This is a genomic window from Trinickia sp. (assembly GCF_051954495.1).
Lineage (GTDB): Bacteria > Pseudomonadota > Gammaproteobacteria > Burkholderiales > Burkholderiaceae > Trinickia.
This window is the reverse complement of record NZ_JBQCHR010000029.1, coordinates 1-102,595: the sequence shown is the minus strand read 5'-3', so window position 1 is coordinate 102,595 and position 102,595 is coordinate 1. Positions and strand designations below refer to the sequence as shown.

Annotated in this window: 79 protein-coding genes; 36 read left to right on the top strand and 43 right to left on the bottom strand. The window is 64.9% G+C overall.

What is annotated here, in order from left to right; genetic code table 11:
- The 6 genes from ACTHNR_RS04230 to ACTHNR_RS04205 all read right to left on the bottom strand — a co-directional run.
- On the bottom strand, positions 1 to 5,709 hold a 5,709-nt coding region (locus ACTHNR_RS04230; protein WP_440546237.1), incomplete at its 3' end, for a DUF4347 domain-containing protein.
- A 45-nt stretch (positions 5,710 to 5,754) separates the two neighbouring features.
- Complete coding sequence (locus ACTHNR_RS04225; protein ID WP_440546235.1) at positions 5,755 to 6,366, bottom strand: phage tail protein; 612 nt, start codon at positions 6,364 to 6,366, stop codon at positions 5,755 to 5,757.
- 33 nt (positions 6,367 to 6,399) lie between these two features.
- On the bottom strand, positions 6,400 to 6,741 hold the full coding sequence (locus tag ACTHNR_RS04220) for a DUF6916 family protein (protein WP_440546233.1): 342 nt from the start codon (positions 6,739 to 6,741) through the stop codon (positions 6,400 to 6,402).
- A 134-nt stretch (positions 6,742 to 6,875) separates the two neighbouring features.
- Positions 6,876 to 7,457: a GNAT family N-acetyltransferase gene (locus tag ACTHNR_RS04215; protein ID WP_440546232.1), complete on the bottom strand. Its 582-nt coding sequence runs from the start codon at positions 7,455 to 7,457 to the stop codon at positions 6,876 to 6,878.
- Between the two features lie 362 nt (positions 7,458 to 7,819).
- Positions 7,820 to 8,371, bottom strand: coding sequence for a phasin family protein (locus ACTHNR_RS04210; protein ID WP_440546231.1), 552 nt, complete (start codon positions 8,369 to 8,371; stop codon positions 7,820 to 7,822).
- Positions 8,372 to 8,432: 61 nt separating this feature from the next.
- Complete coding sequence (locus tag ACTHNR_RS04205; protein WP_440546230.1) at positions 8,433 to 8,927, bottom strand: YciE/YciF ferroxidase family protein; 495 nt, start codon at positions 8,925 to 8,927, stop codon at positions 8,433 to 8,435.
- 290 nt (positions 8,928 to 9,217) lie between these two features.
- Between ACTHNR_RS04205 and ACTHNR_RS04200 the strand changes: the two genes are divergently transcribed.
- On the top strand, positions 9,218 to 10,387 hold the full coding sequence (locus tag ACTHNR_RS04200) for a zinc-dependent alcohol dehydrogenase (protein WP_440546229.1): 1,170 nt from the start codon (positions 9,218 to 9,220) through the stop codon (positions 10,385 to 10,387).
- A gap of 100 nt (positions 10,388 to 10,487) precedes the next feature.
- Here the strand turns inward: ACTHNR_RS04200 and ACTHNR_RS04195 are convergent, their stop codons facing one another.
- Together ACTHNR_RS04195 and ACTHNR_RS04190 are read right to left on the bottom strand one after the other, a co-directional pair.
- Positions 10,488 to 11,066, bottom strand: coding sequence for a thiamine phosphate synthase (locus ACTHNR_RS04195; protein WP_440546228.1), 579 nt, complete (start codon positions 11,064 to 11,066; stop codon positions 10,488 to 10,490).
- 139 nt (positions 11,067 to 11,205) lie between these two features.
- The gene (locus tag ACTHNR_RS04190; protein WP_440546227.1) at positions 11,206 to 12,180 is read right to left on the bottom strand and encodes a hypothetical protein; all 975 of its coding nucleotides are present in this window, start codon (positions 12,178 to 12,180) and stop codon (positions 11,206 to 11,208) included.
- Positions 12,181 to 12,303: 123 nt separating this feature from the next.
- Here ACTHNR_RS04190 and ACTHNR_RS04185 point away from each other — a divergent pair, with 123 nt between their 5' ends.
- The 4 genes from ACTHNR_RS04185 (at position 12,304) to ACTHNR_RS04170 (ending at position 19,172) form a co-directional block, all read left to right on the top strand.
- Positions 12,304 to 13,167 carry a M15 family metallopeptidase gene (locus ACTHNR_RS04185; protein ID WP_440546226.1) on the top strand — a complete coding sequence of 288 codons (864 nt, stop codon included), beginning with the start codon at positions 12,304 to 12,306 and terminating at the stop codon, positions 13,165 to 13,167.
- 95 nt (positions 13,168 to 13,262) lie between these two features.
- Positions 13,263 to 17,204, top strand: a complete 3,942-nt coding sequence (gene tssM / locus ACTHNR_RS04180) for a type VI secretion system membrane subunit TssM (protein ID WP_440546225.1) — start codon at positions 13,263 to 13,265, stop codon at positions 17,202 to 17,204.
- Positions 17,201 to 18,187: a type VI secretion system-associated protein TagF gene (gene tagF / locus ACTHNR_RS04175; protein ID WP_440546224.1), complete on the top strand. Its 987-nt coding sequence runs from the start codon at positions 17,201 to 17,203 to the stop codon at positions 18,185 to 18,187. The genes tssM and tagF overlap by 4 nt, the downstream gene beginning before the upstream one ends.
- A 73-nt stretch (positions 18,188 to 18,260) precedes the next feature.
- Positions 18,261 to 19,172, top strand: a complete 912-nt coding sequence (locus ACTHNR_RS04170; RefSeq protein WP_440546247.1) for an OmpA family protein — start codon at positions 18,261 to 18,263, stop codon at positions 19,170 to 19,172.
- A gap of 83 nt (positions 19,173 to 19,255) precedes the next feature.
- Here the strand turns inward: ACTHNR_RS04170 and tssA are convergent, their stop codons facing one another.
- The 9 genes from tssA to ACTHNR_RS04125 form a co-directional block, all read right to left on the bottom strand.
- A complete protein-coding gene (gene tssA, locus ACTHNR_RS04165; protein ID WP_440546222.1) occupies positions 19,256 to 20,377 on the bottom strand; it encodes a type VI secretion system protein TssA in 1,122 nt (373 codons plus the stop codon).
- 86 nt (positions 20,378 to 20,463) lie between these two features.
- A complete protein-coding gene (gene tssH, locus ACTHNR_RS04160) occupies positions 20,464 to 23,148 on the bottom strand; it encodes a type VI secretion system ATPase TssH (protein ID WP_440546221.1) in 2,685 nt (894 codons plus the stop codon).
- A 44-nt stretch (positions 23,149 to 23,192) separates the two neighbouring features.
- Complete coding sequence (tssG, locus tag ACTHNR_RS04155; RefSeq protein ID WP_440546219.1) at positions 23,193 to 24,278, bottom strand: type VI secretion system baseplate subunit TssG; 1,086 nt, start codon at positions 24,276 to 24,278, stop codon at positions 23,193 to 23,195.
- The gene (gene tssF, locus ACTHNR_RS04150) at positions 24,242 to 26,080 is read right to left on the bottom strand and encodes a type VI secretion system baseplate subunit TssF (protein WP_440546218.1); all 1,839 of its coding nucleotides are present in this window, start codon (positions 26,078 to 26,080) and stop codon (positions 24,242 to 24,244) included. Before tssF ends, tssG begins: the two co-directional genes overlap by 37 nt.
- 32 nt (positions 26,081 to 26,112) lie before the next feature.
- Positions 26,113 to 26,631, bottom strand: a complete 519-nt coding sequence (gene tssE, locus ACTHNR_RS04145; RefSeq protein WP_440546217.1) for a type VI secretion system baseplate subunit TssE — start codon at positions 26,629 to 26,631, stop codon at positions 26,113 to 26,115.
- 100 nt (positions 26,632 to 26,731) lie between these two features.
- The gene (locus ACTHNR_RS04140; RefSeq protein WP_440546216.1) at positions 26,732 to 27,235 is read right to left on the bottom strand and encodes an Hcp family type VI secretion system effector; all 504 of its coding nucleotides are present in this window, start codon (positions 27,233 to 27,235) and stop codon (positions 26,732 to 26,734) included.
- A 76-nt stretch (positions 27,236 to 27,311) separates the two neighbouring features.
- Positions 27,312 to 28,802 (bottom strand): type VI secretion system contractile sheath large subunit, encoded by a 1,491-nt coding sequence (tssC, locus tag ACTHNR_RS04135; RefSeq protein ID WP_440546215.1) that lies wholly within the window; start codon positions 28,800 to 28,802, stop codon positions 27,312 to 27,314.
- Between the two features lie 18 nt (positions 28,803 to 28,820).
- Complete coding sequence (tssB, locus tag ACTHNR_RS04130; protein ID WP_440546214.1) at positions 28,821 to 29,351, bottom strand: type VI secretion system contractile sheath small subunit; 531 nt, start codon at positions 29,349 to 29,351, stop codon at positions 28,821 to 28,823.
- A gap of 37 nt (positions 29,352 to 29,388) precedes the next feature.
- Positions 29,389 to 30,057, bottom strand: a complete 669-nt coding sequence (locus ACTHNR_RS04125; RefSeq protein WP_440546245.1) for a tetratricopeptide repeat protein — start codon at positions 30,055 to 30,057, stop codon at positions 29,389 to 29,391.
- 321 nt (positions 30,058 to 30,378) lie between these two features.
- Between ACTHNR_RS04125 and tssJ the strand changes: the two genes are divergently transcribed.
- From tssJ to icmH, 3 genes are all read left to right on the top strand, one after another.
- Entirely contained in the window at positions 30,379 to 31,038 is a 660-nt protein-coding gene (tssJ, locus tag ACTHNR_RS04120; protein ID WP_440546212.1) for a type VI secretion system lipoprotein TssJ, read from the top strand.
- 88 nt (positions 31,039 to 31,126) lie between these two features.
- Complete coding sequence (gene tssK, locus ACTHNR_RS04115; protein ID WP_440546211.1) at positions 31,127 to 32,473, top strand: type VI secretion system baseplate subunit TssK; 1,347 nt, start codon at positions 31,127 to 31,129, stop codon at positions 32,471 to 32,473.
- Positions 32,470 to 33,249, top strand: a complete 780-nt coding sequence (icmH, locus tag ACTHNR_RS04110; RefSeq protein ID WP_440546209.1) for a type IVB secretion system protein IcmH/DotU — start codon at positions 32,470 to 32,472, stop codon at positions 33,247 to 33,249. The genes tssK and icmH overlap by 4 nt, the downstream gene beginning before the upstream one ends.
- 6 nt (positions 33,250 to 33,255) lie before the next feature.
- Here the strand turns inward: icmH and ACTHNR_RS04105 are convergent, their stop codons facing one another.
- The 5 genes from ACTHNR_RS04105 to ACTHNR_RS04085 all read right to left on the bottom strand — a co-directional run bounded on the left by ACTHNR_RS04105 (position 33,256) and on the right by ACTHNR_RS04085 (position 38,685).
- Positions 33,256 to 34,269 (bottom strand): zinc-binding alcohol dehydrogenase family protein, encoded by a 1,014-nt coding sequence (locus ACTHNR_RS04105; protein ID WP_440546208.1) that lies wholly within the window; start codon positions 34,267 to 34,269, stop codon positions 33,256 to 33,258.
- Positions 34,270 to 34,431: 162 nt separating this feature from the next.
- Complete coding sequence (locus tag ACTHNR_RS04100) at positions 34,432 to 35,430, bottom strand: c-type cytochrome (RefSeq protein ID WP_440546207.1); 999 nt, start codon at positions 35,428 to 35,430, stop codon at positions 34,432 to 34,434.
- A gap of 144 nt (positions 35,431 to 35,574) precedes the next feature.
- The gene (locus ACTHNR_RS04095; protein ID WP_440546206.1) at positions 35,575 to 37,284 is read right to left on the bottom strand and encodes a SulP family inorganic anion transporter; all 1,710 of its coding nucleotides are present in this window, start codon (positions 37,282 to 37,284) and stop codon (positions 35,575 to 35,577) included.
- Positions 37,285 to 37,300: 16 nt separating this feature from the next.
- Positions 37,301 to 37,933 (bottom strand): ParB-like protein, encoded by a 633-nt coding sequence (locus ACTHNR_RS04090; RefSeq protein WP_440546205.1) that lies wholly within the window; start codon positions 37,931 to 37,933, stop codon positions 37,301 to 37,303.
- Between the two features lie 65 nt (positions 37,934 to 37,998).
- A complete protein-coding gene (locus ACTHNR_RS04085) occupies positions 37,999 to 38,685 on the bottom strand; it encodes a VTT domain-containing protein (RefSeq protein WP_440546204.1) in 687 nt (228 codons plus the stop codon).
- Positions 38,686 to 38,848: 163 nt separating this feature from the next.
- On the opposite strand from ACTHNR_RS04085, the gene mutL reads away from it, so the two are divergent.
- Together mutL and miaA are read left to right on the top strand one after the other, a co-directional pair.
- A complete protein-coding gene (gene mutL, locus ACTHNR_RS04080; protein ID WP_440546243.1) occupies positions 38,849 to 40,885 on the top strand; it encodes a DNA mismatch repair endonuclease MutL in 2,037 nt (678 codons plus the stop codon).
- A 4-nt stretch (positions 40,886 to 40,889) separates the two neighbouring features.
- On the top strand, positions 40,890 to 41,843 hold the full coding sequence (gene miaA, locus ACTHNR_RS04075) for a tRNA (adenosine(37)-N6)-dimethylallyltransferase MiaA (protein ID WP_440546203.1): 954 nt from the start codon (positions 40,890 to 40,892) through the stop codon (positions 41,841 to 41,843).
- A gap of 50 nt (positions 41,844 to 41,893) precedes the next feature.
- Here miaA and purM read toward each other — a convergent pair whose 3' ends face one another.
- Positions 41,894 to 42,961 (bottom strand): phosphoribosylformylglycinamidine cyclo-ligase, encoded by a 1,068-nt coding sequence (gene purM, locus ACTHNR_RS04070; protein WP_440546202.1) that lies wholly within the window; start codon positions 42,959 to 42,961, stop codon positions 41,894 to 41,896.
- Between the two features lie 149 nt (positions 42,962 to 43,110).
- On the opposite strand from purM, the gene ACTHNR_RS04065 reads away from it, so the two are divergent.
- The 7 genes from ACTHNR_RS04065 (at position 43,111) to panB (ending at position 49,459) form a co-directional block, all read left to right on the top strand.
- Positions 43,111 to 44,187, top strand: coding sequence for an AI-2E family transporter (locus tag ACTHNR_RS04065; protein WP_440546201.1), 1,077 nt, complete (start codon positions 43,111 to 43,113; stop codon positions 44,185 to 44,187).
- A 33-nt stretch (positions 44,188 to 44,220) separates the two neighbouring features.
- A complete protein-coding gene (gene hda, locus ACTHNR_RS04060; protein WP_440546200.1) occupies positions 44,221 to 44,964 on the top strand; it encodes a DnaA regulatory inactivator Hda in 744 nt (247 codons plus the stop codon).
- 11 nt (positions 44,965 to 44,975) lie between these two features.
- Positions 44,976 to 45,662: an HAD family hydrolase gene (locus tag ACTHNR_RS04055; protein ID WP_440546198.1), complete on the top strand. Its 687-nt coding sequence runs from the start codon at positions 44,976 to 44,978 to the stop codon at positions 45,660 to 45,662.
- Complete coding sequence (gene pcnB, locus ACTHNR_RS04050) at positions 45,659 to 47,263, top strand: polynucleotide adenylyltransferase PcnB (RefSeq protein WP_440546197.1); 1,605 nt, start codon at positions 45,659 to 45,661, stop codon at positions 47,261 to 47,263. The genes ACTHNR_RS04055 and pcnB overlap by 4 nt, the downstream gene beginning before the upstream one ends.
- Positions 47,264 to 47,340: 77 nt before the next feature.
- Positions 47,341 to 47,913, top strand: coding sequence for a 2-amino-4-hydroxy-6-hydroxymethyldihydropteridine diphosphokinase (gene folK / locus ACTHNR_RS04045; RefSeq protein WP_440546196.1), 573 nt, complete (start codon positions 47,341 to 47,343; stop codon positions 47,911 to 47,913).
- On the top strand, positions 47,910 to 48,587 hold the full coding sequence (locus tag ACTHNR_RS04040; protein WP_440546195.1) for a deoxynucleoside kinase: 678 nt from the start codon (positions 47,910 to 47,912) through the stop codon (positions 48,585 to 48,587). The genes folK and ACTHNR_RS04040 overlap by 4 nt, the downstream gene beginning before the upstream one ends.
- A 56-nt stretch (positions 48,588 to 48,643) precedes the next feature.
- Positions 48,644 to 49,459: a 3-methyl-2-oxobutanoate hydroxymethyltransferase gene (gene panB / locus ACTHNR_RS04035; RefSeq protein ID WP_440546194.1), complete on the top strand. Its 816-nt coding sequence runs from the start codon at positions 48,644 to 48,646 to the stop codon at positions 49,457 to 49,459.
- 44 nt (positions 49,460 to 49,503) lie between these two features.
- Here panB and pabB read toward each other — a convergent pair whose 3' ends face one another.
- From pabB to grpE, 4 genes are all read right to left on the bottom strand, one after another.
- On the bottom strand, positions 49,504 to 51,507 hold the full coding sequence (gene pabB, locus ACTHNR_RS04030; protein ID WP_440546193.1) for an aminodeoxychorismate synthase component I: 2,004 nt from the start codon (positions 51,505 to 51,507) through the stop codon (positions 49,504 to 49,506).
- A 71-nt stretch (positions 51,508 to 51,578) separates the two neighbouring features.
- A complete protein-coding gene (gene dnaJ / locus ACTHNR_RS04025; protein ID WP_440546192.1) occupies positions 51,579 to 52,712 on the bottom strand; it encodes a molecular chaperone DnaJ in 1,134 nt (377 codons plus the stop codon).
- A gap of 231 nt (positions 52,713 to 52,943) precedes the next feature.
- On the bottom strand, positions 52,944 to 54,911 hold the full coding sequence (gene dnaK, locus ACTHNR_RS04020) for a molecular chaperone DnaK (protein WP_440546191.1): 1,968 nt from the start codon (positions 54,909 to 54,911) through the stop codon (positions 52,944 to 52,946).
- A gap of 229 nt (positions 54,912 to 55,140) precedes the next feature.
- On the bottom strand, positions 55,141 to 55,722 hold the full coding sequence (gene grpE / locus ACTHNR_RS04015) for a nucleotide exchange factor GrpE (protein WP_440546190.1): 582 nt from the start codon (positions 55,720 to 55,722) through the stop codon (positions 55,141 to 55,143).
- Between the two features lie 398 nt (positions 55,723 to 56,120).
- Here grpE and ACTHNR_RS04010 point away from each other — a divergent pair, with 398 nt between their 5' ends.
- Positions 56,121 to 56,282, top strand: coding sequence for a hypothetical protein (locus ACTHNR_RS04010; protein WP_440546188.1), 162 nt, complete (start codon positions 56,121 to 56,123; stop codon positions 56,280 to 56,282).
- Here the strand turns inward: ACTHNR_RS04010 and ACTHNR_RS04005 are convergent.
- From ACTHNR_RS04005 to hrcA, 3 genes are all read right to left on the bottom strand, one after another.
- Positions 56,254 to 56,661, bottom strand: coding sequence for an RNA-binding S4 domain-containing protein (locus ACTHNR_RS04005; protein ID WP_440546187.1), 408 nt, complete (start codon positions 56,659 to 56,661; stop codon positions 56,254 to 56,256). The genes ACTHNR_RS04010 and ACTHNR_RS04005 overlap by 29 nt on opposite strands.
- 105 nt (positions 56,662 to 56,766) lie before the next feature.
- A complete protein-coding gene (gene hemH, locus ACTHNR_RS04000; protein ID WP_440546186.1) occupies positions 56,767 to 57,834 on the bottom strand; it encodes a ferrochelatase in 1,068 nt (355 codons plus the stop codon).
- Positions 57,835 to 58,019: 185 nt separating this feature from the next.
- On the bottom strand, positions 58,020 to 59,039 hold the full coding sequence (gene hrcA, locus ACTHNR_RS03995; protein ID WP_440546185.1) for a heat-inducible transcriptional repressor HrcA: 1,020 nt from the start codon (positions 59,037 to 59,039) through the stop codon (positions 58,020 to 58,022).
- A 260-nt stretch (positions 59,040 to 59,299) separates the two neighbouring features.
- Between hrcA and ACTHNR_RS03990 the strand changes: the two genes are divergently transcribed.
- Both ACTHNR_RS03990 and recN read left to right on the top strand, forming a co-directional pair.
- The gene (locus ACTHNR_RS03990) at positions 59,300 to 60,211 is read left to right on the top strand and encodes an NAD kinase (RefSeq protein WP_440546184.1); all 912 of its coding nucleotides are present in this window, start codon (positions 59,300 to 59,302) and stop codon (positions 60,209 to 60,211) included.
- Between the two features lie 81 nt (positions 60,212 to 60,292).
- A complete protein-coding gene (gene recN, locus ACTHNR_RS03985; protein ID WP_440546183.1) occupies positions 60,293 to 61,963 on the top strand; it encodes a DNA repair protein RecN in 1,671 nt (556 codons plus the stop codon).
- A gap of 36 nt (positions 61,964 to 61,999) precedes the next feature.
- Here the strand turns inward: recN and glnE are convergent, their stop codons facing one another.
- Positions 62,000 to 64,858, bottom strand: coding sequence for a bifunctional [glutamate--ammonia ligase]-adenylyl-L-tyrosine phosphorylase/[glutamate--ammonia-ligase] adenylyltransferase (gene glnE, locus ACTHNR_RS03980; protein WP_440546182.1), 2,859 nt, complete (start codon positions 64,856 to 64,858; stop codon positions 62,000 to 62,002).
- A gap of 170 nt (positions 64,859 to 65,028) precedes the next feature.
- Here glnE and ACTHNR_RS03975 point away from each other — a divergent pair, with 170 nt between their 5' ends.
- The 4 genes from ACTHNR_RS03975 to aroG all read left to right on the top strand — a co-directional run bounded on the left by ACTHNR_RS03975 (position 65,029) and on the right by aroG (position 73,115).
- Positions 65,029 to 69,345: a YhdP family phospholipid transporter gene (locus tag ACTHNR_RS03975; RefSeq protein WP_440546181.1), complete on the top strand. Its 4,317-nt coding sequence runs from the start codon at positions 65,029 to 65,031 to the stop codon at positions 69,343 to 69,345.
- Positions 69,346 to 69,387: 42 nt separating this feature from the next.
- A complete protein-coding gene (locus ACTHNR_RS03970) occupies positions 69,388 to 70,227 on the top strand; it encodes a carbon-nitrogen hydrolase family protein (protein ID WP_440546179.1) in 840 nt (279 codons plus the stop codon).
- 25 nt (positions 70,228 to 70,252) lie between these two features.
- Positions 70,253 to 71,713, top strand: a complete 1,461-nt coding sequence (tldD, locus tag ACTHNR_RS03965) for a metalloprotease TldD (protein ID WP_440546178.1) — start codon at positions 70,253 to 70,255, stop codon at positions 71,711 to 71,713.
- A gap of 328 nt (positions 71,714 to 72,041) precedes the next feature.
- On the top strand, positions 72,042 to 73,115 hold the full coding sequence (gene aroG, locus ACTHNR_RS03960; protein ID WP_440546177.1) for a 3-deoxy-7-phosphoheptulonate synthase AroG: 1,074 nt from the start codon (positions 72,042 to 72,044) through the stop codon (positions 73,113 to 73,115).
- Positions 73,116 to 73,181: 66 nt separating this feature from the next.
- Here aroG and hmpA read toward each other — a convergent pair whose 3' ends face one another.
- Complete coding sequence (gene hmpA, locus ACTHNR_RS03955) at positions 73,182 to 74,390, bottom strand: NO-inducible flavohemoprotein (RefSeq protein WP_440546176.1); 1,209 nt, start codon at positions 74,388 to 74,390, stop codon at positions 73,182 to 73,184.
- Between the two features lie 150 nt (positions 74,391 to 74,540).
- Positions 74,541 to 75,095 carry a cob(I)yrinic acid a,c-diamide adenosyltransferase gene (locus ACTHNR_RS03950; protein WP_440546175.1) on the bottom strand — a complete coding sequence of 185 codons (555 nt, stop codon included), beginning with the start codon at positions 75,093 to 75,095 and terminating at the stop codon, positions 74,541 to 74,543.
- Between the two features lie 305 nt (positions 75,096 to 75,400).
- Here ACTHNR_RS03950 and ACTHNR_RS03945 point away from each other — a divergent pair, with 305 nt between their 5' ends.
- The 6 genes from ACTHNR_RS03945 to proC all read left to right on the top strand — a co-directional run bounded on the left by ACTHNR_RS03945 (position 75,401) and on the right by proC (position 82,713).
- Positions 75,401 to 76,822, top strand: coding sequence for an FAD-binding oxidoreductase (locus ACTHNR_RS03945; RefSeq protein WP_440546174.1), 1,422 nt, complete (start codon positions 75,401 to 75,403; stop codon positions 76,820 to 76,822).
- Between the two features lie 20 nt (positions 76,823 to 76,842).
- On the top strand, positions 76,843 to 78,336 hold the full coding sequence (locus ACTHNR_RS03940) for an FAD-linked oxidase C-terminal domain-containing protein (protein WP_440546173.1): 1,494 nt from the start codon (positions 76,843 to 76,845) through the stop codon (positions 78,334 to 78,336).
- A 193-nt stretch (positions 78,337 to 78,529) separates the two neighbouring features.
- Complete coding sequence (gene glcE, locus ACTHNR_RS03935; RefSeq protein WP_440546241.1) at positions 78,530 to 79,618, top strand: glycolate oxidase subunit GlcE; 1,089 nt, start codon at positions 78,530 to 78,532, stop codon at positions 79,616 to 79,618.
- Positions 79,619 to 79,695: 77 nt separating this feature from the next.
- Positions 79,696 to 80,991, top strand: a complete 1,296-nt coding sequence (gene glcF, locus ACTHNR_RS03930) for a glycolate oxidase subunit GlcF (protein ID WP_440546172.1) — start codon at positions 79,696 to 79,698, stop codon at positions 80,989 to 80,991.
- A gap of 73 nt (positions 80,992 to 81,064) precedes the next feature.
- Entirely contained in the window at positions 81,065 to 81,763 is a 699-nt protein-coding gene (locus ACTHNR_RS03925) for a YggS family pyridoxal phosphate-dependent enzyme (RefSeq protein WP_440546171.1), read from the top strand.
- Positions 81,764 to 81,900: 137 nt separating this feature from the next.
- Entirely contained in the window at positions 81,901 to 82,713 is an 813-nt protein-coding gene (proC, locus tag ACTHNR_RS03920) for a pyrroline-5-carboxylate reductase (RefSeq protein WP_440546169.1), read from the top strand.
- Between the two features lie 60 nt (positions 82,714 to 82,773).
- On the opposite strand, the gene ubiA is transcribed toward proC, so the two are convergent.
- From ubiA to recG, 5 genes are all read right to left on the bottom strand, one after another.
- Complete coding sequence (gene ubiA / locus ACTHNR_RS03915; RefSeq protein WP_440546168.1) at positions 82,774 to 83,637, bottom strand: 4-hydroxybenzoate octaprenyltransferase; 864 nt, start codon at positions 83,635 to 83,637, stop codon at positions 82,774 to 82,776.
- Between the two features lie 142 nt (positions 83,638 to 83,779).
- The gene (locus ACTHNR_RS03910) at positions 83,780 to 84,268 is read right to left on the bottom strand and encodes a Dps family protein (RefSeq protein ID WP_440546167.1); all 489 of its coding nucleotides are present in this window, start codon (positions 84,266 to 84,268) and stop codon (positions 83,780 to 83,782) included.
- A gap of 203 nt (positions 84,269 to 84,471) precedes the next feature.
- Positions 84,472 to 85,926 carry a catalase gene (locus tag ACTHNR_RS03905; protein WP_440546166.1) on the bottom strand — a complete coding sequence of 485 codons (1,455 nt, stop codon included), beginning with the start codon at positions 85,924 to 85,926 and terminating at the stop codon, positions 84,472 to 84,474.
- A gap of 158 nt (positions 85,927 to 86,084) precedes the next feature.
- Positions 86,085 to 87,044 carry a LysR substrate-binding domain-containing protein gene (locus tag ACTHNR_RS03900; protein ID WP_440546165.1) on the bottom strand — a complete coding sequence of 320 codons (960 nt, stop codon included), beginning with the start codon at positions 87,042 to 87,044 and terminating at the stop codon, positions 86,085 to 86,087.
- Positions 87,045 to 87,229: 185 nt separating this feature from the next.
- Complete coding sequence (gene recG, locus ACTHNR_RS03895) at positions 87,230 to 89,470, bottom strand: ATP-dependent DNA helicase RecG (protein WP_440546164.1); 2,241 nt, start codon at positions 89,468 to 89,470, stop codon at positions 87,230 to 87,232.
- A 129-nt stretch (positions 89,471 to 89,599) separates the two neighbouring features.
- Here recG and queA point away from each other — a divergent pair, with 129 nt between their 5' ends.
- From queA to ACTHNR_RS03865, 6 genes are all read left to right on the top strand, one after another.
- The gene (gene queA, locus ACTHNR_RS03890) at positions 89,600 to 90,649 is read left to right on the top strand and encodes a tRNA preQ1(34) S-adenosylmethionine ribosyltransferase-isomerase QueA (protein WP_440546163.1); all 1,050 of its coding nucleotides are present in this window, start codon (positions 89,600 to 89,602) and stop codon (positions 90,647 to 90,649) included.
- Between the two features lie 114 nt (positions 90,650 to 90,763).
- The gene (gene tgt / locus ACTHNR_RS03885) at positions 90,764 to 91,984 is read left to right on the top strand and encodes a tRNA guanosine(34) transglycosylase Tgt (protein WP_440546162.1); all 1,221 of its coding nucleotides are present in this window, start codon (positions 90,764 to 90,766) and stop codon (positions 91,982 to 91,984) included.
- Between the two features lie 169 nt (positions 91,985 to 92,153).
- Positions 92,154 to 92,483, top strand: coding sequence for a preprotein translocase subunit YajC (gene yajC, locus ACTHNR_RS03880; protein WP_440546161.1), 330 nt, complete (start codon positions 92,154 to 92,156; stop codon positions 92,481 to 92,483).
- A gap of 99 nt (positions 92,484 to 92,582) precedes the next feature.
- Entirely contained in the window at positions 92,583 to 94,619 is a 2,037-nt protein-coding gene (secD, locus tag ACTHNR_RS03875) for a protein translocase subunit SecD (protein WP_440546160.1), read from the top strand.
- A gap of 24 nt (positions 94,620 to 94,643) precedes the next feature.
- A complete protein-coding gene (gene secF, locus ACTHNR_RS03870) occupies positions 94,644 to 95,594 on the top strand; it encodes a protein translocase subunit SecF (protein WP_440546158.1) in 951 nt (316 codons plus the stop codon).
- Between the two features lie 226 nt (positions 95,595 to 95,820).
- Complete coding sequence (locus ACTHNR_RS03865; protein WP_440546157.1) at positions 95,821 to 96,066, top strand: hypothetical protein; 246 nt, start codon at positions 95,821 to 95,823, stop codon at positions 96,064 to 96,066.
- 49 nt (positions 96,067 to 96,115) lie between these two features.
- On the opposite strand, the gene ACTHNR_RS03860 is transcribed toward ACTHNR_RS03865, so the two are convergent.
- The 5 genes from ACTHNR_RS03860 to ACTHNR_RS03840 all read right to left on the bottom strand — a co-directional run.
- Entirely contained in the window at positions 96,116 to 97,264 is a 1,149-nt protein-coding gene (locus ACTHNR_RS03860; RefSeq protein ID WP_440546155.1) for a hypothetical protein, read from the bottom strand.
- Between the two features lie 600 nt (positions 97,265 to 97,864).
- Positions 97,865 to 99,301, bottom strand: coding sequence for an esterase-like activity of phytase family protein (locus tag ACTHNR_RS03855; protein ID WP_440546154.1), 1,437 nt, complete (start codon positions 99,299 to 99,301; stop codon positions 97,865 to 97,867).
- 262 nt (positions 99,302 to 99,563) lie between these two features.
- A complete protein-coding gene (locus tag ACTHNR_RS03850; protein ID WP_440546239.1) occupies positions 99,564 to 100,775 on the bottom strand; it encodes a WD40/YVTN/BNR-like repeat-containing protein in 1,212 nt (403 codons plus the stop codon).
- A 25-nt stretch (positions 100,776 to 100,800) separates the two neighbouring features.
- On the bottom strand, positions 100,801 to 101,664 hold the full coding sequence (locus ACTHNR_RS03845) for a hypothetical protein (protein ID WP_440546152.1): 864 nt from the start codon (positions 101,662 to 101,664) through the stop codon (positions 100,801 to 100,803).
- A partial coding sequence (locus tag ACTHNR_RS03840; protein WP_440546151.1) for a DUF2345 domain-containing protein occupies positions 101,664 to 102,595 on the bottom strand: 932 nt, incomplete at its 5' end. The genes ACTHNR_RS03840 and ACTHNR_RS03845, both read right to left, overlap by 1 nt.

Sequence of the window (102,595 nt, the reverse complement as noted above, 5' to 3'; positions counted from 1 at the left end):
CACGTCTTCGCCCGAGTGGAAGTTGCCCGTGATGGCAACGGTCGCCGTAGATAGCGTAGGCGCGGAGCCGTCGGAGAGCGTCAGCCCCGAATCGATCGCGACGGGTGTCGATGCCGCGTTGTCGCCTGCCACGAACGCGGCGGAGCCCGAATCGGTCACGATCGTCGGCGGGCCGAGCACGCTGACCGTATCGGTTGCCACGGCGCTCGTCTTGGTGCCATCGCTCGTCGTGAAAGAAATCGTGCGGTTGCCCGGCGTCGCGCTCGAACCCGCCGAGAACGTGACCGCGGACAGCGCGTTCGCCCACTGCGTATCCGTGGCCACCGCACCTGAGGAGGTGAGCGTCAATACGCCCGTGGCCGAATTGTAGGAGGCGACGATGTTGCCGAACGTCGTCGAGTTCGAGTTGACGAAGGTCAGTACGTCCCCGCTATGAAAGCCACCCGTGATCGAGACCGTACCGCTCGCTTGCGTCGTGTTGTCGAGGTCGCTGACTGAAATCCCGCCGTCGATCGTCGCCGCCGAGGTGCCTCCGACATAGTTCGTCGTGCCGCCCGTCGTCGTCACGATCGGCGTTTGATCGGTGTCGGTCACCGTGACCGTGCGGGTGGCCGTGGCGCTGGTATTGCCTCCCCCATCGACGGCCGAGAAGCTGATCGTACGCGTCGTGTTGTTCGGCGTTACCGCGGTATCCGTATAGGTGATCGATCGCAGAGCGCTCTGCCATTGCGCGAGCGTAGCGGTTGCGCCGGCGGAGGTGAGCGTCATCACACCCGTCGCCGCGTTGTAGGACGCCGTGATGTTGCCCATCGTCGAGCCGTCGTTCGTATACGACAGAACGTCTTCGCCGCTACTGAACCCGCCCGTGACTGCTACCGTTGTCGACGCGAACGTCGCTGCACTGCCGTCGGTCACCGTCAAGCCGGAGTCGATCGCCACCGGCGTCGACGCCGTATTGTCGCCGGCGACGAACGCGGCGGAACCCGAATCGGTCGTCAAGATCGGCGGCGCCGTCATGTTGACCGAATCGGTCGTTTGCGAACTGTTCTTCGTTCCGTCGTTCACTTGGAACAAGATCGTGCGGCTACCGTACGTCGTGCTCGTGCTCGAGAACGTTACGGAGCTCAATGCGCTGGCCCACTGCGCGTTTGTGGCAGTGCCACCGATGGAAGTCAGTAGCAAGACGCCCGTTCCAGCGCTGTACGACGCCTGGATGTTGCCCATCGTCGAGCCGTCGTTCGTAAAACTCAACACATCGCCGCTATGGAAACCCGTACCGACTGCCACCGTGGCCGACGTTTGCGTCGAGTTGTCCAGATCGTTCACGGTCACATGGCCGTCGATCGTCACGCCCGCCGAAGCGCCCACATAGCTCGTCGTACCGCCCGTCGTCGTCACGATCGGCGTTTGATCGGTATCCGTCACCGTCACCGTGCGCGTAGCCGTGGCGCTCGTATTGCCCGTCCCATCGACGGCGGAGAAGCTGATCGTACGCGTCGCGTTGTTCGGCGTGACCAGGGAGTCCGTATAAGTCACCGATCGCAACGCGCTCTGCCATTGCGCCAGCGTCGCCGTTGCGCCCGACGAAGTCAGCGTCATTACACCCGTCGACGCGTTGTACGACGCCGTGATGTTGCCCATCGTCGAGCCATCGTTCGTGAACGCCAGAACGTCTTGACCGCTGTGGAAGTTGCCGGTGATCGCCACCGTCGTCGAAGCTAGCGTCGTCGCGCTGCCATCGGTCACTGTCAAGCCGGAATCGATCGCCACCGGCGTCGATGTCGCGTTGTCGCCCGCGACGAATGCGGCTGAGCCCGAATCGGTCGTGATGACCGGCGGCGCTGTCATGTTCACCGTATCGGTCGCCGCCGTGCTCGTCTTCGTACCGTCGCTCGTCGCGAACGAGATCGTACGATTGCCGTATGTCGTGCTTGTGCTCGAGAACGTGACGGCCTTGAGCGCGGCAGCCCACTGCGTCGTATCGGCGGTCGAACCCGCGGAAGTCAGCGTCAGCACGCCCGTGGCCGCGTTGTACGAGCCCGAGATGTTGCCCATCGTCGAGCCATCGTTCGTAAAGCTGAGCGTGTCGCCGCTGTGGAACCCGGCCGAAACCGACACCGTTCCCGAAGACTGGGTCGTATTGTCGAGATCGCTAACCGAGACGCCGCCATCGATCGTTACGGCCGACGACGCGCCCACATAGTTCGTCGTGCCGCCCGTCGTCGTCACGATCGGCGTTTGATCGGTTATTGTCACGGTCACGTCGCGCGTGACCGTGCTGCTCGTGTTGCCGGCGCTGTCCACGGCAGTGAAGCTCACGGTGCGCGTTTGGGCGTTGGGCGTCACCGCCACGTCGGTGTATTTGATCGAGTCGAGCGCGGCCCGCCATTGCGCGACCGTTGCCGTCGAACCGGCCGAGGTGAGCGTCAATGTCCCGGTGATCATATCGAACGACCCGGCCGTGATGTTACCCATCGTCGAGCCGTCGTTCGTAAACTGCAGGTAGTCTTCGCCGCTCGTAAAGTTGCCCGAGATGGTGACCGTCGCCGATGAAAGCGTACCGGCGGCCGTATCGGTCACCGTCAATCCTGGGTCGACCGCCACCGGCGTCGACGGCGCGTTGTCGCCGGCCACGAATGCGGCCGAACCCGAATCCACCGTTAGTTGAAGCGGATTCACGACATTGACGGTATCGGTCGCCGCCGTGCTCGTCTTCGTACCGTCGCTCGTCGCGAACGAAATCGTCCGGGCGCCGAACGTCGTGCTCGAGCTCGCGAACGTAACCGTCTTGAGCGCACTCGCCCACTGCGCGTCGGTCGCCGTCGCGCCGGCGGAGGTCAGCGTCAACACACCCGTCGCCGCGTTGTACGAGCCCGAGATGTTGCCCATCGTCGAGCCGTCGTTCGTGAAACTCAGCGTGTCGCCGCTGTGAAACCCGCCCGAAATCGACACTGTCCCCGACGATTGCGTCGTGTTGTCCAGGTCGGTGACCGAAATGCCGCTGTCGATCGTAATGGCCGGAGCACCTTCGCTGTAGTTCGTCGTACTGCCCGTCGTCGTCACGATCGGCGTCTGATCGGTATCCGTGACGGTCACCGTGCGTGTGGCCGTCGCGCTCGTATTGCCCGCCCCGTCAACCGCCGCGAAGCTGATCGTGCGCGTCGCGTTGTTCGGCGTCACGGCCGTGTCCGTATACGTCACCGACTGCAACGCACTCTGCCATTGCGCCAGCGTCGCCGTTGCGCCGGCAGACGTCAGCGTCATCACCCCCGTCGCCGCGTTGTACGAGGCCGTGATGTTGCCCATCGTCGAGCCGTTGTTCGTGAACGCCAGAACGTCTTGACCGGTATGGAAGTTACCGGTAATCGCCACCGACGCCGATCCGAGCGTCGTCGAACTGCCGTCCGTTACAGTCAAACCCGAATCGATCGCCACCGGCGTCGACGTCGCATTGTCGCCGGCCACGAATGCGGCCGAACCTGAATCGGTCGTGATGACCGGCGGCGCCGTCATGTTCACCGTATCGGTCGCTGCAACGCTCGTCTTCGTACCGTCGCTCGTCGCGAACGAGATCGTGCGGCTGGCGTATGTCGTGCTGCTACTGGAGAAAGATACGGTTTTGAGCGCACTCGCCCACTGCGCGTCCGTCGCCGTCGCGCCGGCGGAGGTCAGCGTCAATACCCCCGTGGCCGCGTTGTACGAGCCCGAGATGTTGCCCATCGTCGAGCCGTCGTTCGTGAAATTCAGCGTGTCGCCGCTGTGGAACCCGCCCGAAATCGACACCGTCCCCGACGATTGCGTGGTGTTGTCGGCGTCGCTGACCGAGATGCCGCTGTCGATCGTCACGGCAGACGCCCCGCCCGCGTAATTCCTGGTACCGCCCGTCGACGTCACGATCGGCGTTTGATCGGTATCGGTAACGCTGACCGCCTTGGTCGTGGTGTTGCCCGCGGTGAAACCGTCGCTGGTGATTTCGAAGGTGATCCCGCGCGTGGCCGAGTTCGGCGTAACGGCCGTATCGGTGTAGGTCACCGCGCGCAGCGCGGCCTGCCATTGCGCAAGTGTCGCCGTCCCGCCCGAGGACGTCAGCGTCAAGATGCCGCTGCCGGCGTTATAGGCCGCAGAAATGTTGCCGAACGTCGTCGCGCTCGTGTTCGTAAAACTCAGCACATCCTCGGAGGTGTGCAAATTGCCCGTGATCGACACCGTTGCGCTCACAGCCGTGGTCGAATTGCCGTCGGTCAGCGTGATGCCCGAATCGACTGCGACAGGCGTCGATGCAACATTGTCCCCTGCCACGAAGGACGTCGTGCCGCCCGTCGCCGTGAGCGTCGGCGGAGAGGAAGGCGCGATGTACATGAAATTGTCGAGGGTGGGCGAAAGAAACGTGCCATTGCCGCTCGTCTCGACGAACTTGATGCTCTTGACCTGAGAGAACGCGGCATTGCCGGAGAGGTCGACGTGAAACAGCGAGCTGTTCGACACGTGGCCCGGGGTGTAGGCTGTGGCGCCCGCTGAAATATCGAGGACGATGCTCCCGATGATGTTGCCGGAACCGTCTAGCGCTTCGACCGTCACCTGGTTGCTGACGAAGATATCGATGTCGAAACTTTCTATCCCCATCAAACTGCTGTCTTGACGCGTAATCGTCAGCGACGACATTTGCGTGCCCTGGGTGTTAACGACCAGTTCACCGCCCGACCCGCTGCTCGGCAGCGAACCGCTGACGACCTGGTACTCGACCGCTTGGTCGCCGGTATAGGTCAAGGTCGAAAGACCGAGCGTCGTCGACGCGACCCCCGATGCCCCCGAATCGTAGCCCACCGACCCGTCGTACGTCTCGTCGAACGCCGACAGCACGTGATCGTAGTTCTGCTCGGACGCCGCTGAAAAAATCACGCCCGTATGCACCGTGCCGGCGTCGTACTCGAGCGTCCAGTCGCCGCCCAGCGTGGCCGCGCCGGTCGCATCGGTCGATGCCGCCACGTTCAAGCCGGAAATCGACGAAATCTGCTGCACGAGCGCCTTGCCGTCCGCATTGCCGGCGACGTCGCAGCCGTAAATCAAAAAGTCGCCGCCCGCCTTCATCGACGCGCCGATCTGCGCGAACTCGGCGCTGTACGTCGACAGGTCGGCTTCGTTGATCCACGTGCTGCCGACTTGAAACTCGCCCGCGACCCCGTGCGAGACGAGGTGAATCGCACTCACCCCGGGGTGTTCCTGCAGATACTGCTCGATTTGCACAAGCCCGTCCTTCGTCGAATCGAGCACGACGTACTGCGTGCCCGCCGGCAACCCGGCGACGAGCGTCTGCAAATCGGCGACGTTCGAATTGATGAAGACGACTTGCTTGTCCGTCGTCTGTGCCGCCGTATCCGTGAAACCGTGCACGGCGCGCGTCGCGGACGAATCCGCCGCGCCCGCGCCGTTTCCGCCAGTCACCGCCGCCGTGGTATAGCCGTGCACCGCTCGCATCGAAGCCGCCGACGACGTATCGTGCTCGCCGCTCGTCGGCTGTGCGTCAGCCGTGACATGATGCTGGGGCGCGACGGCTGCCGCACCGATCGAGGCAGCCGATGCGTCGTAGACGATGCGCGGCTCCAGCGCGACGATGAGCGGCGCGGGCATGGCGGCGACCGCGCTGCGCACGGGCTTGTCGGACGCGCGCATGGCGGAAAGCAGTTTCGAAAGGCTGGCGGCGAAGTTCATCGCTTATTGTCCTTAAAAGCGTGCCGCTCTCACGGCACGCATCCATCATCCGCGCGAGGGGAAGACCCCTTGCAGAGCAATGACGAAGTTGATACCGATATACGGATTGCGAAGCGAGAACGGCAGATTCTGCCCAACCATGCTGTTGGTGACCGTCGGCGTCCCGGCAGTCACGCTTACGTCGAACGGCTTGAGCGTGACGTCAGCGGTACCCGTGGTGTAAAGCTCGCCTTGGCGATTGGAAACGCTGACCGGGCCGAGCACCGCGGCGTTGCTCGGCACGCCGCTTTGCGTGGTCGTCGACGTCGACGCCGGAATGGCGATCGTCGCCGTCCCCGCGCCGCCGCCCGCCACCGTCGCCGCATGCGTATGCTGCGGCATGTTCGACATCGTCAGCGTGGCGTTCTCGGTCCCGGCCATCTCACCGATGTTGATGTTCGAAAGCCCAAGGCCCTGCCCCATCCCCACGGGCGAGCGCCCTTGCATGTTCGGCAACTGAAAGTTCGACACCCCGTTGCCGCCGTAATACGTGCCGAGCAGCGAAAACAAGGCGCTGTTCTGCGAAATGGCGAGCAGCTGCCCCTGGCACATCGCCCAGCCGTTCGGGGCAAAGTTGAAGCCCACCATGCGGATCTCGCCCAAATACGGATCACTCATCAAACGCCTCCTGTCGAAGAAAAGAAAATTGCCTTACGTCACGTCCGATGAGCCGGCCGCCTTGGCGAGCTCGTCGGCACGAGTGTGCACAACGACAGTGAGCGTCGATCGCCCGTCCTCGGTGGGCCGTGTCGGCGTGGCGAGCAGATCCCACGTTCGGCCGGCGGGTGAACCGATGCGATAAACGTCCTGCGGAAGAGAAACGCCCGCGGGCAGCTCGAACATGGCTGCATAGCAGACGTAACTGTCATTCATGGGGATGCCGGCGTTCGCGTGCAAAAGCACCGCGTCGACGGTTTGCCCGTCGGCGGCGCCAAACGTGAAACGCTGCCCGACTGCTTCGAGCAACTCGGCATGGGTAGGGATGGACAGCAAACAAGCCCCCGCTCGTTGTTCGTTATGTGTCTGACCGGCACTGCCGGCCTTGGTCTATCGTTGTTACCGCCGTATTCATTCCAAACGGCCCGCTGGCAAGCAAGCCGCTCGTCAAACCCTGCAACGCCGACGCACTAACGCGCTTCTTCGCGCGCAAGGCCTTCGACATCAGTCACGTCCGCGCCATCGAAAGGCATGACGGGCCGGCGCATCTGCACATAAATTCCGTTCTCGCCCGTCGGCTCGAATCCGAGCCGACGATAAAGCGCTCGCACCGGATTGTTCATCTCGACGTACAGCACCACGGGCACTTCCCGCGCCGCCGCCTGCGCCACGAACGCGCGCATGAGCCGCGTACCGATGCCCGAGCCGCGATGAACGGGCAACAGCGCAATATCGACCAGGCGCGCTTCGCCGCGGCCCCAATGGTGATAAAGACGCCCGATCGGATTCTCGCCGAGCATGATGACGTCGAAACGGCAGCGCGGATAATGCTGCCGGTAATACGTGTCTTGCATCGAGAACTGATCGGAGAGCAATGCCGTGATCTGCTCCGCGCTCCAGCCTACTTGGGCGAATTCCTGCGCGCGCGTGCTTTCGAAAACGGCATACAGAAAAGCGCGGTCGCGCTCGTCGGCGGGCCTGACATGCAAATGACCGGCATCCTTAACGCTTCGTTGCGCGATGGCCAGAGCGCCATCGATGCTATCGGCCATCTGAGATCTCATTTCCTTGCACGGACGAACCAGCCAATCGATGGAAAGTCTGTTCGACCGGCCCCTTAAAAACTGTTAAAGGCGATGTGGATATTAGTCTAGAGATAGTGCGGTCGCAACCGCGCCGATATGAGCGCGGCTACGTGATTACCCTGATCGACTTTTGCTGGCTCGGGGTGAAAAAAGGAGCGTCGCAGCGTATTAGCTGCGACGCCAAATAAATGATTCGGCATTTTTTCGTTTAAGCAGGCTCGAATTCCTGCGTTTTGGTAGCCCGCAAACGTTGTCGCGGCCCATGCCCTAATTCGAACGACGTTGGAGAAGGTTGCCCTCGGGGGGGGGCGGCTCGCCCCCGTCACCCCCTACTGCTTCACCGACGACACCACATTGCCGGACCCATCGACGATATCGACCGAGCGCTTTTTACCGCCTGCCTTGGTCGCCATATGCGATTCGGCTTCGCGCCCGGCATCGACATCGCCCGCCGCAGATGCCCCCGCGCCGGCCGCCGTCAGCAAGAACGACTCGCCCAGTGGCGAGCCCGCCCCATCCGCCTTGGCGGATGCAAGCCACCGCGCGCACTCCCTAAAACCTTCCAGTCCGGCTCCGGCGTTCTGCGTGGCGGTCTCGACTGCGATCTCGTTCACGTGCTGCCAGTAAGCGAACGCCTTCTTGAACCCGGCCTGGGCTTGCGCCATCGGCAGGGTAAGCGTCCAACTGAGCGAACGCGAATCGGCGGCTTCGAGCGCGATGCCGTGCTGCTCGGCAAGCATGGTCTTCATCGTCTGCAGATTCAGGCGGGTGAGGCGTTCGAAACCTGCGAACGTCTGGTTGGCCAGGTCGACCATCGAGGCGAGCGCCGCCTGTCCCGCATGGCCGACGCCGCCCGCATAGTCGATAACGGGTGAACTCATTGTTTGACTCCAAGGGATGGGAAAACGAACAGGAATCGAAGCGTGTTGGCTCAACACCGCCTCAGCCCTTTTTCGCCTCAGGGTTGCCGACCTTCTCCGCGAATTCGGTGAGCTTCTTGTCGGTGGCCTTTTCTTCCTCGAGCGTTTGCTTGAGCAGCGCCACCGCGTCCTGCTGGCCAAGCTGCTTGGCGAGCGCGCACAGCGTGCCGTAGGACGCGATCTCGTAGTGCTCGACCTTCTGCGCCGCGCCGATCAAACCGGCGTCCAGCACAGGGCCCTTTTCGATTTCGTCGATGAGTTCCTCGCCTTCCTCGATGAGGCCCTCCATCGCCGCGCACTTCATACGCTTCAAGCGCAGCCCGCACTTTTCGACCACTTGGTCGATGCGCTCGACCTGTCCGTGCGTTTCCTGCAAATGCGTCTCGAACGCCTGCGACAACTGCTCGTTCGTCGCCGCCCGCGCCAGTTTGCCGAGCGCTTTTGTCAGCTGTTTCTCCGCGCTGTAGATATCGGACAGGCTGTGAATGAAAAGATCTTCGAGTGTCTTGCGTGCCATGGTGAACATCCTTCGTAGTGAACGGTGATTGCTCCTCGGGCGTCGCTGCGCCGCCGCGCTGTTCGCCTACGACCGACGCGTCGAACGAACCGAACCGTCAACGCATCGACGCCACGGCTCCCGAGGTCCCGCCCCACACTTGCAACGCGCGTGCCTCGCCTCATCGCCCGGAAATTCATGGGAACGCGCGTTGCTGCCCTGCTCCGGCATCGCTCAAAACCACACACAGCGGCATCAGCGTTTCCCTTTCGGCTTCGACCACGCTTCGACTACGTTTGAAGGATCTGAACATGCGAGCACTTTGTTGGCACGGCAAACACGACATTCGCTGCGATACCGTTCCCGACCCGACCATCGAGGACGGGCGCGACGCCATCGTGAAAATCTCCACCTGTGCGATTTGCGGCTCGGATCTGCACCTCTTCGACGGGCTCATGCCGAGCATGGAGCATGGCGACGTCATGGGCCACGAGTTCATGGGCGAAGTGGTCGAAGTCGGCAAGGAGAACCGCGTGCTCAAGCCCGGCGATCGCGTGGTCGTGCCGTTCACCATCTATTGCGGCGAATGCGAGCAATGCGTGCGCGGCAACTACTCCGTCTGCGAGCGCAGCAATCGCAACAAGGCGATGGCCGACAAGGTGTTCGGCCACGCCACGGCCGGCCTATTCGGCTACTCGCATCTGACAGGCGGCTATGCGGGCGGCCAGGCCGAGTACGTCCGCGTCCCGTTCGCCGACAAGACGCACATCAAAGTGCCGGAAGGCCTGTCCGACGAGCAGGTGCTCTTTCTCGGCGACATTCTCCCCACGGGATGGCAGGCCGTCGTCCAGTGCGAAGTCGAGCCCACCGATACGGTTGCGATTTGGGGTGCGGGCCCCGTCGGCCAGATGGCCGTGCGCAGCGCGCTCGTGCTAGGGGCGCGTCAAGTTGTCGTGATCGATCGCGTGCCCGAGCGGCTGGCGATGGCGCGCTCCGCCGGGGCGATAACGATCAACTTCGATGAAGAAAGCGTGGTCGAGCGCTTGAACGAGCTGACCGGCGGCAAGGGCCCGGAAAAATGTATCGATGCGGTCGGCATGGAATCGCACGCCGCGCGGTCGCTCGACTCGATGGTCGATCGCGTCAAGCAAGCCGTCATGCTCGAAACCGATCGTCCGCATGTGCTGCGCGAGATGATCTACGTGTGCCGGCCGGCGGGAACGTTGTCGATTCCGGGTGTCTACGGCGGTCTACTGGACAAGATCCCGTTCGGCGCGGCGATGAACAAGGGACTCACTTTCCGCACGGGGCAAACGCACGTGAATCGTTGGACGGGAGAACTGCTCGAACTGATCGACAACGGACGCATCGATCCGTCATTCGTCATCACCCATACGGCGCCGCTCGCCGACGGCCCCGCGCTCTACAAGACGTTTCGCGACAAGGCCGACGGCTGCATCAAGGTCGTGCTGAAGCCTTGAGCGACAAGCAGCGCTCGGCGGTAGGGCACGCCTGGCGGCACAGTTCGTTCGCTTGGCTTACCGGCGCTCGCGGCCGCCCTCGATGCGCTGCGCCGACGTTTCACCAAAACGCCGAGATGCCGGCCACGCCATGCGCACCGTGAGCGCGCGCCGTCGACAGCGAATCCCGCGTCATGCCGCCGAGCGCGTAGACGGGCATGGAAACTTCGGCAGCGAGCGTTCGAAATGCAGGCCAGCCAAGCGCCGGCTCACCGGGGTGGCTCGTCGTGGGCAGCACGGGCGAGAGCGTGACGAAGTCGACCCCAATGCGCTGCGCGTGGAGCAATTGTTCGCGCGAATGGCATGCGGCGGAAACCAGTGTCGATCGCGCAAGCGGCCTCGATTCACATGCCATCAGGCGCGCGCTCGGCAGGTGCAGACCGTCCGCGTCCACATCGCCGGGTTCGTCGAATCCCCCGTTGAGGATGAGGCGCGCGTCGTACCGATGACACACCGCGCATGCCTCGCCGGCCAAGCGGCGATAGGCTTTTGGGTCGAGCGTTTTCGCGCGCAATTGTACAAGCGCGATCCCCGAGGCGACGGCGTGGTGCAGATGATCGAGGAATAGGTCGAATCGCTCGTCGCCGGGCGGCTCGGGCGTGATCAACAAGATATCGGAAAGGGGCGGATCGATCGGCATCCGCTCACGCTACCAAAAGACGGGCGGGACGCCAACTCGCGGAGCGACCTCGGCGCGCGGAGAAGCAGGCGAACATGGCGCTAGTGGATGGACTCCCCTACGCCGCGCGACTACCGCGCAGCGGCAAGGAGGAAGGAAGTCAGTGCGTCTGCGCCGCCGACGCCGTGCTCGGGCAAGCCGGATCCGTGCCCCAATGGTCGGAGCACACTCGCCAGCGGCAGGCCTGCGCCTCGAAGAAATTTCCCTTGTCGCACGCCTTGACTTGATCGGCGAGGCTTGCGCGATGCGCGTCGGCCGCGGGCCGCGCGGCCTTCGTTGCCGCGCCGCCGCCGGCGCCCTTGGGCGCATTGGCGCTCGAGGCCTTGGGCTCGTAGGGCTTCGTCCGCGCCACGAGCGCGGCGAGCAAATCGGCGTCGGGATCGTCCTTGACCGGCGACGCATGCCCCTTCACTCGCTTGCTCGCATGCGCGGAGGCGACTTTTTCTGGATGGCGGCTCTTCGCGCTTTGACGGTCGGTGCGCGAGGCGACTACCGGCGCCGCTCGCTTGGCGCCGGTGGCATTCGTGCTGGAAGCACTTCCCGCTGCGGAGAGCGTCGGCGCGCTGCCGCTTGCAAGCGCGCGCGAAAGCCGATCGCTGTCCGCGCCGTTACCGGACGGGCCCGAAGCCGCCGCAACGGAAGTCTCGGCGCGCGTGGAATCGTCGGCGACGATCACGGCCGCTTGCGGCGTCGAAGCGCCGCCGGCGGTCGCGCTCACGCCGCTTGCATTCGCGACCGCGGCAGTCGCCACGGCGCTCGCTCCGCCAGCCGCCGCGTGCCCCTTGTCGGCGCCTGCCACGACGGCGCTGCCGCCCGTTGCCGGCGCGGCTGCCGTGGTAACCGATTCGTCCTGCTGGCCGCGCTGCAACTGCCAAGCGCCCAATGCGCCGAAGCCGATTACGGCCAGCGCGGCGATCATCAAAGGTTTTTTGGAACGACGGCGCGGCAGCGGCTGCGCCACCGCACGCCCTTCTAGGCTCGCAAGAATACGGGAACTGCTGTCGCCGGCCCCTGGAGCCGTCTCGGAAAGCAGGCTCGGCCGCCCTTTGGAACTGTTGCTTTCGGGCGCACTCATCAGTCTCTCATTGAATCCGTGTTTAATTCGCCGCGATAATAGAATCCTGCCTCCCTTGGCAGCAGGCCAGATTCTAAGAGCAAGCATTACAAAATACAATTTATTTCCCGCCCGGGGCCCATCTTGATTGCAGTCGCACTCGCCGCTTATTTCGCCGCCGCCGTCACCATCGCGGCATTGTTCCTTTTGCCGCCGGCGCGCGCGGCGCTAATGTCGGCCGCACTCGAATTACATCGGCGGATGTCGCGGCGAACGTCGCGTGGGATATCACAGCTTCGCGGCGGCATCGATAAATCAGTAAAAATTTCTCATATCACGCTTTACGGCACGAAAAAAATACTGATTCGGCAGCGCTTGCTGATTTTGATTACGGCAGGTATCCTTGCGGCGCCTCCATTGATTGCAATTTGTTTGCGTGGGCGCCAATTATTTCAGTTTGATGGCGTGACGCGCGTACCGGACGAGAAAATCGCCGCATTGCTCAATGGCGAGCAGCTCGTTCCACCGCCGCCGTTGCCGCCCGAGGTCTTTACGACGCAGGAAGTCGAACAGGTCCGTCCAGCATTGCGCGACGCCAGCCGCGATTGGAATTTGCTTGATGCCGATTTCAGAACACGCCTATTGCTCGTCTACAAGATCATGCGCGAGCAGTACGGGTATGAAATGGCGCTGTTGGAAGGCTACCGAAGCCCGGAGAGGCAAAACCGACTCGCGCAGCTGGGGGGCGTGACCAATGCGGCCGCATATCAGAGCTACCACCAATACGGCCTTGCCGCCGATAACGCGTTTTTACGCGACGGCAAGGTCGTCATTTCCGAGAAAGATCCCTGGGCCATGCGGGGCTATCAGTTGTACGGTCAAACCGCCGAACAGGTGGGCTTGACATGGGGCGGGCGATGGAAATTGATGGATTTCGGACACGTTGAATATCACAAACCCGGATTCGTCCTAGGACGCCGGCCAAACGGTCCAACCGCGGGGCAATAAGCGACCATCACGCGCCATGCACCGATAAGACCGATACGAGATGCCTCGCGACGCCCAGCGCCGCGCCATTCGAAGACTCAGAACGTTAAAGCCTTATGCAACGCTTCCTCAATGCGCTGACCAGCAAACGCACGATGACCGTCGTCGGGGTGGTCGTCATCGCCGCGATCCTGTTCGGGCTCGCCCTCTGGTTCGATTTGCCGCTTCTGTGGCCCGCGCTGGCGGTCGCCGCCTTGCTTGCGCTCGTCTTGTTGGTCTGGCTTTGGCGGCGCATCGCCGCGCGGCGCGCGTCGGCCAAGCTCGGCGACATGCTCGAGCAGGAAGCGGAAACGGGCAAGGCGCCGCAAGTGAGCGCCGCCAAACCGGCGGATCTGGACGTGTTGCGCACGCGGCTCACCGACGCCGTGCGCACGATCAAGACTTCGAAGATCGGTCAGGTCTCCGGCGGCTCGGCGCTCTACGAACTGCCCTGGTACATCGTGATCGGCAATCCGGCGGCCGGCAAGAGCAGCGCCGTGCTCAACTCCGGGCTGCAGTTCCCGTTCGCCGAAAAGAGCGACGCGGTCGTGCACGGCATCGGCGGCACGCGCAACTGCGATTGGTTCTTCACCACCGAGGGCATTTTGCTGGACACGGCCGGCCGCTACTCGGTTCACGAGGAAGACCGCACCGAGTGGCTCGGCTTTCTGAATCTGCTCAAACGATACCGTCCGAAGGCGCCGATCAACGGCATCATCGTGACCGCCAGCATCGCCGAACTCACGAGCAGCCGCCCCGACGCCACCATCAATCTCGCCCGCAGCCTGCGCCAGCGCGTGCAAGAGCTGACCGAAAAGCTGGAAGTGTTCGCCCCCGTGTACGTCATGTTCACGAAGGCCGACCTCATCACGGGCTTCGCCGAATTCTTCAGCGGCGGCGAACGTCATGAATACGACCGTGTCTGGGGCGCGACGCTGCCCTATGTGCACGACGAAAAACGCGACATCGTCACGCTGTTCGACGAACGCTTCGAAGAACTCTACGAAGGGCTCAAGGAGATCAGCGTCGCGCAAATGTCGATCAATCGCGGCACGATGCTCTCGCCGGGACAGTTGAGCTTTCCGCTCGAGTTCCTGGCCATCAAGCCCGCGCTGCGCGTGTTCCTCGCCACGCTCTTCGAAAACAACCCGTTCCAATACAAACCCATCTTGCGCGGCTTCTACTTTACGAGCGCGCTGCAGGAAGGCGAAACGAGCAGCGCGGCCGCGGAGCGCATCGGACAGCGCTTCGGGCTGTCCGTCGACGATCTGCCCAAACCGCAAGCGGCCTCGTCCAAGAACGGCTTTTTCCTGCGCGATCTGTTTTCGAAGGTCATCTTCGCCGATCGCCAAACGGTGCGGCAATTCGCCAGCCCCGCCAAAACACGGCTGCGCTACGGGACGTTCTTCGCGTTCGTGGCCGTGCTCGCGCTCGCGCTCGGCGGCTGGACTTGGTCGACGATCGGCAACGAGCAGCTCGCCACGAACGTCCAAGCCGATCTCGACAACATCGTCCGTCTGCAGCAAAACCGCAACGATCTGCAATCGCGCCTGCAGGCCATGGACATTCTCGAGGATCGCATCACCCAGCTCGAGCAGTTCCGCCGCGACCGGCCGCTGTCGGTATCGCTCGGCCTTTACCAAGGCGATCGGATCGAGCAGCGCCTCTTGGCCGAGTACTACCGCGGCGTCAAACAGCTGATGCTCGACCCCGTTTCGCAAAATCTCGTGTCGTTCCTCAAGGAAGTCGACGCGCATCCCGATCAGCTGACACCGCTCACGCATCCGCCCGAATCGGGTGCGATCGCCGTCTCGGCGCGCTCGGGCGATGCAGCCGCCAGCGGCGTGCAGCCCCTGCAAAACGCACAGGGCGGTCAAACCGGCCGCGGCGGGCTCTACAGCGACGCTTCCCCGACCAACGTGGAGGACGCCTACAACGCGCTGAAAACCTACCTGATGCTGTCGGACAAGCGTCATGTCGAAGCGGCTCACCTGACCGATCAGCTGGCTCGTTTCTGGCGCGGCTGGCTGGAGACCAACCGGGGGAACATGTCGCGCGACGAGATGATCCGCAGCGCCGAGCGCATGATCACGTTCTACCTGTCCCGCGTCTCCGACGACGACTGGCCGATGATCGACGCGAATCTGTCGCTCATCGATCAAACGCGCGAGAGCCTGCGCCATGTCGTGCGCGGCATGCCGGCTCGCCAGCGCGTCTACGAGGAAATCAAGGCGCGCGCCTCGACGCGTTTCGCGCCGATGACCGTCGCGCGCATCGTCGGCGAGAACAACACCGCCCTCGTGGGCGGCAGCTACGCGATTCCGGGTACGTTCACGCGCGAAGCCTGGTTCGACTACGTGAAGCCCGCGATCCGCGACGCCGCCACGAAGGAGCTGCAGGCGAAGGACTGGGTGCTCGGCACCGCGTCGCAAGACGATCTCACGCTCGAAGGCAGTCCCGAGCAGATCCAAAAGGCGCTCGTCGGCATGTACAAGACCGAGTATGTCCAGCACTGGCAGCGCTTCATGCAAGGCATCGCCGTGCGCGACTTCGGCAGCTTCGGCCAAGCGGTGGACGCAATGAATCGTCTCGGCGATCCGCAAGACTCGCCCATCCGCAAGATCCTCGAAACGGCCTACGATCAGACGGCGTGGGACAACCCGGCGCTGGCCTCGACCACGCTGCAAAAGGCGCAAAGCGGCGTGACGGGGTGGTTCAAGCGGCTGTTCTCGTCGAAGACGCAGGCGGCGCAGAACGCCGGCGTGGACGTCGACGTCAATCTCGGCGGCTCGACCACGGCCGGCCCGATCGGAATCGCGTTCTCGGGCCTCGCGCGTATCGTCGCCAAGCAGGAAAACGCGTCGCTGCTGAACGGCTACATGGATTCGCTCTCGAAGGTGCGCACGCGCTTCAACGTGCTCAAGAACCAGGGCGATCCGGGCCCCGGCGCGCGCGAGTTGATGCAGCAGACGCTCGACGGCAGCGGCTCGGAGCTCGCCGATTCCCTGAAGTTCGTCGACGAACAGATGCTGACCGGCCTCACCGACGACCAGCGCAAGGCGTTGCGGCCGCTGCTCGTGCGGCCGTTGATGCAGGCGTTCGCGGTCGTCATCGAGCCGGCCAGCAACGAAGTCAACAAGGTTTGGAACGCGCAGGTCTATCAGGCCTTCGAAAACTCGCTCGCGAACAAGTACCCGTTTTCGGGCGATGCCAAGGTCGAGGCCGGCGCGAGCGAGATCGGTCAAGTGTTCGGCCCCGAAGGCGCGATCTCGAAGTTCGTCGGCACGACGCTCGGCCCGCTCGCCGTGCGGCGCGGCGACACGCTGTCGCCCCGCACCTGGGGCGGCATGGGCCTCGCGCTCTCGCCTGAATTCACGAACGGCTTCGCCCGCTGGGTGGCGCCGCTTTCCGGTGCGGCGGCAGGCAGCGGCGGCGGCGCAGCGGAACCGCAAACAGTGTTCCAGATCATGCCGCAGCCGGGTCAAGGCACGACCGAGTACACGATCTCGATCGACGGCCAGCAATTGCGCTACCGCAACACGCCGCCGCAGTGGACGAACTTCGTCTGGCCGAATCCGCAGGGCTCGCCCGGCGCGACGCTCACGGCGACCTCGTTCGACGGGCGCACGATCGAGCTCGTCAACGAGCCGGGCCGCTACGGCCTCGAAAAGCTGATCAACTCGGCCAAGCGCACGCGTAATCCGGACGGCACCTTCGCGCTGACGTGGACGCAAGGCAGCATCACGGTTGCATTGAGCATGCGGATCATCAGCACCTCGCAGCCCTCGAGCGGCGGCGGCGACGCCCCGCAGCAGCAAAGCTTGCGCGGCGTACGTCTGCCCGAATCCGTCGCCGACGTCGCGCAGGCCCGCTTGGCGCTCGCGCAGGCGAGCGGCACGCCGGCCCAAGCGCCCGGCACGAGCGGCGCGTCGGCAATGCCCGCTCAAGCGGCGCCGTCCGTCGCCCCTTCTCCCTCGGCCGCCCAAGGGGCGGTCTCGACCACAGGAGCCGCGCAATGACGCAATCGGTCCAGGCGCAACTCGCCTACTTCGGCAAGATTCCTTCGCGCGGGGACTTCGTCAAGAGCACGCAGAACCCGCAACTGATGCAGACACTCGACCGCTGGGTTGCGCAGGCGATGGAACTGCTCGCCGAAGACCCGCGCTGGAAGATCGTCTACGAAAACGCGAAACCGATGCATTTCGCCTTCCTCGGTTCGCAAAGCCGGATCGCGGTCGCCGGCCACTTGATGTCGAGCCACGACGTGTCCTCGCGCCGCTTCCCGCTGCTCGCGGCGACCGCGCTGGAAGTGGAGCGTCCCCTCGCTTTCCTCGCGCGCAGCCCGCTTGCGTTCGCGCGCTTGTGGTCGCGCGCTTCGACGCAGATGCGCACCCTCTACGACTGCGAGGAGCCGGCCGCCGCGCTTCAGGCGCTCGGCGATACGCAGGTGTCCATCGACGTCGGCGTCGCCAATTCGCACGACGGCACGTTCTCCGACTTCGTCGAGCACCAGACGCTCGCCGGGCTCGAGCAGATGCTGCTCGCGAGCGGCCATCCGGTGCGGCTGCGCGGCGCGATGCTCGCACTCGGCTCGCTGCTCAAGCCCGTCATGCTGAGCCACGCACCGAACCTCGAGCGCGGGCTGACGTTGCCGCTGCCGAGCGATACGTTCTATCGCACCCTCGTCGCCGCGTTCTGGCTCGAACTCATCGCCCCGTTTCTCGCCCAGACCGATATCGAACTCGCCATCTTCATCGGCACGATCGCCGAGCGCGAGCGTCTCGTCATCGGCTTCAACGGGGCATCGGCCAAGACGCTGCACAGCGTCATCGATCCGCAAGCCTATGCGGCGCACAACATCGACATCGACGATCCCGAATGGATCGACGACCACGCTCAGAACGAACATGGAATCAGCAAGCTCGTCAGCTATCTCGAACAACCGCAACTATCGCTGCGCATCGCCATCGATACGTTCCGCGAAGCGTTCGTCGGAGGGTGACGTGAGCGAGCCTGCCGTGTTGCCGTTTGAGCGCCCCTCCCTCCCGCTCACGCCTCCTCGCCGCGCATGCCGCGTGCTCGCGCAAGCGCTGGCGGTGGCCGGATCGCTGGCCGCCGGCGCGGCGTATGCCGACGATGCCGGTCGCGTCAGCGTGTCGCCCGTCGACAGCGGCGGGGCCCGCGTTAGCGTGACGGCGCTGCCCACGCTCGCGCAAAACCAAGCGCCAGCCACGCAGGCTACGCCGGGCGTCCAAAGCGCCCCAACGCATATGCCTGCGCCTGCCGATGCGGCGCCCGGGCAAGTCGTCGTCGGCGGCAAGGTGCCGGATGAAGCGACGCATAGCGCCGTGCTCGCACGGTTGCGCGAGACGTACGGGGCCCGCAACGTCGTCGATCAGATCGAGGTGGGCGGCGTGGCCACGCCGCCGAACTGGAGCGCGAACGTGCAAAAGCTGCTGGGCCCGCAGCTCAAGCAAATCAGCAAGGGACAGCTCAAGATCGACGGCACGCAAATCGACGTCAAGGGCGAGGTGTCGAACGAGTCTCAGCGCCAGCAGATCGCAAGCGACATGGCCAATGCGCTCAATCCCACCTACACGATCCGCAATGGCTTGCGCGTGAGCGCGTCGGAGCAAGGCCTGCTCGATACGACGCTCGCCAATCGCACGATCGAATTCGAGACCGGTAGCGCGACGTTGACCCCGCAAGGGCGCGCGATCCTCGATCAGATGGCGGCCGTCCTCGCCAAGATGTCGGGCAAGACGGTGGAAATCATCGGCCATACCGACAATTCCGGCAGCCGCACGTCGAACATTGCGCTGAGCCAGGCGCGCGCCGATGCGGTCAAAGGCTATCTCGTCACGAAGGGGGTCGCCCCGCGAGCGATGACGACGATGGGCGTCGGCCCCGATCAGCCGATCGCATCGAACGACACCAGCGACGGCCGCGCCCGCAATCGGCGTATCGAATTCCGCGTCGGCCAATAACGGCGGAGCGGCGTCCCGGTCCGCTCGGGCGCGCCGCACACGCCGGCCGCGACGCCTTTGCGCGTCCGGCCTTCGGCAATCCGCTAGTTCGAATCGCCCGGCTTCACGCCCAGCACCTCCCGAAGATGCGCGAGCGAACCGTCGTCCTTGACGACGGCGGCCAGCCATTCGTGCAACGGCATGTCCGCCCATTCCGCGGCTTTGTCCGCGAGATAAGCGGCCGGGCTGTGCGGCTCCGTCGCGCGCAGGAAACGCGCGATCGCGCGCAATTGCGCCACGGCATCGGCCCGAGTTTGGATCGGGCCCGCGTGACGCGCGGTGGGCTCTACGGCAACGTTGGCGGGCATCGTAGTCTCGAGTGAAGAAGGCGCGGTCTTGAAGCTGGGCTCGGCGCGTTCGGCGCCGCTCGCCCCCGTCTGAGGCGGCTCTGCGACCACTTCGGTCTTCACGCCCACGTCGCGCGCGAAGCGCTCGGCCAACCCGAAGACGAACTCGTACGCGTCCTTGGCCTGCCGAAAACTCGGCGCCGACGTGCCGGCGCGCGCGTCGAGTTCTCGCTCGAGCGCCAGCATGGCCGCTTCGAATGCCTTCAAATCCGTCAGCAACGTGCGGTAAAACGCCGGCGGCGTCGCCCGCTTGGCCGCCTCGATCTGTTCGATCGACGGCTTGCCGTAGGCGATCTCATCGGCCCGATCGGGGTCGCGGCGCATCGCCTGCGCCACGTTCGTCGCCACCTCCCAATCGAGCCCGCGAAACTCGCCGTTGGAGGCTTGCGTGAGCGGCACATCGCGCAGCAACTGCGCCGTGCGGCCCACGAGCCAGGTCACATTGCCGAGCCGGTATTCGGCATCGTCGCCTTCGGGAAGCGGGTGTACGGTGTCCCAATAACGCTCGCTGAGCGCCGCGAGCAACACATAGCCTTGCGAGAGCCCGGCGACGCCCTGCTTCATCGCGAGCGCTTCGGTGAGCCAGGCGGCCAGCCGCAAATCCTTCGTCTGCTTCGAGAGCAGCAGCGAACAGCGTTCGATGACGAAGCCCCAGTCGGCTTCCTTGATGTCGGTGATCCATTCGCCCTGGTCGAGCGATGGATCGTCGAAGCGGCGCGCGTGCTGAATCGCGTCGAAATCCGATGAGAACAGCAAATCCTCGCCGCAGGGCGAAGCGCCTTCGAGCGGCGCGATGAGAGGGGATAGATCGATGGGCATGTCAGTCTCCCGTAGGGCCGCTCCAAGGGAGGCCGACGCCCCCATGGAGGGCCGCGAACGCAGTGCGCGCGGGGGGTCGCATCATTTCAGCTCACCTTATATTCGAATTGGCCGCCCTCGAGCGCGCGCACGGCGATCTGCTCGATGCGCTCGCCTTGGGCGATGCGGCCGAGCACGTGTTGCGCGAGTTCGGGCAACAGCGTGCCGTTGAGAATGTGATCGACGTTGCGGGCCCCCGAATCGACCTCCGTACACCGTGCCAGCACGGCATCGACGAGCGACTCGTCCCAAGCGAACGCGGCACGGTGGTTCTGCGCGATGCGGGCACGGATGCGATCGAGCTTGAGCTCGATGATCTCGACCAGCACCTCGTCGGAGATCGGATAGTACGGCACGACCTTGACGCGGCCGAGGAACGCCGGCTTGAACGCCTTGTACAACTGCGGCCGCAACAGCTCGGAGAGCGCCTCCGCATCGGGCAGCGCTTGCGCTTCCTGATTGAGACAGGCTTGCATGACGGCCGCCGATCCGACGTTCGACGTCAGAATGATCAACGCATGGCGAAAATCGATCTCGCGCCCCTCGGCGTCATCGAGCGTGCCTTTGTCGAACACCTGGAAGAACATTTCGAGCACGTCGGGGTGGGCCTTTTCGATTTCGTCGAGCAGCACGACCGAATACGGGTTGCGCCGCACGGCCTCGGTCAGCACGCCGCCTTCGCCATAGCCGACGTATCCGGGCGGCGAGCCTTTCAAACCCGATACGCTGTGCGCTTCCTGATACTCGCTCATGTTGATGGTGATGAGCTTGCGCTCGCCGCCGTAGAGGATATCCGCCAGGGCGAGCGCCGTTTCGGTCTTGCCCACGCCCGACGGCCCCACGAACAGGAACACCCCGCGCGGCTTGTGCGGGTCCTCCAAATTCGCGCTGGCGGTACGCACGCGCTGCGCGATGGCATCGAGCGCATGGTCTTGGCCGATCACGCGCGCAGCCAGAAGATCCTTCAAACCCAGCACGGTGCCGATTTCGTCCTTGATCATTCGCCCGAGCGGAATACCCGTCCAACCGGCGACGATCTCCGCGACGACATGACCGTCCACCTGCAGCGGCACCATTGGGCTCGACTGCTGCAATGCCGTCAGCTTGGCCGTCGTCTCGGCCAGCGTTTCTCGCAACGCGGCGGCGGCAGCATCGGAGGAATCGAGATGGGTCATCGCCGCCAGTTCGCCGCGCATGGCTTCGATGCGCTGCGCAAGCGCGCGTTCTTCCTCATAGCGCGCTTCGTCAAGCGCGAGCGCGGCGACATCCGTTTCGCGCGCCGCGCGTAGCCCTGCAAGCCGCTCCTCATGCGCGCCGCCGGCGGTGCCCGTCGCGACCTCGCGCTCGAGCGCGGCAATCTCGGCATCGACGCGTTCGATCCGCTTGCGCGTGTCGTCGATAACGGCTGGCGTGGAACCTTGCGCGAGCGCCACCTTCGCGCATGCCGTGTCGAGCACGCCAATCGCCTTGTCGGGCAATTGGCGCCCGGTGATGTACCGGTGCGACAGGCGCACGGCTTCGGTGATCGCTTCGTCCAAAATGCGCACATTGAAATGCGCTTCCATGCGCTGAGCAAGGCCACGCACCATCGCGCAAGCCAACGCCTCGCTCGGCTCGTCGATTTTCACGACTTGGAAGCGCCGTGCAAGCGCCACGTCTTTTTCGAAATATTTTCGATATTCGCTCCACGTCGTCGCGGCAATCGTGCGCAGTTCGCCGCGCGCGAGCGCCGGCTTCAGCAAATTCGCCGCGTCGTTCTGGCCGGCTTGCCCGCCCGCGCCGATGATCGTGTGCGCCTCGTCGATGAACAAGATGATCGGCACGGCGCTCTTCTTGACTTCGTCGATCACGGTCTTGAGACGATTCTCGAATTCGCCTTTCACGCTCGCGCCGGCCTGCAGCAGCCCCATGTCGAGCACGTGCAGCGCGACGCCGACGAGCGGCGCCGGCACGTCGCCCGCGGCAATGCGCAGCGCGAGGCCTTCGACGACGGCTGTCTTGCCCACGCCGGCTTCGCCCGTCAGGATCGGGTTGTTCTGGCGGCGGCGCATGAGAATGTCGATCGTCTGGCGGATCTCGGCTTCCCGGCCGATGACCGGATCGATATGGCCGTCGCGCGCCCGCTGTGTCAGATTGGTCGTGTAAGTGTCGAGCGCCGGCGTCTTAGATGGCGCCGCGGGCAACGTGGGATCGATCGCGCTCTGCCCCGGCGCCGCATCGGCCTCGCTTGCCGCCGCCGCATCGGCGACATGCTCGGCTTCGATCGACCCGGCCGTCGCTTCGTCGAACCGGTGCTTCAGCTGTTCGATGGGCACGCGCGAGAGGATCGGCGACATGCGCTCGGCAAATTGGGCCAGCTCGGGCGATGCCAGCAGCGCGAGCAGCAAATGTCCCGAGCGGATCCGCGCCACATGCGAGTCGAGCGAAGCGATGAGCCAAGCTTGTTCGAACAGCGCGATCAAATGCTGCGAGAACACCGGCGTGCGCGTGTTGCCCGTCTTCATGCGTTCGAGTTCGCGTTCGAGATCTCGGCGCAGCGCGTCGGAGCTAAGCCCGCTCGCCCGCAGCACGACCGACAAGTCGCTCGCGCGCTCCTCGATCAGCGCCAGGAGCAAGTGCTCGAGATCGACTTCGTAATGGCCGCGCGCGAGGCACAGGCTCGCGGCGCGCGTCGCGCCGTTCAGGCACAGCGTATCGAGCTTGGCGATGAGAGTCTTCAGGGGGGTGCTCATGTTGGATCGATTCTCGCTTTATCGGATAACTGTCAGTGTCGGGTCTAGTGGATGACGTTCAGTTCGTAGCGTGCATCGTCGCGGTCGTGCTCGGCCTCGCGCGTGCAGAGGAAGGCGTCGTAGCCGAGCCGCGCGCCGCCGCCCAGACAGCTCGTGCCCACTTCCTCGCGCGCGAGCACGAGCGACACCTCGTATTCGATCGTGATCCCGGCCAGCAGCGTCAACATGCGTTCGAGCGCGATAGCGCGCGATTCGCCGGGCAGGAACGCTTCGTAATCGCGCTTCGTGAGCGGGCCGACGACGATACGCGCCCGCATGTCGCGTTGCCACACCCGTTCGCCTGCCAGCGCGGTCGCGCCCAGCGTCGCGTTGGCGCGTCCGAGCACGGTCATGCGCTCGCTCGGCACCGCATACCACCTGCCCGCGAATTGCTCGACCTGCACGGGCACGCGGAAGTAGTCGGTCAACGTGCGGGCGAGATACGCGGCCGACATCGGCCGGTGGCGCGCCGGCAGCGCGTAGCCCGCGATCGCCTCGTCGAGCAGCGCGCCGCGCCCCGCTTGCAGGTGCGCGCGCGTGCCCGCATCGGGTACGCCAGCCAAGGCGAGCAGGAGCGGCAGATACCGTTCGTCTCGATCGAGTTCGTAGTGAAACGGCAGCCGGTACTTCTTCCACGCCGCGTAAAACAGCGCCGTCGCCCGGTTTGAAAAAACATCGAAGAACTCGCGCGCCGCGTGATCGCGCTGCACGTGCGCGCGTGCAACGAGTTGCTCCGTATAGTGCAGCGGCAGCGCGCCTTGTCCGCCCAGGAGGCCAAAAAACGCGGGCGTGAGTTCGACTTGGCGGACCGCACGCTTGGCCAGCGCACTGCGCCGGGTATCGGCCTCGACAAGCGGCTCTCGGGCTTCGTTGTATGGCAGCGCGTGTTCGAGTTCGCTCGCCGGGAATGTCAGGGCGAGGCTGTTGCGAAAGACGATGGACTCGGCGGCGCGCTCGCTTTCGCGGCCGGCGTTTTCGCGCGAAAACCATGTGTCGAGCACACGTACCGCTTGGAAGAATTGGAACCGATAAGGCTCGTCGAGCAGCCGCTCGACTACGCCAGCGTCGATTGCGCGCTGCGCGGCTTGCATCGCATGATCTCCTCGCCTGTGCGGCCCGCCACGGCCACGAGTTGCACGAAACTGTTCAACCTCACGAACAGGCCGAAGAACGTGTCGAGCACGCGCACGAACGTCGCGAGGCTCGTCCCGACGTAATGCGCCTCGTCGAACGTCAACCGAATCTCGACCCCGCGCACGAACGTGGCAAACGGACGCCCCGGCAGCCATTGCACGGCCGGCCGCTGCTCGATGCCGACGATGCCCGCGATATGGCGCGCGGAAACCGCCGTGCGGCGCGTGTCGTATAACGCGAGCAATTCCTTGAGCGGCGCGAGGCCGCCGGCGGCCAACGGCACGTGGTTCAGCGCGAGGTGCGAAACGAGCCGCCAACGCATCGACGCGCCGCGCGCGACGCGCAGGCTGGGCGTCGGCCGCGACAGCAAGCCGATCGTGCCGACATGCAATTCGGGCGACGCGAAGAGATCGCCGCCCTCGAGCCCGACTGCGAGCCGCGCCGGAAGGTCCCGATTCGTACACGTGAGCGCGAGGCTCAGCGTATGCGTGCCCGCGGCGAGCGGGTCGAAATCGGCGTCGACGACCGATATCTCGGTTTCATAGCCGGGGCTATGCTGCGCGACCCAATCGTTGCGGCGCGAGAACCAGTAGCGCCCCGCACGCGCCGCTTCTTCGTGATGAAGCGCATAGAACGGGCGAAACTCGGTGACGGTTTGCCCGTCCGCCGCCGTCTCGACGCGACGGACGTCGTCGATCGAATAGACCTCGTACGCGTGCGCGTGGCGCGCGTCCGCGACGACGGAATAGGCAATCGCCTCGTGGCTCACGTGAATCGGCTCGCCACGCTGCTCGAACAGATTCACGACGGGCGTGCAGAAGAGACGAACGTGGTTGGCGCTCAGCGATTCGATGAGCCGCTCGATATGAGGCTCGTCGCGCAGCTCCCCAAGCGCCACGTGTAGCGTCAAGCGCCGGCAGCGCCCCGCGGTTGCGACCATCGTCGCCAGGTCGAAATCGACGAAGTCGAACTTCTCCGGAAAGGCAAAGTACTCGGTCAGTACGCGGTAGGCAGGATGCGACTTGGCCGGATAGTCGATCAAGGCATCTTCGTCGGCCAGCCCGGCCGGCTCGATGGGAATCTCCGGGAGTGCACGCCAAAGCCGGCTCTCATCCGTTTCGATGTATGCCCCGATCGCCTTCATGAACAGCGAATCGGCCAGGGCCGCGACGAACGACTGTTCGCCGTGAAGATAGGCCCGCAGCGACGGGAGATTCAGCGCGCCGAGCGTGCCCTCGGGCGCCGTGGTCTCGAATGTGAACGAGAGCAGCGCAGAGGCATCGCCGGGTAGCGTGACGGCCGAAGGCGGCACCTCCGAGAGCGGCGTATGCCTCGCGCGCGCCAGCCGCAGCGGTGCGAGCGTGACGTCGTAGGCGGTGCGAAAGCGGCAGCGTACGCCGCGAATCTCGCGCGAGGCCAGCGCGGCGCCGCGTTCGATCGTCACCGGATGCGCCGCCCCGCCGTCGCGCGGCAAGCCCAATTGCGCGATCGAGCATGACGGAAACGGCCGCAGATAATGCGGATACATGACCTCGAGCAGCGCCTCGGTGAATTCCGGAAGATCGTCGTCGAGCTTTTTATTGACACGCGCCGTCAGTAGGGCGAATGCCTCGATCATGCGCTCGACGTGGGGATCGTCGCCCTGTTCGCCAAGCGGCGCGAGGCGCGAGGCGATCTTCGGATACCGATCGGCGAAATCGCGCGAATAGCGGCGCAGAAAGGCCAGCTCGCGCTCGTAGTAAGGCAGCAACGCTTGCATCAATGATCCCCGAGCGCCTGCTCTCTTATCGACTAGCTGTGTCCCAGTTCGCGCACGCGGGCGCGCGTCGCATCCGTGCCGCGCCGCGAACGTGTGACCGAATATTGCAGCGTGGACGCTTGCAGCATGGCGTCGAAGCTGACCGGCTCTTCGGCCGGATGGACGACGAGCTTCGCGCGAATGACGAAATACAACGCGTTCGTCGATTGCTCATTGACTTCGAGCGACACACGCACGGCGCGCAGGCGCGGCTCATGCCGCGCGATTGCCTGCGCAATCGAGTCGCAGATATACGTGCGATCGAAGTGGCTGGCGAGGCTCAAGCCCGCGAAATCGTTCAGCCCGTAGGTCAGCACCGAGCGCTGACACTCCGGCAACTTCAGGAGGTCATGCTCGGTCAGCACGATACGCGTGTTGAGCAAGGCCTCGACATCGCGCGCCACGCGCGCCTTGAGTTCGTCGAGCGACCACTGTCGCATCGCGGCGGGCGCCGGCGAGCGCGGATCGTCGTCGAACAGCTTATCGAGCAAGCTCGGTTCGAAGCGCTTCATCGGATACCGTGCTCATACGTCAATCGGATCAATCAATGCGGAAAGGACGCAAGCGCCGCCCGCCTCACATGGGAAGCGGGCGACGCGTCGAACGCGATGCTTAGACCGCGTACGTCTTGTCGTTCTTGGTCAGGCTCCACGCGCCTTGCACGTTGCCGCCGGCGCCGCCGCCGACTTGCTGCTGCGTGTACTTCCATTGGATCGCGGCGTACTTCAGCGAGAACTGCTCCGTCGGCAGGCCCTCACCCACCACGCTCGGCGTGACGCTCGAGACGATGACGTACTTCATCTTGATCTCGAGGTACTTGACGCGGTTGCCTTCACCGTCGGCACGCATGAAATCGACCGTCACTTCGTCGAACGTCGTGCCGCCCGAGGCGTGCTGATAGAGCAGCGGGCTGACGGCGTCGATGTCCTTCGAGAAGGTCATGTCGCCATGCTCGCAGCGTTCGGCCGTCGCACCGCCGGCGGTGCCCGACGTGGCCGAGCGCGGCTGCGTGATCGAGTGATTCCACGAGCTGATCTCGATCCAGTCCTTGTGATCCTTGTCGGCGGATTCACCCTTGATGGCGGGACTGCCGAACTTCAGATAGATGTCTTTCATGACTACGCGACTCCCAGGTAGCGGTTATATGCGGCTCGGGCGCCATGCCCGAGCCGCGCTCGGAATAACTTGTGTTTTATGCGCCCGCGGATTTCGGCAGATCCGCGACCAGCCGCAGCGAGATCGACAGCTCGTCGAGCTGGAAATGCGGGCGCAGGAAGGCGACGGACCGGTACGAGCCCGGCTTTCCGGGGATCTCGGACACTTGGATCGACGCCTCCCGCAGCGGAAACTGCGCCTTCTGCTCTTGCGTGGCGTTGTCGTCGAGCAGCACGTACTGCGCGACCCAGCGATTCAAGAACTGCTCGACGTTTTGCGCCGAAGCGAAGCTGCCGATCTTGTCGCGCATCATCACCTTCAGATAGTGCGCGATGCGCGACACCGAGAAGATGTACTGCAGCTGCGCCGACAGCACGGCGTTCGCGTTGGCGCTGTCCGTGTTGTACTTCTTCGGCTTTTGCACCGACTGCGCCGCGAAAAACGCCGCGTAGTCGGAGTTCTTGCAATGCACGAGCGGGATGAAGCCCAGATCGCTGAGCTCCTTCTCGCGGCGGTCGGTGATGGCGATTTCGGTCGGGCATTTCAGCGCGATCTCGCCGTCGTCGGTCTTGAACGTATGCGTCGGCAGATCCTCGACGAGCCCGCCGCCTTCCACGCCGCGAATCGCGGCGCACCAGCCGAAGTCGTCGAATGCGGCGGTCAGCCGCGCCGCGAACGCCCAGGCCGCGTTGCACCACAGGTACTTGCTGTGATCCGAGCCGTCGACGTTCTCGACGAAGTTGAAGGTGTCGGCGATGAGGCCTTCCTTCGGATTGAACGGCAGCCGGCCGAGATAGCGCGGCAGCGTCAAGCCGACGTAGCGCGAATCTTCGGAATCGCGGAACGACTTCCACTTCGCGTACTCGACGGTGTCGAACACCTTGCCGAGATCACGGGGCTTGCCCAGATCGGCAAACGATTCGAGACCGATCAGCTCGGGCGACGCCGACGCGATGAACGGCGCATGCGCCGCCGCGGCCACATGCGACATCTGCTCGATGAAGTACATGTCCTCAGGCTGCCGCGTGAGCTCGAAATCGCCGACGAGCGCACCGAACGGCGCGCCGCCGAACGTGCCGAATTCCTCTTCGTACACCTTTTTGAACAACGCGCTCTGATCGAACTCCGAGGCCGCCTTGAAATCGCGCACGATTTCTCGCTTGCCCGCGTTGAGCACGCGGATCTTGATCATCGAGCCCGTGTTGCTCTCTTTGCAGAGGTAGTCGAGCCCGCGCCACGTGCTTTCCATGCGCTGGAATTCGGGCGCGTGCATGACTTCGCTCAGCTGCGCCGACAGGAGCCGGTCGAGTTCGGCGATACGCGCGTCGATCGTCGCGGACAGGTTGTCCGACACGACGACCGTGCCGTCCATGACTTGGTGAACGAGTTCGCCGATCAGATCCTTCGCGCGCGCATGCTCCGAGTCGGATTTGGCGACCTTGCTCTTTTCGACGATCTCGTCGAGCAGCGACGTGGCGGCGCCCGCCTGCGCCTCGCCCGTCGGGGCCGCGGCTGTTTGCTGATTCATCCTCACACCCCGCTCAAGTTAATCGCCTTGCTTGTCTTCGCCATCGCCGCGCGCACCCGTCTCGCCCGCGAGCGCCTGCAACTGCTGCGTATTGGCGAGCACCTCGCTCAGCAGGCTTTCGAGCTTGTCGTTGCCCGCGAGCTTGTTGCGCAGATCGGCCAGCTTCGAACGCGCTTCGAGCAAGCGGCGCAACGGATCGATCTGCTGGACCACGGCGTCGGGGCCGAAATCGTCCATCGAGCGGAAGCGAAGATCGACGCCGAACGAACCGCCCGCATCGGTCAGCTCGTTCTTGACCTGGAACGCGGCGCGCGGCTCGAGGCCCTTCATGACGTCGTCGAAATTGTCGCGATCGACGCTCACGAACTTGCGATCGCGCAGCTTCGGCTGCTCGACCTCGGACTGCCCGGCCAAGTCGGCGATGACGCCCACGACGAACGGCAGTTCCTTGATCTCGATCGCGTCGCCGCGCTCGACCTCGTACGTCAGCTGGACGCGCGGCGGCCGCACTTTTTGCAGCCGTTTCTGAATGCTTTCTTTCTTCGCCATCGATGGCTCCCCAGGGCGACAGGATCAAATAGGCCGATCAGCGAAGTGCACTGAAGGGATCGGAGGCGCCGCCGCTCTTCGCAGCCTGGGCCGGCGCGGGTTTTTGCACCGGCGGTGCGCTCGGCGCCGTAGCCGTGGCGCCTTCCGGCGCTTTCTCGGCGGGCTTTTGCGCGGCCGCGACGGGGCGGCGCACGATACGGCGCTTCTTCACCGCCGGTTTCTTTTCGTCGACTTCTTCGGGAAACAGCGTGTTTTGTCCGAGCGTCTCACGCAGCTGATGTGCGAGCACTTGCGCATCGCCCTTCGCATCGCCGGCGAGCGCCGCATCCTGACGCAGTTGGCCGAGCGATTCCGTCGCCACGCGCAGGCCGCTCACGGCCAGCACGCTCTTGGCCTCGCGATCGGTTTGATCGCGCGACAGCGCCTCTTGCGCGGCGACGATGGCCTGCCCGTAATGCGATTGGGCAAACTGGATCTGCGCAATGCGCGACCATGGTTCCTCACGCGTCGGGTCGGCCTTCGTCAGCTGATCGTACAGCGCCAGCGCGCGCGTTTGATCGCCGCTCTTGGCAACGGTGTCCGCATCGGATAGCGCTTTGTTGAAGGCTTCGGGAGAAGATTGCATGTTCGCGTTCTGCGTTGCGCAGCCCACCATAGTTACGCACGCGAGCACCGTGGCGGAGAATAGGAAAAGTCTATGTTTCATCATTCTTTCTTCTTTCGACGAAGCCGTTTATTAATTCACCCGGAAAACCGCTACTTTGCTTTGCGGCCAGTGCGCGCGTATAGTACCGGCCAATTTTCGATAATTCAACTGCACCGCTTCGAATACGATTCGTTCGAATTCGAATGCCACGTGATATCTCAGGCAAACAATGCTGAAATAATTTCCGAATTAAATCGAAAAGGAATTACGGGGCGGAAATTTTTTCCTGCCGACCTGAACTAGACAAACCTGTATATAGACTTTCGTGTCATCGTGATGTCACGAACGATGCGTCTCGTACAGGGCGTTGGACATTAAGCAATGGTCGATTTCGGACGGGGTGCGGGCGTGAATCACGAAGGGTTCGGTTATCGGCGTGCGTCGCGCCTCGCCTGTCTGCTGCTCGCATGCGCGCAGTTGGCCGGATGCGCGGCGGCGGTGCCCATGCTGGGCGCCGCGGCCTCCACGGCTTTGCAGGCAGTCGGCGTGGGCAAGCCGCCGGTGCCCGACTCGCAAAAGCCGCCGCGCGACGTTCCGCTGACGCTCGCGGCCGCCCCCAATCTGAACGCCGCCAACGACAATCATCCGCTCGCGCTCGTCGTGCGTCTTTACGCGTTGAAGGACCCCACCTCGTTCCAGCAGGCGCCGTTCGATACGTTCACCGATCCGGCCAAGGAGAAAAGCACGCTAGGCGCCGATTTACTGAGCGTGCGCGAAGTGACGCTGATACCCGGCCAGCATTACCAAATGACCGAAAAGGTGACGCGCGAGGCGCAAGCGTTCGGTGTCGTCGCGCTCTTTCGCGACCCGGCGCAGCAGCGTTGGAAATTCGCTTTCGATCCGGCTAAATCGGAGAAATCCGGCATAATGATCGGCCTTCACAACTGTGCGATGACCGTCACGAGCGGTACGGTCATCTCGCCCGATCCGCGATTGCCGATGCAGCCGCTCAATATGCTCTCGACCGTCAGTTGCGGTTAGGCGGGCGAACGAACGCGGATGCGCGCCGTCATTGCGGCGCCTTGCCCGGTGCACGCATGAAATACGAAACCCAGACAGTGAAATTGAGATGAGTTATTCGGCGAAATTGCTTTGGGGCGAGGGGCTCTTTCTGCGGCCCCAGCATTTCCAGCAACAGGACGCTTATCACGAGGCGCGGCTCTTCGAGTCGATCCGCACGATCCAGCCGTTCAATTGGGGCGTGCGCAGCGTGCGCTTCGACGCCGATTCGCTCGGCAACAATTTGCTGCGGCTATCCGAGCTTTCGCTGGTCTTTCCCGACGGCACACTCTACTCCGCCCCGCTCGCCGACGATCTGCCGCAAACCGTGGCGCTCGAAACGCTGCCCGAGGGCGTGTCCGAATTCACGTTCTATCTCGCGTTGCATCCATTGCGAGAAACAGGGGCGAACTGCGCGAACGAATCGGCTGACGCTTTCGTGTCGCGCTACGCCTCCAAGCAAGTGAACGTGGCCGATCAATTCACCGATGCGGCCGTGGCCAATCTCACGTTTCTCAAAACGCGCGTGAAGCTGATCAGCCACACCGAGCCGCGCGCCCAGTTGCTTGCCGTGCCGCTCGCGCGGCTGCGGCGCACGGCCACCTCGGGCTTCGAGTTCGACGAAACGTTCGTGCCGCCGTGCCTCGCGGTCGAAGCCTCGCCCATTCTTCATCAGCGGCTGCGCCAGCTCATCGACGCATTGCAAGCCAAGGTCAGCGCGCTTTACGGCTTTCACCGCGAGCCGACGAAGAACATCATCGAATTCCGCTCGGGCGACATCGCCTCGTTTTGGCTGCTGCATACGGCGAACGGCGCGGTCGCCTCGCTCGTGCATCTGCTGCAGCAGCCCTCGCTGCACCCGGAGCGGCTCTTTCAGGAGCTGCTGCGGCTCGCGGGGCAACTGATGACGTTTTCGAAGCGCTATGCGCTGGCCGATCTGCCTGCATACCGTCATGACGATCCGGGCGCCGGTTTCGCGCAGCTCGATACGATCGTGCGGGATCTGCTCGAAACCGTCATCTCCACGCGCTACTTCGCGATCGCGCTCGACGAAGTCCGTCCTTCGTTCTACGCCGGCCGGCTCGATTCGGGCAAGATCGACGAAAAGACCACGTTCTTCTTGGCCGTGTCGGCCGACATGCCGGCGGTCGAACTCGTCGAAGCCGTGCCCGCGCGCTTCAAGGTGGGGGCGCCCGACGACGTCGATAAACTCGTGCTGTCGGCCATGCCGGGCGTGCGCCTCGTGTATACGCCGCAGGTGCCGCCGGCCGTACCCGTGCGGCCGGGCGCGTGCTATTTCGCGTTCGAATCGCGCAGCGGCCTCTATGACCGCATGCTCCAAGCGCAATCGGCCATGATCTACGCGCCCTCGGGCATCAACGAACTCAAACTCGAATTGATCGCGGTGACCTCATGACTCAAATGCCTTCGCTGTTCGGCGCGAATGCGCCTTCCGCGCCGCTACCTGCCGCGACCGAGGGGGGGTTCCAAGCGCGCTCGCTGCGCGACTTGCTCTACGACGGTTTCTTCATGCTGTTCCTGCTCAAGCAGGGCCGCGCACCCGGAGAGGCCGCCGAATTCAGCGCGCGCGTGCAAGCGTTCCTCGCCGATTTCGAACGCGGCGCAAAAAAACTGAACGCGCCGGCCGACGACGTCTACGCCTCGAAATTCGCGTTTTGCGCGGCGATCGACGAAGCGGTACTGGCTTCGTCGTTCACCCTCCGCGCCGAATGGGAGCGTCGTCCGCTACAGCTCGCGCTGTTCGGCGAACAGCTGGCGGGCGAGAAATTCTTCGAATTGCTCGAGCAGTGCCGCGCGCAGGGCGCGGCGCGGCTGCAGTCGCTGGAGGTATTTCACATGTGCCTGCTGCTCGGCTTCCAGGGCAAGTATCTGCTCGAAGGGCCCGAGAAGCTCTCCTACCTCACCGGGCGGCTCGGCGACGAGATCGCGCAGATGAAAGGCAAGCGTGCGCCGTTCGCGCCGCATTGGCCGCTGCCCGATCAAATCGCGCACCGGCTCAAGCACGAGCTGCCGCTGTGGACGATCGGCGCCGTCTTCGCGCTCGTCGGGCTCGTGGCCTATCTCGGCTTGAATACCTACCTGCGCAATTCGACGATCCGCACGCTCGCCCCCTATTCGCAGCTCGTCAAGCCGGAAGCGGAATCGGCCAACCTCACGATCTCGCTCCCGTAACCGCGCTCAGAAACCCTCGAGCACGATCTTGCCGCGCGCGCGTTGGCTTTCGAGCAACGCGTGCGCGCGCTTCACATTCGCCGCGTCGATCTTGCCGAAGTGCTCGGCGAGCGTCGTGCGCACCGTTCCCTCATCGATCAAGGCCGCCACACGATCGAGCAGCGCGTGCTGCGCGATCTGATCGGGTGTGTCGAACATCGAGCGCGTGAACATGAACTCCCAGTGCAGCGAGACGCTCTTGCGCTTGAGCTGACGGATGTCGATCGCTTGCGGATCGTCGATCAGCGCGAAAGCGCCCTGCGGCTTGATCGCCTCGACGATCTGCGGATAGTGCGCATCGGTCTGATTCAAGCTCGCGACGTAATCCACCTGGCCAACGCCGATGCGCTCGAGTTCGGCCGCGAGCGGCTTCGTGTGATCGATGACGTGATGCGCGCCCAGTTCCCGCACCCATTCGCTCGTTTCGGGCCGGGAAGCCGTGCCGACGATCGTCAGCCCCGTCAGGCGACGCGCGAGCTGCACGAGAATCGACCCGACGCCGCCGGCGGCCCCGATTACAAGCAGCGTACGGCCCGTGATCGCCTGCCCCTCGGGCACGCGCAGGCGGTCGAACAACAGTTCCCAAGCCGTGATCGACGTCAGCGGCAACGCCGCCGCATGGGCGAAATCGAGCGAATTCGGCATGTGGCCGACGATGCGCTCATCGACCACGTGCAGTTCGCTGTTCGTGCCGGGCCGTGTGAGCGAGCCTGCATACCAAACTCGGTCGCCGGGCTGAAACAGCGTCACGTCCCGGCCGACGGCCCGAACGACGCCCGCCGCATCCCAGCCGAGCACCTTCGGCTGGCCGGCCTCCGGCGGCACGCCGGCGCGCACCTTCACATCGACGGGGTTGACCGAGACGGCCCGCACCTCGACGAGCAGATCGCGCGGGCCGGGCTGCGGATCGGGCAGTTCCACATCGACGAGCGATTCGGCATCGGCGATGGGCAGGCTGCGATAGTAGGCGACGGCTTTCATAGAATGGGCTCCTTGGCTTCGATAAGGGGAAGCGGCGGCTAGCCGATATCTCATCGGCCAGCCGCGCTCGTTCTGCCTCCATCATCGCGGCCCGCGCGGCTTCGAAACAGCGCCCAGGCGCTCTTACAGTTTCGTCGCCGCGATGAAAATCGCCCCGCCTCGTCAGTACCGCGCGTCCGACGGCTTGCCGCCGTTGGGCCAATCGTGCTCCTTGCCGGCGAAATCGGGACGCGGCTGATGCGTCACGTACGCCGCCACGTCGAGCGCCTCCTGATCGGCGAGCGTCGCGTTGCCGAGCGGCATGTTGTGCTTGATAAACGCGGCGGCCGTGTTCAGGCGCGCCATGCTCGCGCCGATGTTGAACGACGCGTCGCCCCACAGCGGCGGAAAGACGTAGCGGCCGCCGGCTTGCATACCTTGACCGTCGACGCCATGGCACGACGCGCAGCGTTCGGCATAGACGGCCTTGCCGTGCACGGGATCGGGCGTGAGCTTGCCCGCGCCCGCCACCTTGCCCATGCCGCGGCCCGGGCCGAAAGCGCCGCTTTCCACGCCCTTCGAGACGAACGTCATATAGGCGAGCATCGCATTCATTTCCGCTGAATCGAGCGCGAGCGGGACACCGTTTTCCGACCGGCGGAAACAATTGTTGATGCGCTGAGCGAGCGATTCGACCGACGCGCTGCGCGCGGTGTAGGCCGGCGTCACACCGATCATGCCGTACCACGGCGATGCAAGCGGCGTCGTGCCCGCGCCGATGTGGCAACTCGCGCAAGACATGGCGCCCGCGGGCACATGCCCAGGCGCGTAATGCGGCGTGTCGACCGTCAAGCGGTAGCCGAGCATGACGGCGTCCTTATCCGGGCCCGCCGGCAGGGCGGCGAGCCGCGCTTCAAGCGTATCCGCGGTGACGATGCCGCCCGTCTCGGAGCGCGCAGCCGGGGTTGCCGATACGGCCTGCGCGGCCGGTGCATCGAGCGGCGCCGCCTGCGCGCCGGCCAGCGATGCGCTCAGCATCGCCGCCACCGCGCATGCCACGCCGGTAAGGCGCACGCCGGCGAGCGGCCCGCTCACTTGGCCGAGCTTGCCGGCGTGCGAGCGCAGCGCGCCGCGCATCCGATGCGTCTTGGGATGCGTCTTGCGAATGGGCTGAATTTCCATGTTTCGACTGTCCCCCTGTTTCCGGCCGCTTTCGGCGGGACACGATGCGTCTGCCCGATTTCAGACCGGTGAGCAGTCACCATAAACACCAACGGTCTCGCGAGCAAGACGTAAGCCTGATAGGAGAAACGCTTAGGACGCCGGCTATCCCACGTGTTGCGAATCGGCGAGCACCGATTGCACGCACTCGTCCACGCTGAGCTCGCGCATCGCGCCGAGCGGCAACGTTTCGTCCGCGGCGCGGCGCAACGCATCGAGCGCGCGCGGCTTCAAGCGAACGAGGATGAGCCGCTGATCGTGCGCGCGCAGCTCCGCCGCGAAAACGCGCAGCGCCTCGATGGCCGTCCCGTCGACATCGGGGGTTTCCTCGAGGCTCAGCATGATCGTATGGGGCGTGCTCGCCTGTCCGGCCGCGAGCTTGCGCACCTCGCCGAGCACGCGGTCGGCGTTCGCGAAGAAAAGCGGCGCCTCGGGCCGCACGATCATGATGGCGTCCACGCTTTGCGCATCGGCGTGCGCCGATACATCGACGAAATCGTGACTATCGCGCAGACGGCCGAGCACGCTCACCATCGGCACCGAGAAATTGCGCAGCGTGACAAGCAGGCTCACGCCAATCGCGACGACCAAGCCGTGCAGGACGCCCAGCACGAGCACCCCGGCCAACGCCGCGATCGTGACGAGTCGATCGCGGCGCCAGAGCCAATACGGGCTGAAAACGCTCGGGTGCAGCGAATGGCTGACGGCGTAGATCACGATCGCCGCCAGGACGGGTTGCGGGATGCGCGCCAGTTCCGGCCTCAAGAAAGCCACGATGAGCGCGACGACTGCCGCCGCCACGAGACCCGCCCAGCGCGTTTGCGCCCCGGCCGCCTCGTTGGCCGAGGTCGCCGAATAGCCGGCGCCCACGGGCATCCCCTGCAGTAACGCCGATACGATATTGGCTCCGCCGAGCGCGACGAGATCGCGATTGGCCGATACCTCATCGCCATGCTTGAGCGCGAAGCTGCGGATCGAGCCATACGACTCGGCATACAAAATCAGCATCAGCGCAAACGCGAGTTCGATCGTCTGCGCCCACTGCGTTCGAGCAAACGCGGGCAGCCCCAGGCGCACGTCCTGCACGTCGATGGCGCCGACCATCGAGATATGCCAGCGTTGCCAATCGATGAAGTAGCCCGCCCCGATGCCGAGCACGATGACGACCAGCGTCGCCGGTATGCGGGCCCGCGCGCCGAGCGCGAACAGGATCGCCAGCGCGACACCGCCGAGCGCCACGCTGTGGATGTTCCAAGCGCTCGCTTGCCGCGCGAGATCGAACGCCATGCGCGGCACGTCGGCATAGTGCGACGACACGCCGAGAATGCTCGGCAGTTGCTTGACGGCGATCGTCAAGGCGAGCCCGAAGGCGAATCCCCGCAATACCGGCTTGGCGACGAAGTCGGACATCCCGCCGAGCCGCGCCAGCCCGGCGAACGCGAACAGCAGCCCCGTCGCCGCCACGAGCGCGGCCGCATAGGCGAGATGCGCCCCGCCGCCGCCCGCCTGCGCGCTGACGGTAGCGGCCAGCACTGCTGCGGAGGACGACGTGGCCGACACGATCGCGAAGCGGCTGCTGCCGAGCAACGCATAGACGGCGAGCCCCGCCATCAAAGCGACGAGCCCGGCCTGCGGCGGCAGATTGGCGATGCCGGCGTAGGCGACGGCCTCGGGCAGCAGCAACCCCGCGATCGACACGCCCGCGAGGGCATCCTTGACGGCGCGAAGCCCGGGCGGTTTCGGCGCGCCGCTCTGCGCGTAATGCGCGGGGTCTTGGAGATGAGCCGCGGCGGCGTGCCCCGTATCGATCGTCATACGTTCGGGCGCGGCGTCAAGTGGTGGGCATCGGGCCCGACCAGCCCGGCAGATACCGGGCGTCGGCTTCATGCGCGCAGGCGAGCGCCTGCCCGAGCGCTTTGTCGAAATTCTTGCGAATGCGTTTCTCGGGAACCTTCGAGCGCAGATAGTCGGCCCACAAAAATTCGCTGAACGGCGCCGCATCCTTCGCATAGCCGCCGACGCGGCGCAGCTCGCCGGCAAGGCTGCGATAGGGGTCGTCGACGAGTTCGGTCAGCGTCTTGGGCAGGCGGTCGTAGTCGTGCCGCGCACCGTCGGGGCCGAACGGATGGACCCACTGGTAGTGCTCCATCATGCGCCAGAACATGTCCGGTTCTAGCCAAGACAGGTCGCGCAGGACCATCGTCTTCACCTCGCGCACGCCTTCTTCGATCAAGGCAAGCCCGAGGTGATGGTGATCGACCACAAAATGGGCGTTCCCCGGCCCCAGCACCGCCGGAAACCAATGCGTCGCGATGGCCTGCGCACGCGCTTTGCGATCGAGCGACTTCCAATGCGCACGCTTGGCGCGCACCTCGTGATAGCCGACGGTGATCTGCGTCGGCCGCAGCGCTTCGAGCTTCGCCGGGACCAGACGAATGTCGGCGGTCGGACCGTTCGCGTTCATGGTGATCTCCCCCTGCTCGAACGAATTTTCTTCTCGCTGCGCCCCGTGCGCTCTAGACGCCGCCGTCAGCGGGTTCCGCCGTTTCGCGCGACGCCCGTCGTCGACTTCTTGCGCAACAGCTTCCACGCGGCCGCGAGCGCGACCGGCACGATCGCCGCGCCTACACCCACGAGCACGATCAAGTTCAGATATTGCCGAATAAACGGAATATTGCCGAAGAAATATCCAGCCAGCACGAGCAGCAGCACCCAGAGTGCGGCGCCGGTCACGTTGAAGAGCTGAAAGCGACCGGTACGCATGCCGGAGACGCCCGCCACGAACGGCGCGAAGGTCCGCACGACGGGGATGAAACGGGCGAGAACGATCGTCTTGCCCCCATGCCGCTCATAGAAGTTGTGTGTCTTTTGCAGCGCGGCCCGATCGAGAAACCGCTCCAAGAATGGAATGTGCGTGTTGAAGACCTTGGGACCGATCGCGCGCCCGATCAAGTAGTTCAGGCTATTGCCGCCGATCGCTGCGACGAGCAAGAGGGCAATCAGCGAGATCAGGTTCATCTCGCCCGTCGCGCAAAAGGCCCCGCCGATGAACAGCAACGAATCGCCGGGCAAAAACGGCAAGACGACGAGGCCCGTCTCGCAAAAAACGATCGCGAACAGCACCGCATAGACCCAGGCGCCGTACTGATGGACGAAATCCCCGAGGAACTTGTCGATATGCAGAATCAAGGCGACGAAATGAAGCAGCGTATCCAAAGGCATTCCTTCCAAAAAAAGTCCGAACGGTCGAGGCGGTCTTGCCCCCCCCGCGTCAATCACCGCGCCATGATACCGAAAGCCCATGGCCGATCTCGAAACGCCCCGGCGCCCGTGCGGCGTGACGGGTCTGCGCGCCTTCGCGAATCGCTATAATCGCCGCATGTCAGAATTCCTCGAATCGCCGGCCGACGGCGAGCGCGCCGCGCCGCCAGTGCCCGCCGCGCGCCGCGCGATCGCGCCCCTGCCCGATCAGTTGATCAGTCAAATCGCCGCCGGCGAGGTTGTCGAACGCCCGGCGTCGGTCGTCAAGGAACTGCTCGAAAACGCCCTCGACGCAGGCGCCAAAACGCTGCGCATCATGCTCGACGCGGGCGGCGTCAAACGTATTTCGATTACCGACGACGGCTGCGGCATCCCTTCCGCCGAGCTGCCGCTCGCGCTGTTGCGCCATGCAACCAGCAAGATTCGCTCGCTGGCCGAACTCGAAGCCGTCGCCACGCTCGGTTTTCGCGGCGAAGCGCTTGCTTCGATCGCATCCGTGGCGGAAACGTTCATTACGAGCCGCACGGCCGATAGCGCGCATGCCACGCGCATCGACGCCCAAACCGGCGCGCTGACGCCCGCGGCGGGCGGCGTGGGCACGACGATCGAAGTGCGCGAGCTTTACTTCAACACGCCGGCGCGCAGGAAGTTCCTCAAAAGCGAGCAAACCGAACTCGGCCATTGCGTCGAGATGATCCGCCGGGCCGCGCTGGCACGGCCCGACGTCGCGATCTCGGTCATGCACAACGGCCGTGCGCTCGAGCATTGGAATGCGAGCGAGCCGCCCGCGCGGGTGTCCAAGATCCTCGGGGAAGCGTTCGCGAACGCCCACCTGCCGCTCGAGGAAGTCGCCGGTGAAATCGCCTTGTACGGCTGCGCGGGCCTGCCGACGGCGAGCCGTGGCCGCGCCGATCAGCAGTATTTCTTCGTCAACGGCCGGTTCGTGCGCGACAAGCTGCTCACGCATGCCGTGCGCGCCGCCTACGAAGACGTCCTGCACGGCGATCGCTATCCCTCGTACGTTTTGTTTCTCGATCTGCCCCCCGAAGCGGTCGACGTCAATGTGCACCCGTCGAAGATCGAAGTGCGCTTTCGCGACTCGCGCGCGGTTCACCAATTCGTCTTTCACGCGTTGCAGCGCGCGCTTGCAAGGCATGCGGGCGCATCGCCCGAAACGACCGCGCTCGGCCATGCCGCGCAAATCGAGCCGCGCGCGGGCGCCGGCCTCGCGGGCATGGCCGGGGCGACCGGCGCGGCGGGCATGCCGGACGGTATCGGCGCGTCGCCTTCAAGCGCCTCCATATCGGCCGTGAATCGCGGCGGTTCCACCTGGTTGCGCGATTCGCGCATGACGCAGGGCACGCTGCCGGTCGCGCAGCCGCTCGCGTTATACGACGCGCTGTTCGGGCGTAAAGATAGCGCGGGCGCGGCCGGCGGCGAGGCGGGTCCCACCGCTAGCGCACCTTGGCTTGCCGTGCCGCCGTCTTCCGCTATCGAGGCCCACGACGGCGCCGCGGGCGCAGCCGCGCCGGGCTTCGGCGCGCCGCAAGCATCGATGCCGGCCGATCTCGATCACCCGCTCGGCTTCGCGATCGGCCAGATTCACGGCATCTACGTGCTGGCGCAGAATGCGCGCGGGCTAGTCATCGTCGACATGCACGCCGCGCACGAGCGCATTCTCTACGAGCAATTCAAGCGCGCCCTCGCGGAAAGAGCGGTGGCGGTGCAGCCGCTTCTGATCCCGGTATCGATGACGGCCGATGCCGTCGAGATCGGCACGGCCGACGAAGAGCGCGAGGCCCTCGAGGCGCTCGGTTTCGACCTCGCTGCGCTTTCGCCCACGACACTCGCGATCCGTGCCGTACCGGCGCTGCTCAAGGACGCCGACCTGCCCACCCTCGCGCGCGCGGTGCTCGCCGATCTGCATGCGTACGGCGGCTCGCGCGTGCTGACCGAGCGCCAGCACGAAATGCTCGGCACGCTCGCCTGCCATCACGCCGTACGCGCGAACCGGCGCTTGACGCTCGACGAGATGAACGCGCTGCTGCGCCAGATGGAGGCGACCGAGCGCGCCGATCAATGCAATCACGGCCGGCCGACCTGGTATCAATTGACGCTCTCCGATCTCGATCGGCTTTTCCTGCGTGGGCAATGAGCGCGTGAACGAATCACATCGCGTCGCCATTGCCTGCTTGCTGGGGCCGACGGCATCGGGCAAGACCGCCGCCGCCCTCGCGTTCGCGGCGAAACACCCGACCGAGATCGTCAGCGTCGATTCGGCGCTCGTCTATCGCGGCATGGACATCGGCACGGCGAAGCCGACGCTTGAGGAGCGCGCACGCGTGCCGCATCACCTCATCGACATCCGCGATCCGGCCGAAGCCTACTCGGCAGCGGACTTTCGCGCGGACGCCTTGCAGGCCGTCGACGAAATCCGCGCGCGCGGCCGGGTGCCGCTCCTCGTCGGCGGGACGATGCTCTACTTCAAGGCGCTGGTGCAAGGCCTGAACGACCTGCCTTCTGCAGACCCCGCCGTGCGTGCGACGCTTGAAATCGATGCGGCGCGCGAAGGCTGGCCCGCGCTGCACGCGCGGCTCGCCAATGTCGACCCCGTCACGGCGGCGCGCTTGGCGCCGAACGACGCGCAGCGCATTCAGCGCGCGCTGGAAGTGTTTATCTTGACGGGTCAGCCGATGTCGTTGCTCCTGTCGGCCTCCGAGCGTGCGGACGAATCGGCCTACCGTTTCATACCGATCGCTCTTGAACCGAGCGATCGCGCCGTTCTGCATGCGCGCATCGCGCAGCGCTTCGACGCAATGCTCGAGGCGGGTTTCGTCGACGAAGTGCGGCGCTTACGCGCCCGCGGCGATTTGGACCCGAGCTTGCCTTCGATGCGCTGCGTCGGGTACCGGCAAGCGTGGGAATACCTCGACGGCGCGATCGACTTAGCGACGATGCGGGATAAGGGGATCTTTGCAACGCGGCAGCTCTGCAAGCGGCAACTGACTTGGTTGCGCTCGATGCCGCAGCGGATCGTCATCGATTGCTGCACCGCCCACGCAACCGAGGACGCGGTGCGGGCGATCGAAGCGGCCGTCGGCGAGACGGCCTAGCGCGATCGCGCCCGCGTCCTACGGTCTGATCGATCGAATCGATCGAACGTTTAGACGACGACGGTTTGCGCTTCGCCTTCGCCGCTCGCGCGCACCACGCCGATCTTCCACACCTGCTCGCCGGCTGCGGTCAGTTCGCGCACGGCCTCATCGGCATCCGCCGCCGCCACGACGACGGCCATCCCGATCCCGCAATTGAACACGCGGTGCATTTCCGCATCGGCGACGCCGCCATGCTGCTGCAGCCACGTGAACAGCGGCGGCATCGGCCAAGCCGACTGTTGCAGCTCGGCCGTGAGGCCCGCGCGCAGCACGCGCGGAATGTTTTCGACGAGCCCGCCCCCCGTGATGTGCGCCATGCCCTTCACGGCCATCTTCTGCATCAGCGCGAGCAGCGGCTTCACGTAGATGCGCGTGGGCGCCATCAGCGTGTCGGCGAGCGAACGCCCGTGGAAATCGGCCGACAGGTCGGGGTTCGCGCGCTCGATGATCTTGCGCACGAGCGAAAAACCGTTGGAGTGGATGCCGCTCGAAGCGAGACCCAGCACGACGTCGCCCGCGGCGATGGTGCTGCCGTCGATGATCTTGCTCTTCTCGACCGCGCCGACGGCGAAGCCCGCCAAGTCGTATTCGCCATCGGGATACATGCCGGGCATCTCTGCCGTTTCACCGCCGATCAGCGCGCAGCCGGCCAACTCGCAGCCCTGCGCGATGCCTTTGACGACCGTCGACGCCGTGCCGACGTCGAGCTTGCCGCAGGCGAAGTAGTCGAGGAAGAACAGCGGCTCGGCGCCTTGCACGAGGATGTCGTTGACGCTCATCGCCACGAGATCCTGCCCGACCGTGTCGTGTTTGTTCAGATGGAACGCGAGCTTTAGCTTCGTGCCGACGCCATCGGTACCGGAAACGAGCACCGGCTCCTTGTAGCGCTTCGGCACTTCGAACAGCGCGCCGAACCCGCCGATACCGCCGAGCACGCCTTCGCGCAGCGTCTTCTTCACAAAGGGCTTGATGGCGTCGACGAGCGCATCGCCGGCGTCGATGTCGACGCCCGCGTCGCGGTACGACAGACCCTGGGCGCCAGCGCCTGCGTCCGGCGCGGATTTCGGTTGATTCATGGGGAAGAGCGAGAAGGTCGGTAAAATGCGATTTTACCTTATGTCGATCCGGTGTCGGCGCCCGGCGCCTCGCTCGGTTCGGATACGGAACAACCACTGTCGAGCGCCGGCTCGCGTCGCATCGAACCGGCCATACCCAGGATACCCCCTTGCCGCCGAGCTCTCCGCTACTTACACCGTACCAGCGCCAGGCCCTTTTCTGGGGCGCCGTCGCGCTCACGCTCGGCATTCTGCTCTGGCTGCTGAGCCCCGTGCTCACGCCCTTCTTGCTCGGTGCGATTCTCGCCTACATTCTGCAGCCGGGCGTCGCCTGGCTCGTGCGGCATCGCGTGCCCAGGGCTCTGGCGGCGCTCCTGATGATGCTCGTGTTCGCGATCGTCGTCTCGCTGCTCGCCCTGCTCGTGTTCGCGGTCGTGCAGAAGGAAGGCCCGCAGTTGAAGGCGCAAATCCCGGGGCTGATTTCGCATCTGCACGACTGGCTGCAGCCCAAGCTCACGATGCTCGGGTTCGGCGACGTCTTCGATTTCTCGAGCCTGCGCGACATGCTGACGACTCAGATCGAGGGCAGCGCGCAAACAGTCGCGCTCGCGGCCTGGAAGTCGCTGCGCACGAGCGGCAACGTCATGATCACCCTCATCGGCGACGGCGTCATGGTCCCGCTCGTGCTGTATTACTTGCTGTACGACTGGAATACGATGCTCGCGCGTCTGGCCGCGATCGTGCCGCGGCGCTGGCTGCCCAAAACGCTCGAGCTGGCCGTCGAAATGGACCGCACGCTGTCGCAGTACCTGCGCGGTCAATTGCTCGTCATGGGCGTGCTCGCGGTGTTCTACGCGTTGGCCCTGACGATCGCCGGCTTCGAGATCGCCCTGCCGATCGGCATCTTCACGGGGCTGGCCGTTTTCATCCCATACGTCGGCTTCGCCACCGGTCTCGCGCTGGCGCTGCTCGCGGCGCTGCTGCAATACGGCAGCCTTTACGGCTTCGTGGCCGTGGCCATCGTCTACGGCATCGGGCAAATTCTCGAGAGCCTGTTCCTGACGCCCCGGCTCGTGGGCGAGCGCATCGGCCTGCATCCGCTTGCCGTGATCTTCGCCCTGCTCGCATTCGGCCAGCTTTTCGGCTTTTTCGGCGTGCTGCTCGCCCTGCCCGTCAGCGCAATCATCTCGACGGCGCTGCGCGAATTACGCCGCGGCTATCTCGCTAGCGGCCTTTACAAGAACTGACACCCACCGTATCGATCGACTGCGTTTTTCATCGTGACTGTGCATCGCCAACTGACGCTCGACCTCGGCACGCCGCCGCCGTCGACGTTCGGCAACTTTTTCGCCGGCGCCAACGCCGAGCTCGTCGCGCGGCTGGCGGAGCTCGACGGCGCGCTCGCGGCAGGCCCGCTCGCCGACCGCACCTTCTATGTGTGGGGCGAGGCCGGCAGCGGCCGCAGCCACCTGCTTTCCGCGCTCGTGCATAGCGCGGCGCCGGGGCGCGCCTCGTTTCTCGGGCCGCAAAGCGCACTCGCCGCGTTCGCGTTCGATCCGAGCGTCGCGATCTACGCGGTCGACGATTGCGACAAGCTCTCGGGCGCGCAGCAGATCGCCCTGTTCAATCTTTTCAACGAGGTGCGCGCGCATCCGACGAGCGCGCTCGTCGCGACGGGCAACGCGGCGCCGCTCGGGCTCGCGGTGCGCGAGGATCTGCGTACGCGCCTGGGCTGGGGCTTGGTGTTTCACCTGGCGCCGCTGCCCGACGAACGCAAAGGCGCCGTGCTCAAGCACGCGGCCAAGGAACGCGGCATCGCACTGGCCGACGACGTCCCCGCGTACCTCCTGACGCACTTCCGGCGCGACATGCCGAGCCTGATGGCGCTGCTCGACGCGCTCGACCGCTTCTCGCTCGAGCAAAAGCGCGCCGTCACGCTGCCGCTGCTGCGCACCATGCTCGCCTTGCCGCCCGGCGAGGCCGCTCCCGAAGGCTCGCCGGCCGCGACGAGCCGCTTCAAGTAAAATGCGCCCTCATGACGAATCTCGCACTCTTCGACCTCGACCACACGCTCATCCCGACCGACAGCGACCACGAATGGGGCCGCTTCATGGTGAAGCTCGGCATCGTCGATGCCGAAACCTACCTGCGTGACATCGATCGCTTCTATGCCGACTACAAGCGCGGCCAGCTCGACATCCACGCGTATCTGGAAACGATCCTCACGCCGCTCGCGAATCGGTCGCGCGAACAACTGGCCGCCTGGCACGAGCAGTTCATGCACGAGGTGATCAAGCCGGCCCTCGCGCCCGCCGCGCTCGAGCTCGTGCGTCAGCACCAGGACAGCGGCGATCTGTGCTGCATCGTCACGGCGACGAACGAATTCATCACACGCCCGATCGCCGATGCGTTCGGCGTCGACACGCTGATCGCATGCGAGGTGGAAACCGTCGACGGCCAGCCGCATTCGCCGTTCACGGGACGCGGCACGGGCACGCCCAGCTATCGCGAGGGCAAGATCGTGCGCGTCGAATCGTGGCTCGCCTCGCTCGGCAAGACCTTGGGCGACTTCGAGCACAGCTTTTTCTACAGCGATTCGCACAACGACATCCCGCTGCTCGAGATCGTCACCGATCCGATCGCGACCAACCCCGACGCCACACTGCGTGCGCATGCGCAGGCAAAGGGATGGCGAATCCTCGATCTTTTCCAACCGTCGTGATCAAGAAACTCATTCGTAAGCTGCTCGGCCAAGATTCGGAGACGGCCGCACCCGCCCGGTCCAAGGCCTCCGCCAAGGCGGACGTGTTGCCCATCGGGGAAGACTCGCTCGCCGAGGAGGCGGCGTGGGCCGACGCGGCCGCGGACGAAGCGGCCGCCAAGCCGCGCCGCAAGAAAGTTCGCTCCGATAAGAGCCCGCCTGCCGCGGCGGCCGGACCCGACGCGCCCGTGATCCTGTCCTCCGACGTCCATGGCATCGACCCGTCGCTGCTTTCGCGCAACGCTGTCCGCGTGACCGAAACGCTGCAGCAAGCGGGCTTCCGGGCATTCGTCGTCGGCGGCGCCGTGCGCGACTTGCTGCTCGGCATCGCGCCGAAAGACTTCGATGTCGCGACCGACGCCACGCCCGAGGAAGTGCAGCGCCTGTTCCGGCGCGCGCGGCTGATCGGCCGGCGCTTCCAGATCGTGCACGTGCAGTTCGGGCAAGAGATCATCGAAGTGTCGACCTTCCGCGCGCTGATGGACGCCCCGAAGGAAGCCCCGAGCGAGGCGCCGCCCAAGCGTCTGCGCCGCGAGGAACTCGATCGCCGCACGCACGCCGTGGACGCGAGCGGCCGCGTGCTGCGCGACAACGTCTGGGGCGAGCAGCACGAAGACGCGACGCGACGCGACTTCACGATCAACGCGATGTACTACGACCCGGCCACGCAGACGGTGCTCGACTATCACAACGGGATGGCCGACATTCGCGCGCGATTGCTGCGCATGATCGGCGATCCCGCCACGCGCTACCGTGAAGATCCGGTGCGCATGCTGCGCGTCGTTCGTTTCTCGGCCAAGCTCGGTTTCGAAATCGAGGACTCCACGCGCGAGCCGATCCAGCCGCTGGCCGACCTGATCCATAACGTGCCCGCCGCGCGTCTGTTCGACGAAATGCTCAAGCTGCTGCTCTCGGGCCACGCGCTCGCCTGCCTCAAGCAGCTGCGCCAGCAAGGCCTGCATCACGGCCTGCTGCCGCTGCTCGACGTCGTGCTCGAGCAGCCGCACGGCGAGTCGTTCATCACGCTCGCCTTGAACAGCACCGACGCCCGCGTGAAAGCGGGCAAGACGGTGTCGCCCGGGTTTCTATTCGCCACGCTGCTCTGGCACGACGTGCAGCAGCGCACGCAGCAATATGAAGCGAACGGCGAATATCCGGTCCCAGCGCTGCACCGCGCAATGGACGATGTGCTCGACATGCAGACCGAAAAGCTCGCGATCCACAAGCGCTTTTCAGCCGACATGCGGGAAATCTGGGGCCTGCAGTCGCGCCTCGAAAAACGCTCCGGCCGCAGCCCGCTCAAGCTCATCGAACACCAAAGATTTAGAGCGGGTTATGATTTCCTCTTATTACGGTGCGAATCGGGCGAGCTCGATCCCGCCATCGGCGCGTGGTGGACCGCTTTCCTCGAAGGCAGCGGCCCGGAACGCGAAGCGCTGATGTCGCAGGGCGGTCGCGAGCGCACGCCGCGCAAGCGGCGTCGCCGCGGGGGGCGCGGCCGCAAGGGCGCCGACACGGAGGCGGCCGGCGCGGAGCCGGCGCAGCACTCGGACGAGGACTGAAGCCGAACTCAAGCGGGACTGACGCGGCGGCCGCGTGCCGCTAAACGAGCAGTCGTGAAGTCGTAGGAAGCCATGTCATGACGGTTGCTTATCTCGGTCTAGGCGCGAACCTCGGGGATGCTCGCCAATCCCTGAAGGATGCCGTCGTCTGCCTCGCCCAGCAGCAGACCATCACCGTGCTCGCGAAGTCGAGCCTTTACCGCACAGCGCCGATCGATGCGAGCGGCGACGATTACTACAATCTCGTCGTGAAGCTCGAGACCTCGCTCAGCGCGCAAGCGCTGCTCGCGCTGTGTCACCGCATCGAGCATCACTTCGGCCGGGAGCGCCCTTTTCGCAATGCGCCGCGTACGCTCGACCTCGACATCGTCCTGTACGGGCAAGCGCGCATCGACGAGCCCGATCTCGTCGTCCCCCATCCCCGCGCGTTCGAGCGCGCGTTCGTGCTGGTGCCGCTCGTCGAGATCGACCCGGACGTATCGATCCCCGGTCACGGCCGGGCCGACGCGTTGCTGTCGGCCGTGGCGGATCAACGCATCGAAAAAGTAAAGACCTGCTGCTGCCCGATGGCCGACGCGCGCGCGCGCGAAGAGGCGCATGCCGGTGCGGAAAACGGCGCGAACGACGCCGGCAAGACGGGATGCCGATGAACGCGCCGCCCGTGACGGTCACTGCGCCCGACCTGCGTGCGCCGTATCGCTACATCGCGATCGAAGGACCGATCGGCGTGGGCAAGACTTCTCTCGCGCAGCGGCTTGCCGAGCGCTGGCCCGTGCGCACCGTGCTGGAGCGGCCCGAAGCGAATCCCTTTCTCACGCGCTTTTACGGCGACATGACGCGCTACGCGCTGGCCACGGAGTTGCACTTCGCCTTGCAGCGAGCGGACGAAGGCCGGCAAACGGCCGATCTGCTTGCGCAAGGCGTCGCCGTGGTCGCCGATTTCATCCCGCACAAGAGCGCGATCTTCGCGCGCCTGACGCTGCCGGACGATGAATGGCGTCTCTATCGGGCGCTGACCGAACGCACCGATGCCTCGGCCGCCCCGGCGCCTGATCTCGTCATCCACCTGCAGGCGAGCGCAGCGACGCTGCAAGCGCGCGTGAACAAACGCGCACGCGCCGACGAATCCGCCATATCCGAAGCGTATTTGCGCCAGCTGAGCGACGCGTACGATCAATTTTTCTATCACTACGAAGCAAGTCCCGTGTTGACCGTCAACACCGAGCATCTGAACCTGCTCGAATCGGACGACGACTTTACGCTGCTCCTCGAGCACATCGAGACGATGCGCGGACGTAAGGCGAGCTTCGTCAAGGCGTTGTAGCATCCGCCACGCGGCGTGCTCGCGCTGCGCCTTCTTTTCCGACTGCGAGACCCCCGATGACCTATTTGCAGGAATCCACCCGGCCGAAGATCACCGTGCCGAAGCTGCAAGCGATGCGCGAAGCCGGCGAGAAAATCGCGATGCTGACCTGCTACGACGCGAGCTTCGCCTCGCTGCTCGACCGCTGCGGCGTCGATGTCCAGTTGATCGGCGATTCGCTCGGCAACGTCTTGCAAGGCCACGGGACGACGCTGCCCGTGACGCTCGCGGACATTGCCTATCACACGGCCTGCGTCGCACGGGCGCAGCCGCGTGGCCTCATCGTGGCCGATTTGCCGTTCGGCGCCTACGGCACGCCGGCCGACGCCTTCGCCAGCTCGGTCGAAGTCATGCGCGCCGGTGCGCAGATGGTGAAGATCGAAGGCGGCGAATGGCTCGCCGAGACGGTCCGCTTTCTCGTCGAACGCTCGGTGCCCGTGTGCGCGCATTTAGGGCTCACGCCCCAATCGGTGCATGCGTTCGGCGGTTTCAAGGTCCAAGGCAAGACCGAGGAAGGCGCAAAACGACTGCTGCACGATGCGCGCGCGATGCAAGACGCCGGCGCGCAACTGCTCGTGCTCGAGGCCGTTCCGCCCGCCGTCGCGGCCAATGTGACCCATGCGCTGGCCATTCCGACGATCGGCATCGGCGCCGGCGTCGATTGCTCGGGCCAGGTGCTCGTACTGCACGACATGCTCGGGATTTTCCCCGGCAAGCCCGCGCGTTTCGTAAAGGACTTCATGGCCGGCGCGCCGAGCATCGGTGCGGCCGTCGAGGCTTACGTGAAAGCAGTGAAGGACGGTACGTTTCCGGGCTCGGAACACGTTTTTTGACGCGCCTGCGTCTCATTGGCGCGTCGACCCCGCCGACGCGCGCTTTACGGCGCGTGCGTTAAGAGGCGGGCCGGCAAAGCGCCGCGCAATGCGTTGCAAACGAGGATCGCCTCGGCCCGCGACAAGTCGGCGCGCGTCAACGTCCGCTCGCTCGCCCGCATCGACGGGTCGTCGAGCAGCACCTGCCGCATGACGCCCGGCAGCAGCCCGGCCGACAGCGGCGGCGTCAACCAGCATCCGTCGAGTTTGACGAACACATTGGAACGCCCACCCTCGGTCAATTCGCCCCGCTCGTTGAAAAACAGCATGTCGAACCCGCCCCGGCTTTCGGCCATGCGCCATGCGCGGTCGTACTCGGCGCGCGACGTGCTTTTGTGACGGAGAAAGAAATCGTCGGAACGCGGCGGCGCGAAACCATGCTCGGCGGCGAGCAGCACGCCGACGGGAGCGGGCGCGCCCGGCTGGGATGACGGCGTATCGGTGAGGCGCGAAACCTCCCCGAGCGCGCCGCCGCTGATATCGGCCTTGCCGTCCTTGCTCAGCGCGAGGCGCACGCGGTGGGGGGCACCGGCCGGCAACTGTGCGCAGTGCGCCGCGAGTCGTTCGCGCAGCGCGATTTCATCGAACGCGAAATCGAGCTGCGCCGCGCTCGCGCCGAGACGAGCGAGATGGCGATCGAGATAACGCACGCCGCCTTCCCGCGTCGCGTACATCGTTTCGAACAATTGCATGCCCGGGTCGGCGCCCGTCAGGAACTTTGCCTTGAGCCTACATTCCGCGTACTCGTCCTCGGCCACGCTGTCCAGCACGATACCGCCTCCGACGCCCATCGTCCCCTTGCGCGTGCCACCCGCGCCCTCGGCCGGACCGAGCGTCAGCGTGCGGATCGCGACGGAAAGACAAAAGTCGCCGCATCCGGTCGCATCGATCCTGCCGCCAGCGGATGAAGCCGCCGGCGCATCGACCCAGCCGATGGCCCCGGTGTAGAGCCCGCGCGGCGTCGTTTCGATCTCGTCGATGAGCTGCATCGTCCGATGCTTGGGCGCCCCGGTGATCGAGCCGCACGGAAACAACGCGCGTAGGACATCGGCAAACGACGTATTCGCCCGCAAATCGGCCTCGATCGTCGACGTCATCGCCCAAATCGACGGGTACGGCTCGACCGAGAAGAGCGCGGGTACCTGAACGGATCCTGTCTTCGCCACACGAGAGAGATCGTTGCGCAGCAGGTCGACGATCATCAGATTCTCGGCGCGGTTTTTCGGGTCGCTGCGCAGAAACGCCTCGGCGCGCGCATCGTCCACGGGCGACACGCCGCGCGCGGTCGTCCCTTTCATCGGTCGCGTGCGCAGGCGCTCGCCGCTTTTTTCGACGAACAGCTCGGGCGAGCAAGAGAGCACCCACTCATCGCCGGGGAGCGCGATGAGCGCCCCGTAGCGCACCGGCTGGCGTTCGCGCAGGCGCCGGTAGAAACCGACGGGCGAGCCGAAAGCGTCGAACGCAAGACGATACGTGTAGTTGATCTGATAGGACTCGCCGGCACGCAGCGCATCGTGCACGGCCGCGATCGCCGCGGCGAACGCTTCGGGCGTCACGCTCTCGACCACATTGGCAGCGCCCGCGACGGACGGCGGTTGAGGCGGTTGAGCCGCCTGTGCGTCGGACACCGTACCGTCGCGTTCGGCCAGCCACGCGTCGATCTCTTCACGCGAGCGTTTTTCGCAGTGCTCGAACAACAAAAAGCGCAGAGAAGCGTCGCCGTGGCGCGCGAATGCCGAGGCTTTCGAGGAGGGACCAAGCGTACGCGAGGAAACGGCCCGCTTGCCGAATTCGAGATCGCGGCCGAACTCGTAATCGCCCAGCAAGACGGCGTGCAAGCCGCCTTGCATGTCGCGCTCCGCCGCCGCGCATACGGCATCGAGGGCCGCGGCGTCCGTGCACACGTGCTCGCGCACGAAGCCGGTGTAGAGGCGGCTTGCACGCGCGTCGGCGCTCGCCTCGCAATCGTCGAGCAGCGCGAACACCGCGCTGCGTTGCTCTGCGTTCATCTAGCCACCCGGTGGGCGCCGCGCGCGCGCACGGAGCGAGCACGCGGCCGATTCAGCGTCGAGCCGATCGATCAATCGAAAAAGCTCTTTACGCGGTCGAACCAGCTCTTGCTTTGCGGGCTGTGACGCGGGCCGCCCTCGACGAGCGACTTTTCGAACTTCTTGAGCAGGTCGCGCTGCGGTTCGGTGAGCTTGACGGGCGTTTCGACCTGCACGTGCACGTACAAGTCGCCGGGCACGCTCGAACGCAGCCCCTTGATGCCCTTGCCGCGCAGCCGGAACGTCTTGCCCGATTGGGTCCCCTCGGGCACCGTGAACGTCGCGCGGCCCGCCAGCGTCGGCACCTCGATCTCGCCGCCGAGCGCCGCCGTCGTGAACGGAATCGGCATTTGGCAATGCAGATCGTCGCCGTCGCGCTCGAACACCGTGTGGGCCTTGATGTGGATCTCGACATACAGGTCGCCCGGCGGCCCGCCGTTGACCCCCGGCTCGCCGTTGCCCGACGACCGAATGCGCATGCCGTCGTCGATGCCGGCCGGAATCTTGACCTCGAGCGTCTTCGTTTCCTTCACCTTGCCCGCGCCGTGGCAGTTCGTGCAGGGATCGGGGATGTACGTCCCGCTGCCATGGCACTTCGGGCAGGTTTGCTGGATGCTGAAAAAGCCCTGCGACATCCGCACGGCGCCGGAGCCGTTACAGGTCGGACACGTTTCGGGCTTCGTTCCAGGCTTCGCACCCGAGCCGTGGCAGATTTCACACGAGACCCAGCTCGGCACGCGAATTTGCGTCTCGCAGCCGTGCGCGGCCTGCTCGAGCGTGATCTCCATGCTGTAGCGCAGATCGGCGCCGCGGTAGACCTGCGGGCCCGCGCGGCCGCGGGCCGCGCCGCCGGCCGCTTGGCCGAAGATGTCGCCGAAGATATCGCCGAAGGCGTCGGCGAAGCCGCCGAAGCCTTGCCCGCCCGCGCCGGCCATGTTCGGATCGACGCCCGCATGCCCGTATTGGTCGTACGCCGCGCGCTTTTGCGCGTCCGAGAGCATTTCGTAGGCTTCCTTCGCCTCCTTGAAATGGTCCTCGGCATTCTTGCTGTCCGGATTGCGGTCGGGGTGATACTTCATCGCGAGCTTGCGATACGCCTTCTTGATCTCGTCGTCGCTCGCGTTCTTCGCAACGCCCAGAACCTCGTAGTAATCCCGTTTCGCCATCGGTTCACCGCCGGTTCGCGCTTTGAGGCGCGACCGCTCCTTTCGCATACTGTGGAGTCTTGCGACTCGTTAGGCGGGCGCCGCCGGGCCATATCGAACGGCCCAACGCCCCACCCACCATAAAACAAACGTGCCCGGAGAACCCGAAGGCCCGCCAGGCGCTGGTTCGGCCGGCGCTCTTCGCTACGGAAAAGCGCCGGCCGCCTCACGGCTCGAAACAAAGGCCGTCGGTCAGTCCTTCTTCACTTCCTTGAACTCAGCGTCGACGACATCGTCTTCAGGCTTGCCCGAGCTTTGACCCGCGCTCGCGCCGGAACCCGCGCCGCCCGCCGACGCAGCGCCGGCCGCCGCGCCCGCTGCGCCTTGCGCCTGCATATCGGCGTACATCTTCTCGCCGAGCTTTTGCGACGCCGTGGCCACCGCTTCGATCTTCGATTCGATCGCCGCCTTGTCGGCCGAGTTGCCCTTGAGCGCTTCTTCGAGCTCCTTCAACGCCGACTCGATCTTTTCCTTTTCCGAGGCCTCGATCTTGTCGCCGTACTCGGTCAGCGCCTTCTTCGTGCTGTGCACGAGCGCATCGCCCTGGTTGCGCGCATCGGCCAGCTCGCGCAGACGGTGATCTTCCTCGGCGTTCGCTTCGGCATCCTTCACCATCTTCTCGATCTCGGCTTCCGACAAGCCCGAGTTCGCCTTGATGGTGATCTTGTTTTCCTTGCCCGTCGCCTTGTCCTTCGCGCCGACGTGCAAGATGCCGTTCGCGTCGATATCGAACGTCACTTCGATCTGCGGCACGCCGCGCGGCGCCGGGGGGATGCCTTCGAGGTTGAACTCGCCGAGCAGCTTGTTGCCCGCGGCCATCTCGCGCTCGCCCTGGAACACCTTGATCGTCACCGCCGATTGGTTGTCGTCGGCCGTCGAATACACTTGCGAGTGCTTCGTCGGAATCGTGGTGTTCTTGTTGATCATCTTCGTCATCACGCCGCCGAGCGTCTCGATGCCGAGCGAAAGCGGCGTCACGTCGAGCAGCAGCACGTCCTTGCGGTCGCCGGAGAGCACTTGCCCTTGAATCGCGGCGCCCACGGCCACGGCTTCGTCAGGGTTGACGTCGCGGCGCGGTTCCTTGCCGAAGAACTCCTTGACCGTCTCTTGCACCTTGGGCATGCGCGTCATACCGCCGACGAGGATGACGTCGTCGATGTCGCTGACCTTCACGCCGGCGTCCTTGATCGCAACGCGGCACGGTTCGACCGTACGAGCGATGAGGTCTTCGACGAGCGCTTCGAGCTTGGCGCGCGTGATTTTCAGGTTCAAGTGCTTCGGACCGGACGCATCGGCCGTGATGTACGGCAGATTGATTTCGGTCTGCTGGCTCGACGACAGCTCGATCTTCGCCTTTTCAGCGGCTTCCTTCAGGCGCTGCAGCGCGAGCACGTCTTTCGACAGGTCCACGCCTTGGTCCTTCTTGAATTCGCCGATGATGTAATCGATGATGCGCTGGTCGAAGTCTTCGCCGCCGAGGAACGTGTCGCCGTTCGTCGACAGCACTTCGAATTGCATTTCGCCGTCGACATCGGCGATTTCGATGATCGAAATGTCGAACGTGCCGCCGCCGAGGTCATACACGGCGATCTTGCGGTCGCCCTTTTCGGCCTTGTCGAGGCCGAACGCCAGCGCGGCCGCCGTGGGCTCGTTGATGATCCGCTTGACTTCGAGGCCCGCGATACGACCCGCGTCTTTCGTGGCTTGACGCTGGCTGTCGTTGAAGTAGGCCGGCACCGTGATGACGGCTTCCGTGACCGGCTCGCCGAGATAATCCTCGGCCGTCTTCTTCATCTTGCGCAGCACTTCGGCCGAGATCTGCGGCGGCGCGAGCTTCTGACCATGCGCTTCGACCCACGCGTCGCCGTTGTCGGCTTTGACGATCTTGTACGGCATCAAACCGATGTCCTTCTGCACCTCTTTTTCTTCGAAGCGGCGGCCGATCAGGCGCTTGACGGCATACAGCGTGTTCCTGGGGTTCGTCACCGACTGACGCTTGGCCGGCGCGCCGACGAGGATTTCATCGTCGTCCATGTAGGCGATGATCGAGGGAGTCGTACGAGCGCCCTCCGAGTTCTCGATCACTTTCACTTGGTTGCCTTCCATCAGCGCCACGCACGAATTCGTGGTGCCGAGGTCGATACCGATAATCTTGCCCATTTTTCCTGATCTCCGAGATATTCCGATCACTTCGACGAGACGGCGCGCCGTTCGCGCCACCGCCCGCTTAAATTCAACCTGCACTCAAGATAAGTGCCGCCGCAGCGTTTTCAAGTCCTTGAAACCAATGCGGTCATTCGATTTTTTCAATCCGGTTTCGCGCCGCGCGAGCCGGCACGCGGATCACGTTAAACAGCTGCCGAGCCCCCGAATATGCCGAGCAGCGGGCTTACTTCGGCTGCGCAACCGTCACGAGCGCCGGGCGCAAGACGCGGTCGGCAATGACATAGCCTTTTTGCAGCACGGAAACCACCGTGTTCGGTTCCTGCTCGGCCGGCACCATCGAAATCGCCTGGTGCCGATGCGGGTCGAATTTCTCGCCGATCGGATTGACGGCCGCCACACGTCCCTTTTCCATGGCGCTCGAAAGCTGACGCAGCGTGAGTTCGACCCCTTCGCGCAGCTTCGCGGCGTCGCCGGACGTATCGGCAAGCGCGGCTTCGAGGCTGTCCAGTACGGGCAACAGATGCTCGGCGAAGCTCTCGATCGCGAACTTGCGGGCTTTCGCCACGTCTTCGGCCGCGCGGCGGCGTACGTTTTCCGTTTCCGCTTTCGCGCGCAGGAAGTGTTCGTTCAGTTCGGCGAGTTTCGCCTGCGCCTCGGGGGGCAGCGCGGTATCGGCCGCATCGGCGCTTGCGCTCGGCTGGGCCTGCGCGGCTTGCGCCGAGACGTTCTCGGCAGCGGCTTGCTGCGCGAGCTCCTCGGGGGATGGCGATTGCTGGCTGGCCGGATTGTCTTGCGTAGGTTCCATGTCGCTGAAAATCGTCCAAAAAAATGAAATCGAAGCGGCGGGCCGTCCTTGCGGCGAACGTTCGCCGGGCGGCCGTCGACTGTCGCCGCCGAGCGCCCTGCCCGCGGCCGACTCTACCTACCGAGGGCCGCGCCGCCGCGCGTTGCCACGGCAATTTGGGGCGGCGGCCGCCGTTTCAAGCCCCCAGCGCCCTTTTTTTGCACTCTTTGGGTGAACCCGAAACGAACGGTAACACTCGTAACGGCGGCATACCGAAAACGGCGTTGAGCACCATCCGGGGTTGCCCTAAACTAGCATCATGCGCTCGCGTCCGAGCACCCCCAGGCCGCGCAGCGCATCCGTCTTGCCCACATCCAAGCGCTCGCGTCCGTATCGCCTTTCTCCGTAGGGGGAGTACCGTGAAACTGACCTTTGCCATTGCGGTGGTCGCCCTGGTACTCGTCGCGGGCACCACCACCATCTGCCTGTCCGGCGCGCTGACCGATTGCACGACCGAATACGGCGGCGCACACGCCACCATCGACTCGCTGTTCAATCCCCACCTGAAAATTTGTCGATGACGCGCCTGTCGCGCTTGGTGGGCCTCCCTTGCAAGGCCGCCGCCGGCTCGCGATACGTCCGGCGCCGCTCGGCCTCCGCCGCGCGCTTCGCTTGGCTGTCGGCCGTTTCCGCATAGAGCGTTTGCGCCACGGCGGCCGGCCCGCGCACGTCGCACACGCCCAGCACCCGGATCTCCCAAACCACCCGCTCGATCTCGATCGCGACGAGATCGCCCACCCGCACGTCCTTGGCGGGCTTCACGGTCGCGCCGGCGATGCGCACCCGGCCTTTTTCGACAGCGTCGGCGGCCAGCGAACGCGTCTTGAAAAAGCGTGCGGCCCACAGCCACTTGTCGATACGCATCCGCGCATCGGGTTCGGTTGAAATCTTGTAGTTCATCGGAGCATCGTCAATAAGACAAAACAAGCCCGCGCTCGCCGGCTCGGGCACGCAACGATCTTGCCCGCCGACTGCGCCGTGTCCGGCCCGGCACCTTTTTCCCGCTCAAGCGGATACGCCGAGCGGGGCGCTCGCCTGCGCCGGCCAGCCCTGCAGCTGCTGGACGACGATCTCCGCGAGCGCGGCAATCCAGGCCTGCGCCGCATTGAGACAAGGGATACGGTGAAATTCCTTCCCGCCCGCGTGCAGAAACTCGTCACGCACCTCGAAGCCGATCTCCTCGATCGTTTCCAGGCAATCGGCCGTGAACCCGGGACAGAATACGTCCGCTCGCCGCACACCCGCCGCACCCAGCTCGCGCAGCGTGGGCGCCGTGTAGGGCTGCAGCCACTCGGCCCGACCGAAGCGCGATTGGAAGGTGACCCGGCATTCGGTGGGCGTGAGGCCGAGCGCCGCCATCAGCAGCGCCGCCGTGCCGCGGCACTGATCGTGGTAGGGGTCGCCCAGATCCAGCGTGCGCTTGGGCACCCCATGAAAGCTCAGCACGAGCTTGTCGCCGCTCGCGAAATCGGGCTGACCGTGCGCCGCCCAATATCGGCGCACCTGCTCGACCAAGGCCGCGATATACGCGGGATGATCGGCGTAGTGGCGCACCGTGCGCACCTCGAGCTGGTTGCGCATGCGCCCCAGCGCGGCGAACGCCGCGTCGAAGGCCGTCGCAGTGGTGGAGGACGAATACTGGGGGTACATCGGCATCAATAGCACGCGCTCTGCCCCGGCCAGCTTCAGCTGCCCCAGCATGGCCCCGATGCCGGGCGTGCCGTAGCGCATCGCGTAATCGACGATGACCGGATAGCCGTTGGCGTGGAGCATCTGCCGCAGCGCTTCGACCTGCTTTTCCGTATACACGCGCAAAGGCGAGCCTTCGGGCATCCATACCGACGCGTATTTCTTCGCAGAAGAGCGGCCCCGCAACGGCAGGATCAGGCCCCTCAGCAGCGGCTGCCAGACGAGCGCGGGAATTTCGACGACACGCGGGTCCGACAGGAACTGCGCAAGGTAGCGCCGCACGGCGCGCGGCGTGGGCGCGTCGGGCGTGCCGAGATTGATCAGTAACACCGCGACACGATGCGACGTGGCGGGCTGCGACGGCAACTCGAGATCGAAACGCATGAGCGATAGAAGGCGCCCGAGGGCAAGGCGACGCGCGGCGGGAAGGCTGCGCGGCAGGTTCAAGTGAAGGCCATTATAGCGGCGCGTCCCGGGCCGCTTCCCTAGGCCGTTCGGCCAATGGCGCGCGGGCGCGAGCCGGCGCACGATAGACGCGGGGAGAACGGCAACACGCCCGGGGGCCAGGCCTATTGCTGGCTGAGCGCGGTGGAGAGCAAGCGCGCGGTGATGTCGACGATCGGAATCACGCGGTTGTAGGCCATGCGCGTCGGGCCGATCACGCCGAGCGTGCCGACGATCTTCCCGTTCACCTCGTACGGGGCCGTCACGACGCTCATCTCCTCGATCGGCACGAGCGTCGATTCCCCGCCGATGAAAATCTGCACGCCTTGGGCGTGACTCGATACGTCGAGCAACTGAAGGAGGCTGGTCTTTTGATCGAATACGTCGAACAGCTTGCGCAGCCGCGCCATGTCGGAGGACAGGTCCGCCACTTCCAGCAAATTGCGCTCGCCCGATATGAGCACCGTTTCGCTCGTATCGCTTTCCTCGGTGCTGGCCGTGACGGCCGCGTGCATGAGCGCCGTCATGTCGCCGCGCAGCCGGTCGATTTCCTCGCGCAGGCGCCGGCGCACCTCGTCGAACGAAAGTCCGCCGAAATGCGCGTTGATGTAATTGGAGGCCTCGATCAGCTGCGACGGCGAATAGTCGCGCTGGGTGGCCATGATGCGGTTCTGCACATCGCCTTCGGGCGTCACGATGATGAGCAAGATGCGCTTGGACGACAAGCGCATGAACTCGATTTGCTTGAACACGTGACTGCGGCGCGGCGTCATGATCACGCCCGCGAATTGCGACAGATTGGAGAGCACGCTCGCGGCGGCCGCCACGACCTTCTGCGGCTCGCCCGGCTTGAGCGTCTTGCGCACCACGCGCTCGACCGCCTCGTCGTCCTGCACGGGCTCGACGGTCAGCATGGTATCGACGAACAGCCGATACCCGCGCGGCGTCGGAATGCGGCCGGCCGACGTATGGGGGCTCGCGACGAGCCCGAGTTCCTCGAGGTCGGACATCACGTTGCGGATCGTCGCGGGGCTCAGTTCGAGCCCCGAGTAACGCGACAACGTGCGCGAGCCGACCGGCTGACCTTCTGCGATGTAGCGCTCGATCAGCGTTTTGAGGAGTGTTTGTGCGCGGGGTTCTAACATGAAGCAAAATTTTAGCCGATCGGCGAGCCCCCCGCGAGCGCGTAACGGCGCTCGAGCGTTCGCGTGCGCACTGGCATGCCGGCGCGCGCGACGCTGCACCGGCAGCGGGCGCGCCTGGCCGCCGGCGTCTCATCGGGACAACACCATTCTAGCGACAAATCGCCCGCGCGGGACGACCGGCGCCGTGACGCGGCTCCGGACAAACCACAAGGCGGGTTCCGACGGTTCTTTTCGCCCCCCACCTATGGTGTAATGCCGGCATGGAAATTGGCAGCCAATTCAAGACCGTCGCGCTCGTCGGGCGCAGCAACACGCCAGGCATCGGCGAGCCGCTGACGGCGCTCGCGGCCTGCATCGCCAAGCGCGGCTTCGACGTCGTGTTCGAGGCCGATACGGCCCAAGACATCGGCGTCGCGACCTATCCGGCGCTGACGCCGGCCGAAATCGGCGCCCGGGCCGACGTCGCGGTCGTGCTCGGCGGCGACGGCACGATGCTCGGAATCGGCCGTCAGCTCGCGCCCTATCGCACGCCGCTCATCGGGGTGAACCTGGGGCGCCTGGGGTTCATCACCGACATCCCGGTCTCCGAAATGAGCCAGCGCGTGCCGCAGATGCTGGCCGGCAGCTTCGAGCGCGAAGAGCGCACGCTGCTGCAATCGCGCATCGTTCGCGACGGAGAGCCGATCTATCACGCCCTGGCGTTCAACGACGTCGTCGTCAATCGCAGCGGCTTTTCCGGCATGGCCGAGCTGCGCGTGTCCGTCGACGGACGTTTCATGTACAACCAGCGCTCCGACGGGCTCATCGTCGCCACGCCGACGGGATCGACGGCTTATGCCCTCTCGTCCCAGGGGCCGATTCTGCATCCGCAATTGCAGGGGCTCGTGCTCGTGCCGATCGCCCCGCACGCGCTGTCGAACCGCCCGATCGTGCTGCCCGACGACTGCAACGTCGGCATTCAGATCATCGGCGGGCGAGACGTGAACGTGAACTTCGACATGCAGTCGTTCACCGCGCTCCAGCTCAACGATACGATCGAGGTGCGCCGCTCGCGGCATACCGTGCCGTTTCTCCATCCCGTCGGCTACAGCTACTACGCCACGCTGCGGCAGAAACTGCATTGGAACGAGCACCCGTCCGACGAGGAAGGCGACAATGCGAGCGCCCTCTAGCCCGGCCCTTTCGGGCACGTTGCGCGTCGTTGCAAGAACAAGTGCCGTCACCAGCCGCTAAACGCCGTTAAAACGACCTCCATGCTCCGCCATCTCTCGATACGCGACTTCGTGATCGTCGCCGCGCTCGACCTCGAGTTCGACCGTGGCTTCACTGTCTTCTCCGGCGAAACGGGCGCGGGCAAATCGATTCTCATCGATGCGCTCGCGCTGACGCTCGGCGCGCGCGCCGACGCCGACGTCGTGCGTACGGGCGCCGCCCGCGCCGACCTCACCGCCGAATTCCAGGCCGGCCGCGAACTTGCGCTCTGGCTCGACGAGCACGCGCTCGGCGGCGAAGAAACCAGTGCCGACGGCGAGGACCGCGTGCTGCTGCGTCGCGTCGTCGATGCGAACGGACGCTCGCGCGCCTTCATCAACGGCACGCCGGCCACGCTGGCGCAGTTGCGCGAAGTCGGCGAGATGCTCGTCGACATTCACGGCCAACATGCGCATCAGCTGCTCATGCGGCCCGACGCCCAGCGCGCGCTGTTCGATACGCACGCGGGCCTCACGGTGATCGCAGCGGGCGTCGCGCGTGCGCACCGCGCATGGCGCGATGCGGCGCAAGCCCTCGAACTCGCGCATTCCCGCGATCGCGAGCTCCAGCTCGAGCGGGAACGGCTTGCCTGGCAGTTGGCCGAACTCGACAAGCTCGCCCCGCAGCCGGGCGAATGGGAGGAGATCGGCGCCGAGCATCGGCGCCTGGCCCATTCCGCCAGCCTGATCGAAGGCGTGCGCGGCGCGCTGGATGCCCTCTCGGAATCCGACGACGCGATGATCGGCCAGCTCGGTTCGATCGTCTCGAAGCTGCGCGATCTGGCCGAGATCGATCCCGCGCTCGGCGATGCGCTGGCCGCGCTCGAGCCGGCCGAGATCCAATTGCGCGAAGGCGCCTACTCGCTCACGCACTATGCGCAACGCCTGGAGCTCGACCCCGATCGCCTCGCGCAGGTCGAGCAGCGGCTCGACGCCCTGCACTCGCTCGCCCGCAAGTTCCGCCTTCAGCCCGAAAGCCTTCCGCAGGAACACGAAGCGCGCCGCACTCAGCTCGCCGCGCTCGATGCGGCGGCAGACCTCGACGCGCTCAATGCCGCGGTGGAAAAGGCCCGGCAAGCCTACATGACCGAAGCGAAGCAGTTGTCGAAGGCGCGCGCAAAGGCGGCGAAGGCGCTCGGCGCGGCGGTGACGACGGGCATGCAGGAATTGTCGATGGCCGGCGGCAGCTTCGAAGTCGCTCTCGTGCCGCTTGCGGAAGGCGGGGCGCACGGGCTCGAGCAGGTCGAATTTCGCGTGGCCGGCCACGCCGGCGTGCCGCTGCGCCCCCTGGCGAAGGTGGCCTCGGGCGGCGAGTTGGCGCGGATCAGCCTGGCGCTGGCCGTCATTGCCAGCGCCGCGAGCCTCACGCCCACGTTGATTTTCGACGAAGTCGATACAGGCATCGGCGGCGGCGTGGCGGAAGTCGTCGGGCGGCTGCTGCACCAGTTGGGCCGCGACCGGCAAGTGCTCTGCGTGACGCACTTGCCGCAAGTCGCGGCGCGCGGCGATCACCATTTTCAGGTCGCCAAGGCGTCGGGCGACGGCGGCGCGACGCTCTCGACCGTCATCGCGCTGGATCGCGCGAGCCGCATCGAGGAGGTCGCCCGGATGCTCGGCGGGCTCGAGATCACGGCCACGACGCGCCGGCACGCCAAGGAAATGCTCGCAGCGTAAGGCATACGGAGCCGAACATCCGAGGCCGAGCGCCGCTCACCCGGGCGCGCCGAATACCCGCTGCCAGAGCTTGAGCACGGCGTCGCGTTCCCGCTCGATCCGCTCGCGGGGCACACGCGCGGTCTCCATGCCGTCCAGCCGCAACTGATGCTGCAGCTTGCGGTAGGTTCGGTAAGCCGCACCTACCGTCTCCGCTTCCTCGGCCGTCATCAAGCCGAAACGCGCGACTTCGCGCAGCAGCGCGATATTGCCCGTATTGCGGATCAGTTCGGGGTCGTGCGCGGCGTGCAGCAGCACCCAGTACTGGACGATGAACTCGATGTCCACCATGCCGCCGCGGTCGTGCTTCACGTCGAACAAATCGCTGCGATTCGGGTGCCCGGCCTCGACGCGCTCGCGCATCGCCACGATCTCCGCGGCGAGCGGCCCGCTCTCGCGCGGCATGGTCAGCACGCGTTCGCGGATAGACTCGAACGTGCTGCCGATCCGCGCATCGCCCGCGCAGAATCGCGCGCGCGTCAACGCCTGGTGCTCCCACACCCACGCGGTATTGGCGGCGTCGCCCTCGCGCAGCTGGTAGCGCTTGAACGTGTCCAGATCGGTGATCAAGAGGCCCGATTCGCCGTTCGGCCGCAGGCGCAGGTCGATGTCGAACAGCGTGCCCGCGCCCGTGGCCGTCGTCAGCCAGGTGATGAGGCGACGCGTGAAAGTCGAATAAATGTCGGCCGCCGCATCGTCCTCGTCTTCGTAGAGAAAGATGACATCGAGGTCGGAAGCGTAGCCGAGTTCCTTGCCGCCTAGCTTGCCGTACGCGATGACGGCGAACCGCGGGGCCTCGCGATGGCGTTTGGGCAGCTGCTCCCAGACGGTCTCGATCGTCACGTCTAGCACCGAATCGGCGAGCTCCGAGAGCCGATCGCTGACCTGTTCGACCGTCAGCCGGCCGGCCAGATCGATCAGCAGGATGCGAAACACTTCGGCCTGATGCGCATGCCGCAGCAAGTCCATTTGCTGCTCGGCGCCGTCGGCGGCCGCCAGCCGCGCGCGCAGCGACGTCTTGAACTCGGGCCAATCGAACGGGCTCGCGATCGCTTCGTCGTCGAGCAGTTCATCGAGCAATTGCGGGTGGCGAATCAAATATCCGGCTGCCCAGCGCGAGCCGCCCAACACGGCCAGCACCCGTTCGAGCGCCGCCGGATACTCGTTGAGCAAAGCGAGGTAGGCGCCACGCCGGCTCACGGCCTCGAGCAGATCGATCATGCGCGCTAAAGTGGAACCGCGTTTGCCGGGGGGCTCCATCGCCGCGGCGGCGTCGAGCGCGCGTGCCGCGATCCGGTCAAAGCGCTCCCGATTGCGTTCCGGCAGGCGTTGATAGCGCGTCGAACGGCGCACGGCGCTCAGGCGCGCGTGCACTTCGCTCGCATCGTCGAAACCGGCGGCGGTCAGTCGGCCGATCGTATGCTCGTTCTCGCCGTCGTCTTCCAGCGCGGTGCTCCACAGCTCGCCGGCCCGCACGGCGTCCTCGTTCGCCGCGCCGGCAGCCGGCGCGTGCGCGCTCGCCTTGTCGGCGAAAATCTGGTCGAACTGCGACTCCACGCGCTCGCGATGCCCATCGAGCACCGTCAGCAATGCAGCGAAGTCGGCGAAGCCGAGCGAGGCGGCCAACCGCGCGCGCTCGTCGGCATCGACGGGCAGCGCGTGTGTCTGCGCATCGTTGCGATACTGCAACCGGTGCTCGAGTTCGCGCAGGAAACGGTAGGCGTTCGACAAATCGGCGCAAACGGAAGGCGCGATCAAGCCCCGCGCCGCCGCGTGCCGCAGCACCGCCAGGGTGGGACGAATGCGGAAGCCCGCGTCCTGTCCGCCCCGGATCAGCTGAAAGACTTGGGCGCTAAATTCGATTTCGCGAATGCCGCCGCGGCCTAACTTGATGTCGTCGGCCTTGTCGGGCCGCATGGTGGCGCGCCGCGCAGCCTCCTCGCGGATCTGCCGGTGCAACGATCGAATCGCGCCGATGACGCCGAAATCGAGATATCGCCGGTAGACGAACGGCTTGACGAGCGCATCGAGCTGCGCGGTCAGCCGGCGCGCGGCATCGCTCTCTTGTTCGGACACGAGGCGCCCTTTGATCCAGGCATAGCGCTCCCACTCGCGCCCCTGCACGTAGAAGTACTCCTCGAGCATGCCCAGGCTGCACACGAGCGGCCCCGAATCGCCGTTCGGCCGCAGCCGCATGTCGACGCGAAAGACGTAGCCGTCCGCGGTCTGCTCGGCGAGGGCGCCGATCAGACGCCGTCCGAGCCGCGTGAAGAACTCCTGCGTGGAGATGGCGGCGCGGGCGCCGCCCGCCGTTTCCCCATCGTCTTCATACACGAAGATGAGATCGATGTCGGATGAGACGTTGAGTTCGCGGCCGCCGAGCTTGCCCATGCCGACGACGCCAAGCGCGAGCCGATCGCCGTCGGCCGAGCGCGGCTCGCCGTAGAGCGCCTCGAGCTCGGCCGACAGGACGGCCAGCGCGCGTTGGATGGTGGCTTCGGCCAGGTCCGTCATTGCGCCCGTGACCTCGGCGACGTCCGCTTGACCGGCCAAATCCCGCTCCATCACCGCGCAAAACACCTCGGTGCGAAGCCGGCGCAGCGCACAGCGTAGCGCTTCCTCGCCGATCGGCGCGCCGGGCTCGACGCCGAGCGCCTGGCGGTGTTCGGCAATGAGGGCGGTCAATCGATCATCGATATGCGCCCGCGTGATGGGCTCCCGCGCCCACGAGGCGATGCGTTCGGCAATCTCGGGACGCGCGGCGATCGCGCGTGCGGCGTAAGAGGAATAAGCGGAACTCAGCAAGGCGGCAGCAGTCATGTGAATGGAGAAGGCGTGGCTCGCTTGATTAGCCATGGCTATCGGCGGCAGGCCGAACGAGCAAAGCCTGCCGCGGTGCAACACGATCCCGCGCACACGGCGCAGGGCGCCCGCGCGGCGTGTAAGCGCGCGCGGCGACGACTGGCCGCTGTGATACATTTCGTCGTCCGAGACGCCAAACTACCATATCCCCGATTCGCCGCAGTATGTCCGACAGCAAGGAATCCGCCGAAGCCGCCGTTGCCGGACACGCGCGTGAGGATCATCGGCGGCTGCGCCGCGTCCTGAACGTCGCGCTCGCCGCAGCCTTCTTCATCTACTTCGCCGCCGCGGCCCTGTTTATAGGGCTGCGCTACGTCGTGCTCCCGCGCATCGACGATTTTCGTCCTCGTATCGAAGCGCTCGTCTCGGAGCGGCTGCATGCGCAGGTGCGGATCGGCAAGCTCGCGCCTTACTGGGCGGGGCTCGAGCCCGGCGTCGACGTCACCAGCCTCGCCATCCTGGACCGGCACGGCAACCGCGCGCTGACCGTGCCGCATGCAACGGCCACGTTGTCATGGAGCTCGCTGCTGCGCATGCGGCCCGTGCTCGCCAGCCTCGTGATCGAGCGGCCCGACGTGCTGGCCGCGCGCGAGCCGGACGGTTCCTTGTGGGTAGCAGGCGTGCAAGTGCCGACTACGCACACGGGCAACGACACGTTTTCCACGTGGCTGCTCTCGCAGCAGGCCATTGTGTTGCGGGGCGGGACCGTGCGCTGGCGGGACGCCCAGCTCGGCGCCCCCGAACTGGCGTTGCACGACGTGCGTATCGCCATCCTCAACGGCGGCTTGTTCCACCGCGTGGCCCTGCAGGCGCCGGCGGAAGGCACGCTGCTGAAAGGGCCGCTCGATTTCCGAGCGCGCTTCCGTCATACCCCGCTCATGAGCGTCGGCAAACCGCAGAATTGGACGGGGCAGGCTTATTTGTCGACGGGCCCCGTCGAACTGCCGATGCTCGCCAGGTACGTGAAGCTGCCGGTTGCCGCCTATGCGGGGCGCGTCGACAACGCGATCTGGGCGGACTTCGGGGACGGCCATATCCGCTCGGCGCACGGCACGCTGCAGGGCTCCGACGTCGCGCTGCGAGTGCGTCCGACTCAGCCCAAGCTCGACATGCCGGTGGCCAATTTCGGCTGGGTGCTGCAAATCGATCCGCAACGCGACTATCGCCTGCAGCTCACCAACCTGCGCGCGGAACTCGGTCAGCCGCCGCTCGCCGACGGCACACCCGTTTCCCGCACGCTCTCCTTCTCGACGCTGACCGGCCGATATCGCGTACCGACCGTCGAGCACGGCCAATTGATGAGCGTGACAGGCGACCGCGTCGACCTGGGCATTCTGGCCGAATTCAGTCGCGCCTTGCCCGTGCCGCGCCGCTTTCTCGACGAACTCGTGCGGTTCGATCCGCACGGGATGGTCGCCAACTATGCGATCGAGGTCGAGCGCGCCCGCCCCGAAAACGCGCTCGCCGCGAGCGAGGAACGCGTAGCGGGCACGGCGCCGATCGTGCGTTACCGCTTCAAGGGCGATTTGCAGGGCATCAGTTTCGGCGCGCAAGAGCCCCCTCCGGGGCTTTCGCCGGCGGGACACCCGCGCGCCGGGCTGCCCGGCTTCGAGAACCTGTGGGGCAGCATCGACGCGGACGAACGGCACGGCACGCTTTCGGTCGACACGGTCAACGCCGCCGTCACGATTCCGGGCGAGTTCGACGACCCGCGACTCACGTTCGACCGGCTCCGCGCGCGCGGCAGCTGGACCGTGAGCGCGACGCGCGCGCCCGGAGACAAGCACAAAGCGTTCGCCGTGGACCTGCCGGAACTCAGCATCGAGAACGCCGACACGGCGGGACACCTTGCCGCCACCTATACGAACCCGGGGCATGGACGCGGCGCCCTCGACCTCAAAGCGACCATCACCCGCGCCAAGGTGCCCGCGATTCCGCGCTATTTGCCCACGAGCATCGGCGATCATCTGCGCCATTACCTCGGGCACGGCCTGCAAGACGGCATGGCTCGGGACGCGACGATCGAAGTACACGGCGGCCTCGATCAATTCCCTTACTCGCGCGAGCCAAGCGCGGGCGTCTTCCGTATCGTCGCGCCGTTCTCGGGCGGGAAGTTCGATCCATCCCCCTACCCGGCCAAAACGCTGAAGAACGGCACGCCCGATGTCTGGCCCGCCATCGACGGGATCGACGGCGTTTTCACGCTGAAAGAAAACCTGCTGCGCTTCGACATTGCTCGCGCACGCTACAAGAGCGTGGGAATCACACGGGTGACGGGACGCATCGACGATCTCGGCAATCAAGGCTCCGACCTCGTCATCGACGGCGATGCGCACGGCCCGCTCGCCGACATGCTGGACTATGTCAATCACAGCGCCCTGTCGGGCATGTCGGGCCACATCGGCGATAAGGTGCGCGCGAACGGCCCCGCCACGCTCGCGCTGAAGCTGACGGTGCCGCGCACGCGCGAGCCGCACGTCGGCGTCGAAGGCAGCGTCGGCTTGGAGGGCGACACATTGTCGATGCCGCAGTGGCCGCCTCTGGAAGCGCTTGGCGGGCGCGTGCGGTTCACGAAGCAGAGCTTCGCGTTGGAACGCGTCGCAGGCCGATGGCTCGGCGGCAACATCCGTGCGGACGGCGCGCTGCGGGAAAACGGCAGCTATGCGTTCGACGTCGCCGGACGCATCGCGGCGGACAGCGCACGCGATCTCGATGTCGATGGACCCGCCGCCAAGCTGCTCGGGCATGTATTCGGCGACGCGCCGTATGCGATCCGCGTGCACGGCGCCAAAGGTGAGCTGCCCACCGTGTTGGCCACCTCCGACCTGACCGGTCTCGCGCTGGACCTACCCGCGCCGCTCGGCAAACCGCTCGGTACGCCGATGCCGTTTTCGTTTTCCGTCACCCCGCTTTCGGCTGGATCGTCGAGCGTGGCGGCCTCCTCGGATGCATCGGACGTATCCGACGTATCCGACGTATCCGAGTACGGCCTCGACGCCGCAATGGCCGAAGGGGCTCGCGCGCGTGCCGAACTGCGCCTCGGTCCGGTCCAAGCCGCCTACGTCGTCGAGCGATCGCGCACCGCAGCCGGCGGCAAGCCCGGCCTCGCCGTCTTGCAGGGCGCAATCGGCTTGAACGAGCCGCCGCGGCTTCCGGAGCGCGGCGTCACGGCCGCACTGTCGAGCGATTCGCTCGACGCCGACGCGTGGCGCGCATTCACGACCGACCTGCGCTCCAAGGACACCTCCGCGAAGAGCGCCGCCACGGGAGAACAAGGACAACCTCGACCGGCCGCGCCGGCATCGGGCTCGAGCTCATCGCGTGCGCAGCAATTCCTGCCGAGCCGCATCGCGGCACGCTTCAAAACGCTGAAGCTGATGAATCGGCAATGGTCGAACGTGGCCGTCGACGCGACGCACGCGGGCGCGACCTGGCAAGCCGATCTGACATCGGATGAAGTGGCCGGCAATCTCGCCTGGGAACCGGGCGACACCGACGCACCCGGCGGCCGGTTGCGCGCGCGGCTATCGAAAGCGTCGATTCCGGTCGCCGTCGGCCACGATCTCCTCGGGCAGCTGACGCCGAGCGAGAACGCGCATATGCCCGCCATCGACCTCGTCATCGACGATCTGAAGGTGCGCGAGCACGACATCGGCCGCCTGGCCGTCAACGCGCGCAACTTCGACGAAAACGGCGTGCCCGTCTGGCAAGTCGACAAGCTCGACGTATCAAACCCGGCGGCGCACCTGGTGGCGACGGCCAATTGGCGGACCTCGCGCAGGCTAGGAAGCGACGTCGAGGCCGATACGCCGCGCCGCACGATCGTCGACTTCAAGCTCGACGTCGCCGACGCGGGGGCGCTGCTCGACCGCTTCGGCCTGCCCCGCACGGTGAAGGGCGGCGCCGGCTCGCTCGCGGGCAAGGTGATCTGGCGCGGCGGCCCGACGGCCATCGACTATCCGACCCTGAACGGCCGCTTCACAATGGATCTGCATCACGGGCAAATCCTGAAGGTCGATCCGGCCGTGGCCAAGCTGCTCGGCGTGCTTAGCCTGCAGAGTCTCACGCGCGTGCTGACGTTGAACTTCCGCGATGTGATCGGCGAAGGCTTGCCGTTCGAAAGCGTGAAGGGTACGGCGCTCGTCCAAAACGGCATCGCCCGCACCGACGATTTTCGCGTCGTAACCGCGCCGATGCGGGCCGATCTTTCCGGGCTCGTCGACCTCGCCCAGGAATCGCAGCAGTTGCGCGTCGTCGTCACGCCCACGCTGAATGCGGGCTCGGCCGTGATCGCGGCGACGGTCGTCAACCCGCTGCTGGGCCTCGGCGCGCTCGTCGCGAACGTCGCGCTTTCGCAATCGATCTCACACGCCTTCGCACACGATTATTCGGTAACGGGGTCATGGTCGCATCCGCTCGTCGAGCGGGTCGCGGCCGATCGGGGTAAGATGGCTGCTCCGGCCGGGGCGACGGGCCAGTAGCTTGCCCAGGGGTTCGCCCCCCATGCATCCGACACCGAATTCATGAGCGATCGACCAGTCCACACGACGCCGTTTCGCGTCGCCGCGCTGCAGATGGTCAGCACGCCCGAGCGCGAACGTAACCTTCAAGACGCGGAGCGCCTCATCGCGCAGGCCGCCGCCGAGGGCGCCCAACTCGTGCTGCTGCCCGAATATTTTTGCTTCATGGGCTACAAGGATTCGGACAAGCTCGCCGTACGCGAAGCCTACGGCGACGGCCCGATCCAACGCTTCCTGGCCGATAGCGCGCGCCGCCACGGCGTATGGGTGATCGGCGGCACGCTGCCGCTCGCTGTCACCGAACCCGAGCCGGACGCCACACGCGTGCTCAACACGACGCTTGTCTTCGACCCGAGCGGCGCGCAGCAGGCCCGCTACGACAAGATCCATCTATTCAATTTCGAGAAAGGCGCCGAGTCGTTCGACGAAGCGCGCACGATCCGGCCCGGCGGCGAAGTTCGCACGTTCGATGCCCCTTTCGGGCGCGTCGGGCTGTCGGTCTGCTACGATCTGCGCTTTCCGGAGCTGTACCGGCGCATGGGCGACTTGGCGCTCATCGTGGTGCCGTCGGCGTTTACGTACACCACCGGCCGCGCGCATTGGGAGATGCTGCTGCGTGCCCGCGCCGTCGAAAATCAGTGCTACGTGCTGGCCGCGGCACAAGGCGGCTCGCATGAAAACGGCCGCCGCACCTGGGGGCACAGCATGTTGATCGACCCGTGGGGCGAGATCGTGGCCGTGCTGGACGAAGGCCCCGGCGTCGTCGCCGGCGATATCGACCGCGCGCGCATCGACGAAGTGCGGCGCAGCCTGCCGGCGTGGCGCCACCGCGTGCTTGCTTAAAATTTCTTCGCATCGAACCGACCGCATGAACATCATCGAACCCGGCATTCGCAATCTCGCGACCGCGAAAGACATCCTGCTCACGCCCTACGGCCTCGACGAAGCGCGCCTCACGCGCACGCTCGCCGAGATCTTCACGCACCGTGTCGACTACGCCGACCTGTACTTCCAGGCCACGCGCAGCGAAGCGTGGAGCCTCGAGGAAGGCATCGTGAAGTCGGGCAGCTTCAGCATCGACAAGGGCGTCGGCGTACGCGCCGTCGCCGGCGACCGCACGGCGTTCGCCTATTCCGACGACCTCTCGATCGATGCGCTCGCGCAAGCCGCGCAAGCCACGCGCTCGATCGCCAAAGCAGGCGGCGGCAAGATCAAGGTGGCCAGCACGCTCAAGGGCGTCGCCGGACGCGACCTTTACCTTGCGGCCGACCCGCTCGCCTCGCTCGACGCCACCGAAAAGGTGAAGTTGCTCGAGCGCGTCGAGCAGATGGCGCGCAGCCGCGACACGCGGATCACCCAAGTGATGGCGGGGCTCGCGGGCGAATACGACGTCGTGCTCGTGGCCCGCAGCGACGGCGTGCTCGCGGCCGATATTCGGCCGCTGGTGCGCGTGTCCGTCACCGTCATCGCCGAACAGAACGGCCGGCGGGAGATCGGCAGCGGCGGCGGCGGCGGACGGTTCGACTACAGCTACTTCACCGACGACGTGCTCGCCCGCTATGTCGACGACGCGGTCAAGGCCGCGCTCGTGAATCTCGATGCGAGGCCGGCGCCCGCCGGCGCGATGACCGTCGTGCTCGGCCCGGGCTGGCCCGGCGTGCTGCTGCATGAAGCAATCGGCCACGGGCTCGAGGGCGATTTCAACCGAAAGGGTTCCTCGGCATTTGCCGGACGTATCGGCGAACGCGTGGCGGCCAAGGGCGTGACGGTCGTCGACGACGACACGCTGCCCAATCGCCGCGGTTCGCTGAACATCGACGACGAAGGCAACCCGACGCAATGCACGACGCTGATCGAAGACGGCGTGCTCAAGGGCTATATCCAAGACACGCTGAACGCTCGCCTCATGAAGATGCCGGTCACCGGCAACGCACGGCGCGAATCGTACGCGGCATTGCCGATGCCCCGCATGACGAATACCTACATGCTGGCCGGCGATAAAGCGCCGCAGGAGATCATCGAATCGGTCAAGCACGGTCTCTACGCCGTCAACTTCGGCGGCGGGCAAGTCGACATCACCAACGGCAAGTTCGTCTTCTCCGCGTCCGAGGCCTACATGATCGAGGACGGCAAGGTCACCTATCCCGTCAAAGGCGCCACGTTGATCGGCAGCGGCCCGGAATCGCTCAAGTACGTCAGCATGATCGGCAACGACATGTCGCTCGACACGGGTGTCGGCGTATGCGGCAAGGAAGGCCAAAGCGTGCCGGTGGGCGTCGGCCAACCGACGCTGCGAATCGATAATTTGACGGTCGGCGGGACGGTTTGATCGGCAAGGGTGACGCACGAAAACTGCGCCGCCCTTCCTTTCTACGCGGAATTCCCGCATTTTACGGCCCACCGGCTTGCAGGGCCCGCTTAACCGGCGTATAAAGTGGGACGAACTTTTTTTACGAGCCTCACCCCCGTCATGTCCACGAAGTTTTATTTTTACTTCTTTTGGCATCTCAGTCCGCTGGCGGATCGAGAGGGGTGTTAGCGCGTTAAGCAAACCCGAATTCCCGAAAAACCGCCAGCGAACCTGGCGGTTTTTTTTTCGCCTTCGAAAGGTCGATCGCCGGCGAAAACCGTAAAGAACCGATGAGGAGAACCGCAGCATGCCCCCGCACAATACCGATGACGTTCGCATCCGCGAGTTGAAGGAACTCACGCCGCCCGCGCATTTGATTCGCGAGTTTCCGTGCAGCGAACGCGTGTCCGATCTCATCTACGGCACGCGCCGCGCGTTGCATCGGATTTTGCATGGTATGGACGACCGCCTCATCGTCATCATCGGCCCGTGCTCGATCCACGATCCGAAGGCGGCGCTCGAATACGCGGGCCGGCTCTTGGAGCAACGCACGCGCTTCGCCGACGAGCTCGAAATCGTCATGCGCGTCTATTTCGAAAAGCCGCGCACGACGGTGGGCTGGAAGGGTCTCATCAACGACCCGTACCTCGACAACAGCTTCAAGATCAACGACGGGCTGCGCGCCGCGCGCGAGTTGCTCGTCGGTATCAACGAGCTCGGACTGCCGGCCGGCACCGAATACTTGGACATGATCAGCCCGCAGTACATTGCCGATCTCGTCTCGTGGGGCGCCATCGGCGCGCGGACGACCGAATCGCAGGTCCACCGCGAATTGGCATCGGGGCTGTCGTGCCCGGTCGGCTTCAAGAACGGCACCGACGGCAACGTGAAAATCGCCGTCGATGCGATCAAAGCGGCCTCGCAGCCGCACCACTTCCTGTCCGTCACGAAGGGCGGCCACTCGGCCATCGTCTCGACGGCCGGCAACGAGGACTGCCACGTCATCTTGCGCGGCGGCAAGACGCCGAACTACGATGCGGCCAGCGTCGACGCGGCTTGCACCGATATCGGCAAAGCCGGTCTCGCGGCCCGCCTCATGATCGACGCGAGCCACGCGAACAGTTCGAAGAAGCACGAGAATCAGATTCCCGTGTGCGCCGATATCGGCCGGCAGGTCGCGGCCGGCGACGAGCGCATCGTCGGCGTCATGGTCGAGTCGCATTTGGTGGCCGGACGCCAGGACCTCGAGCCGAACTGCACGCTGACCTACGGCCAAAGCGTGACCGACGCGTGTATCGGTTGGGACGAAAGCGTTGCCGTGCTCGAAGGACTGGCCGACAGCGTCAAACAGCGACGCATCTCGCGCGGCAGCGGCAACTGATCGAAACTGAACGATCGCGGAGTCGACGAGCCGCGCCAAGGCGGCCAGTCGATCGATCGATGCCGATCAGGCGAGCGCGCCCGTCCCGAACACTTCGCTGTGAATGCGCGCCGGCTCGACGCCGCGCGCAACGAGCGCGTCGCGCTGCGCTTGCATGAAGGCCATCGGCCCGCACAGGTAGTAATCGGCATAGGGCAAGATCGCTTGCTCGGCGATGCGGGAGAAGTCGATGCGGCCCTCGAAGTCATAGTCGACGCCCTGGCGGTCGGCCGGGCCCACTTCTTCGTAAAACACGGCGCGCGTCACGTTCGAATGCGTCGCCACGGTCTCGGCCAGCCATTCGTTGAATGCGTGAACCGCGCCGTGGCGGCACGCGTGCACGAATGCGACGCGGCGATCGCTGCCGTGCGCGACCAGCGTCGATAGCATCGACACCATCGGCGTGATGCCGACCCCGCCCGACACGAGCACCACGGGCGTCGACTTCGTGCGATCGAGGCGGAAGTCTCCCATCGGCGCCGTCACTTCCACCACCGCGCCTTCCTCGACACCGTCATGCAGAAGGGTCGACAGACGGCCCGCCGGCACGGCTTCGCTGCCCCCTTCGCGCTTGACCGAAATGCGCAGCCACTTGCCGTGCGGCGCGTCCGAGAGGCTGTATTGACGCGGCTGGTCGACGCCGAGTTCGCCGACGTAGCGCTTCACCGTGACGAATTGGCCCGGCTCGAAGCCCGCGGCCGGCGCGCCGTCGGCGGGCGTCAGGTAGAACGACGTGATCTCGTCGCTTTCCACGACCTTGCGCGACACGATGAACGGACGGTAGCCGCTCCACGCCGCGCCTTCGTACAGCTTGGCCTCGGCGCCAATCATGATATTCGCGAGTTGCGCGTAGGCCGCGCGCCAAGCATCGAGCGTTGCTTCGTCGACGGCGTCGCCGAGCACCTCGACCACCGATGCGAGCAGGTTTTCACCGACGATGGGGTAATGCTCCGGCCGAATATTCAAGCTCGCGTGCTTATGCGAGATGCGGCCCACTGCGGCGCCCAGCGCGCCGAGATTGTCGATGTTCGCCGCATAGGCGTACACGGCATGCGCGAGCACGTCGGCTTGGCTGCCGCTCGTTTGGTGCGTTTGGTTGAAGAGATTTCGCAGTTCCGGACGATTCGCGAACATGCGACGGTAGAAGTGCTTCGTGATCGTGGCGCCGTGCTGTGCGAAAACCGGGGCCGTGGCTTTGACGCGGGAGATTTGATCGGGGGTGAGAGCAGAGGTCATCGATTCGCGTTCCTCGTTAAGATGTATCAAGAATACATTTTAACGGAGGCCGACAACCATACGACAGTTTGTCGCACGGCAGCATGCCGCGCGGGCCGCCGCCTGCCTAGTTCGCCGAACCGCAGGCCTTCTACCGCTGTTGCGGCCGCGCTACTCCACGCGACGCTCCGGCTGCCACAGCACGTCGCTGCCGCCACCGGCGCGATTGAGCACGCGCGCGAGCACGAACAGCAGATCGGACAGACGATTGACGTAGCGGCGCGGCGCATCGGCAAGGGTTTGATCCGCGCCGAGCGTGACGATCATGCGCTCGGCGCGCCGGCAAATCGTGCGGCACACGTGGGCCAGCGCCGCGGCGCGCGTGCCGCCGGGCAAGATGAATTCCTTCAAGGGCGGCAGATCGGCGTTGTAGTGCGCAAGCCAGCCATCGAGCCGCGAGAGGTGCGCATCGCCGATGACCGTATGGCCCGGAATGCAAATCTCGCCGCCCAGATCGAACAGATCGTGCTGAATGGCCGTCAGCGCATCGTGGACGTCGGCCGGCAAGGGCTCTGTCAGCAACACGCCGATTTGCGAATTCAGTTCGTCGACGTCCCCCATCGCGGCGATGCGCGCGTCGTCCTTGCGCACGCGGCTGCCGTCGCCCAGGCCCGTCGTGCCGTCGTCGCCCGTGCGCGTCGCGATCTTGCTCAAGCGGTGGCCCATCGTCGTTGCTCCTATCGTTCGTCCATGTCCTCTTCGGCGGGTACCGCTCCGTCTGCCTCGTTGCCGAGCCGAGCGAGGCGCCGCGAAGCGCAAAGCGAATCATTATAGGCGCGCCGAGAGGGCCCTAGAACGGCCTGCGGCCTAGCCGTTCGGCCGATTCTGGCGGCCCCGCGATCGGCGTAGAATGAACCGACTTTGAACTGACCGTTGGCCGCAACGCCCGCTGCTCATGCCGAGCGCGCTTAGCGCCGCCACGAAATACTCGTGCGGCGTATTGTTGCGAGCCCCACGAGGAGACGCCATCCGTGAATCATCCCGTGCCCCCGGCCGCCCTGCGCCCGCGCCGCCCCTTCCCCGCCGAATTGCTCGCCGCGCTGCAAGCCGCGTTCGGCGAACGCGTGTCGATCTCGGAAGCCGTGCGTGCGCATCATGGCCGCGACGAGTCGCCGTTCGACCCGCAGTTGCCCGACGCCGTCGTCTTCGCCTCGAGCACGGAGGACGTGCGCACCGCCGTCGAGTTGTGCGCGCGTCATGACGTGCCGATCATTCCGTACGGCAACGGCTCGTCGCTCGAAGGGCAATTGCTCGCCGTCGAAGGCGGCGTGAGCATCGACCTATCGGGCATGAATCAAGTGCTGTCGGTCGCCGCGGAAGATATGACGGCCACCGTCCAAGCCGGCGTTTCGCGCAAGGCGCTGAACGAGGCATTGCGCGATACGGGCCTGTTCTTCCCGATCGATCCGGGCGCCGACGCCAGCCTAGGCGGCATGTCGGCCACCCGTGCATCGGGCACGAACGCCGTGCGCTACGGCACGATGCGCGAGAACGTCCTCGGCCTCACCGTCGTGCTGGCCGACGGGCGCATCATCAAAACCGGCACGCGCGCACGCAAGTCTTCGGCCGGATACGACTTGACGCGCTTGTTCGTCGGCTCCGAGGGCACGCTCGGCGTCATCACCGAGGTCACCGTGCGGCTCTATCCGCAGCCCGAAGCGGTCTCGGCGGCCGTCTGCGCGTTCCCGTCGATGGGCGAAGCCGTGCGCACCGTCATCGAAACGATCCAGCTCGGCGTGCCCATCGCGCGCGTCGAGTTCGTCGATGCCCTCGCCATTCGCGCCATCAATCGACATTCGAATTTGACGTTGACCGAATCGCACACACTGTTTTTCGAGTTCCACGGCACCGAGGCGAGCGTCAGGGAACAGGCCGAGCGCGTCGAAAGCATCGCCCACGAGCACGGCGGCAGCGGCTTCGCCTGGGCCACGCGGCCGGAAGAACGAAGCCGCTTGTGGAACGCGCGGCACAGCGCCTACTTCGCCATGCTGCAGTTGAAGCCCGGCTGCCGCGCGGTTACCACGGACGTCTGCGTGCCCATCTCGCGGCTCGCCGATTGCGTCGTGCAGACCGAACAGGACCTGCTCGGCTCGCCGCTGCCCTGCCCGATCGTCGGCCACGTGGGCGACGGCAACTTCCACGTCGCGATGCTGATCGATCCGTCCAAACCGGAGGAGCTGGCCGAGGCCGAACGGCTGAACCGGCGCGTGGTGGAACGCGCCCTCTCGATGGGGGGAACCTGCACGGGCGAGCACGGCATCGGGCTGCACAAGATGGACTTCCTGCTAGAGGAACACGGCCTTGCGGCCGTCGACGCCATGCGCGCCGTCAAGCATGCGTTCGATCCGCGCAATCTCATGAATCCGGGCAAGATTTTTTCGTACACGGCCTGAAGCGGCCGACTGGGGAGCCTATGGAAGCCGTTGCCCTGCAGCCGGCCGATATCCGCGCGGAGCGTCAACGCGAGGTCGTGCAAGCGCTGATGGCCACCTTGCCGGCGCACTGCCTGCTTTATCGCGACGAAGACACCGCGCCCTACGAGTGCGACGGCATGAGCGTCTATCGCCAATTGCCGCTGGCAGTGGCGCTGCCCGAGACCGAAGCGCAGGTGCAGCGAGTCTTGCAGATCTGCCGGCGGCTCGGCGTGCCGGTGGTGCCGCGCGGCGCCGGCACAGGCCTGTCCGGCGGCGCGACGCCGATCGGGCATGGCGTCGTGCTCTCGCTCTCGCGCTTTACGAAGATCGTCGAAGTCGACCCCTACGCGCGCACGGCTACCGTGCAGCCCGGCGTGCGCAATCTAGCCGTGTCCGAGGCGGCCGCGCCGTACGGCCTTTACTACGCCCCCGATCCTTCATCGCAGATCGCCTGCACGATCGGCGGCAACGTGTCGGAAAACTCCGGCGGCGTGCACTGCCTGAAATACGGGCTAACCGTCCACAACGTGCTGCGCGTGCGCGCCGTGACGATGGACGGCGAAATCGTCGAATTCGGCTCGCTTGCCCCCGATGCGCCGGGGCTCGATCTGCTGGCCGTCATGATCGGCAGCGAAGGCATGTTCGCCGTCGTCACGGAAGTCACCGTCAAGCTGATCCCCAAGCCGCAGCTCGCGCAAGTCGTCATGGCCAGTTTCGACGACGTGGTCAAGGGCGGCGAGGCCGTCGCGGCCATCATCGCCGCCGGCATCATTCCGGCTGGCCTCGAAATGATGGACAAACCGGCCACGCGCGCGGTGGAGTCGTTCGTGGGCGCCGGCTACGACCTCGATGCGGCGGCGATCTTGCTCTGCGAATCGGATGGCACGCCCGAGGAAGTCGCCGATGAAATCGTGCGCATGACGGCCGTGCTGCGCGAGCATGGCGCGACGCGCCTACAGATCTCCCGCACGGAAGCCGAGCGGCTGCGCTTCTGGTCAGGACGCAAGAACGCGTTCCCGGCGGCGGGCCGTATCTCCCCCGATTACTACTGCATGGACGGAACAGTCCCGCGCCGCAGCATCGGCCCGTTGCTGGCCCGCATCGAGACGATGGAAGAGAAGTATGGCCTGCGCTGCATCAACGTCTTCCATGCGGGCGACGGCAATATGCATCCGCTCATCTTGTTCAACGGAAACGACCCGGACGAGTTGCGGCGCGCCGAGGAATTCGGCGCCGAGATCCTCGAGACGTGCGTCGAATTCGGCGGCACGGTGACGGGCGAGCACGGCGTCGGCATCGAGAAGATCAACTCGATGTGCGTGCAATTCTCGCAGGCGGAGCGCGATGCGTTTTTCGCGGTCAAGCGCGCGTTCGATCCGGCGGAGCTGCTCAACCCGACGAAGGGCATCCCCACGCGGGCGCGCTGCGCCGAGTACGGAAAGATGCACGTGCGCGGCGGCCTTCTGCCGCATCCCGAGTTGCCGCGCTTCTAGTCGGCTGGGCCGCGGCTCGCTCGCATCGGCCGCCGCTGGAGCGCCTCGCTCGCCTTCGTGGAGACACGTGATTACCCCTAGGCAGGCCCGCCGCGGCTTGTCTCGGCGCGCTCGGTCGGTACAATCTGACCATCACGGCATGACTTGCGAAAAGCCGGCGCACCGGATGAACGACACGACGAAGCGGGAAGCCATGCAAGAAGAGGACATCGTGGCCTACTGGTCCGAACGGATCCGGACGGCCACGGCCGAGGCGCGCCCACTGCGTTTGCGCGGCGCCGGCACCAAGGACTGGTACGGCCAGCAGTTGCAGGGCGAGATACTCGATACGCGTGCGTATCGGGGGATCATCGCATACGACCCGGCGGAGCTCGTCATCACGGCGCGTTGCGGCACGCCGCTGGCCGAGATCGAAGCGGCGCTCGCGGAACACGATCAAATGCTGGCGTTCGAGCCGCCGCACTTCGGCCGCGCATCGACGCTAGGCGGCTGCATCGCGGCCGGGATCTCGGGGCCGCGCCGGGCACAAGCCGGCGCCGCCCGCGACTTCGTGCTCGGGGCCAAGATCATGAACGGCGCGGGCGAGCTCCTGAGCTTCGGCGGTCAGGTCGTCAAGAACGTCGCGGGCTACGACGTGGCTCGGCTCATGGCCGGCTCGCTCGGCACGCTGGGGCTCATTCTCGATCTATCGATCAAGGTGATGCCGCGCCCCGCCGTGGAAGCCACGCTCAAATTCGACACCAACGGCACCGACGCAGTACGCAAGCTCAACGAATGGGGCGGCCGCCCGCTGCCCATCACGGCCAGCGCATGGCGCAACGGCACGCTCGCGGTGCGCTTGTCCGGCGCCGAGAGCGGCGTCAAGGCGGCCCGCAATATGATCGGCGGCGAAGTGGTCGACGCCGTCGAAGCGGAGCGCTTCTGGGAAGGCTTGCGCGAGCAGACCGATCCCTTTTTCGCCTCGATTCCGCCGAACGCGGCGCTCTGGCGCCTCGCCTTGCCTTCGATTACCGAACCGTTGCAGCTGCCCGGCGCGCAATTGATGGAATGGGGCGGCGCGCAGCGGTGGTGGATCACCGATACCGATGCGCAAACGGTGCGCATCAGCGCCAAGCAGGCGGGCGGACACGCGACGATTTTTAGGGCGGGCCGAACCTTCGATCGCAGCGTGGGCGTCTTCACGCCGCTGCCGACGCCGCTCATGAAGATCCATCGCGGGTTGAAGGCCGCGTTCGACCCGGCGCGCGTGTTCAATCGCGCCCGCATGTATCCCGACTTCTGACGCCGGCTTTTTCGTTTCGAAGGAGCGAAGTGCACCACTCACGAACCACGCGATCGAGCAAGGAATAGAGCGAAGCGATGCAAACCCGACTTGCAGACTTCATCCGCGATACGGCTGACGGCGAGGAAGCCGATGCGATCTTGCGCAAGTGCGTGCACTGTGGCTTTTGCACGGCTACGTGTCCGACCTATCAGTTGCTGGGCGATGAACTCGACGGCCCCCGTGGGCGCATCTACCTCATCAAGCAGATGGTGGAAGGCGCGAGCGTCACGCGTAGCACGCAATTGCATCTCGATCGATGTCTGACCTGCCGAAGCTGCGAAACGACGTGCCCTTCCGGCGTGCAATATGGGCGGCTCGTCGAGATCGGACGACAGCACGTGGAAGCGAACGTGCCGCGGCCGTTCGGCCAGCAACTGCTGCGGCGAGTACTCGCGAGCGTGCTTCCCAACAGCGCCGTATTCGCGCCCGCCATGAGGCTCGGGCAACTCGTGCGCCCGTTCCTGCCGCGGCGGCTGCGGGACAAGATTCCATCGCGCCAACGCCTGCTCGAGTGGCCGACCAAAGACACCGCGCCGGCCATTCACGCCAAGTCGAACGCCGCGGCCGATGCCGGCGTCGATGCAACCCATCCGGCCGCCGCGCGTCGCATGTTGATGCTGGCCGGTTGCGTGCAGCCGGCCATGCTGCCGAACATCAATATCGCGACGGCGCGCGTCCTGCACGCGCTCGGCATCGAAACGGTAATCGAGGCCGAGGCCGGATGTTGCGGCGCCATTCGATTGCATCTCGGCTACCGGGACGAAGCGCTCGACGATGTACGGCGCAACATCGACGCTTGGTGGCCGCACGTCGAAGCCGGCATCGAGGCGATCGTGATCAACGCGTCGGGTTGCGGCGCGACGGTCAAGGAATACGGTCACTTGCTGCGCAACGATCCGGCCTATGCCGAGAAGGCGCGCCGCATCACGGAACTCTCTCGCGATATCGCCGAAGTGTTGGCGGGTTTCGAGGGTGAGCTCGCGGTGCTCGCGCGTCGACGCGGCGTGCATACCGTGGCGTTTCATCCGCCCTGCACGCTGCAGCACGGGCAGCAGATCCGAGGAACGGTGGAGCACTTGCTAGGATCGCTCGGCGTCGATACGCGCCTGCCGGTGGACAGCCATCTGTGTTGCGGCTCCGCAGGTACGTATTCGGTCACGCAGCCGGCGCTGTCTTATACGCTGCGCGATAAGAAGCTGCGAAATTTGGAAGCGCTCGAGCCGCAGATGATCGTCTCGGCGAACGTCGGGTGTATCGCTCATTTGCAAAGCGGGACGTCGATGCCTGTCGCCCATTGGATCGAGTTGGTCGAGCATTTGATTTATGGGTGAGGGGTGGGCGCAGCAGCGTACGTGGAGCCGTATAATTTGCGACTGACTCCGAGCCCACGCTCACGCCGAACTCATGTCCCATATCGCCGATCACCTATTGGACGTTCACCGTCGCATCGCCGATGCCGCGCATGCAGCCAACCGCTCGCCCGACGCAGTCCGCCTGCTGGCCGTCTCGAAAACATTCCCCGCTGAAGACGTCCGAGCCGCATTCGAAGCGGGCCAACGCGCCTTCGGCGAAAACTACGTTCAAGAATCCATCGCGAAGATCGAAGCGCTCGCCGATTTGCGCGCGAAGCTCGAATGGCATTTCATCGGTCCGCTGCAATCGAACAAGACACGCCCCGTCGCCGAGCATTTCGACTGGGTCCACTCCGTCGATCGCCTCAAGATCGCGCAACGCTTATCCGAGCAACGGCCCGATACCCTACCGCCGCTGAACGTCTGCCTGCAGGTGAACGTGAGCGGCGAGGCCTCGAAAAGCGGTGTTTCACTCGAAGACGCGCCCGCGCTCGCTAGCGAGATCGCCGCGTTGCCGAAGCTGCGTCTGCGCGGTCTGATGTCGATTCCCGAGCCGGTCGAAGGCTTGGAGGCGCAACGCACGCCGCATCGCACGCTGCGGCAACTCTATGAGGCACTGAGCGCGCAAGGGCTCTCGCTCGATACGTTGTCGATGGGTATGTCGGCAGACCTCGAAGCGGCCGTGCTCGAAGGCGCGACGATCGTCCGCATCGGCACCGCCATCTTCGGTAAGCGCGACTATTCGCACTAGGCAGTCATTCAGCATCACTCGGCACTCAGCGTCCACTACGCGCTAGGTTGCACCCCTTCGGGTTGCACCTGACTGAACGGCCCGGGGCGGCGGTCTATAATCGGCCGCTGCCCCCTCCTTCCCACGTTTCCAACATCATGAAGATCGCATTCATCGGCGGCGGCAATATGGCCGCGGCACTGATCGGCGGCTTGATCAAGCGCGGCGTCGCCCCCGCGGACCTCTACGCCATCGACGTCAACGAAGACGCCCGCACCCGCACTCGAGCACAGTTCGGCATTGCAACCGGCGAGCAAGCCGATGAGACGCTGCGCGGCTTCGATGCCATCGTGCTCGCGGTCAAGCCGCAGGTGCTCAAGACGGTGGCGTCCGCGCTCGCACCGCATCTGTCGACGCAACTCGTCGTCAGCATCGCTGCCGGCATTCGGGGCGCCGACCTGTCGCGTTGGCTTGGCAACTACACGCGCGTCGTGCGTGCGATGCCGAACACCCCGGCATTGATCGGACAAGGCGTCACGGGTCTCGTCGCATTGGAAGGCGTCGACGAAGCAGGCCGCAGTCTGGTGTCCGATGTCCTCGGCGCGGTCGGCACAACGGTGTGGTTCGACAACGAAGCGAAGATCGACGCGGTCACGGCGATCTCGGGCAGCGGCCCGGCGTATGTGTTTTATTTCATCGAAGCGATGCAGGAAGCGGCACGCAGCCTCGGTCTGAGCGAAGCGGAAGGCCGCGCGCTCGCGCTCGGCACGTTCGCCGGCGCGGCGCAGCTGGCCGTGCAATCGGATGAAAGCGCCGCTGTCTTGCGCGAGCGCGTGACTTCCAAGGGCGGCACGACGGCCGCCGCGCTCGCCGCCTTCGACGCCCAAGGCATCAAGGGGGCGATCGTGAAAGGTGTGCTCGCCGCGGACGCACGCGCCAAGGAAATGGGCGACGAGCTGGGTCGTCAATAGCCGACTCGCGCAAAGTCGAACCGGTCAGCGCCGGTTCGACCGGCGTCTTCGCGCCGCCAATCAGAATCCCGACACCGCGTAATGCGCGGCGATGCCGGCAAACAGCACGCCGCCGAGCCAATTGTTGTGCAGAAACGCCTTGAAGCACGGCATCCGCTCACGCGCGCGAATCAGCGTGTAGTGATAGAGCGCGCATCCGAGTGCAGCCGCCCAGCAGGCCCAATACACCCAGCCGAAATGCAACGCCGCGCCGATCGCCGCATAGATCCCGAGCGTGGCCGCATAGCAGAGCATGACGGCTGCCACGTCGAAGCGGCCGAACGTCAGCGCCGACGTGCGAATGCCGATCTTGATGTCGTCGTCGCGATCGACCATTGCATACTCGGTGTCATACGCCACCGACCAGAACACATTCGCCGCGAGCATGATCCACGCGAGCATCGGCACATGGTTTTGCACGGCAGCGAACGCCATCGGGATGCCGAAGCCGAACGCGATGCCCAGATACGCCTGAGGAATCGCGAAGAAACGCTTCGTGAACGGATAGCTGCCGGCCACGAACAACGCCGCCACCGATAATTCCTTCGTCAATCCGTTGAGCGGCAAGATCAGCAGGAACGAGACGATCGACAAGCCGACCGCGATCGCCACCGCTTCCCATGCGTGAATCTTGCCGGATGTCAACGGTCGAGCTTCGGTGCGTTTGACGTGGCGGTCGAAGTCGCGATCGGCGTAGTCGTTGATCGCGCAGCCGGCGGAACGCATGAGCACGGTGCCGACGACGAAGATGAGAAGCAACACCGGCGAGGGCCGACCGTTCGAGGCGATCCACAGCGCATTGAGCGTGGGCCAGAGCAGCAGCAGGCTGCCAATCGGCTTGTCCATGCGGATCAAGCGCAAATACAGCGGGAGACGGTCGAGCAAGGGCGCGTACATGAGCGAAATGAGCGAGACGGCGAAGGCTGGGAACGATCGCCGTATTGTAGTGCCTCGCGCTCAAAAGCCGAGGGCCTCCCCTATGGGAGGCCCTCGGTCATGAAAAACATGCGCGGCTAAGTCAGCCGTGTTACGCGAGCATCGAGCGCAACATCCACGCGGTTTTCTCGTGCGTCTGCAGGCGCTGCGTCAGCAGATCGGCCGTGGGCTGATCGTTGGCGGCGTCGGCAGCCGTGAACACTTCGCGCGCGGTGCGCGCCACGGCCTCTTGGCCTTGCACGAGCTGGCGAATCATCTCTTCCGCAGCCGGCACACCGTCGGCCTCAGGGATCGACGACAGCTTCGCGAAATCCTTGTAGCTGCCCGGGGCGTGCACGCCCAGCGCGCGAATGCGCTCCGCAATCGCGTCGACAGCCAGCGCAAGCTCGTTGTATTGGCCTTCGAACATCAGGTGCAGCGTGTTGAACATCGGGCCCGTGACATTCCAATGAAAGTTATGGGTCTTCAGGTAAAGCGTATAGGTATCGGCAAGCAGGCGCGACAAACCATCCGCGATCTTCTTGCGGTCCTTGTCGCTGATGCCGATGTCGATTTGCACTGCGGTGTTTTTCTTTGCCATGGCGATTCCTTCCAAGGATCAAGCGAAACGGAGAGACGGAGAAACGGGAACACTGAGAACCGAACCCGCCGGCTGCGATCGCGCATCGATCAACGAATGCAGCCGACGCAATTCAGTAGGACAACTACGACCGCAAGTGTAGCCCAGGCGAGTAAAACAGTGCCGGTTCCGTGACACCGCACCGCTGCTTCGGATCATGCATGCTATTTCGCTCGCGCGGCTTGGCGCCGCTCGATCGCGGCGGCCACCCCGTCGCCGTATGCCGCGTCGGCCCGACGGAAATGCTCGAGCGCGCGAGCGACGATCTCCTGCGGCACTCCGTCGATATGGCGCGCGATGTTCTCGAACAATCGTTGGCGCTCGGCCTCGTCGAACAGGCGGAACAGCGCGCCGGGCTGGCTATAGTAGTCGCCGTCCTCGCGATGGTCGTAACGATCGACGGCGCCCGCCGCAAGCGGCGGCTCCGCGGCTCGGCTATCCTGCGCGAACTCGCCGAACCGGTTCGGCTCGTAGTTCGCCGTGCCGCCGAGGTTGCCGTCCGTGCGCATCGCCCCATCGCGGTGGAACGAATGATGGAAAGGACACTTCGGCGCATTCACGGGAATCTGATGATGATTGACGCCGAGCCGGTAGCGCTGCGCATCGCCGTATGAAAAGAGGCGTCCCTGCAGCAAGCGGTCGGGCGAAAAGCCGATGCCGGGCACCACGTTGGCGGGCGTGAAAGCCGCCTGCTCGACGTCGGAGAAATAATTGCCCGCATTGCGATTCAGTTCGATGACGCCCACGTCGATGAGCGGGTAGTCCTTGTGCGGCCACACCTTCGTAATATCGAACGGGTTGTACGACACCTTGGCCGCATCGGCTTCGGGCATGATCTGGATCCGGAACGCCCATTTCGGAAATTGGCCGTCGTCGATGCTTTGAATCAAATCGCGCTGCGCGCTCTCGCGGTCGCGGGCGATCACTTGCGCCGCTTCTTCGTCGGTGTAGTTCTCGACGCCATTCAACGACTTGAAGTGAAACTTCACCCAAAAACGCTCGCCGCCTTCATTGACGAACGAGAACGTGTGCGAACCGAAGCCGTGCTGCTGCCGGTAGTTGCGCGGGATACCGCGATCGCTCATCAGGATCGTGACCTGATGCAGCGACTCCGGATGGCGCGTCCAGAAGTCCCACGCAGCGATGTTGCTGCGCAAGTTGGTGTACGGGTCGCGCTTTTGCGAGTGGATGAAGTCGGGGAATTTCAGCGGGTCGCGAATGAAGAACACCGGCGTGTTGTTGCCAACCACGTCCCAGTTGCCCTCTTCCGTATAGAACTTGATCGAGAAGCCGCGCACGTCGCGCTCGGCGTCGGCGGCTCCGCGTTCCCCCGCCACGGTCGAAAAGCGCATGAAGAGCGGCGTTTCCTTACCGATCTCGCTGAAGATTTTTGCTTTGGTGTACCGGCTGATGTCATGCGTCACGACGAACCGGCCGAACGCCCCCGATCCTTTCGCATGCACGCGCCGCTCGGGAATGACCTCGCGATCGAAATGCGCGAGTTTTTCGAGCAGCCAAACATCCTGCAGGGCGATCGGGCCGCGCGCGCCGGCGGTCAGCGAATTCTGGTTGTCGGCGACGGGAGCCCCGGCGGCGGTCGTGAGTTTGCGGTCGGTCATCCTGAAGTCCTCATGGATCGTTGGTCATTCGGTCCATGAAGAGTATGTGAAGCTATCGAATAATCATATTTGATTGTTTTTATCTATTCGATAGTAGGGCCAGGAATCGGGGCGCCCATCCGCAGAAAACTCGGGGCCACGGCGGCCACGGCGCCCAGTCAATTGACCACGGCCGGCATGTCGAGCTTGACCACGCCCGGCAACTCGCATGAGGCGATGGCCTCGCTGATGGCGTCGATGGCCGGCATACGCGTGAAGCTCTTGCGCCAGGCGAGCACGACGCGCCGGTCGGGCACCGGCTCGTCGAACGGCACGTAGCTGAGCAGCCCGGCGTCGGGGCCGCCGGCGTGCGCTCGGACTTCCTGCACCGACATGCGGGGCAAGACGGTGATGCCCACGCCGCTTGCGACCATGTGCCGAATCGTCTCGAGCGAGGAGCCTTCGAAGGTCTTCTGAATGCCGTCCGCCGTTTGCGAAAACCGCATGAGTTCCGGGCAGACGCCCAGCACGTGATCGCGGAAGCAATGGCCGTTGCCGAGCAGCAGCATCGTTTCCTGCTTCAGATCGGTCGCGTCGATCTTCTTGCGCGACTCCCAGGCGTGCCCCGCGGGCAGCGCGACGACGAACGGCTCGTCATAGAGCGGGCGCACCATGAGCCCCGTTTCCGGAAACGGCAGCGCCATGATCGCGACATCGATCTCGCCCTGCTTGAGCAGCTCGATGAGCTTGAGCGTGTAATTCTCCTGCAGCATCAGCGGCATCTGCGGGACATTTTTGATCATCTGCTTGACGAGCGTGGGCAGCAGATACGGCCCGATCGTATAAATGACGCCCAGTCGCAGCGGCCCCACGAGCGGGTCCTTGCCCTGCTTGGCGATCTCCTTGATGGCGAGCGTCTGTTCGAGCACGCGCTGAGCCTGCGTCACGATCTGCTCGCCGATCGGCGTAACGCTCACTTCGCTCGTGCCGCGCTCGAAAATCTGCACGTTCAGCTCGTCCTCGAGCTTCTTGATCGCCACGGACAACGTGGGCTGGCTGACGAAGCACGCCTCGGCGGCACGGCCGAAATGCCGCTCGCGGGCAACCGCCACGATGTATTTCAGTTCGGTGAGCGTCATTGGGGGACCAATCAGGCGTAGAAATCGATAGGTTTATCTTATACACCCGACTCGCCGATTCGCCAACAGGGCTGCGTGCCTAGGGCCGCACGCGCCTGCCGCGGGCGTTTCGCACCACTTGGCGGGTGTCGCGAGCCGTTCGTGCGGGCCCGCGGCGCATCGGCGGCCGCATCGGTCCCTTAGACTCATGCCTTCAAGAATTGCTCCCTGCCGCCGAGCCAGCGCGCCAGATGCTGGAGGACGACGTCGGGGTAATCGGCGATGAGCCGGGCCGCCGCTTCGCGGGCCGGCTCGATGAGCCAAGCGTCGTTCTCCAAGCTCGCGAAGCGCAGCATCGCCGCGCCCGATTGGCGCGCCCCGAGAAATTCGCCGGGGCCTCGGATCTCGAGATCGCGCCGTGCGATCTCGAAGCCGTCGGTCGTTTCGCGCATCGTCTTCAATCGCTCGCGCGCCGTCAACGACAAAGGGTTGCTATAGAGCAGCACGCAAATGGAAGCCGCGCTGCCGCGCCCCACGCGCCCTCGCAACTGATGCAGCTGAGCCAGGCCGAACCGCTCCGCGTGCTCGATCACCATCAGCGACGCATTGGGCACGTCCACGCCCACTTCGATCACCGTCGTCGCCACGAGCAACTGAACCTCGTTACGTGAGAAAGCATCCATCACCGCTGCCTTCTCGGCAGGCGGCAAGCGCCCGTGCACGAGGCCGACGCGCAGCTCGGGCAAGGCCTGCACCAGCGTTTCGAAGGTCTCGATGGCCGTCTGCAGCTGCAGCGTCTCGCTTTCCTCGATGAGCGGGCACACCCAGTACACCTGCCGCCCCGTCAGCGCGGCCTCCCGCACGCGCGCGATGACCTCGTCGCGACGCGCGTCGGAAATCAGCTTCGTGACGATCGGCGTGCGCCCGGGGGGCAGCTCGTCGATCGTCGACACGTCGAGATCGGCGTAATAGGTCATCGCCAACGTGCGCGGAATCGGCGTGGCCGACATCATCAGCTGATGCGGCTGGAACGCCGCCTTGCCGTCCGCCGCTCGGTCAGCCTTCGCGCGCAACGCGAGCCGCTGAGCGACGCCGAAGCGATGCTGTTCGTCGACGATGACGAGCCCGAGCCGGGCGAATTCCACGGTGTCTTGAATGATCGCGTGCGTGCCGATCACGAGCTGCGCCGCGCCCGAGGCCGCCGCCTCCACGGCCGCTCGCTTCTCCTTCGCCTTGAGGCTGCCCGCGAGCCAGGCGACGGTCACGCCAAGCGGCTCGAGCCAGCCGCGCAACTTGCGCGCATGCTGCTCGGCGAGAATTTCCGTCGGCGCCATCATCGCCGCCTGGTAGCCGCAATCGATCGCCTGGGCCGCCGCGAGCGCCGCGACGACGGTCTTGCCGCTGCCCACGTCGCCCTGCAAGAGCCGCTGCATCGGGTGTGGCGCGTCCAGATCGGCGGCGATCTCGGAGACCACGCGCGCCTGCGCCTGCGTCAGCTTGAACGGCAGCGCGGCCAACAGCTTCGCGACGAGCGTCGCGCCGCCCGCCCCGCGCGGCATCGACGGCGCCGAGCGCGCGCGCCGCTCTTCGTGCGCGCGCTTGAGCGAGAGCTGCTGCGCGAGCAGTTCGTCGAACTTGATTCGCGTCCACGCCGGGTGCGTGCCGTCGATCAACGCCGCCTCGTCGGCGCTGGCGCTGGGGTGGTGCAGCACCCGCACGGCCTCGGCGAGCGGCGGCAGCGCCAACGGCCGACAGTACTGCTCGGCAATGCCCTCGGGCAAGATTTCCGGCAACGGGGTGTGGGCGAGCGCGTTGTCGATCGCCTTGCGCAAATAGGCTTGCGATACGCCGGCCGTACTCGGATACACGGGCGTGAGCGCTTGCGGCAACGGCGCGTCCTCTTCGACGGGGCGCACCGTCGGATGAACCATTTCGAGCCCGAAGAAGCCGCCTCGCACGTCGCCGCGCACGCGCAGCCGCACGCCGAGCGCCATCTGCTTGACCTGCGACCCGTAAAAATTGAGAAACCGCAGCGAAAGCTCGTCGCCTTGCGCGTCGCGCAGCTTCACGACGAGCTGGCGGCGCGGCCGGTAGGCAATCTCGTTGTCGACCACGACACCTTCGGTTTGCGCCGTCTCGCCGGGCAGCAGTTCGCCGATGGGGGTGAGCGTCGTTTCGTCTTCGTATCGCATCGGCAAATGCAGGACGAGATCGATGGCGCGCGTGAGGCCCAGCTTGGCGAGCTTGTCGACCGTTTTCGCCGGCTTGGCCGGCTTGGCGGCCTGCTTCGCGGCTTCCTTAGCGGCAGACTTGCGGGCAGATGCCTCGCCGGGTTCATCGGCGGCCGGCGCTTGCGCGTCCCGCGCCGCCAGGCGCCCCGGCCGGGAGGGCGGAGTCGGCAACGCTTCTTCGTCGTGATCGGGCGGGCGCAATCGGGGCAACGGCATCACTCTGCTGGCAAGTACAATATCGGTTTATTTTGACGAACGGCATGCGGGGCCGCATCGGCATCGCGTTTCGCGATCATAACGGCTCGTGAGCCGTCTCGCCGCGTCCTCGCCTCCAATCAACGCAGCATGTTCACGCTTTCCGATTTCGATTTCAATCTTCCGCCCGAGCTGATTGCGCAAACGGCGCTGCGCGAGCGCAGCGCAAGCCGCCTGCTCGAAGTCGACACGGCGGCCACGCCCGCGCGCCTCGCCGACCGGCGCTTCGCCGAGCTGCCCCAGTGCCTGGCCCCCGGCGACTTGCTGGTCTTCAACGATACCAAAGTACTCAAGGCCCGCTTCTTCGGTCAAAAGGCCAGCGGCGGGAAAATCGAGGTGCTCATCGAGCGCCTGACGGGCGAGCGCAGCGCGCTGGCACAGATCCGCGCCAGCAAGAGCCCTTCGCCGGGCACGACGCTCAAGCTCGCCGACGCCTTCGACGTCACGGTGGGCGAGCGCGTCGAGCCGTTCTACACGCTGCATTTTCCCGACGACTGCCTCACGCTGATCGAGCGATACGGCCGGCTGCCGCTGCCGCCCTACATCGAGCACGATCCGGACGCCACCGACGAAACGCGCTACCAGACCGTTTTTGCGCAGAATCCGGGCGCCGTCGCCGCGCCCACGGCGGGCTTGCACTTCGACGAAGCCCTGCTGGCGCAGCTCGATGCGCAAGGCGTGGAGCGCGCGACGCTCACGCTTCACGTGGGCGCCGGAACGTTCCAGCCCGTGCGCGTGGAAAACATCGCCGAGCACAAGATGCACACCGAGTGGTACCACCTGCCGCAAACGCTCGTCGACAAAATCGCGGCCGCGCGCGCGCGCGGCTCGCGCGTGATCGCGGTGGGCACGACGTCGATGCGCGCACTCGAAGCCGCGGCGCGCGACGCCGAAGCCGCAGGCCGGCCGCTCGCGGCAACCTCGGCCGAAACCGATATCTTCATCACGCCCGGTTATCGGTTCCGCGTCGTCGATCGGCTCGTCACGAATTTTCATTTGCCGAAATCGACGCTGCTGATGCTCGTCAGCGCCTTCGCGGGCGTGGAAGCCATCCGCGAAGCCTACCGGCATGCGATCGAGCAGCGTTATCGTTTTTTCAGCTACGGCGACGCCATGTTGCTGACCCGCGCCGATAGCTGAAGCGCCATACGGGATGGGCGAATTGCCCGCCCTCATTTCTCGCGCCGCCGGTTCGATCCGGCGGCGCTCTTTTCCCTGCGCCGGACTGTTCTCCGGTGGCAAAAGGAGCTTTGCATGACCCAGGGCCATCACCACGACGATCACGACGATCACGTCGGCCAAGACTGCTTCGACTGCGCGACGCCTTCCGCTGCGGATCTGCCCGGCCTCCAATTCGAACTGCTCAAGACCGACGGCCACGCGCGCCGCGGCCGCTTGACGCTCAATCACGGCGTGGTCGAAACGCCGATCTTCATGCCGGTCGGCACCTACGGCACGGTCAAGGCGATCCAGCCGCGCGAGCTCGAGGAAATCCAAGCGCAAATCATCCTCGGCAACACGTTCCACCTCTGGCTGCGCCCGGGGCTCGACACCGTCGCGGCGCACGGCGGGCTGCACGGCTTCATGGGCTGGCGCCGGCCGATCTTGACCGATTCGGGCGGCTTCCAAGTGTTTTCACTTGGCGATCTGCGCAAGATCACCGAAGACGGCGTCACGTTCGCCTCGCCCGTGAACGGCGACAAGCTGTTCCTCTCGCCCGAAGTGTCGATGCAAATTCAAAAGGTGCTGAACTCCGACATCGTCATGCAGTTCGACGAGTGCACGCCGTATGCGACCGACGGCGTGCCGACGAGCCATGACGACGCCGCCGCGTCGATGCGCATGTCGCTGCGCTGGGCCAAGCGCTCGATCGACGAATTCAACCGGCTCGGCAATCCGAACGCGCTGTTCGGCATCGTCCAAGGCGGCATGTTCGAAGACCTGCGCGACGAATCGCTCGCCGGCCTCTCGGAACTGGGCTTTCACGGCCTGGCCATCGGCGGGCTGTCCGTCGGCGAGCCGAAAGAGGACATGATGCGCGTGCTCGAGCACGTCGGGCCGAAGCTGCCGGCCGACAAGCCGCACTACCTGATGGGCGTGGGCACGCCCGAGGACCTCGTGGCCGGCGTCGCCGCGGGCATCGACATGTTCGACTGCGTGATGCCCACGCGCAATGCCCGCAACGGCTGGCTGTTCACGCGCTTCGGCGACGTCAAGATCCGCAACGCCACTCACAAGAATTCGCTGCGCCCGCTCGACGAAACCTGCGGCTGCTACACCTGCCGCCATTTCACGCGCGGCTACCTGCATCACTTGCACCGGGTGGGCGAAATCCTCGGCGCGCAACTGAATACGATCCACAACCTTCACTACTATCTCGAACTCATGAGCGAGATTCGCGACGCCATCGACGCGGGTGCATTCGAGGCATTTCGTCTGCGTTTTCGAGACGAACGGGCGCGCGGCGTGGACTAGCGAGAGGGGGTCCGGTCAGGCGGCGCGCGGCGTGGGAACTGGCGCGCGCTTGAGACAGCGGGAGGCCGGCGAACGCGCGCGGCCGTCTCCGTAAGCGCTGGTGGTAAAATACGCGGCTATTTTTCGATCGCTTCAGATCATTCCGATCGCCATTTACGGAGAAACCAACGTGTCGCTGATTTCCAATGCATTCGCGCAAGGCGCAACCGGCGGCGGCGCCGAGTCGAGCCTGATGAGCTTCCTGCCGCTCATCCTCATGTTCGCGGTGCTTTACTTCATCATGATTCGCCCGCAAATGAAGCGCCAAAAGGAGCATCGCAACATGCTCTCGGCCATGGCCAAGGGCGATGAAGTCGTGACGAACGGCGGCCTCGTCGGCAAGGTGACGAAGGTCGGCGAAGCGTACATCGGCATCGAAATCTCCGAAGGCACGGAAATCACCGTGCAAAAGTCGGCCGTCACGACGATTCTCCCGAAAGGCACGATCAAGTCGCTCTAACGCGGCTCGCCGCCCTGCCCGGCCCAGCGCGAAACAGCGCGGCCCGGCAGGCGCGCGGCGCGTATCGTCCACACGCCAACCCACCCGTTCGGCTTTCCCATGAATCGCTACCCCCTTTGGAAATATGTCGTGATGGCCGTGGCACTCGCTATCGGCCTTCTGTACACATTGCCCAACTTTTTCGGCGAAGCGCCGGCCGTGCAGGTGCTGAGCGGCAAGGCGACGGTCAAGCTCGACACCTCGACCCTCACCGAGGTCGAAGCCGCGCTCACGGCGAATAAAATCACGCCTGACGACGTCACGTACGACAGCGCCGCGGCGAACGCCAACATTCGCGTCCGCCTGAAGGACACCGACACGCAGCTGCGCGTGAAGGACGTGCTGCAAAAGGCGCTGAACCCCGATCCCAGCGATCCGCAGTTCGTCGTCGCCCTGAATCTGCAAAGCGCGTCGCCGCGCTGGCTGAGCGCGTTGCACGCGCTGCCGATGTATCTGGGCCTCGACTTGCGCGGCGGCGTTCACTTCCTGATGCAGATCGACATGGCGGGCGCGCTCAACAAGCGGCTCGACTCCGATGCGTCCGATGCGCGCACGCTCCTGCGCGACAACAACATCCGCGACGGCGGCGTGAACCGGGTCAATCAGTCGGTCGTCATCGAGTTCGCCGATCAGGCCACGGCCGATTCGGCTCGTACCCAGCTCACGCGCGGCATCACGGAACTGCAATGGACCACGCGCGCGGCCGCGAGCGGCGGCGTGCAGGTCGTCGGCACGTTCGCGCCGGCGCAGCTGAACGCGGTCGAGGAAGCGGCCGTCAAGCAGAACATCACGACGCTGCACAACCGCGTGAACGAGCTCGGCGTGGCCGAGCCCGTCATTCAGCAGCAAGGCGCCGATCGTATCGTCGTCGAACTGCCCGGCGTGCAGGACACGGCGAAGGCGAAGGAAATCATCGGCCGCACGGCCACGCTCGAAGCGCGTCTGGCCGATCCGGTCAATACGCACCCGGCGCCCGGCGAAGCGGTTCCGGCGGGGGACGAGCTCTTCACCGAAGGCAGCCAAGCGCCGGTGCTGCTGCGCAAGCAAGTGATCTTCACGGGCGACAGCATCATCGACGCCTCGGCCGGCTTCGACGAGCACCAGCGTCCGTCGGTCAACATCCGCTTGAACTCGTCGGCGGGCCGCGCCGTGCGGGACGTTTCGCGAGACAACATCGGCAAGCCGATGGCGATGGTGCTGTTCGAAAAGGGCAAGGGGCAAGTGCTGACGGTCGCGACGATCCAGTCCGAACTCGGCGATCGCTTCCAGATTACGGGTCAGCCCACGCCGCAAGCAGCCGCCGACCTTGCGCTGCTGCTGCGCGCGGGCTCGCTCGCCGCGCCGATGGACATCATCGAAGAGCGCACGATCGGCCCGAGCCTCGGCGCCGACAACATCAAGAAGGGCTTCGATTCGGTCGTCTACGGCTTCGCCGCGATCACCGTATTCATGATTGCCTACTACTTGCTGTTCGGCCTCGTCTCGGTCATCGGGCTGTCGGTCAACCTGCTGCTGCTCGTGGCCGTGCTGTCGATGCTGCAAGCCACGTTGACGCTGCCCGGCATCGCGGCTATCGCGCTCGCGCTCGGTATGGCGATCGACGCGAACGTGCTCATCAACGAGCGCGTACGCGAAGAATTGCGCCACGGCGCGCCGCCGCAACTCGCGATTCAGAACGGCTACGCGCACGCTTGGGCGACGATTCTCGACTCGAACGTCACGACGCTGATCGCCGGCCTTGCGCTTTTGGCGTTCGGCTCGGGCCCTGTCCGCGGCTTCGCGGTCGTGCACTGTATCGGCATCTTGACGTCGATGTTCTCGGCCGTGTTCTTCTCGCGTGGCCTCGTCAACGCCTGGTACGGCGGCAAGAAGAAGCTCAAGTCGCTCGCGATCGGCCAGGTTTGGCGCCCGGCCGGCGAAGGCGCGCCCTACCCGCAGGTGAGCAACGAGGTGGACGCCGACACCGATACCGTGCGCGCAACGAAGGCCATCGCCGCTCAGCCGAAGGGCAAGAGCGGACGCGGCGGTGCGAAGCCGGTTCTGCGCAATCGAGCGGGCGACGGCGCCGCGCCGCGCAAACCGGGCTCGTCCCGCTAACAGGTTCGGACCGGAGACACAATCATGGAATTCTTCCGCATCCGCAAAGACATCCCGTTCATGCAACGCGCGTTGATCTTCAACGCGATCTCGTTCCTGACGTTCTTCGCGGCGGTGTTCTTCTTGCTGCATCGCGGGCTGCACCTATCGGTGGAGTTCACGGGCGGCACCGTCATCGAAGTGCAGTACCCGCAGGCCGTGCAGCTCGACCCGGTGCGCAAGACGCTCGACACGCTCGGCTACGGCGACGCCCAGGTGCAAACGTTCGGCACCTCGCGCGACGTGATGATCCGGCTGCCGCTCAAGCAGGGCCTCACGTCGGCCCAGCAGAGCGATCAGGTCATGGCGGGGCTCAAGGCCCAGGACGCGGCGGCGCAATTGCAGCGCGTCGAGTTCGTCGGCCCGCAGGTGGGCAAGGAACTCGCCACCAACGGGCTGCTCGCGCTCGCGTGCGTCGTCGCGGGCATCGTCATCTATCTGTCGTTCCGCTTCGAATGGAAGTACGCCATTGCCGGCATCATCGCGAACTTGCATGACGTCGTGATCATTCTCGGCTTCTTCGCGTTCTTCCAATGGGAGTTCTCGCTGTCGGTGCTCGCTGCCGTGCTGGCCGTGCTCGGCTACTCGGTGAACGAATCGGTCGTGATTTTCGACCGGATCCGCGAAACGTTCCGCCGGGAACGCAAGATGACGGTCATGGAAGTCATCAACCACGCGATCACGAGCACGATGTCGCGCACGATCATCACGCACGGCTGTACGCAGATGATGGTGCTCTCGATGTTCCTGTTCGGCGGCCCGACGCTGCACTACTTCGCGCTCGCGCTGACGATCGGCATCTGCTTCGGCATCTACTCGTCGGTATTCGTGGCCGCGGCGTTGGCGATGTGGCTCGGCGTGAAGCGGGAAGATCTGCTCAAGGATAAGAAGCCGCGTTACGATCCGAACGATCCGAACGCCGGCGCGGAAGTTTGAGCGGCCGACTAGGCCGGTTCTTTCGCTGTTGAGGGCGTCGATTGCCCCAAAAAAAGCGCGCACCAGGAAATATCCGGTGCGCGCTTTTTTGTTTCAGAAATGAAACGTTTTGTGCAGATCAGCCGTCACGCTAGCCATTGCGGCGTCGCTGCGGCCCAACCGGGCACACACGGCATGCTCCTTGCGTTCCAAGCGCGCATTCATGCTGAATGATTGGAAGAGCGCAATGAGCACAGAAACAGGCACGGTGACGCCGCTCCCGCCGCGCACCATTACGACGCCCGCCCGCCAGCAACGGTCGAACACCATCCGCGCGGCTGTCGATCGATTTGCCGCCCAGGTCGAGTTGACGGCGTCGCAGCGCCACTTGCTCGGCCTCGTCATCGACGAGGCCATCGAAGCGGCTGCGCCCAAGCCATCCATGCTCGCGTCGACGAACGCGTCGAACGACGCCGCCCTCCCCGACGACTAGCGCCGCTCGACGCGCCACTGCAAGTGCATCACATGCGCGTCACATGCGATTATTGCGGCAGGTAATTGATGAAGGCGAGCGACCCGTCTGCGACGAGCATGAACAGCCCATCGACGCCGTTGTTGACGATCGCGCTCATCTGGCCCGTGAACTGCGGATTCGCACTGCCTACCTGCTGAATGGTGTTGGACCAGAAGTTATTCGCCGTGATCGCCTCGGTCACGAGGCATACCTGGCCGCTCGGCGTCGCCCAAGCCAAGTTCGCGACACCGCCGTTCGACAGCATGACCGGCGCGGCGTTGGAAATCGGATACTGGTCAGCCGTGACGTTGTTGATCGGCCCCCATTGCGGGAAGCTGGGCGGCGCGCAATAGACGAGGGGGTTTTGGGCAACGCCGGCATTGGCGTTGTATCCGGCATAGGCCGCGTTTTGCAAATTCGTGTCGAAGTTGGCCGCGGGGCCATTGGCGAACTGGGGCGGCGAATCGGGCTGGATCGTCGTGCCGACGACGGTGAAGGGGCTCCACGAGTCGTAGCCTCCGCCGGCGTATTGAGTCGACTGATACATGTTGGGTTGATTGCCGATCAGCACGGCTTGCAGACATCCCTTGTTGGGGCCGCCTTGCAGGAGAAACACCGGGAACTCGATTTGCGTCGCGTTGAAGCCGCTGCCTAGATGGCTCCACGACGACCACTTCGGGCTGCTGCCGACCGAAGTCTCCCAGGCATGCCAAAGATTTCCGCTCGTATCGAGCGCGAACGCTTCGAGCCGCGCATTCGTGTTTTGCACGAGTTGAACCGGACCGGTGAAGTTCGTGCCCGATGGCGCGCCCGTAATCGCGACCCACGGCGTGTAGATGCCTTGGAACGGATTGATGTAGCTGATTTGAATCTGTCCGGACTGCATGCGTCCGATTACCGCAATCGAGCCGTTCTGCGACAACGCCGCCGCGGGACTGTAGGTGAGCGTGCCGCCGTACGTGCTCCAAGTGCCTTTTGTCCCGCTCGGATCGATCTTGCACATCCCGAGCCGGTTGTCGAGATTGCGCGTGAATGCGAAAAGCGATCCCGAATAGTAGATCGGCGTCGGCAAGCCTCGAAATTGACCGCCGAGGTTTGCCCAATCGGTCGTCGGGCTCACTGACAGCTTCGAGAAATCCGCTTCTTGAAACGTACTAGTCGTAAGAGGTGTGGCCATGGTAGCTCCTGATCTCCTTGGTAACGTGCGGCGTGCTTCAGCCCTGGTTTCGCCGCACTGCGCGCGGTGGCGGACGAGGCACGACCGCCCGTGAAACGGCTGACACCAACGTTTGAACCCATCTTTTCTGCTTCTGATTTTTCCGATGAAGCCAATTCAGATGACGTACCGGCTGCTTTTTTGGCCCGCGTCCGAATGCGCACCTGGAGGAGCGGCTGCGCGCACAAAAACCCGTCCGTTGCCGTTACGGTAATGGATTCGTACGAGGCCGAATTGAGCTTAGTGCATCGATTCCACCTCTGACCCTTTGCCTATCTAGGTTGATAGGTAAGGCGACGCCGAAGGCGTGGAGACGAACGAATAACGGCCCGCAAGGGCCTGCACAGCATCGACCGAAGAAGCACAAGGAACGAATGAACCCGAACAGCCGGAGAGCGACTTTCGGGCCGCCGTCGCTTTCTATCCGGGCTGGTGCAACGACAAGGCTCAACATGGGCCCGATATCCCGCGGCGCGCGAGGACGCCATCGAGCGTGTGACGGCCTACCTCGCACACTACCTCAAGAACGACAACCAACGTCGTTCACTACATGACGCGCGCTCACTCGTCGTGATCATGATCGTGGTGTCCGCCCCGGCAGACTCGGCCATGTAGATGTTGCGGCTCGAAACTCGGCAATTCGGCGGTATCGAATGCGAAGGCAAAGAACTGATTCGGATTCGATGCGCCGTTCGGATGATGCGTGTCGGTCACCGTGCCGATGAAGTCGTTGTCGTTCGCGATGAAGAGCGTGTGCTTTTTCACGCCGCCGATCGTCACGTCGTAGCCGAACGTTAGCGTTTCGAGTTTTGCCGGGATCTCCGTGGGTGCGATACCGTGCTTGCCCAGCGTCGCCACCACGTCGAGAAACAGCGTCTTCGTCAGCGCGTACGGGGCGAGCCCCGCTTCGCCGCTCGCCTGGCTGACGTCCTGGGCGCCGGCGAGGTCTACGAGGAAAATCTTCTTGAAAGAGGCGCTCGAATCGTCGCCGAAGCCCTTCCCGTCGCGCTCGTCTATAAGCAGTTGATGATCGTTGACGGCTACGGCCTCGCTGATCGTCGGATACTTGGGCTTCGCGGCCGTGCCGATGTTCGTCAACGGATAGGCGAATTGCTGCGTCTTGCCGCTGCGCAGATCGATGCGCACGATGCGCGTCAATGAGCCGCTCGTCCCGCCGTCTTGCAGAAGCGGGCTTTGCATCACGCCGAAAAGCGTCTTGCCGTCCGGAGCGATGGCGAGGCCTTCCATGCCCTTGTTGGCGACGCGGCCCGACGTGTTCTCGCTTATTTCATGACTGCCCATGGCGCTCAGCGTCGAAACGGCGAACGACTCCGGCACGCGAATGACATCGATACGACGGCCTGTGCGGCGGTCGAAGCGATAGATGTGTGGGCCGTATTCGTCGGAGATATAGACGCTCTCGCCGTCGTTGCTCACGCGGATGCTTTCGGGATCGAGGCGCGCGTCGAGCGGATTGCTCGAGGGCTTGGCTGGGTCGAAGTTGTCCGAGCGGCCCGTGAAGTAATGCGTGTGATGCGTTCGATTCAGTGCGGGCGCGCCGTCAGGCACGCCCGCCGCGGCGCCCGAGCCGTAGACGAGGCGATCGTTCGTGTGGAGCAGCGTCGTGGCGCGCAACTCGGGCGAGAGCGTCAGCGGCAGCGCCGAGCCCGCCGGGGCAGACGACAGGTGCAAATGCAATGTGTGGAAGCGGTTGATGTACGACGCCGTATCGTCGATGGCCGCGTTGTACGAGACCGCGTTCGGGCCGCGATCGGGCACGGCGAGGAATGTTTCGCAGCCTGCGTAGGTCATGCCGGACCCAAAGCCGCCCAGGAGATTGCCCGGCACGCCGTTTTCGAGCTTGCCCGCCGTTTCGCTTGAACGGTCGGCTATCGTGCCGCTCAGTTGGCCGACGGCGACGAGATCGACGGCGTGTGCAGCGGAGCTGGCGCCGAAAGCGAACGCGGCAGCCAGCGCAATGCTTGAAAAGCGTGACATGAGTCTCTCCATGGGTCGGTTGGATTCTTATGCGCCGACCGGCGCGAGCACACTCACGACAGCCTTCGGTCGACGATCCGAAATCGTCGATGAAACGTATGTCGGGGGGATGACATGGGGGCACCCTATCGAGGGCGATGATCGGTGTGGATCGCGGCAGCGATCAAGTCGCGCGGCTCACCGTTGCGACCTGCAGCGGGGCCAAGCCCGCGTGCATTTCGTCTATATGACGAATAGTCGGACGGCGCGAACACGCGGATTCCTATAGCTTGCGCTTCTTCAACGTATAGCCGAACAGCAGATATTGGGTGTTTGTATCAGGATCGAAATATCCGCCTTGCGCGGTGCCGTCGTCGTCTTCCCTCCACGACTTTCCAGAATCCTGGCTAAGGAAGGTAACGTCACGCGGCGCGCCCGAACCGCTCGCGTCCGTTGCATAGACGAGCAGCAAGCCTTGCTTGCCTACGCTAAGACCGTCGAGCATCAGCCGTTTGCCGAACGTATGCAACTGCTCGGCATTGGCCCGTTGAACGCCATTCCAGACCGAAAGCGCACCCACGCGATGCCCGTCGTCACCAGCGTCATCCACGTTGCGCGGCGACCCGAGTCGGGAAAGCGCATACACGGAGTAACCCGCCGTGGCTTGGAGGGAAGATTGGAGATCGACCACCGTTTGATTCGGCAGGACGACGTCCTGCTCAAAGTTCGGTTGGCCCCACGCCATTCTGTAGACCACGGCGGAGGCTTTGATATCTCCCAACTGTTCGACATAGTAGGCGACTCGCAGCACGCCATCGGGCCCGAGGTTAACGGCATCGAACGTTTTGCGAGGCCGTCCGATGTTGGCGAGCGGTGGAGGGTCGATTTCGTTCCAAGACTGCCCACCGTCCGCAGTACGCCAGACATGGGGTCCCCATCCGATTGCATAGCCGCGTTGCGCATCCAGAAACAGCAACCGCCCGATGTTATGGTCCTCGCGCCAGTCCAGTCGAGACCACGTCTCGCCGCCGTCTCCGGAGCGCCATAGCGTCGTCGTTTGAGGAACTAGTCCGTTCGATGGTTTCGGCGTTTTATAGTCCATCCATCCGGTACTGACATAAATCGTCCGCCAATCTTTTGAATACCACCACGCCGCGTTCTGACCCGGGTGCTGAAACGTTCGGGTCACTCCTGCATCGAGAGACCCCTTCAAAAACACAACGGTCCGTCGATTCAGGCGCTCAGAGGGATCGTCCATCCACGGTTCGGTAAACTCCGCGACATCGGAACTCTTGAGTTCGTTTGTCGGCTTGAATTTCAGCTCCGGGCCGGCGATCTTGAGGCTGATAACGTCATTTCCTCGAATGCGGAATGCTCCGCCGCCGTAGGGTTTATCGCCTCTTCCGAAAGTGGTCGAAATCGTTTCGAATCCCGTCGCCATACTCTTATACTCATAAGTTAAGGCAGCCAGCAATGCCAGCCCACCCAATAGCATCATCCATCGCTTCGAGTTTCGCATATCACTTTGCTAGTAAGCGACCGAGTGCCTTACCGACTGGGTCGTCAATATCCGAGCGATTTATCATGGCCGGCAATACCACCATACCGCTGTCGATCGCTTGCCCCCAAGTCCGCGTATCGCCCCACTCCTGAATATTGGGCTGCGCCGTAATCTTGATTAGATCGGATAACGGAAGGTCTGCAAGACCACCATCCAAATATGCCATCGGATGTGTTTTGAACGCAAAGGTTTTGAATCTTTCGTCAACAAGTTCAAGATCGTATTGCGGTACGGTCATAGTAAAGCTGCCGTTTCCCGGCTTCAGACTATTAATTTGAATCACGTCACCCAACATATTTTGACACAAACCGTCCTCCATGTTTGCTTGCAACAATTTTCTTGCATTTCGCAACCAAGCTTGCCCTTGAGGACCCAATTTCGGATACAACTTAGCACCGTAGGTGGAGCAATAGTAATACCCATAACTGACGTAATACGAAGGAGGCTTATGTCCGCATCCGATGTGCCGCATCATGAAGTTGCCATGGCGCGACCAATCGGAGTCAGTGCTTTCCGGCGCGATCAACTGCTCACGCCGGTGCAGGAGACGGCGGGCTACATCCTTGTCTTTCCATGGATCCCAAGACGTAGCGAATGCCTTTACCGTTTCCCACGCGCTCGAAACGCTAACCTTCTCGACCGTCTCTAGATACGCGCCATGCAGCGGCTGATAGTAGTACGGACATTTGCCCAAAATCGACGGAGCGGCAGGCGGTACCTCCTTGTTGCAAGCACCAACTTGGACAGTCGGTCTGATCTTGTGGTCAACGGGGGTAAGCATCGAGTTCCCCTCCCCGAGGACAGATTGTTCCTGCTCGGCCATCACTTGTTCTCCAAAAAGCGGACGTGCGCGTCCTGCGGGACATGGCTTTGCACGAGCGACGTTTCGCCACGCTCATTCGTTATCCCTTCAGCTAGGACGACGCGGTCCCCGGAAAGTATTTGATAGCGTACGCCGGCAGCGGGAATATCGGTACCGTGCCAATGGGCGACAAAAGCCTGATCGTATGCACCCTTTGATTCGGGCAGGGTCGGCATGGTTTGTGAAATATGCGTGGGTCCGTTGAAAAGACGGCTCGCGCCCTTGACGTCGACCGAGCCCGGCGCATGAATCTCGATGTTGCCATCTTTGATGCGGATGTAAGCACCGCCCGAGGTCAGCAAGACCTCACGCTTGCCGGCCATCTCCACCGTCTGCGTCGCAGCAACGACCTTCAGCCCTTTCTGCGCAGTCAGTTCAATGTCATCTGAGTGCGCCTGCACTTCGATCTTGCCCTTCGCCGCGAATAGCTTCATCCCGGCGTTCTGCACGAACAGGCTCAGCTTCTCGCCGATCGAAGCGATCAGCGATTTGCCACTCGCGATATGCGTGCTCGCGCCGCTGACGATGTTCACGTGCTTGTCCGCTGCAATGCTCGTCGATTGCTGCGTCGAGAGCGCAATACCCGAGGGGCTCGCCACCAACATGATCGGCTCGGCGAAGCCGTTCGCGTTGCCCGTGCCCCCGCCTGCGGTTCGGCCCGCACCCGAGGCATCGCCCGCTACAGCCTTTTGCGTCGCGTCGGTGAAGGCTTTGAGCGAGTCGTAGCCGTCCTTCAACGGTTCCGCCTGATGCGCGGCGCTCGCATCCGACAACGCTTCGATCACGCTTTCCGCATTGACGAGTTGGCTGCTCGCTTGCCGCACATCCATCGGTTGTTTAGCTGATGCCGGATGGCTCGATACATACAGGCCTTGCTCGGCGCGAATCGCGC

What these genes read in the sequence shown, in the direction of transcription:
- tssC (WP_440546215.1), bottom strand. Translation starts at nt 28,802, where the DNA reads ATGAATCAGCAAACAGCCGCGGCCCCGACGGGCGAGGCGCAGGCGGGC.
- tldD (WP_440546178.1), top strand. Translation starts at nt 70,253, where the DNA reads ATGAACATCATCGAACCCGGCATTCGCAATCTCGCGACCGCGAAAGAC.
- ACTHNR_RS04040 (WP_440546195.1), top strand. Translation starts at nt 47,910, where the DNA reads ATGAACGCGCCGCCCGTGACGGTCACTGCGCCCGACCTGCGTGCGCCG.
- ACTHNR_RS03905 (WP_440546166.1), bottom strand. Translation starts at nt 85,926, where the DNA reads ATGACCGACCGCAAACTCACGACCGCCGCCGGGGCTCCCGTCGCCGAC.
- secF (WP_440546158.1), top strand. Translation starts at nt 94,644, where the DNA reads ATGGAATTCTTCCGCATCCGCAAAGACATCCCGTTCATGCAACGCGCG.
- ACTHNR_RS04205 (WP_440546230.1), bottom strand. Translation starts at nt 8,927, where the DNA reads ATGGCACGCAAGACACTCGAAGATCTTTTCATTCACAGCCTGTCCGAT.
- ACTHNR_RS03970 (WP_440546179.1), top strand. Translation starts at nt 69,388, where the DNA reads ATGAGCGATCGACCAGTCCACACGACGCCGTTTCGCGTCGCCGCGCTG.
- tssG (WP_440546219.1), bottom strand. Translation starts at nt 24,278, where the DNA reads ATGCAAGCCGCGCAGCGCGCAATCGACGCTGGCGTAGTCGAGCGGCTG.
- ACTHNR_RS03950 (WP_440546175.1), bottom strand. Translation starts at nt 75,095, where the DNA reads ATGGGCCACCGCTTGAGCAAGATCGCGACGCGCACGGGCGACGACGGC.
- glcF (WP_440546172.1), top strand. Translation starts at nt 79,696, where the DNA reads ATGCAAACCCGACTTGCAGACTTCATCCGCGATACGGCTGACGGCGAG.
- ACTHNR_RS04005 (WP_440546187.1), bottom strand. Translation starts at nt 56,661, where the DNA reads ATGAACTACAAGATTTCAACCGAACCCGATGCGCGGATGCGTATCGAC.
- ACTHNR_RS03910 (WP_440546167.1), bottom strand. Translation starts at nt 84,268, where the DNA reads ATGGCAAAGAAAAACACCGCAGTGCAAATCGACATCGGCATCAGCGAC.
- tgt (WP_440546162.1), top strand. Translation starts at nt 90,764, where the DNA reads ATGACCCAGGGCCATCACCACGACGATCACGACGATCACGTCGGCCAA.
- glnE (WP_440546182.1), bottom strand. Translation starts at nt 64,858, where the DNA reads ATGGCTAATCAAGCGAGCCACGCCTTCTCCATTCACATGACTGCTGCC.
- ACTHNR_RS03925 (WP_440546171.1), top strand. Translation starts at nt 81,065, where the DNA reads ATGTCCCATATCGCCGATCACCTATTGGACGTTCACCGTCGCATCGCC.
- tssE (WP_440546217.1), bottom strand. Translation starts at nt 26,631, where the DNA reads ATGAAGCGCTTCGAACCGAGCTTGCTCGATAAGCTGTTCGACGACGAT.
- recG (WP_440546164.1), bottom strand. Translation starts at nt 89,470, where the DNA reads ATGCCGTTGCCCCGATTGCGCCCGCCCGATCACGACGAAGAAGCGTTG.
- ACTHNR_RS03845 (WP_440546152.1), bottom strand. Translation starts at nt 101,664, where the DNA reads ATGGCCGAGCAGGAACAATCTGTCCTCGGGGAGGGGAACTCGATGCTT.
- aroG (WP_440546177.1), top strand. Translation starts at nt 72,042, where the DNA reads ATGCCCCCGCACAATACCGATGACGTTCGCATCCGCGAGTTGAAGGAA.
- ACTHNR_RS03940 (WP_440546173.1), top strand. Translation starts at nt 76,843, where the DNA reads ATGGAAGCCGTTGCCCTGCAGCCGGCCGATATCCGCGCGGAGCGTCAA.
- tssK (WP_440546211.1), top strand. Translation starts at nt 31,127, where the DNA reads ATGAGTTATTCGGCGAAATTGCTTTGGGGCGAGGGGCTCTTTCTGCGG.
- ACTHNR_RS03860 (WP_440546155.1), bottom strand. Translation starts at nt 97,264, where the DNA reads ATGGCCACACCTCTTACGACTAGTACGTTTCAAGAAGCGGATTTCTCG.
- pabB (WP_440546193.1), bottom strand. Translation starts at nt 51,507, where the DNA reads ATGAACGCAGAGCAACGCAGCGCGGTGTTCGCGCTGCTCGACGATTGC.
- hmpA (WP_440546176.1), bottom strand. Translation starts at nt 74,390, where the DNA reads ATGACCTCTGCTCTCACCCCCGATCAAATCTCCCGCGTCAAAGCCACG.
- ACTHNR_RS04095 (WP_440546206.1), bottom strand. Translation starts at nt 37,284, where the DNA reads ATGACGATCGATACGGGGCACGCCGCCGCGGCTCATCTCCAAGACCCC.
- proC (WP_440546169.1), top strand. Translation starts at nt 81,901, where the DNA reads ATGAAGATCGCATTCATCGGCGGCGGCAATATGGCCGCGGCACTGATC.
- glcE (WP_440546241.1), top strand. Translation starts at nt 78,530, where the DNA reads ATGCAAGAAGAGGACATCGTGGCCTACTGGTCCGAACGGATCCGGACG.
- ACTHNR_RS03850 (WP_440546239.1), bottom strand. Translation starts at nt 100,775, where the DNA reads ATGCTATTGGGTGGGCTGGCATTGCTGGCTGCCTTAACTTATGAGTAT.
- tssH (WP_440546221.1), bottom strand. Translation starts at nt 23,148, where the DNA reads ATGAGCACCCCCCTGAAGACTCTCATCGCCAAGCTCGATACGCTGTGC.
- ACTHNR_RS03990 (WP_440546184.1), top strand. Translation starts at nt 59,300, where the DNA reads ATGGAAATTGGCAGCCAATTCAAGACCGTCGCGCTCGTCGGGCGCAGC.
- tagF (WP_440546224.1), top strand. Translation starts at nt 17,201, where the DNA reads ATGACGCAATCGGTCCAGGCGCAACTCGCCTACTTCGGCAAGATTCCT.
- panB (WP_440546194.1), top strand. Translation starts at nt 48,644, where the DNA reads ATGACCTATTTGCAGGAATCCACCCGGCCGAAGATCACCGTGCCGAAG.
- ACTHNR_RS04090 (WP_440546205.1), bottom strand. Translation starts at nt 37,933, where the DNA reads ATGAACGCGAACGGTCCGACCGCCGACATTCGTCTGGTCCCGGCGAAG.
- ACTHNR_RS04140 (WP_440546216.1), bottom strand. Translation starts at nt 27,235, where the DNA reads ATGAAAGACATCTATCTGAAGTTCGGCAGTCCCGCCATCAAGGGTGAA.
- grpE (WP_440546190.1), bottom strand. Translation starts at nt 55,722, where the DNA reads ATGGAACCTACGCAAGACAATCCGGCCAGCCAGCAATCGCCATCCCCC.
- ACTHNR_RS04225 (WP_440546235.1), bottom strand. Translation starts at nt 6,366, where the DNA reads ATGAGTGATCCGTATTTGGGCGAGATCCGCATGGTGGGCTTCAACTTT.
- ACTHNR_RS04125 (WP_440546245.1), bottom strand. Translation starts at nt 30,057, where the DNA reads ATGAAACATAGACTTTTCCTATTCTCCGCCACGGTGCTCGCGTGCGTA.
- purM (WP_440546202.1), bottom strand. Translation starts at nt 42,961, where the DNA reads ATGAATCAACCGAAATCCGCGCCGGACGCAGGCGCTGGCGCCCAGGGT.
- ACTHNR_RS04215 (WP_440546232.1), bottom strand. Translation starts at nt 7,457, where the DNA reads ATGGCCGATAGCATCGATGGCGCTCTGGCCATCGCGCAACGAAGCGTT.
- ACTHNR_RS04100 (WP_440546207.1), bottom strand. Translation starts at nt 35,430, where the DNA reads ATGGAAATTCAGCCCATTCGCAAGACGCATCCCAAGACGCATCGGATG.
- ACTHNR_RS03975 (WP_440546181.1), top strand. Translation starts at nt 65,029, where the DNA reads ATGTCCGACAGCAAGGAATCCGCCGAAGCCGCCGTTGCCGGACACGCG.
- tssB (WP_440546214.1), bottom strand. Translation starts at nt 29,351, where the DNA reads ATGGCGAAGAAAGAAAGCATTCAGAAACGGCTGCAAAAAGTGCGGCCG.
- tssF (WP_440546218.1), bottom strand. Translation starts at nt 26,080, where the DNA reads ATGCAAGCGTTGCTGCCTTACTACGAGCGCGAGCTGGCCTTTCTGCGC.
- icmH (WP_440546209.1), top strand. Translation starts at nt 32,470, where the DNA reads ATGACTCAAATGCCTTCGCTGTTCGGCGCGAATGCGCCTTCCGCGCCG.
- hemH (WP_440546186.1), bottom strand. Translation starts at nt 57,834, where the DNA reads ATGCGTTTCGATCTCGAGTTGCCGTCGCAGCCCGCCACGTCGCATCGT.
- ACTHNR_RS04190 (WP_440546227.1), bottom strand. Translation starts at nt 12,180, where the DNA reads ATGAGTGCGCCCGAAAGCAACAGTTCCAAAGGGCGGCCGAGCCTGCTT.
- ACTHNR_RS03855 (WP_440546154.1), bottom strand. Translation starts at nt 99,301, where the DNA reads ATGTCACGCTTTTCAAGCATTGCGCTGGCTGCCGCGTTCGCTTTCGGC.
- dnaK (WP_440546191.1), bottom strand. Translation starts at nt 54,911, where the DNA reads ATGGGCAAGATTATCGGTATCGACCTCGGCACCACGAATTCGTGCGTG.
- hrcA (WP_440546185.1), bottom strand. Translation starts at nt 59,039, where the DNA reads ATGTTAGAACCCCGCGCACAAACACTCCTCAAAACGCTGATCGAGCGC.
- tssA (WP_440546222.1), bottom strand. Translation starts at nt 20,377, where the DNA reads ATGCCCATCGATCTATCCCCTCTCATCGCGCCGCTCGAAGGCGCTTCG.
- ACTHNR_RS03865 (WP_440546157.1), top strand. Translation starts at nt 95,821, where the DNA reads ATGAGCACAGAAACAGGCACGGTGACGCCGCTCCCGCCGCGCACCATT.
- ACTHNR_RS03900 (WP_440546165.1), bottom strand. Translation starts at nt 87,044, where the DNA reads ATGACGCTCACCGAACTGAAATACATCGTGGCGGTTGCCCGCGAGCGG.
- tssJ (WP_440546212.1), top strand. Translation starts at nt 30,379, where the DNA reads ATGGTCGATTTCGGACGGGGTGCGGGCGTGAATCACGAAGGGTTCGGT.
- tssM (WP_440546225.1), top strand. Translation starts at nt 13,263, where the DNA reads ATGCAACGCTTCCTCAATGCGCTGACCAGCAAACGCACGATGACCGTC.
- ACTHNR_RS04200 (WP_440546229.1), top strand. Translation starts at nt 9,218, where the DNA reads ATGCGAGCACTTTGTTGGCACGGCAAACACGACATTCGCTGCGATACC.
- secD (WP_440546160.1), top strand. Translation starts at nt 92,583, where the DNA reads ATGAATCGCTACCCCCTTTGGAAATATGTCGTGATGGCCGTGGCACTC.
- recN (WP_440546183.1), top strand. Translation starts at nt 60,293, where the DNA reads ATGCTCCGCCATCTCTCGATACGCGACTTCGTGATCGTCGCCGCGCTC.
- ACTHNR_RS04210 (WP_440546231.1), bottom strand. Translation starts at nt 8,371, where the DNA reads ATGAGTTCACCCGTTATCGACTATGCGGGCGGCGTCGGCCATGCGGGA.
- queA (WP_440546163.1), top strand. Translation starts at nt 89,600, where the DNA reads ATGTTCACGCTTTCCGATTTCGATTTCAATCTTCCGCCCGAGCTGATT.
- ACTHNR_RS04105 (WP_440546208.1), bottom strand. Translation starts at nt 34,269, where the DNA reads ATGAAAGCCGTCGCCTACTATCGCAGCCTGCCCATCGCCGATGCCGAA.
- mutL (WP_440546243.1), top strand. Translation starts at nt 38,849, where the DNA reads ATGTCAGAATTCCTCGAATCGCCGGCCGACGGCGAGCGCGCCGCGCCG.
- folK (WP_440546196.1), top strand. Translation starts at nt 47,341, where the DNA reads ATGACGGTTGCTTATCTCGGTCTAGGCGCGAACCTCGGGGATGCTCGC.
- ACTHNR_RS04055 (WP_440546198.1), top strand. Translation starts at nt 44,976, where the DNA reads ATGACGAATCTCGCACTCTTCGACCTCGACCACACGCTCATCCCGACC.
- ACTHNR_RS04195 (WP_440546228.1), bottom strand. Translation starts at nt 11,066, where the DNA reads ATGCCGATCGATCCGCCCCTTTCCGATATCTTGTTGATCACGCCCGAG.
- dnaJ (WP_440546192.1), bottom strand. Translation starts at nt 52,712, where the DNA reads ATGGCGAAACGGGATTACTACGAGGTTCTGGGCGTTGCGAAGAACGCG.